General features: G+C 72.9%; 88 protein-coding genes, 1 rRNA gene, 4 pseudogenes and 1 riboswitch. Of the genes and pseudogenes, 62 read left to right on the top strand and 31 right to left on the bottom strand.

Translation table 11 applies throughout. The features are described from left to right. Positions 1-93: ribosomal RNA gene (gene rrf, locus ACIG87_RS28070) — 5S ribosomal RNA — on the top strand; the annotation flags it as partial. 187 nt (positions 94-280) lie between these two features. Here rrf and ACIG87_RS28065 read toward each other — a convergent pair. Further along, complete coding sequence (locus ACIG87_RS28065; RefSeq protein WP_396854526.1) at positions 281-964, bottom strand: hypothetical protein; 684 nt, start codon at positions 962-964, stop codon at positions 281-283. Positions 965-1032: 68 nt separating this feature from the next. On the opposite strand from ACIG87_RS28065, the gene ACIG87_RS28060 reads away from it, so the two are divergent. From ACIG87_RS28060 to ACIG87_RS28050, 3 genes are all read left to right on the top strand, one after another. Continuing rightward, complete coding sequence (locus ACIG87_RS28060) at positions 1033-3651, top strand: valine--tRNA ligase (RefSeq protein ID WP_396854524.1); 2619 nt, start codon at positions 1033-1035, stop codon at positions 3649-3651. A 239-nt stretch (positions 3652-3890) separates the two neighbouring features. Beyond that, positions 3891-5162, top strand: a complete 1272-nt coding sequence (locus ACIG87_RS28055) for a bifunctional folylpolyglutamate synthase/dihydrofolate synthase (protein WP_396854537.1) — start codon at positions 3891-3893, stop codon at positions 5160-5162. Then, entirely contained in the window at positions 5159-5629 is a 471-nt protein-coding gene (locus ACIG87_RS28050) for a DUF4233 domain-containing protein (RefSeq protein WP_396854522.1), read from the top strand. Before ACIG87_RS28055 ends, ACIG87_RS28050 begins: the two co-directional genes overlap by 4 nt. A gap of 6 nt (positions 5630-5635) precedes the next feature. Here the strand turns inward: ACIG87_RS28050 and ACIG87_RS28045 are convergent, their stop codons facing one another. Next, positions 5636-7030: a VOC family protein gene (locus ACIG87_RS28045; RefSeq protein ID WP_396854520.1), complete on the bottom strand. Its 1395-nt coding sequence runs from the start codon at positions 7028-7030 to the stop codon at positions 5636-5638. Between the two features lie 142 nt (positions 7031-7172). Here ACIG87_RS28045 and ndk point away from each other — a divergent pair, with 142 nt between their 5' ends. Continuing rightward, positions 7173-7598 carry a nucleoside-diphosphate kinase gene (gene ndk, locus ACIG87_RS28040; protein WP_328343754.1) on the top strand — a complete coding sequence of 142 codons (426 nt, stop codon included), beginning with the start codon at positions 7173-7175 and terminating at the stop codon, positions 7596-7598. A 103-nt stretch (positions 7599-7701) separates the two neighbouring features. Here the strand turns inward: ndk and ACIG87_RS28035 are convergent, their stop codons facing one another. After that, on the bottom strand, positions 7702-10152 hold the full coding sequence (locus ACIG87_RS28035) for a glycogen debranching N-terminal domain-containing protein (RefSeq protein WP_396854518.1): 2451 nt from the start codon (positions 10150-10152) through the stop codon (positions 7702-7704). Between the two features lie 166 nt (positions 10153-10318). Here ACIG87_RS28035 and ACIG87_RS28030 point away from each other — a divergent pair, with 166 nt between their 5' ends. The 3 genes from ACIG87_RS28030 (at position 10319) to ACIG87_RS28020 (ending at position 15382) form a co-directional block, all read left to right on the top strand. Next, positions 10319-11101 (top strand): alpha/beta fold hydrolase, encoded by a 783-nt coding sequence (locus ACIG87_RS28030; protein WP_396854516.1) that lies wholly within the window; start codon positions 10319-10321, stop codon positions 11099-11101. Positions 11102-11393: 292 nt separating this feature from the next. Further along, on the top strand, positions 11394-14540 hold the full coding sequence (ileS, locus tag ACIG87_RS28025) for an isoleucine--tRNA ligase (protein WP_396854514.1): 3147 nt from the start codon (positions 11394-11396) through the stop codon (positions 14538-14540). A 149-nt stretch (positions 14541-14689) separates the two neighbouring features. Next, positions 14690-15382: a lysophospholipid acyltransferase family protein gene (locus ACIG87_RS28020; RefSeq protein ID WP_396854512.1), complete on the top strand. Its 693-nt coding sequence runs from the start codon at positions 14690-14692 to the stop codon at positions 15380-15382. Positions 15383-15563: 181 nt separating this feature from the next. On the opposite strand, the gene ACIG87_RS28015 is transcribed toward ACIG87_RS28020, so the two are convergent. Further along, on the bottom strand, positions 15564-17390 hold the full coding sequence (locus ACIG87_RS28015) for a hypothetical protein (protein WP_396854510.1): 1827 nt from the start codon (positions 17388-17390) through the stop codon (positions 15564-15566). A 288-nt stretch (positions 17391-17678) separates the two neighbouring features. Here ACIG87_RS28015 and ACIG87_RS28010 point away from each other — a divergent pair, with 288 nt between their 5' ends. From ACIG87_RS28010 to ACIG87_RS27975, 8 genes are all read left to right on the top strand, one after another. After that, positions 17679-19718 carry a TIGR03960 family B12-binding radical SAM protein gene (locus ACIG87_RS28010; protein WP_396854508.1) on the top strand — a complete coding sequence of 680 codons (2040 nt, stop codon included), beginning with the start codon at positions 17679-17681 and terminating at the stop codon, positions 19716-19718. 127 nt (positions 19719-19845) lie between these two features. Then, positions 19846-20622 (top strand): TIGR03936 family radical SAM-associated protein, encoded by a 777-nt coding sequence (locus ACIG87_RS28005; RefSeq protein ID WP_396854536.1) that lies wholly within the window; start codon positions 19846-19848, stop codon positions 20620-20622. Positions 20623-20753: 131 nt separating this feature from the next. Further along, complete coding sequence (locus tag ACIG87_RS28000; protein ID WP_396854506.1) at positions 20754-23873, top strand: Rne/Rng family ribonuclease; 3120 nt, start codon at positions 20754-20756, stop codon at positions 23871-23873. 117 nt (positions 23874-23990) lie between these two features. Further along, positions 23991-24485 carry a hypothetical protein gene (locus tag ACIG87_RS27995; RefSeq protein WP_396854504.1) on the top strand — a complete coding sequence of 165 codons (495 nt, stop codon included), beginning with the start codon at positions 23991-23993 and terminating at the stop codon, positions 24483-24485. 324 nt (positions 24486-24809) lie between these two features. Continuing rightward, positions 24810-25124, top strand: a complete 315-nt coding sequence (gene rplU, locus ACIG87_RS27990; RefSeq protein ID WP_067312477.1) for a 50S ribosomal protein L21 — start codon at positions 24810-24812, stop codon at positions 25122-25124. Positions 25125-25135: 11 nt separating this feature from the next. After that, positions 25136-25387 carry a 50S ribosomal protein L27 gene (gene rpmA, locus ACIG87_RS27985; protein WP_088647594.1) on the top strand — a complete coding sequence of 84 codons (252 nt, stop codon included), beginning with the start codon at positions 25136-25138 and terminating at the stop codon, positions 25385-25387. A 156-nt stretch (positions 25388-25543) separates the two neighbouring features. Continuing rightward, the gene (gene obgE, locus ACIG87_RS27980; protein WP_396854502.1) at positions 25544-27019 is read left to right on the top strand and encodes a GTPase ObgE; all 1476 of its coding nucleotides are present in this window, start codon (positions 25544-25546) and stop codon (positions 27017-27019) included. A gap of 70 nt (positions 27020-27089) precedes the next feature. Next, positions 27090-27539 (top strand): GNAT family N-acetyltransferase, encoded by a 450-nt coding sequence (locus tag ACIG87_RS27975; RefSeq protein ID WP_396854501.1) that lies wholly within the window; start codon positions 27090-27092, stop codon positions 27537-27539. A gap of 40 nt (positions 27540-27579) precedes the next feature. Here ACIG87_RS27975 and ACIG87_RS27970 read toward each other — a convergent pair whose 3' ends face one another. The 3 genes from ACIG87_RS27970 to ACIG87_RS27960 all read right to left on the bottom strand — a co-directional run bounded on the left by ACIG87_RS27970 (position 27580) and on the right by ACIG87_RS27960 (position 30667). Continuing rightward, positions 27580-28728: a glycosyltransferase gene (locus tag ACIG87_RS27970; protein WP_396854500.1), complete on the bottom strand. Its 1149-nt coding sequence runs from the start codon at positions 28726-28728 to the stop codon at positions 27580-27582. 244 nt (positions 28729-28972) lie between these two features. Then, a complete protein-coding gene (locus tag ACIG87_RS27965; protein WP_396854499.1) occupies positions 28973-30220 on the bottom strand; it encodes a cytochrome P450 in 1248 nt (415 codons plus the stop codon). A 228-nt stretch (positions 30221-30448) separates the two neighbouring features. Further along, entirely contained in the window at positions 30449-30667 is a 219-nt protein-coding gene (locus tag ACIG87_RS27960; protein WP_067312494.1) for a DUF397 domain-containing protein, read from the bottom strand. Between the two features lie 66 nt (positions 30668-30733). Between ACIG87_RS27960 and pepN the strand changes: the two genes are divergently transcribed. The 5 genes from pepN (at position 30734) to ACIG87_RS27935 (ending at position 36055) form a co-directional block, all read left to right on the top strand. Next, entirely contained in the window at positions 30734-33250 is a 2517-nt protein-coding gene (gene pepN / locus ACIG87_RS27955; protein WP_396854498.1) for an aminopeptidase N, read from the top strand. Positions 33251-33420: 170 nt separating this feature from the next. After that, complete coding sequence (nadD, locus tag ACIG87_RS27950; RefSeq protein WP_396854496.1) at positions 33421-34017, top strand: nicotinate-nucleotide adenylyltransferase; 597 nt, start codon at positions 33421-33423, stop codon at positions 34015-34017. A 110-nt stretch (positions 34018-34127) separates the two neighbouring features. Beyond that, a complete protein-coding gene (gene rsfS / locus ACIG87_RS27945) occupies positions 34128-34532 on the top strand; it encodes a ribosome silencing factor (protein ID WP_396854495.1) in 405 nt (134 codons plus the stop codon). After that, positions 34529-35143 carry a histidine phosphatase family protein gene (locus tag ACIG87_RS27940; RefSeq protein WP_396854493.1) on the top strand — a complete coding sequence of 205 codons (615 nt, stop codon included), beginning with the start codon at positions 34529-34531 and terminating at the stop codon, positions 35141-35143. The genes rsfS and ACIG87_RS27940 overlap by 4 nt, the downstream gene beginning before the upstream one ends. A gap of 63 nt (positions 35144-35206) precedes the next feature. Beyond that, the gene (locus tag ACIG87_RS27935) at positions 35207-36055 is read left to right on the top strand and encodes a DegV family protein (RefSeq protein WP_396854491.1); all 849 of its coding nucleotides are present in this window, start codon (positions 35207-35209) and stop codon (positions 36053-36055) included. A 318-nt stretch (positions 36056-36373) separates the two neighbouring features. Here the strand turns inward: ACIG87_RS27935 and ACIG87_RS27930 are convergent, their stop codons facing one another. After that, positions 36374-36718, bottom strand: a complete 345-nt coding sequence (locus ACIG87_RS27930; RefSeq protein WP_396854490.1) for a hypothetical protein — start codon at positions 36716-36718, stop codon at positions 36374-36376. 165 nt (positions 36719-36883) lie between these two features. On the opposite strand from ACIG87_RS27930, the gene ACIG87_RS27925 reads away from it, so the two are divergent. The 3 genes from ACIG87_RS27925 (at position 36884) to ACIG87_RS27915 (ending at position 40704) form a co-directional block, all read left to right on the top strand. Continuing rightward, entirely contained in the window at positions 36884-37099 is a 216-nt protein-coding gene (locus ACIG87_RS27925) for a hypothetical protein (protein ID WP_396854488.1), read from the top strand. A 264-nt stretch (positions 37100-37363) separates the two neighbouring features. Continuing rightward, positions 37364-38224, top strand: coding sequence for a helix-hairpin-helix domain-containing protein (locus ACIG87_RS27920; protein ID WP_396854487.1), 861 nt, complete (start codon positions 37364-37366; stop codon positions 38222-38224). Further along, positions 38221-40704: a ComEC/Rec2 family competence protein gene (locus ACIG87_RS27915; protein WP_396854486.1), complete on the top strand. Its 2484-nt coding sequence runs from the start codon at positions 38221-38223 to the stop codon at positions 40702-40704. Before ACIG87_RS27920 ends, ACIG87_RS27915 begins: the two co-directional genes overlap by 4 nt. Before the next feature lie 147 nt (positions 40705-40851). Here ACIG87_RS27915 and eda read toward each other — a convergent pair whose 3' ends face one another. Both eda and ACIG87_RS27905 read right to left on the bottom strand, forming a co-directional pair. After that, positions 40852-41478: a bifunctional 4-hydroxy-2-oxoglutarate aldolase/2-dehydro-3-deoxy-phosphogluconate aldolase gene (eda, locus tag ACIG87_RS27910; protein WP_396854484.1), complete on the bottom strand. Its 627-nt coding sequence runs from the start codon at positions 41476-41478 to the stop codon at positions 40852-40854. Further along, a complete protein-coding gene (locus ACIG87_RS27905; RefSeq protein WP_396854483.1) occupies positions 41465-42472 on the bottom strand; it encodes an FGGY family carbohydrate kinase in 1008 nt (335 codons plus the stop codon). The genes eda and ACIG87_RS27905 overlap by 14 nt, the downstream gene beginning before the upstream one ends. Before the next feature lie 136 nt (positions 42473-42608). Here ACIG87_RS27905 and ACIG87_RS27900 point away from each other — a divergent pair. The 4 genes and pseudogenes from ACIG87_RS27900 to ACIG87_RS27885 form a co-directional block, all read left to right on the top strand. Continuing rightward, positions 42609-42992: pseudogene (locus ACIG87_RS27900) on the top strand (hypothetical protein); the annotation flags it as partial. Positions 42993-43006: 14 nt separating this feature from the next. After that, positions 43007-43177, top strand: coding sequence for a hypothetical protein (locus ACIG87_RS27895; RefSeq protein ID WP_396854538.1), 171 nt, complete (start codon positions 43007-43009; stop codon positions 43175-43177). A gap of 168 nt (positions 43178-43345) precedes the next feature. Further along, positions 43346-44323, top strand: a complete 978-nt coding sequence (holA, locus tag ACIG87_RS27890) for a DNA polymerase III subunit delta (protein WP_396854482.1) — start codon at positions 43346-43348, stop codon at positions 44321-44323. Beyond that, positions 44320-44697, top strand: coding sequence for a hypothetical protein (locus ACIG87_RS27885; RefSeq protein WP_396854481.1), 378 nt, complete (start codon positions 44320-44322; stop codon positions 44695-44697). The genes holA and ACIG87_RS27885 overlap by 4 nt, the downstream gene beginning before the upstream one ends. 130 nt (positions 44698-44827) lie before the next feature. On the opposite strand, the gene rpsT is transcribed toward ACIG87_RS27885, so the two are convergent. Both rpsT and ACIG87_RS27875 read right to left on the bottom strand, forming a co-directional pair. Further along, entirely contained in the window at positions 44828-45094 is a 267-nt protein-coding gene (rpsT, locus tag ACIG87_RS27880; protein ID WP_357893522.1) for a 30S ribosomal protein S20, read from the bottom strand. Positions 45095-45227: 133 nt separating this feature from the next. Beyond that, positions 45228-46232 (bottom strand): phosphotransferase family protein, encoded by a 1005-nt coding sequence (locus tag ACIG87_RS27875; RefSeq protein WP_396854479.1) that lies wholly within the window; start codon positions 46230-46232, stop codon positions 45228-45230. A 157-nt stretch (positions 46233-46389) separates the two neighbouring features. On the opposite strand from ACIG87_RS27875, the gene ACIG87_RS27870 reads away from it, so the two are divergent. The 7 genes from ACIG87_RS27870 to ACIG87_RS27840 all read left to right on the top strand — a co-directional run bounded on the left by ACIG87_RS27870 (position 46390) and on the right by ACIG87_RS27840 (position 53650). Further along, positions 46390-46926 (top strand): DUF4240 domain-containing protein, encoded by a 537-nt coding sequence (locus ACIG87_RS27870; protein WP_396854477.1) that lies wholly within the window; start codon positions 46390-46392, stop codon positions 46924-46926. Positions 46927-47029: 103 nt separating this feature from the next. After that, a complete protein-coding gene (gene lepA, locus ACIG87_RS27865) occupies positions 47030-48907 on the top strand; it encodes a translation elongation factor 4 (RefSeq protein WP_396854476.1) in 1878 nt (625 codons plus the stop codon). A gap of 352 nt (positions 48908-49259) precedes the next feature. Continuing rightward, positions 49260-49547: a GlsB/YeaQ/YmgE family stress response membrane protein gene (locus ACIG87_RS27860; protein ID WP_396854474.1), complete on the top strand. Its 288-nt coding sequence runs from the start codon at positions 49260-49262 to the stop codon at positions 49545-49547. Between the two features lie 245 nt (positions 49548-49792). Beyond that, positions 49793-51082, top strand: a complete 1290-nt coding sequence (locus ACIG87_RS27855) for a sugar ABC transporter substrate-binding protein (RefSeq protein ID WP_396854472.1) — start codon at positions 49793-49795, stop codon at positions 51080-51082. After that, a complete protein-coding gene (locus ACIG87_RS27850) occupies positions 51079-52065 on the top strand; it encodes a carbohydrate ABC transporter permease (protein ID WP_396854471.1) in 987 nt (328 codons plus the stop codon). Before ACIG87_RS27855 ends, ACIG87_RS27850 begins: the two co-directional genes overlap by 4 nt. Next, the gene (locus ACIG87_RS27845) at positions 52062-52913 is read left to right on the top strand and encodes a carbohydrate ABC transporter permease (protein WP_396854469.1); all 852 of its coding nucleotides are present in this window, start codon (positions 52062-52064) and stop codon (positions 52911-52913) included. The genes ACIG87_RS27850 and ACIG87_RS27845 overlap by 4 nt, the downstream gene beginning before the upstream one ends. A 95-nt stretch (positions 52914-53008) precedes the next feature. Next, a complete protein-coding gene (locus tag ACIG87_RS27840) occupies positions 53009-53650 on the top strand; it encodes an MOSC domain-containing protein (RefSeq protein ID WP_396854468.1) in 642 nt (213 codons plus the stop codon). Between the two features lie 41 nt (positions 53651-53691). Here the strand turns inward: ACIG87_RS27840 and ACIG87_RS27835 are convergent, their stop codons facing one another. Both ACIG87_RS27835 and ACIG87_RS27830 read right to left on the bottom strand, forming a co-directional pair. After that, a complete protein-coding gene (locus tag ACIG87_RS27835; RefSeq protein ID WP_396854467.1) occupies positions 53692-54555 on the bottom strand; it encodes a hypothetical protein in 864 nt (287 codons plus the stop codon). A 229-nt stretch (positions 54556-54784) separates the two neighbouring features. After that, on the bottom strand, positions 54785-55594 hold the full coding sequence (locus ACIG87_RS27830) for an enoyl-CoA hydratase-related protein (protein ID WP_396854466.1): 810 nt from the start codon (positions 55592-55594) through the stop codon (positions 54785-54787). Positions 55595-55613: 19 nt separating this feature from the next. Here ACIG87_RS27830 and hemW point away from each other — a divergent pair, with 19 nt between their 5' ends. Further along, complete coding sequence (gene hemW / locus ACIG87_RS27825; protein ID WP_396854535.1) at positions 55614-56837, top strand: radical SAM family heme chaperone HemW; 1224 nt, start codon at positions 55614-55616, stop codon at positions 56835-56837. 114 nt (positions 56838-56951) lie between these two features. Here the strand turns inward: hemW and ACIG87_RS27820 are convergent, their stop codons facing one another. Next, entirely contained in the window at positions 56952-57590 is a 639-nt protein-coding gene (locus ACIG87_RS27820) for a DUF4870 domain-containing protein (protein ID WP_396854465.1), read from the bottom strand. Between the two features lie 234 nt (positions 57591-57824). On the opposite strand from ACIG87_RS27820, the gene hrcA reads away from it, so the two are divergent. The 13 genes and pseudogenes from hrcA (at position 57825) to ACIG87_RS27755 (ending at position 69992) form a co-directional block, all read left to right on the top strand. After that, positions 57825-58847, top strand: coding sequence for a heat-inducible transcriptional repressor HrcA (gene hrcA, locus ACIG87_RS27815; protein ID WP_396854464.1), 1023 nt, complete (start codon positions 57825-57827; stop codon positions 58845-58847). Positions 58848-58913: 66 nt separating this feature from the next. Then, a complete protein-coding gene (gene dnaJ / locus ACIG87_RS27810) occupies positions 58914-60059 on the top strand; it encodes a molecular chaperone DnaJ (protein WP_282274015.1) in 1146 nt (381 codons plus the stop codon). 232 nt (positions 60060-60291) lie between these two features. After that, positions 60292-61026 carry a 16S rRNA (uracil(1498)-N(3))-methyltransferase gene (locus ACIG87_RS27805; RefSeq protein ID WP_396854463.1) on the top strand — a complete coding sequence of 245 codons (735 nt, stop codon included), beginning with the start codon at positions 60292-60294 and terminating at the stop codon, positions 61024-61026. A gap of 367 nt (positions 61027-61393) precedes the next feature. Then, a complete protein-coding gene (locus ACIG87_RS27800) occupies positions 61394-61756 on the top strand; it encodes a histidine triad nucleotide-binding protein (protein WP_396854462.1) in 363 nt (120 codons plus the stop codon). An 85-nt stretch (positions 61757-61841) separates the two neighbouring features. Next, the gene (locus ACIG87_RS27795; protein WP_396854461.1) at positions 61842-63239 is read left to right on the top strand and encodes a serine hydrolase domain-containing protein; all 1398 of its coding nucleotides are present in this window, start codon (positions 61842-61844) and stop codon (positions 63237-63239) included. A 130-nt stretch (positions 63240-63369) separates the two neighbouring features. After that, positions 63370-64065 (top strand): annotated as a pseudogene (locus ACIG87_RS27790) (PhoH family protein); the annotation flags it as partial. Continuing rightward, positions 64054-64857, top strand: a pseudogene (locus ACIG87_RS27785) (LAGLIDADG family homing endonuclease); the annotation flags it as partial. The pseudogenes ACIG87_RS27790 and ACIG87_RS27785, both read left to right, overlap by 12 nt. Before the next feature lie 279 nt (positions 64858-65136). Then, positions 65137-65496 (top strand): annotated as a pseudogene (locus ACIG87_RS27780) (PhoH family protein); the annotation flags it as partial. 17 nt (positions 65497-65513) lie between these two features. Continuing rightward, positions 65514-65987, top strand: a complete 474-nt coding sequence (gene ybeY / locus ACIG87_RS27775; protein WP_363651187.1) for an rRNA maturation RNase YbeY — start codon at positions 65514-65516, stop codon at positions 65985-65987. Beyond that, positions 65963-67345, top strand: a complete 1383-nt coding sequence (locus ACIG87_RS27770; RefSeq protein WP_396854534.1) for a hemolysin family protein — start codon at positions 65963-65965, stop codon at positions 67343-67345. The genes ybeY and ACIG87_RS27770 overlap by 25 nt, the downstream gene beginning before the upstream one ends. After that, complete coding sequence (locus ACIG87_RS27765; protein WP_396854460.1) at positions 67338-67724, top strand: cytidine deaminase; 387 nt, start codon at positions 67338-67340, stop codon at positions 67722-67724. Before ACIG87_RS27770 ends, ACIG87_RS27765 begins: the two co-directional genes overlap by 8 nt. Continuing rightward, positions 67721-68617: a GTPase Era gene (gene era, locus ACIG87_RS27760; RefSeq protein ID WP_396854458.1), complete on the top strand. Its 897-nt coding sequence runs from the start codon at positions 67721-67723 to the stop codon at positions 68615-68617. The genes ACIG87_RS27765 and era overlap by 4 nt, the downstream gene beginning before the upstream one ends. A 238-nt stretch (positions 68618-68855) precedes the next feature. Next, complete coding sequence (locus ACIG87_RS27755) at positions 68856-69992, top strand: acyltransferase (protein WP_396854456.1); 1137 nt, start codon at positions 68856-68858, stop codon at positions 69990-69992. 15 nt (positions 69993-70007) lie between these two features. On the opposite strand, the gene ACIG87_RS27750 is transcribed toward ACIG87_RS27755, so the two are convergent. Beyond that, the gene (locus tag ACIG87_RS27750; RefSeq protein ID WP_396854454.1) at positions 70008-70784 is read right to left on the bottom strand and encodes a DUF4097 family beta strand repeat-containing protein; all 777 of its coding nucleotides are present in this window, start codon (positions 70782-70784) and stop codon (positions 70008-70010) included. A gap of 101 nt (positions 70785-70885) precedes the next feature. Between ACIG87_RS27750 and recO the strand changes: the two genes are divergently transcribed. The 3 genes from recO (at position 70886) to ACIG87_RS27735 (ending at position 72829) form a co-directional block, all read left to right on the top strand. Then, entirely contained in the window at positions 70886-71755 is an 870-nt protein-coding gene (gene recO, locus ACIG87_RS27745) for a DNA repair protein RecO (RefSeq protein ID WP_396854453.1), read from the top strand. 32 nt (positions 71756-71787) lie between these two features. Further along, a complete protein-coding gene (locus ACIG87_RS27740) occupies positions 71788-72564 on the top strand; it encodes an isoprenyl transferase (RefSeq protein WP_396854532.1) in 777 nt (258 codons plus the stop codon). Between the two features lie 79 nt (positions 72565-72643). Then, positions 72644-72829, top strand: coding sequence for a hypothetical protein (locus tag ACIG87_RS27735; protein WP_396854452.1), 186 nt, complete (start codon positions 72644-72646; stop codon positions 72827-72829). Between the two features lie 158 nt (positions 72830-72987). On the opposite strand, the gene gndA is transcribed toward ACIG87_RS27735, so the two are convergent. After that, positions 72988-74430, bottom strand: coding sequence for an NADP-dependent phosphogluconate dehydrogenase (gene gndA / locus ACIG87_RS27730; RefSeq protein ID WP_396854451.1), 1443 nt, complete (start codon positions 74428-74430; stop codon positions 72988-72990). 384 nt (positions 74431-74814) lie between these two features. Between gndA and ACIG87_RS27725 the strand changes: the two genes are divergently transcribed. Further along, a complete protein-coding gene (locus tag ACIG87_RS27725) occupies positions 74815-75063 on the top strand; it encodes a hypothetical protein (protein ID WP_396854449.1) in 249 nt (82 codons plus the stop codon). 76 nt (positions 75064-75139) lie between these two features. On the opposite strand, the gene ACIG87_RS27720 is transcribed toward ACIG87_RS27725, so the two are convergent. The 4 genes from ACIG87_RS27720 to ACIG87_RS27705 all read right to left on the bottom strand — a co-directional run bounded on the left by ACIG87_RS27720 (position 75140) and on the right by ACIG87_RS27705 (position 78273). After that, positions 75140-75940 (bottom strand): energy-coupling factor transporter transmembrane component T family protein, encoded by an 801-nt coding sequence (locus ACIG87_RS27720; protein WP_396854448.1) that lies wholly within the window; start codon positions 75938-75940, stop codon positions 75140-75142. Next, positions 75937-76098: a hypothetical protein gene (locus tag ACIG87_RS27715; protein WP_396854447.1), complete on the bottom strand. Its 162-nt coding sequence runs from the start codon at positions 76096-76098 to the stop codon at positions 75937-75939. Before ACIG87_RS27715 ends, ACIG87_RS27720 begins: the two co-directional genes overlap by 4 nt. Further along, positions 76095-77522, bottom strand: coding sequence for an ABC transporter ATP-binding protein (locus ACIG87_RS27710; RefSeq protein WP_396854446.1), 1428 nt, complete (start codon positions 77520-77522; stop codon positions 76095-76097). Before ACIG87_RS27710 ends, ACIG87_RS27715 begins: the two co-directional genes overlap by 4 nt. Before the next feature lie 160 nt (positions 77523-77682). Beyond that, entirely contained in the window at positions 77683-78273 is a 591-nt protein-coding gene (locus ACIG87_RS27705; protein WP_396854445.1) for an ECF transporter S component, read from the bottom strand. A 73-nt stretch (positions 78274-78346) separates the two neighbouring features. Further along, a riboswitch (TPP riboswitch) is annotated at positions 78347-78452 on the bottom strand. A 111-nt stretch (positions 78453-78563) separates the two neighbouring features. Between ACIG87_RS27705 and ACIG87_RS27700 the strand changes: the two genes are divergently transcribed. Both ACIG87_RS27700 and ACIG87_RS27695 read left to right on the top strand, forming a co-directional pair. Further along, positions 78564-79394 carry an alpha/beta fold hydrolase gene (locus ACIG87_RS27700; protein ID WP_396854443.1) on the top strand — a complete coding sequence of 277 codons (831 nt, stop codon included), beginning with the start codon at positions 78564-78566 and terminating at the stop codon, positions 79392-79394. 217 nt (positions 79395-79611) lie between these two features. Continuing rightward, on the top strand, positions 79612-80115 hold the full coding sequence (locus tag ACIG87_RS27695) for a DUF6328 family protein (protein ID WP_396854441.1): 504 nt from the start codon (positions 79612-79614) through the stop codon (positions 80113-80115). A gap of 39 nt (positions 80116-80154) precedes the next feature. Here ACIG87_RS27695 and ACIG87_RS27690 read toward each other — a convergent pair whose 3' ends face one another. Further along, the gene (locus tag ACIG87_RS27690; protein WP_176734845.1) at positions 80155-80322 is read right to left on the bottom strand and encodes a hypothetical protein; all 168 of its coding nucleotides are present in this window, start codon (positions 80320-80322) and stop codon (positions 80155-80157) included. A gap of 201 nt (positions 80323-80523) precedes the next feature. Here ACIG87_RS27690 and ACIG87_RS27685 point away from each other — a divergent pair, with 201 nt between their 5' ends. Then, positions 80524-81786 carry a cellulose binding domain-containing protein gene (locus ACIG87_RS27685; RefSeq protein WP_396854439.1) on the top strand — a complete coding sequence of 421 codons (1263 nt, stop codon included), beginning with the start codon at positions 80524-80526 and terminating at the stop codon, positions 81784-81786. Positions 81787-81923: 137 nt separating this feature from the next. Here ACIG87_RS27685 and ACIG87_RS27680 read toward each other — a convergent pair whose 3' ends face one another. The 7 genes from ACIG87_RS27680 to ACIG87_RS27650 all read right to left on the bottom strand — a co-directional run bounded on the left by ACIG87_RS27680 (position 81924) and on the right by ACIG87_RS27650 (position 87441). Further along, entirely contained in the window at positions 81924-83378 is a 1455-nt protein-coding gene (locus ACIG87_RS27680) for a cellulose binding domain-containing protein (RefSeq protein ID WP_396854437.1), read from the bottom strand. Between the two features lie 158 nt (positions 83379-83536). Next, the gene (locus ACIG87_RS27675; protein ID WP_396854435.1) at positions 83537-84142 is read right to left on the bottom strand and encodes a hypothetical protein; all 606 of its coding nucleotides are present in this window, start codon (positions 84140-84142) and stop codon (positions 83537-83539) included. Between the two features lie 65 nt (positions 84143-84207). Then, a complete protein-coding gene (locus ACIG87_RS27670; protein ID WP_396854433.1) occupies positions 84208-84510 on the bottom strand; it encodes an ArsR/SmtB family transcription factor in 303 nt (100 codons plus the stop codon). A 43-nt stretch (positions 84511-84553) separates the two neighbouring features. Continuing rightward, positions 84554-85420 (bottom strand): metal ABC transporter permease, encoded by an 867-nt coding sequence (locus ACIG87_RS27665; protein ID WP_396854431.1) that lies wholly within the window; start codon positions 85418-85420, stop codon positions 84554-84556. A gap of 3 nt (positions 85421-85423) precedes the next feature. Beyond that, the gene (locus ACIG87_RS27660) at positions 85424-86185 is read right to left on the bottom strand and encodes a metal ABC transporter ATP-binding protein (RefSeq protein WP_396854530.1); all 762 of its coding nucleotides are present in this window, start codon (positions 86183-86185) and stop codon (positions 85424-85426) included. Next, positions 86182-87129: a metal ABC transporter substrate-binding protein gene (locus ACIG87_RS27655; RefSeq protein WP_396854429.1), complete on the bottom strand. Its 948-nt coding sequence runs from the start codon at positions 87127-87129 to the stop codon at positions 86182-86184. Before ACIG87_RS27655 ends, ACIG87_RS27660 begins: the two co-directional genes overlap by 4 nt. 54 nt (positions 87130-87183) lie before the next feature. Beyond that, entirely contained in the window at positions 87184-87441 is a 258-nt protein-coding gene (locus ACIG87_RS27650) for a DUF6703 family protein (RefSeq protein ID WP_396854427.1), read from the bottom strand. 27 nt (positions 87442-87468) lie between these two features. Here ACIG87_RS27650 and ACIG87_RS27645 point away from each other — a divergent pair, with 27 nt between their 5' ends. From ACIG87_RS27645 to dusB, 4 genes are all read left to right on the top strand, one after another. After that, positions 87469-87810, top strand: a complete 342-nt coding sequence (locus tag ACIG87_RS27645; protein WP_396854425.1) for an antibiotic biosynthesis monooxygenase family protein — start codon at positions 87469-87471, stop codon at positions 87808-87810. 141 nt (positions 87811-87951) lie between these two features. Next, on the top strand, positions 87952-88425 hold the full coding sequence (locus ACIG87_RS27640) for a hypothetical protein (RefSeq protein ID WP_396854528.1): 474 nt from the start codon (positions 87952-87954) through the stop codon (positions 88423-88425). A 114-nt stretch (positions 88426-88539) separates the two neighbouring features. Next, complete coding sequence (locus ACIG87_RS27635; RefSeq protein ID WP_396854423.1) at positions 88540-89919, top strand: glycine--tRNA ligase; 1380 nt, start codon at positions 88540-88542, stop codon at positions 89917-89919. Positions 89920-90113: 194 nt separating this feature from the next. Continuing rightward, positions 90114-91283 (top strand): tRNA dihydrouridine synthase DusB, encoded by a 1170-nt coding sequence (dusB, locus tag ACIG87_RS27630; RefSeq protein ID WP_396854421.1) that lies wholly within the window; start codon positions 90114-90116, stop codon positions 91281-91283. 183 nt (positions 91284-91466) lie between these two features. On the opposite strand, the gene ACIG87_RS27625 is transcribed toward dusB, so the two are convergent. Further along, on the bottom strand, positions 91467-92120 hold the full coding sequence (locus ACIG87_RS27625) for a C39 family peptidase (protein ID WP_396854419.1): 654 nt from the start codon (positions 92118-92120) through the stop codon (positions 91467-91469). 460 nt (positions 92121-92580) lie between these two features. Continuing rightward, a complete protein-coding gene (locus tag ACIG87_RS27620) occupies positions 92581-94488 on the bottom strand; it encodes a family 20 glycosylhydrolase (protein ID WP_396854417.1) in 1908 nt (635 codons plus the stop codon). A gap of 313 nt (positions 94489-94801) precedes the next feature. Here ACIG87_RS27620 and ppdK point away from each other — a divergent pair, with 313 nt between their 5' ends. Beyond that, positions 94802-97510 (top strand): pyruvate, phosphate dikinase, encoded by a 2709-nt coding sequence (gene ppdK / locus ACIG87_RS27615; protein ID WP_396854415.1) that lies wholly within the window; start codon positions 94802-94804, stop codon positions 97508-97510. Positions 97511-97976: 466 nt separating this feature from the next. Further along, positions 97977-99461: a deoxyguanosinetriphosphate triphosphohydrolase family protein gene (locus ACIG87_RS27610; protein WP_396854413.1), complete on the top strand. Its 1485-nt coding sequence runs from the start codon at positions 97977-97979 to the stop codon at positions 99459-99461. Positions 99462-99556 lie beyond the last annotated feature (95 nt).

Here is a 99556-nt window from a genome sequence, read left to right as displayed (position 1 = left end):
ACGCCCGGTCACATTCCGAACCCGGAAGCTAAGCCCTCCAGCGCCGATGGTACTGCACTCGGGAGGGTGTGGGAGAGTAGGACACCGCCGGACAACCCTTTCACCAGTAGGCCCACCCCACCACGGGGCGGGCCTACTGGCATTTGACCACCACCACACGATGACATGACCACCCGACCAATGGGCGGGGACCGCTCGACGTTGGCGTGGGCGAGCCGGTCCACGGATCATGACGACGGAGAGCCCTCGAACTCGGGCCGGGAAGAGGCGACAGGGGCGTTCAGCCTCGGGTCTGGACGCCGTCGCGAATCTGGCGGAACAGGCCGGCCGACTCGTCGACGGCACGGTTGGCGAACATGCCCATCGCCACGCTGCCGTGATCCGCCCAACCGCAGATCGCGAAGTCGCCCCCGTCGCCGCTGGTCCGGCCGCACTTCATCACGCCGCCGTACCTACCGGCCGGCACGTCGCGGAGGTCGGTCACCCGGCCGGTCTCGTCGGCCATCAGTCCGAAAAGGCTGTCCAGGTCACGTTCCGGCTGCCAGAGCAGGGTGGTGCCGCCGAAGAGCAGCACCGCCCGCTTCGCGTCGGCCGGATCGCGGTAGACCGTACCGAAGCTGCGGTCCAGCTCGATATCGGCGGCGAAGCCGCTGCGCAGGTAGTCGGCGGTGCTGCGGGCCTCTTCCGAGTCGTCGCGGTGGAGACCGGCCACATGGTCGGGCGTACCGAGCCGGACGTCCTTCTCCTGGGCGATGCGCCACCCCGCGACGCCCAGCGCGGCGGCGCCGGCCAGGCCGACCACGAGCGCGACGGTCAGCGCGATCCGCCGGCGTCGGGACGCCCGGGGCCGCTGCTGCGGGTCGTGCTCCGGGTCGTGGTTGCTCAACCGGATGGGCTCGTCGGTCAGCTCGACCGGTTCCGGGCCCTCGATGAGCTGACGCTCGGTGAGATGTGCGTCGGACATGTCGCCACCGTACGCGAATGACCGGTGGCGCACGTCAGGTCCGCAGAAGCGCTCCGTAGACTTTCAGGGTGACCGAGAGACTGGATGCCCGACGCCCCGACGCCCCGACCCTTGCCGGCCAGTACCAGCCCGGCGAGGTAGAGCAGCGACGGTACGCGCAGTGGGTAGCCGCCGGCCACTTCCGAGCGTCGGCGCAGAGTGACAAGCCCCCCTTCACCATCGTCATCCCCCCGCCGAACGTCACCGGGGTGCTGCACATGGGCCACGCCCTGGACCACACCGTCCAGGATTCCCTGGTCCGCCGCAAGCGGATGCAGGGGTACGAGGCGCTCTGGCTGCCCGGCATGGACCACGCCGGCATCGCCACCCAGAACGTGGTGGAGCGGCAGCTCGCCGGTCAGGGGCTGTCCCGGCACGACCTCGGCCGGGAGAAGTTCGTCGAGCGGGTCTGGCAGTGGAAGGCCGAGTCGGGTGGCGCGATCCTCGGCCAGATGCGTCGGCTCGGCGACTCGGTCGACTGGGACCGGGAGCGTTTCACCATGGACGAGGGCCTGTCCCGGGCCGTCCAGACCATGTTCAAGAAGCTCTACGACGACGGGTTGATCTACCGGGCCAACCGGATCATCAACTGGTGTCCGCGTTGCCTGACCGCGCTGTCGGACATCGAGGTGGAGCACACCGAGGACGAGGGCGAGCTGGTCTCGATCCGGTACAGCGACGACGTGGTGGTCGCCACTACCCGGGCCGAGACGATGCTCGGGGACACCGCCGTTGCCGTGCACCCGGACGACGAGCGGTACCGGCACCTGGTCGGCACCGAGGTCGAGGTGCCGCTGACCGGCCGGCGCATCCCGATCGTCGCCGACGGGCACGTCGACCCGTCGTTCGGCACCGGCATGGTCAAGGTGACCCCGGCGCACGACCCGAACGACTTCGAGATCGGCCAGCGGCACGACCTGCCCGCGTTGACGATGATGGACGAGCGGGGCGTCATCACCGCGCCCGGCCCGTTCCAGGGCCTGGACCGGTACGAGGCCCGCCCGGCCATCGTGGCGGCGCTGCGCGAGCAGGGCCGGATCGTGGCCGAGAAGCGGCCGTACCTGCATGCGGTGGGGCACTGCTCGCGGTGTCGTACCACCGTCGAGCCCCGGCTGTCGTTGCAGTGGTTCGTCAACACCGCCCCGCTGGCCAAGGCGGCCGGCGACGCGGTGCGCGACGGCCGGGTGAAGATCGAGCCGGCCGAGCTGGCCAAGCGCTACTTCGCCTGGGTCGACAACATGCACGACTGGTGCATCTCCCGGCAGCTCTGGTGGGGTCACCGCATCCCGGTCTGGTACGGCCCGAACGGCGAGATCGTCTGCGTCGGCCCGGACGAGACGGCCCCCACCGGCGAGGGCTGGCAGCAGGACGAGGACGTCCTGGACACCTGGTTCTCCAGCGGCCTGTGGCCGTTCTCCACCCTCGGCTGGCCGGAGCAGACCCCCGACCTGGCGAAGTTCTACCCGACCAACGTGCTGGTCACCGGCTACGACATCCTCTTCTTCTGGGTCGCCCGGATGATGATGTTCGGCCTGTACGCGATGGACGGCCGGCAGCCGTTCGACACCGTCGCCCTGCACGGCATGGTCCGCGACCAGCACGGCAAGAAGATGTCGAAGTCGTTCGGCAACGTGGTCGACCCGCTGGACTGGGTCGACCGGTACGGTGCCGACGCGACCCGGTTCACCCTGGCCCGGGGCGCGAACCCGGGCGGGGACGTGCCGGTCAGCGAGGACTGGTGCCAGGGCTCCCGCAACTTCTGCAACAAGCTCTGGAACGCCACCCGGTTCGCGCTGCTCAACGGCGCGCACACCGAGGGGCCGCTGCCGGCCGCCGACCAGCTGTCGACCGTCGACCGGTGGATCCTGTCCCGGCTGGCGCACGTCACCGCCGAGGTGGACGAGCAGTTCGAGGCGTACGAGTTCGCGAAGGTGTGCGACCTGCTCTACCACTTCGCCTGGGACGACGTCTGCGACTGGTACGTGGAGCTGGGCAAGCCGGTGCTCGCCGAGGGCGGTCCGGCCGCCGACGCCACCCGCCGGGTTCTCGGGCACGTGCTGGACCAGTTGCTGCGACTGCTGCACCCGGTCATCCCGTTCGTCACCGAGGAGCTGTGGACCGCCCTCACCGGGGGCGAGACGGTCATGACGGCGGCCTGGCCGGTCGCCGACCGTACGCTGGTGGACGACGCCGCGGAGCGCGAGGTCGGCACCGTCCAGCGGGTGGTGACCGAGATCCGGCGGTTCCGCTCCGACCAGGGGCTGCGGCCGACCCAGCGGGTGGCCGCCCGGCTGGACGGGCTCACCGGGGCGGGGATCGCGGCGCACGAGCCGCTGATCCGCTCGCTGGTCCGGCTGGACGCTCCGGCCGACGACTTCCAGGCCAGCGCCACCCTCGCCATGCCCGGGGAGGTCAGCGTGGAGCTGGACACCCGGGGTTCGATCGACGTGGCCGCCGAACGGGCCCGGCTCACCAAGGACCGGGCGACCGCCGAGAAGGAGGTCGCGCAGGCCCGCGCGAAGCTCGGCAATCCGGCCTTCGTCGGGAAGGCGCCCGAGCCGGTGGTTGCCAAGATCCGCGACCGGCTGGCGGCGGCCGAGGCCGACCTGATCCGGATCGATGCCGCTCTGGAGGCGCTTCCCTCGTGACCGACCGCACCGAACCGACCGCCCGTGCCGACGGCACCGAGCGCACCGGCCGTACCGACCCCACCGGCCTTGCCGACGGCACCGGTCGTGCCGACCCGACCGCCGGTGCCGACGGCGCTGCCCGCGTCAACGGTGCCGGCCGTACCGATCCGACCCACCGCAACCGGGCCGGCGGCGGTGCCGACCGGGGCGAGTTCGCCGCCGTCGACGCCGAGCTGGCCGCGCGCGGCTTCACCCGGATGCACTTCGAGCTGGACCGCATCGAGATGCTGCTCGACCTGCTGGGCAGCCCGCAGCGGGCGTACCCGTCGATCCACCTCACCGGGACCAACGGCAAGACGTCCACGGCCCGGATGATCGACTCGCTGCTGCGGGCCTTCGGCCTGCACACCGGCCGCTACACCAGCCCGCACCTGGAGACCGTCCGGGAGCGGATCAGCCTGGACGGGGAACCGGTCACCGAGGAGCGCTTCGTTGCCACGTACCGCGAGGTGAAACCGCTGGCCGACCTGGTCGACCAGCGGTCGGCCGAGCCGCTGACCTACTTCGACCTGACCACCGCGCTGGCCTTCGCCACCTTCGCCGACGCGCCGGTCGACGTGGCGGTGGTGGAGGTGGGGCTGGGTGGCGCCGAGGACTCCACCAACGTGCTCCAGGCCGGGGTGGCCGTGCTCACCCCGATCGGGCTGGACCACACCGAGTGGCTCGGCGACACCCTGGAGGACATCGCCCTGCACAAGGCCGGCATCATCCACCCCGGCGCGACGGTGGTCGCCGCCGCGCAGGAGGAGGAGGCAGCCCAGCCGATCCTGGAACGGTGCGCCGAGGTCGGCGCGACCGTCGCCCGGGAGGGCGTGGAGTTCGGGGTGCTGCGCCGCGCGGTCGCCGTCGGCGGCCAGGTGCTGACCATCCAGGGCCTCGGCGGGGTGTACGACGAGGTGTTCGTCCCGCTGCACGGCGCGCACCAGGCGCAGAACGCGGCGGTGGCGCTCGCCGCCGTCGAGGCGTTCCTCGGGGCCGGGGCGAAGCGGCAGCTCGACATCGAGGCCGTCCGGGAGGGCTTCGCCTCGACCAGCTCCCCGGGGCGGTTGGAGAAGGTCCGTAACGCCCCGACCGTGCTGCTGGACGGGGCGCACAACCCGCACGGGATGGCCGCCACGGTCACCGCGCTCCAGGAGGAGTTCGCGTTCAGCAAGCTGGTCGGGGTACTCGCCGTGCTCGGCGACAAGGACGCCGCCGCTCTGTTGGAGTTGCTGGAGCCGGTGCTCGACTCGCTCGTCGTCACCCGCAACAGCTCGCCCCGGGCGATGCCCGCAGACGAGCTGGCCGAACTGGCCCGGGAGGTCTTCGGACCGGACCGGGTGCAGGTCACCGCCGACATGCCGGACGCCATCGAGGCCGCCGTCGCCGAGGCCGAGTACGAGGTCCCCGGCGAGTTGTCCGGGGTGGGGGTGCTGGTCACCGGTTCGGTGGTGACGGTGGCCGACGCCCGACGGCTGCTGAAGCGATGACCGGGCCGATCCGGGGCCGGTCGGACCGGGCCCCCGACGGTGGGCTGCCGGACGAGGGATCGTCGGAGGGGGCCCTCGACGGTGGGCTGCCGGCCGAGGGAGCTTCGGAGGGGGCGCAGCCGACCGGGCGGCGCTCCGGGCTGCGTAACCCGGAGGCGGCCGTCCGGGGCCTCGGCGCCGGGACGCTCGGGCTGGAGGCCCTGGTCCTGCTGCTCGCCATCCAGCCGCTCCGAGTGGTCGGTGGCGACTTCGGCGGGGCGGCGATCGCGGCCACCGTGGCGTTGGCCGTGGCGGCGGTGCTGCTGGCCGGCCTGATGCGCCGCCCGTGGGCCTGGCACGGGGGCACGGTGCTCCAGGGGCTGCTGCTGCTCTCCGGCCTGCTGCACTGGTCGCTGTTCGGGCTCGGGGTCATCTTCGCCCTGGTGTGGGCGTACGCGCTGCACGTGCGGCGGGTCATCCTCGGCTGAACGGGGTCACGCCTCGGCGCGTTCCCGCCACTGGGTCAGCGCGATGCCGTGACCGTCCGGGTCGCGGAAGGCGGCGGCCCACACCTCCAGCTTGGTGCCCCGGTTGACCACCCGGGGCGCATAGGTGAACCGGAGCCCGGTGTCCTTGAGCCGCCGGTACGCCGCCTCGATGTCGTCCACCTCCAGGTTGACGTGGACCAGCCGGCGGTTGATCGGGGCTGCCCCGGTCACCTCGCGCAGCACCAGCCGGGTCGCCCCGGAGGCGAGCACGGCGTTGCCGGAGCCCCGGTCGAACTCCTCGAAGCCGAGCACGTCACGGTAGAAGTCCAGCGACCGGGACAGGTCGGTGACCAGCAGAGTGATCCCGACGCCACTGATCGGGGCGGCCGGGTCGTCCTGGTCCGCCGGGGCGGTGGTCGGGTCGAAGCCGAAGATCGCCTCGTCAAGCTCACCGGGGTCGAGTCGGCCCTCGGCGGCTGCGGGGGGGTCCAGGGGCACGTCGACCGGGTCGAGGATCGGCTCGTCGAACCGCTCCTCGGCCGGCGTGCGGGGGGTGGGCGTGGCCACGGTGGTGGCGGTGGCCCGACGGGGCAACGGGCCGGTCGTCGGCTGCTCGACCACGGTGCCCTCCAGCACCACCGGGCCACCGGGCCGTTGGTGCACCACCACCGCTTCCCGCTCGTCGGTCAGCACCTCGACGTCGTCGCGCAGCGGCTCGGCCCGTGTCGGCTCCGGGCGGGGCGGCTCCGACCGCAGCGGGTCTGCGGGCGGCGGGTCGCGCAGGTCGTCGCGGAACTCGTTCCGGAACCCGTCGCGGAAATCGTCCCGGAATCCGTCCCGGAACTCGTCACGGAAGTCGTCGTCGGCCGTCCGGCCGGCCCACGGCGGGGCCTCCTGCTGGATCAGCAGGTCGTCGAGCGGCTCCGCGCCGGCGTACTCGGGTGGCAGGTCTGCCGTGGTCGCCGCGGACTCGGTGTGGGTCGGTACCTCGTCCCAGAGGACCCGGACGTGCCGCTGGTCGTCGAGGGCCACCCGGACCGGCAGGGTCTGCCCCAGCGACGGCCACTTCGCCACCGGTACCCGAGGCTCGATGATCTTCTTGGACCGGGGCGGCATCCCCGGAGCGTCGATCACCAGTTGGAGTTCGCAACGGCCGAAGGAGTACTGGGTGGGCGGCTCGGAGGCGCTGTGCACGTGGCCGACGCCGACCACCCAGGTGCGCCCGCCGCCGCGCACGGTGCCCATGGCGACGGCGAGCACCACCAGGGCCACGCCCAGCGCGACGATGGCCCAACTGGTCATGCCCAGCCCGAACAGGACGACGAAGGCCGCCACGGTGCCGAGCACCGCAGCGATCAGCTTGCGTACCGGTGCGATGGTGCGGTTCCCGCCATTCGCCACAGTGGACCTCCCAGGGGTCAGAGCCAGGCTAGGCCGTACCGGCGACCGAGGGAAAGAGCAGCCGCCGAGCCGGTGCCGGGACCGGGTCGCTAGGCTGACCGTACCCAGCCGAACCGCCTTCCGCGCACAGGAGGAACCCAGCGTGTCCAGCAGCAGCCCGGATGAGCGCACGCTCGTACTGATCAAGCCCGACGCGGTGCGCCGTGGCCTGGTCGGCGAGATCATCTCCCGCTTCGAGCGCAAGGGCCTGCGGATCGACGCGCTGGAGACCCGGACGCTGGACGGTGGGTTCGCCGACCAGCACTACGCCGAGCACGTGGACAAGCCGTTCTACCCGCCGCTGAAGACGTTCATGACCAGCGGGCCGCTGGTGTCGCTGGTGCTCTCCGGCGACCAGGTGATCGAGGTGGTGCGCGCGATGATCGGCAGCACCGACGGCCGTAAGGCCGCCGCCGGCACCATCCGTGGCGACCTGTCGCTGTCCAACCGGGAGAACCTGGTGCACGCCTCGGACTCCACCGACAGCGCCAAGCGCGAGATCGCCCTCTGGTTCCCCACCCTGGACTGACCGGTTGTTGACGGCCCGGGTCACCGCCTGGCGTCCCGGGGCCCGATCGTCCCGGGACGCCGCGGGGCGGCCCGTCCCCTCCGGGACGTCGTCGTGCCGTCCGCTACCGGTCCGGGCGGTCGCGGAAGGGGCGGCCCCGGCCGAGGGCGTCGGCGTACCCCCAGCGGCCCTTGATGTCGAGCAGTTCGATCTGACCCAGCTCCTCCGGCATCGCGGCGTCGACGGCCAGGTGGTCCTCGTACGGTTCGAGTCCGAGCAGCGTGCGTAGCAGCAGCAGGGGCGCTGCGGCCGAGGGCGCGTACGGGCTGTCGGTGAAGCCGTGCGGGACCGGCACGTGGGTGATGGCCCGGTCGTAGCCGGTGATGTACGCCGGCAGCCGGCCCTGGAAGTGCTGGGCGGCGTCCAGCAGCCCGGTGGCGATCCGGGCGGCCTGCGCCCGGAAGCCGGCCCGGCGCAGCCCCCAGGCGATCAGCGAGTTCTCCCAGGGCCAGACCGCGCCGGTGTGGTGACCGAGCGGGTTGTACTGGGCCGCCGTGCTGGCCAGGGTGCGGATCCCCCAACCGGAGTAGAGCGCCGGTGAGAACAGTTGCGCCACCACCTCCTCGGCGCGGCCGGGGGCGACGATGCCGGTGCAGAGCAACTGCCCGATGTTGGAGGTGAGGGAGTCCAGCGGGGTGCCGTCGATCTGCAACGCCACCGCGTAGTGGCCGCGCTCCGGCAGCCAGAAGTCCCGGTCGAACCGCTCCCGCAGCGCGGCGGCGTCGCGCTCCAGCCGGTCGGCCCAGACCGGATCGGCCCAGAACCGGCGGGCCATCCGGGCGGCCCGTCGGCGGGCTTCGTAGGCGTACCCCTGGATCTCGCAGATCGCCTGGGGGAAGGTGGCCGGCCGGCCGTCGGCGAAGCAGATCGCCTCGGTGGAGTTGCGCCAGCTCTCGTTCTGCGGCCCGGTCCGGGTCGGGTGGCGGGTGGACCAGACGTAGCCGCTGCCGGTCGGGTCGGCGTCGGAGTCGGAGTCGAGCCAGCCGATGGCGGCCCGGACCTCGAACTCGAACCGGTGCACCAGCTCCGCGTCACCGGTCCAGCGTTCGTACTCGTCGAGCAGGATGACGAAGAGGGCGGTGGTGTCGGCCGCGGTGAAGCTGGTGGCCTCCGGGGTGTCGTTGAACGCGCCGGAGTCGCCGTACCGGCTCTCCTGGACGATCTTGCCGGGCTGCTCGCCGCGGAACGGGTCCTGCCGGACGCCCTGGCTGAGCGCCAGGATGCGCAGCGTGTTGACCGCCCGTTCGGGCATGAAGGGCAGCGCCTGGAAGCTGCTGATCAGGCTCTCCCGGCCAAGCAGGGCCATCGACCAGGGCAGCCCGGTGGCGGGCAGCGCGGCCCGGAAGTTGAGCCCGGGGTAGTGCAGCGCGGCCAGGTCCCGGATGCCGTTCTCGTAGGCCTGCTGCAACGGCTTGTGGTCGGCACGCAGCCGTGGCACCTCGGCGGTCCGGGCGGTGATGTCCCGACCCCGCTGGTAGTGGCTGCGGCCGGCTGAGCTGGTCAGTCGTTCCCGCAGGTCGCGGCGGCGCAGGTCGCGGACGAGAGTCAGCACCCGCAGCCGGGTGGACCAGCTGTCGTGCGGTGCCACGGTGAACGTCCAGGTCAGCCCGTTCTCGTCGAGGTGGGCCGGCGTGGAGGAGGTGATCACCGTCTCTCGGTGCAGGGTGCCCCGCTTGTAGTGCAGCCGTAGGGCGTCGCCGTCGATGGTGGCCGTCACGGGTCGGCTGCGGTGGAAACCGTCCCGGACCTCCAGGACCTCGGCGAAGTCCGCCCGCGCGTCGAGCCGGACGGTGTACCGCACCGGCTCCGGGTCGTAGTTGAACAGGGTGATCGCTTCTTCGAACTCCGGGCCCACCCAGCGGTGCCGCAGGACGGAGGTGGTGGCGTTGACGTAGTGGGTGGGTTCACCGGGCACCAGACCGAACTTCGCCTCGTAGGTGGCGACCTCGTCGACGGAGAGCACCGAGAGCGGCTCGGAGTTGACGGTCAGCTGCCAGGTCGACAGGAACCGGGTGTCGAAGGAGAAGAGCCCGAGCGGCGCGGCCGGCGCGGTCGGCACGTCCCCGTTGCGGGCGCTGATCATGAAGATGTTGCCGGAGAAGACGCTGGTGGCCTCGTACAGCCCGATGAAGCTCGGCTCGGTGCGCCGGACCAACCGGGCTGCCGGCTCGGTCCCGGCGCTGTCGGCAGGTACCGGCAGCAGTCGCCGGAAGGTGAGCAGCAAAGCCAGGTCACCCTCGACCGAGAGGGCGCCGCGCAGCAGCATCGCCACGGTGTTGTCCCGTCCGGCCAGCAGCCGGACGAACGCCTCCGGCCGGATCTCCACCGTGCAGTCGGGGCGCTCCCCGCTCCGGGCCACCTGGGTCTGCCCGTCGACGAGCCGGACGAACCAGGTGGCGGTCGTCCCCTCCTCGTCGACGAAGTCGAAGCGGAGCAGCCCACGGGCGGTGGCGGGCAACCGGCCCGGGGAGTGGTCGGGCAGGCCGGCGAAGAACTCGTCGATCTGTGCGTCCACCGCCCACTCCCGTCCGCCGACACGTCGTTCCGCAGACACGTCGTTCCGCCGCATCACCAAAAAGGATCAGATGTGCCAAAAGGAACAATACGCCGTGACGGTGGGGGGTGCGCGCGCTTAAGTGGAAGGGACAGTCACCATCCGCACACTCCGGGGAGGTCCGACGGTGGACGGGCAGACAGCCGCAGGAATGCGGTACTGGACGTACGGGCACGGCCGGCGCGGCACCTTCCTGCTGGTGCACGGCTGGTGCTGCGACCACGAGTTCATGGCACCGCTGGCCCGGCACCTGGCCGCCCGGCAGGCCCGGGTGATCGCTGTCGACATGCCCGGCCACGGGGCCAGCCCACCCCCGGCCGACGGCTACCGCGTCGACGAGATGGCCGGCCACCTGCGAGCCCTGGCCGACGCGCTCGACCTGCGCCGGGTCTTCGTCCTCGGGCACAGCCTGGGCGGCGTCTGGTCGTTGGCGGCAGCCGCCGGTGACCGGGACCGCTTCACCGGCCTGGGCCTGCTCGACTCCGCGGTGGCCGGGCCGCCCGGTTCCGCCGCCGCGATCGGCCAGGTGGCCGCCTCGCTGCGGGACGACACCGCGGGCACGGCCCGGGAGTCGATCGTCCGGTCGTACTTCCTGCCGTACTCCGATCCCCGTCTGGTGGAGCGGGTGGTGGCGGCGATGGCCCGGCCCTCCACCGAGGTCGCCTACGCGCCGATCGCCGGGCTGGCCGACTGGACCGCCGAGGAAGGGGACGTGGCCGCCCTGCGCCGCTGGGACCGTCCGCTGCTGTACATCGGCAGCAACGCTCCGTTCGCGGACTACGCGCGGCTTGCCCAGCTCGCGCCGGAGGCGGTGATCGGGCAGACCGTGGGCTCCGGGCACTTCGTCCAACTGGAGGTGCCGGCCCAGGTCGACGCCATGCTCGACCGCTACCTGGAGATCACCCACTGACCCCGGGCCGGCGTTACTCGGCGGCGGGCACCGCTGCCGGTCGAGTATCCTTGCCAGTACAGGCGACGACCCGGCCATCACCGGTGAGCCTCCGGAAGAAACGGTGGCGACACCGGAGTAGAACCGGACGGGGCGGCCCGTCACAGCCGGCCAACGAGCGGGCGGTCGACCCTGACCGCCAAGCGGGGTGGTACCGCGGGCCCGGCCCGGGGCGTCGACGACGGCGTACCGGCGAAGGGCTCGTCCTCGCAGACCACGAGATCAGTGAGCTGCCAGAGGAGAGCGACCCCCGATGGGCTATCCGTTGCACGACCCGACCGCCGCCGGTGTCCCGGCGAGCCCGGACCTGCCCGCGGTCGAGCGCCGGGTGCTGGAGCACTGGACGGCCGACCGGACCTTCGAGGCGTCGGTCGAGGTCCGCCCCGCCGGCGACGACGGCAAGAACGAGTACGTCTTCTACGACGGCCCGCCGTTCGCCAACGGCCTGCCGCACTACGGCCACCTGTTCACCGGGTACGTCAAGGACGTGGTGCCGCGCTACCAGACCATGCGCGGCCGGCACGTGGAGCGGCGCTTCGGCTGGGACTGCCACGGCCTGCCCGCCGAGGTGGTGGCCGAGAAGCAGCTCGGCATCACCAGCAAGGCGGAGATCCTCGACCTCGGGGTGGCCCGGTTCAACGAGGCGTGCCGCTCCTCGGTGCTGGAGTTCACCCAGGACTGGGAGCGGTACGTCACCCGGCAGGCCCGCTGGGTCGACTTCACCAACGACTACAAGACCCTCGACCTGGACTACATGGAAAGCGTCATGTGGGCCTTCAAGACCCTGCACGACAAGGGTCTGGTCTACGAGGGCTTCCGGGTGCTGGCGTACTGCTGGCGGTGCGAGACGCCGCTGTCGAACACCGAGACCCGGATGGACGACGTCTACCGGGACCGGCACGACCCCACGCTGACCGTGTGGTTCGGGCTGACCGCCGACGAGTCCGCACCCGAACTGCTGCGCGGGCCGGTCCGGCTGGGCGTCTGGACCACCACGCCGTGGACCCTGCCGTCGAACCTGGCGCTCGCCGTCGGCCCCGATATCGAGTACGCGGTGCTCGACCGCGCCGGGGAGCGGTTCGTCGTCGGCGCGGCCCGGCTCGGCGCGTACGCCAAGGAGCTGGAGGGTTACCAGCAGGTCGGCACGGTGTACGGCCGGGACCTGGTCGGACGCCGCTACACCCCGCTCTACGACTTCCTGGTCGAGCAGGCCGGCCAGAACGCCTACCAGGTGCTCGGCGCGGACTTCGTCACCACCGAGGACGGCACCGGGATCGTCCACCTCGCCCCGGCCTTCGGCGAGGACGACCAGAACGTCTGCAACGCCGCCGGCATCCCGACCGTCGTCACCGTCGACGACCACACCCGGTTCACCGCACTGGTCCCGCCGTACCAGGGTGAACAGGTCTTCGACGTCAACAAGCCGGTGATCCGGGAGCTGAAGGAGCGGGGGGTGGTGCTCCGGCAGGACACCTACACCCACTCGTACCCGCACTGCTGGCGCTGCGACACCCCGCTGGTCTACAAGGCGGTGTCGTCGTGGTTCGTCGCGGTGACGAAGTTCCGGGACCGGATGGTCGAGCTGAACCAGCAGATCAACTGGACGCCCGGCCACATCAAGGACGGCTCGTTCGGCAAGTGGCTGGCCAACGCCCGGGACTGGTCGATCAGCCGGAACCGGTTCTGGGGCTCGCCCATCCCGGCCTGGAAGTCCGACGACCCGAACTACCCCCGGCTGGACGTCTACGGCTCGCTGGAGCAGATCGAACAGGACTTCGGCGTACGCCTGACCGACCTGCACCGGCCGGCCGTCGACGACCTGGTCCGGCCCAACCCGGACGACCCGACCGGCCGGTCGATGATGCGTCGGGTGCCGGAGGTGCTGGACTGCTGGTTCGAGTCCGGCTCGATGCCGTTCGCCCAGGTGCACTACCCGTTCGAGAACGCGGAATGGTTCGAGCACCACTACCCGGGCGACTTCATCGTCGAGTACATCGGGCAGACCCGGGGCTGGTTCTACACCATGCACGTGCTGGCCACCGCGCTGTTCGACCGGCCGGCGTTCCGCAACTGCCTCAGCCACGGCATCCTGCTCGGCTCCGACGGGCGCAAGATGTCCAAGAGCCTGCGCAACTACCCGGACGTCTACCACGTCTTCGACGCGTACGGCTCGGACGCGATGCGCTGGATGCTGATGTCCTCGCCGGTGCTGCGTGGCGGGGACATGCCGGTCACCGAGCCGGCGATCCGGGACTCCGTCCGGCAGGTGCTGCTGCCGCTGTGGAACGTCTGGTACTTCTTCTCGCTCTACGCCAACGCCGACGGCCACACCGCGCGGCGGCGGGTGGACTCCACCCATCTGCTCGACCGGTACGTGCTGGCCAAGACCCGGGAACTGGTGGAGACCGTCGGCGCGCAGATGGACGCGTACGACATCTCCGGGGCCTGCGCCACCGTCCGGTCCTACCTGGACGCGCTGACCAACTGGTACGTGCGTCGCTCCCGGGACCGGTTCTGGTCCGGCGACGCCGAGGCGTTCGACACCCTGTGGACCGTGCTGGAGACGCTCTGCCGGGTGGTCGCGCCGCTGGTGCCGCTGACCGCCGAGGAGATCTGGCGCGGGCTGACCGGCGAGCGGTCGGTGCACCTGACCGACTGGCCGTCGGCGCAGGAGTTCCCGGCCGACCACGACCTGGTCGCGGCGATGGACGCCACCCGGGAGGTCTGCTCGGCGGCGCTGTCGCTGCGCAAGGCCAAGGGGCTGCGGGTCCGGTTGCCGCTGGCGAAGCTGACCGTGGCCTCGCCGGTCGCGGCCCAGCTGCGGCCCTTCGCCGACCTGGTCGCCGACGAGGTCAACGTGAAGGCGGTGGAGTTCTCCGAGGAGGTCGCCAGCTACTGCCAGCAGGTGCTGACGGTGGTGCCCCGGGCGCTCGGCCCCCGGGTCGGCAAGCAGGTCCAGCAGGTGATCAAGGCGGTCAAGGCGGGGGAGTGGGAGTTGGTCGACGGTGCTCCCGTCGCCGCCGGGGTCACCCTCGCCGAGGGCGAGTACGAGCTGCGCCTGATCGCCGCCGACGCCGAGCACTCCGCGCCGCTGCCCGGCGGTGAGGGCGTCGTCGTGCTCGACACCGAGGTCACCCCGGAACTGGCCGCGGAGGGGCTGGCCCGGGACGTGGTCCGGGTCGTGCAGCAGGCCCGCCGGGACGCCGACCTGGACGTCTCCGACCGGATCGTGGTGGCCGTGTCGGCCGCCGAGGAGGTCCGGGCGGCGGTGTCGGCGTACACCGGGTTCGTGGCCCGGGAGGTGCTGGCGGACACGGTGGACTTCGCCGACGGCATCGAGGGCTTCGTCGGTGAGGTCGGCGACGGCGAGCCGGTGACGGTGGCCGTCCGACGGGTGTGAGATGCGGGGAAGGGCCCCTACCCTCGCGGAAGGAGCCCTTCCCCGCCCCCGCCATCCAGCAGGCGGACGGGTGTGCACCCGTTGGGTTGCGAGAGCATCCGTCCGCTACCGTGACACCGCCTGTTCAACGTACGACCGCCGGAGGACCAGTGCCGCTGCTCTACACCATCGGCAAGCTCACCGTGGGGCCCGCGATCCGGCTGGCCTTCCGCCCGGTCGTGGAGGGGCTGGAGCACATCCCGGCCAGCGGCGGCGCGATCTTCGCGGGTAACCACCTCTCCGTCGCCGACGAACTGCTGCTCGCCACCGTCGTTCCCCGGCACCTCGCCTTCTGGGCCAAGTCGGAGTACTTCACCGGCACCGGCCCGAAGGGCGCGCTGTCCAAGTTCGTCCTCACCGGCCTGGGTGCCATCCCGGTCGAGCGGGCCGGTGGCCGGGCCGCGCTGTCCGCGTTCGACGCGGCCATCCCGGCGTTGCGCGGCGGTGACCTGGTCGCCGTCTACCCGGAGGGGACCAGGTCACCGGACGGGCGGCTCTACCGGGGGCGCACCGGCACCGCCCGGTTGGCGGTGGCGGCCGGCGTCCCGGTGATCCCGGTGGGCGCGATCGGCACCGACAAGGCCCAGCCGATCGGCACCCGGGTGCCCCGTCCCGGCAAGGCGAAGATCATCCTGCGGTTCGGCAAGCCGTTGGACTTCACCGGCCGCTCCGATGACCGTACCTCGTTGCGGGAGATCACCGACGAGCTGATGGCCGAGATCCAGAAGCTCACCGGCCAGGAGTACGTCCCCCGGTACGCCCCCCGGCGGGTCGAGCCCACCCCGGGCGGGACGTCGGCCTGAACGGCGCAGCGGGGGGCCGTACCGGCGGGTGCCGATCGGCTCCCCGAGCGAAGGATGAGTCGGTTTCCTGAGGGCGGTGTGTGCCGTCCGGCGTGGGGTGCCGTCCGGAGCGGCGGCCCCGCTGTTCTGCCGCCGCCTGTCGCCTTCTGCCGTGCCGCTGCCTGCCGCCGCCCGGGGGCGTTCAGCCCTGCTTCGGGGTGACGATCTCCGTGCGCATCGTGGCGAGCAGTCGGGCGCTGTCGTCCACCGAGAGCCGGGTGAAGACCCCGGTGGCGCTGCTGCCGTGGTCCACCGAGGTGCAGACCACCACGTCGGTGCCGTCGGAGGACCCGGTCGCGCAGCGCTCGTACCGGCCCCGGACGCCGCTGTCCACCGGTTGGGGCGTACCCAGCCCGAAGGTGTCGGTCAGCCGCACCATCGCGTCGTCCGCGTCGGACTCCGGCCTGAACCGGAAGCCGGTGTCACCGAAGACGATCACCCGTTTGCCGTCTGACGTGCTGTAGACCCCGGCGTAGACGTCCTCGGCGAGCATGTTCGCCTTGCGTACCTCGGTCTTCAGCCGGTCGACCTCGCTGCCCGAGTCCTCCCGCAGGGTCAGGTCGGCCACCTGTCGGGGCAGGGCGGCGTCGGCCGGGTACTGCTGCCAGGCCGGCCTCGCGAACCAGGCGGGGCAGCCGCAGCAGCAGGCCAGGCTGAGCAGCAGCACCCAGGGCCAGCGCCGCCGCTTGCGGCGGCCCTTGGGGGGCCGCCGGGGGTCCGGCGCCGGGGCGACCGGCTCCGGACGGACGCGACGCTGCTTCGGCGGACGGGGCGGCGCGGGCGGCGGTGGCAGCGGGCGGCGTTGGGCGGGTGGCGGCGGCGGGGGCAGCGCCGGCCGGGCCGGGGCGGGCGGCGGAGGCGGGGACACCGGCCGCGCGGCGGGTGCCGACGCCACCGGGTACGGCCGGGTCGGGGAGGGCGTGGCCGGGCCGGGCGGCAACGCCTGCGGGTACGGCGGAGTCGGGGTGCGCTGGTAGGACGGGGCCGACTGGGCGGGCGGCGCGGAGCTGGGCTTCTGGGGCTCGGCAGCCGGTGCCGGGGCGGCCGGATACGGCCGGGTCGGCGGCGGTGACGCCGGGTAGGGCATCGTCGGCGGCAGTGGGGTCAGCTCGGGGTGGTGCAGGTCCCAACCGCCGGTGTCCGCACCCGCCCACGGGTCCACCGGGGCGCGGTGTTCGGGCAGCTCCGGTGGGAGCGGCGGCGGCACCGGGGTGGGCTCGGCCGACTCACCCCACCCTCGTCGGCGCGGCGGCGGCGCGGGCACGGCGGCGGAACCACTCCACCGGGGTGCCGCCGGCTCCTCCAGCGTCGGGTCGGGGCGTTGCTCCTGCCGGGTGAGGTCGGGGCGCTGTTCCTGTCGGGTCGGGTCGGGGCCTTGCTCCTGCCGGGTCGGGTCGGGCTGGCCGGGCGCAGGTGGCTCGGGCGGCGCGATCCGGGCCGGAACGGCAGCGGAGCCCCGGGCCGGGGAGACCGGGCCGGGCGCGACCCCCCGGGCCGGAGTGGCCGGCTGCGGCGGGTTGGACTGCTCGGCCTGCCCGGTCGGGGTTGCGGGCTCGGTCGGGCCGGGTTGCTCGGTCGGCGTGGCCGGGTTGGCGGGAAGGGGCGGAGCGGCCGGTGGGGGCGGGTCGGACTGGTCGGGCGGGGTCGCGGGCTGCAGGGGATTGGCCGGCTCGGCAGGGGCGGCGGGCTCCGGTGCGGGGGTCCGCTCCGGCGGGGTGACGGGGTCGGCTGGCGGAGCCGGGGCGGGGCCGTCGTCGGCTGGCCGAGCCGGGTCACCGTCCGTGACCGACGCGGGGGCAACGGCCGACGTCGCGGTGTCGGTGGGGCCGCTGTGCGGCGGTACGGGGAGGTCGGCCGGCCCGGCGGTGACCACCGGATCATGCTGCCGACCCGTGACCGGGTCGCCCCCGTCGGCCGGCCGGTCTGCTCCCGGCTGCGGCTCCGGCATCGCGGCAATCTCCTCTCGCACCGGTTGCGAGGTTAGTACCGGGGCGCCACCTCGACCAATCGACCGCCGAGCTGGGCAGCCCCGATCTGATGATCGTCTACGCGTGAGCGACTCGACACGCCGGACATCGTGCCGCTCAAACGTAGATGATCACGGCTGTCCAATGGGTAGCCGGTGCGACGTGGTAGCGCGCTGACGCTGTGCCCTGCCGGACCGCGGTGTCGGGCGAGTAGCGGGAGGGCAGGGGCGCGGTGGTGGAGCCGGCGGTGCGGCGTGCCGTCCGCCGGTGGACGCGTACCCTTGGGCTCCATGAGTGCTCCGTCCACGACGCCGCGCCCCGCCGCGGCCAATTCCGACGACGGCTCCGACGCGGCGGTCGAGTCGCCGCGCCGCGACCCGGAGTTGTCGGTATGGCCCCGGCTGGAGGCGCTGCTGCCCCAGGTGACCAAGCCCATCCAGTACGTCGGTGGCGAGCTGGGCGCGGTGGTCAAGGACTGGGACGCGGCGACCGTGCGCTGGGCGCTGATGTACCCCGACGCGTACGAGGTGGGCCTGCCCAACCAGGGCGTGCAGATCCTCTACGAGGTGCTCAACGAGCTGCCCGACGTGTTGGCCGAGCGGACGTACGCGGTCTGGCCGGACCTGGAGCAGCTGATGCGCACCCACGGCGTGCCGCAGTTCACCGTCGACGCGCACCGCTCGGTGCGCAGCTTCGACGTGTTCGGGGTCTCGTTCTCGACCGAGCTGGGCTACACCAACCTGCTCACCGCGATCGACCTCGCCGGCATTCCGATGCGGGCCGCCGACCGTACCGATGTCGACCCGGTGATCGTGGCCGGCGGGCACGCCGCGTTCAACCCGGAGCCGATCGCCGACTTCATCGACGCCGCCGTGCTCGGCGACGGCGAGGAGGCGGTCCTGGAGATCACCACGATCGTCCGGGAATGGAAGGCCGAGGGTTCCCCCGGCGGCCGGGACGAGCTGCTGCTGCGGCTGGCCCGTACCGAGAGCGTCTACGTGCCACGCTTCTACGACGTGGACTACCTGCCCGACGGCCGAATCCAGCGGGTCGTGCCGAACCGCCCGGACGTGCCGTTCCGGGTGCACAAGCGCACCACGATGGACCTGGACGCCTGGCCGTACCCGAAGAAGCCGCTGGTCCCGCTCGCCGAGACGGTGCACGAGCGGTACGCGGTGGAGATCTTCCGGGGCTGCACCCGGGGCTGCCGGTTCTGCCAGGCCGGCATGATCACCCGCCCGGTGCGGGAACGTTCGATCACCACCGTGGGGCAGATGGTCCAGCAGGGGTTGGAGTTCTCCGGCTTCCACGAGGTGGGCCTGCTGTCGCTGTCGTCGGCCGACCACTCCGAGATCGGCGACATGTGCTCCGGCCTGGCCGAGCAGTACGCGGGCACCAACGTGTCGCTGTCGCTGCCGTCGACCCGGGTGGACGCGTTCAACATCGACCTGGCGCAGGAGTTGTCCCGCAACGGCCGGCGGACCGGGCTGACCTTCGCCCCGGAGGGCGGGTCGGAGCGGATTCGCAAGGTCATCAACAAGATGGTGTCGAAGGAAGACCTGATCCGCACCGTGGTCACCGCGTACACCAACGGTTGGCGGCAGGTGAAGCTGTACTTCATGTGCGGTCTGCCCACCGAGACCGACGAGGACGTCCTGGAGATCGCCGACATGGCGCACGAGGTGATCCGGGCGGGGCGGGCGGCCACCGGCTCCAAGGACATCCGCTGCACCGTCTCCATCGGCGGTTTCGTGCCGAAGCCGCACACCCCGTTCCAGTGGGCGCCGATCTGTTCCCCGGAGGTCATCGACCACCGGCTCAAGCTGCTCAAGCAGGCGATCAACGCGGACCGCTCACTCGGCCGGGCGATCGGCTTCCGCTACCACGACGGTGAGCCGTCGCTGATCGAGGGGCTGCTCAGCCGGGGTGACCGCCGGGTCGGCGCGGTGATCCACAAGGTGTGGCAGAACGGCGGCCGGTTTGACGGCTGGAGCGAGCACTTCTCGTACCAGCGTTGGGTGGACGCCGCCGCCGAGGTGCTCCCCGGCTTCGGAGTCGACCTGGACTGGTACACCACCCGCCAGCGCGACGAGCTGGAGGTGCTCCCCTGGGACCACCTCGACTCGGGCCTGGACAAGGACTGGCTCTGGCAGGACTGGCAGGATTCGCTGAGCGAGTACGAGCAGGACGACTGCCGGTGGACCCCGTGCTTCGACTGCGGCGTCTGCCCGTCGATGGACACCGAGATCCAGATCGGTCCCACCGGCCGCAAGCTCCTGCCGCTCACCCCGGTCACCGCCCTGAAGGTGCCCACCGGCGCCCAGCAGTGACCGTCGACGGGGCGGGTCCGGCGTGCTCCTGCGGGCCACCCGCCCCGTTCCGACGATCATGACGCTATCGTCACCGGCAGTCCGGGGCACGGGATGACCGGCCGGTGCTAGACCGAGGAGTACGACGATCAGCAGGAAACCACAGCCGGAGGGCGGGCAGGCGCCGGTCGTCCAGCGTGTCCGGGTCCGGTACGCCAAGCGCGGGCCGTTGCGGTTCACCTCCCACCGGGACTTCGCCCGCGCCTTCGAGCGCGCCCTGCGCCGGGCCGCCGTTCCGGTGGCCTTCTCGCAGGGCTTCACCCCGCATCCGAAGATCTCCTACGCCAGCGCCGCCCCCACCGGTGTCGCCAGCGAGGCGGAGTACCTGGAGGTCGGCCTCCAGGCGGTCGTCGACCCCGAGCAGCTACGGGCCGCGCTCGACGCGGCGCTCTCGCCCGGCCTCGACGTGCTGGACGTGGTGGTCGCAGCCGGTGGGAGCCTGGCCGAGCGGATCGAGGCGTCGTACTGGCGGATCGAACTGCCCGAGGTCGACCCGGCCGTGGCGCAACGGGCGGTTTCCGCCTTCGTGGCCGCCGACGAGGTGCAGGTCGAGCGGATGACCAAGCAGGGTCGGCGGACGTTCGACGCACGTGGCGCGGTGACCCGCATCGATGTGCTACCCCCGGTGGAGACGCCTTCCGGGGCGGCGGACTCGTCGTGTGCGATACTCGAACTGGTCGTACGGCAGGTCACCCCGTCCGTGCGACCCGATGACGTCCTTTCCGGCCTCCGCGTGGTGGCCGCCCTGGAGCCGCCGGTCTCCCCGAGGGTGATCCGGCTGGCGCAGGGCACGTTGACCGCGCAGGGTGCGATCGTGGATCCGTTGGACGCGGATCGCGACGGGGCAGCCATCGGAGAACGCTGACCGTCGGTCGGCGTTCTGGCAGGCAGACTTCGGCGGTCGCGCACGTCGCGCGCCCGGCGGAAACACTTTTGCGGCGATCCTGCGTGGCAGCGCTCACCCGCGCCCGGGGCCGCCAGAACTGGAGAACGTCCATGCTCGAGAACGAGCCCGAGGGCGGCGAACGGACCGGTTCTCAGCCGGCCGCCACCGCCGACAACACCATCGACGGCGGCACGGGAGCCGCCGCCACCGACGGCGCGACCGGTGCCGCGCCACCGGAGGGCGCAACAGCGCCGCCGGACGGCACGGCGGCGGCACCGACCCGGCGACGGGCCACCCGGCGGCGGGCCGCGCCACTGAGCCAGCCGGAGCTGACCGGTGCGCCCGCCGAGGCGTCCGCCACCGCAGCCTCGGCCACCGACGAGTCGCAGCAGGCCGAGGTGATCGTCCCGGTCTCCGGTGAACTCGACTCCGCGCCGAAGACCACCCGACGTCGCCGCAAGGCCACCCCGGCCAAGGCGGCCGAGGAGCCGGTCGTCGCCGACGGGGTGGAAGCGGGCAGCGCGGAACTCGTGCCGCCGGTGAAGGTGACCCGTACCCGGCGGAAGAAGGCGGTCGCCCCGGCGGCGACCGAGCCACCCGCCGAGACCCCGTCCGAGCCGCTCCCGGCCGCCGAGATCCCGGCCGGCCAGGTCACGGCCGACCAGGGGCCGGCCGCTGAGATGGCGGAGCCCGCCGTGGAGGCGGCTGCCCCGACCGAGCCGACGGTCGCCGACGAGGCCGAGGAGCCTGCGACGGAGCCCGTCGCCGAGGTCGACCAGCCGTCCACGGGGGCGGCGCAGCCGGCCGCCTCCGGTGCCGGGAACCGGGCCGGGGAGGTGCCGCCCGGCGTCGCCGTGCCGGCCGCAGGGGAGCCGGTGGAGCCGGCCGAGCCGCAGCCGCGTACCCGTCGGCGGCGGGCCGCGATCGCCGCGCCGACGGTGCTCTTCATGGCCCCGCAGCCGGAGGAGCTGCCCACCTTCCGGGTGGTCGAGCCCGGCCCGGTCGTCGAGGAGCCCGTCGAGGAGCCTGTCGAGACCGGGCGGCGACGTCGCCGTGCCCGCCGCGAGGCCGAGCCGGTCGAGGCCGTCGAGGTCGTCGAGGAGGAGCCGACCGGCGAGGCCGAGGAGGGCACCGAGGACGAGAACGACGACGAGGACGACGACGAGTCGGCCGCCGCGCGCCGCCGTCGTCGCCGGGGTCGCCGGGGCCGGGGCCGGGGCAAGGGCGGTGCGGACGACGCCGACGAGGACGAGACCGAGGAGCCGGCCCAGGCCGAGGCCGAGGCCGAGGGGGACGACGCCGAGGACGAGGGCGACGGGGACGGACTGACCCGCCGGCGGCGGCGTCGTCGTCGCCGGGGTGCCGGGGACGTCGAGGGGGCGGCCGACGACGGCGTACCCACCGTGGTGAAGATCCGGGAGCCCCGCAAGGCCGTCGACGAGGTGCAGGGGGTCTCCGGCTCGACCCGGCTGGAGGCCAAGCGCCAGCGTCGCCGGGACGGCCGGGAGCAGCGTCGGACCCGCCCGCCGATCCTGAGCGAGTCGGAGTTCCTGGCCCGCCGGGAGGCGGTCGACCGGGTGATGGCGGTCCGCCAGCGGGGCGACCGTACCCAGATCGCGGTCCTCGAGGACGGCGTCCTGGTCGAGCACTACGTGACCCGCAACTCCTCCGGCACCATGGCCGGCAACGTCTACCTGGGCAAGGTGCAGAACGTCCTGCCCAGCATGGAGGCGGCCTTCGTCGACGTCGGGCGGGGCCGCAACGCCGTCCTGTACGCGGGCGAGGTCAACTGGGACACCAGTGGCCTGGAGGGGCGTTCCCGCTCGATCGAGCAGGCGCTGCGCTCCGGCGACTCGGTGCTGGTCCAGGTCACCAAGGACCCGATCGGGCACAAGGGCGCCCGGTTGACCAGCCACGTCGCGCTCTCCGGCCGGCACCTGGTCTACGTGCCCAACGGCAACGCCTCCGGGATCAGCCGCAAGCTGCCCGACACCGAGCGCAAGCGGCTGCGGGACGTGCTCAAGAAGCTGGTCCCGGACGGCGCGGGCGTGATCGTCCGGACCGCCGCCGAGGGGGCCAGCGAGGACGAGTTGGCCCGGGACGTCAAGCGGCTCCAGGCCCAGTGGGAGGACATCCAGGCCAAGGCGACCGCAGGCGGCGCTCCGGTGCTGCTCTACGAGGAGCCCGACCTGGTCATCCGGGTGGTCCGGGACCTGTTCAACGAGGACTTCCGCGAACTGGTCATCGAGGGCGAGCAGTCGTACGGCATGGTCGAGTCGTACCTGTCGCACGTCTCGCCGGACCTGGTCGACCGGGTACGCCGGTACGTCGGCACCGCCGACGTGTTCACCGAGTACCGGATCGACGAGCAGATCATCAAGGGGCTGGACCGTAAGGTCTTCCTCCCCTCCGGTGGTTCGCTGGTGATCGACCGGACCGAGGCGATGACCGTCATCGACGTCAACACCGGCAAGTACACCGGTTCCGGGGGCAACCTGGAGGAGACGGTCACCCGCAACAACCTGGAAGCGGCCGAGGAGATCGTCCGCCAGCTGCGGCTGCGCGACATCGGCGGCATCGTGGTGATCGACTTCATCGACATGGTGCTGGAGTCCAACCGTGAGCTGGTGCTGCGCCGGCTCACCGAGTGCCTGGGCCGCGACCGCACCAAGCACCAGGTAACCGAGATCACCTCGCTCGGCCTGGTGCAGATGACCCGCAAGCGGATCGGCGCCGGCCTACTGGAGGCGTTCAGCGAGCCCTGTGAGTGCTGCAAGGGTCGTGGCCTGGTCATCCACACCGAGCCGGTGGCGGAGAAGCCGCGTACCGGTGCCGGTGCGGGCGACCGGGTCAAGGCGGTCGCCTCGGCGGTCACCGCCCCGGCGGCCGAGCCGTCGGGCAGCGTGTCGTCGCGGCGGCGCTCCCGCAAGGGGGCCACGGCGGAGCGGACCGTGGTCGAGACCACCGACGCCCCCGACGTCGAGGTCGCCGCCCCGCCGGTCGACACCGGCTACGACGACACCATGGGCTACGACCTGTCCCGGTACGAGACGGAGACCTCGGCCGCGCCGGCCGTGGCCGACGCCCAGACCGGTGAGTCGGCCCGGCTCGCCGGGGTGGACGACCCGGACGCGCTCGGCGAGGCCGACGGCGACGACGACGGTGGGGAGGGCGGCACCGGCCGACGGCGGTCCCGCCGGGGCGGCGCCCGCCGACGTACCCGACCGTGATGCGCTGACCTGCACCATGTGCCACAGGACCCCTTCCCCGGCGTACCGCCGGTGGGAGGGGTCCTGCCGTGCCGGCGGCCCCGATACGATCGGTCACCCCCCGGCTAGGAGAAGAACATGCGCCGCCTGCTCGCCGCCATCGTGGTGACCACCGTCCTGCTGACCGGCGTCGGCTGTTCCGGTGACCGGCCCGACGAGTCGGCCCCCGCCGACCGGCCGACCGGTGTCGCGACCCCCGCCGCCGTGGTCCCGTCCGCCGTGGTGAGCGGGTCTCCGGCGGGCGGCAACGGGCCACAGGTGTGCGCCGACGCCGAGGCCGCCTCGACCACGGCCGTGCGCACCTACGTCGAGGAGTTGGGCAAGATGATCGCGGCGGTCGGCGCGAACGACAGCACGGCGGCGGACACCGCCCGGAAGCAGGCGGAGACGGCGCTGACCACCTGGCGGACCGTGTTGCGGCAGCAGTCCGGCCGGGCCACCGATCCCCAGTTGAAGACCCTGCTCACCGACCTGGCCACCGAGATCGGCCGGCTCGGCACGGACGTCGACTCGATCGACGAGACCGAGCTCGACCGGCTCCAGCAGCGCCTGGACCAACTCTGCGCCCGCTGACGGCTGACCCGCTTCCGCGCCGCCGACAGCGGGTCGGCTCGGCGCCGCTGAGGGCTGCCCGCCTCGCGCCGCTGACGGCGGCTTGGCACCGCTGACCCGCCTCCGCGTCCGTTGCCGGCGGGTCGGCGCGGCGCGGCGTCCGCTGCTTGCAGGCTGAGTGGTGGGGGCCGGTTTGGGTGGCGGGCGGGGGATGGCGTAGTCTTTTCTGCGGCGCACTTTGGTGTGCCGAGTTCCCGCGTGCCCGCGCTGCCGGTGTCACAGCTACCCGGCGAGTTGCCATGGGAACGACCGCCAGCAGCCTCAACGACAGGGAGTCCGCCTCCGATGTACGCGATCGTCAAGACCGGCGGCAAGCAGTACAAGGTCGCCGAGGGCGACGTGATCGAGGTCGAGAAGCTCACCGGTGCCCCCGGTGACGCGGTGAAGCTCACCGCGGTGCTCCTCGTCGACGGTGACGACCTGGTGACCGACGCGGCGAAGCTTGCCAAGGTCGCGGTGTCCGGCGAGATCGCCGCGCACACCAAGGGCCCGAAGATCCGGATCCACAAGTTCAAGAACAAGACCGGCTACCACAAGCGCCAGGGTCACCGCCAGCCGCTGACCCAGGTCAAGGTGACCGGCATCTCCAGCGGGAAGTAGGTCGTCCTCCAATGGCTCACAAAAAGGGTGCGTCCAGCTCGCGTAACGGTCGTGACTCCGCGGCCCAGCGACTCGGCGTGAAGCGCTTCGGTGGTCAGGTCGTCAGCGCGGGTGAGATCCTCATCCGCCAGCGTGGCACCAAGTTCCACCCCGGTGACCTGGTCGGCCGCGGTGGCGACGACACGCTCTTCGCGCTGGCCGCCGGCTCGGTCCTGTTCGGCACCAAGCGGGGTCGCAAGACCGTCAGCATCGTGCCGCAGTAGCTCGAAGGCGAAGCGGGCCGCGGACCTCGGGGTCCGCGGCCCGCTTCGCCGTTTCACGTGCGGGATCTTCCGCCGGTGGGTGCTCTTCCTGCCGGACGGACCCCGTGGGGGGTGTTCTCAGTTGCGGGGCGCGACCCCGCTGGAAGGATTGGCGTCGTGACGACGTTCGTTGACCGGGTCGTCCTGCACATGCAGGCCGGCGACGGCGGGCACGGCTGTGTCTCCATCCACCGGGAGAAGTTCAAGCCCTTCGGCGGCCCGGACGGGGGCAACGGCGGGCACGGCGGCAGCGTTTCGCTGGTGGTCGACCCGCAGGTGACCACGCTGCTGGACTTCCACTTCCGCCCGCACATGAAGGCCGAGAACGGCAAGGGCGGCGCGGGCTCGAACCGGGACGGCGCCAACGGCCACGACCTGCTGATCAAGGTGCCCAACGGCACCGTCGTGCAGACCCTCGACGGCACGGTGCTGGCCGACCTGGTCGGCGCGGGCACCACCTTCGAGGCGGCCCGGGGCGGGCGCGGCGGCCGGGGCAACGCCTCGCTGGCCAACGCCCGGCGCAAGGCGCCCGGCTTCGCCGAACTGGGCGAGCCCGGTGACCGGCTGGACGTGGTGCTGGAACTCAAGAGCGTCGCCGACGTCGGCCTGGTGGGCTTCCCGTCGGCCGGGAAGTCGTCGCTGATCTCGGTCATCTCCGCCGCCAAGCCGAAGATCGCCGACTACCCGTTCACCACCCTGGTGCCCAACCTGGGCGTGGTCCGGGTGGACAACCACACCTTCACCGTCGCCGACGTACCGGGCCTGATTCCGGGTGCGGCCACCGGCCGGGGGCTGGGCCTGGAGTTCCTCCGCCACGTCGAGCGGTGCGCCGTGCTGGTGCACGTGGTCGACACGGCGACCCTGGAACCGGGTCGGGACCCGCTGGCCGACATCGACACCATCGAGGCGGAGCTGGCCGAGTACGGCGGGCTGGCCGACCGGCCCCGACTGGTGGCGCTGAACAAGGTCGACGTGCCGGACGGGCAGGATCTCGCCGACATCGTCCGACCCGACCTGGAGGCCCGTGGTTTCCAGGTGTTCGACGTCTCCGCGGCCACCCGGGAAGGGCTCAAGGAGCTGACGTACGCGATGGCGGAGCTGGTCGACCAGGCCCGCCGCGCCGCGCCGCCGGCCGAGCCGACCCGGGTCGTGATCCGCCCCAAGGCGGTCGACGACGCCGGCTTCACCATCGAGGCGGCGGCCGACGGCTCGTTCACCGTCCGGGGCGTCCGCCCCGAGCGCTGGGTGCGCCAGACGAACTTCGACAACGACGAGGCGGTCGGCTTCCTCGCCGACCGGCTGGCCCGGCTGGGGGTGGAGGAGAAGCTGGCCAAGGCCGGCGCGAACCCCGGTGACCTGGTCCGGATCGGCGAGCGGGAGTTCGACTGGCAGCCGACCCTGTACGCCGGGGCCGACTTCGTCCCCGGCAACCGGGGCACCGACGTACGGCTGGAAGAGAAGTCGTCGCGCCCTCCGGCGGCCGAGCGGTTGGCCGCTCGCAAGGCGCGTCGGCAGCGCCCCGAGGACGAGTTGGCCACTGCCCCGCAGGAGCTGGTGGACGACGACGAGGAAGACGCCGGAGACGAGGAATAGCCCCTTACCGGTCGGGTCCGGGTCGTTTCTCGGAAACCTCCGTGAAACGGACCCGGCCTAACGTGGAGTGATGCTGATCGAGTCCCGTCCCGTCACCGATCCGGAGGTCGACGCGCTGGTCGCCGCCCAGCAGCGCGAGCTGCGCGAGGCCGACGGTGGGCTCGACGGGCAGGTCACCGTGGTCCACCACGGCATCCGCTACCTGGTGGTGGTCGACGGCGGCCGGGTGATCGCCTGCGGTGGCGTCCAGTCCCTCGACGCGGACACCGGCGAGTTGAAGCGGATGTACGTCCGCCCGGCGTACCGGGGGCGCGGGATCGCCCGGCAGTTGCTGAGCGCCCTGGAGGAGCTGGCGTTCCAGCAGGGCCACTCGGTGCTCTGCCTGGAGACGGGCACCTACCTGCCGGCCGCGATCGGCCTCTACACCTCCTGCGGCTACCAGCCGATCCCGGTCTACGGCGAGTACGTCGACAACCCGTACAGCGTCTGCTTGGCCAAGCGGCTGCCGGTCGCCGCCTGACCGGGGCGGGGTCCGTGCGGCCGGGTGCGACCCTCGCCGGTCAGCGCCCTCGGGAGGTCGGATCGGTCCGGACCCACCGGGTGAGATCGCTCGGTTCGGCCGGGGCCAGCCGACGGCGCAGCACCCGGACCGGGTGGGCCGGTCGGCGGAACCGCCGGCCCGCATAGCGCACCCCACCGCGGCCCACCCGACAGGCCACCGCGAGCCAGCCGCAGACCCCGCGTTCGAGCAGCCAGAGCGGCGCGGCCAGGGCGGTGGCCGGGGGGAACACCGCCGTCCCGCCGGCCCGCCGCCGGCCGACCTCCGCCAGCGCCACCACGCCGGCCGCCCCGACGGCCAGCAACCCCGGCCGACGGGCCACCGCCGCGGCCACCACCCCGGGCAACACCGCCAGCGCGACGAGCAGCCGCACCGGCTGGGCCAGGTCGTCGTACGCCTGGCGGACCCGCTGGCCCCGGAAGTGCGCCGTGGCCGGCGGCAGCCGGCGGACGTACAGCCAGGCGGGGCTCGCCTCGGTGCCGCCGTACGCCCGCACCGTGCGCACCAGCTCCAGGTTCTCGAAGAGCACGTCCGGGTCGTAGCCGCCCATCGCCCGGAAGGTGCTCCGGCGCACCGCCAGGGTGCCCGGCCAGTCCACACCGACCGCCCGGTTGATCAGGGTCCGGCCGGTGTCCCACCAGGCGTGCCAGGGCAGCGGGTCGAAGTAGTTCTGGGGGCGGACCAGGTCGGCGGTGTCCAGCAACCGGTGTACGGCCCGCAGCCCCGTCTCGTCGTACCGGACGTCGTCGTCGGCGATCACCACGTGTTCGTGTCTCGCCGCCGCCACCCCGGTCAACACCCCGCGTACCTTGCCGTTGGCCCCGTGCACGGCCGGATCGGGTGGCAGGTGGAGGAGCAGGCCCTCCCACCGGGCGGCGTGCCGGGCGTACGCCTCCGGCGGTGAGCCGTCGACCACGGTCACGTCGACCAGCCGGCACAGCGCGCGCAGGTAACCGGTCAGCTCGTCCAGGCCGTCGTCGTCGGTCCGGCACAGCGGCAGGACGTACTCGACGGGGAGCCGGGTCGGGTGGGAGGGCCCGCCCGACGTGCCGGTCGGGCGGGACCGGACCGGGGCCGGTCGCGCGGACCCGGCGGGGTCGGTGACCCGCCCTCCGACCGGCGGTCGCGCGGACCCGGCCGGGGCGGTCACCGGCGCTCCGGACGGCGGTCCCGGCGGGTGGCGGCACGGCGCTCGCGGCGGGTGGCGGCACGGCGGTCCCGGCCGCAGGTGGTGACGGGCAACGGGTCCTCCCGGGTGACGGTGGTCCCCGAACATCCCCGCCCACCGGCCGGTCAAACCGGGCGGCGGTGACCGGTCCCGGCGGCCGGTGGGCCGGTAACGCGCGGTCCCGGCGGGCGGTGGGCCGGTGGCGCGCGGTCCCGGTGGGTACGGGTCAGCCGGTCGGGCGGACGTCGCTGAGCACGAAGCCGCTGGGCGGCAGGGTCGGCGCCTGCCCCAGGTCCAGGGCCAGGTCCTGGGGCGGCACCTGGTAGTCCATCGCCCCGGTCAGCAGGCCGACCGCCTGTTTCATCAGCTCGATGGTGATCCACTCCCCGGCGCAGCGATGGCCACCCAGGTGGCTGCCCCCACCCTGCGGCACCAAGCCGTACGGGTCGTCCCGCCAACCGGCGAACCGCTCCGGGCGGAACCGTTCCGGCTCGGGCCAGAGCTGCGGGTGGTGGTTGGTGCCGTACAGGTCGAGCAGCACCCGACGGCCCTTCGGGAAGTGGTGTCCCTGCCACTCGAAGGAGCGCCGGACCCGGGCGAAGGCGACGGGAAAGAACGGGTAGTAGCGGCGAACCTCCTGGACGAACCACTCGGTCGGCTCGTCGCCGGTGCGGACCCGTTCCCGCCAAGCCGGATGGTCGTGCAGGGCCAGGGCGGCGAAGACCACGTACCGGTCGACGGCCACGGTGGGGCGCAGCACGTTGATCAGCTCCACCGCGGCGACCCGGCGGGGGAGCAGCCGCCCCGCGCCGTCCCGGTGCTCGGCGATCACCGCGAGCGCGCTTCCCGCCGGTGCGGGCAGGGTGCCGATCCGGACCCGCTCCACCAGGTCGGCGATCCAGCGTTCGGCCCGGCGGCGGGCCAGTCGGCCGCGCCAGTGCCGGGGCCCCAGCGCGGCCGGTCCGTCGATCATCGCCTGCATCTGGGCGGTACGCCGGCCCACCTCGGCCTCGGGCAGCGGCACTCCCGCCCAGGCGCAGACGGCCCGCATGAGCAGCGGGCCGACCGCCTCGTGCAGCACCACCGTCCCGGAGCCCTCCCAGCCGGGGAGCCGGGTCCGCCACTCGTCGGCGAAGAGCCGGCCGAGCCGTTGGACGGCCGAGGGCGTCATGATCGACATGAACATGGCCTTGCGGTCGTGGTGGGCCGCACCGTCCAACCCCTGCACGCCGCCCTTGCCGGTCAACGTCCGCTGGCCCCGCTTCGGTGCCGCGCCCGCCCGCCGGAACCGTTCCTGGTCGTAGAAGAGCTCCACCGCGTCCCGCCCACGCAGGAAGATCGTCGGTTCCAGCAGCAGCCGGGCGGTGAAGACGTCACTGCCATAGCGCTCACACCGGGTGCTGATGAACCGGTAGCCCTCGCGGAGGAACGCCAGCGTGCTCTCCGGGCTGCGGTCGGCCGGTGTGGTGGCCATCTGGCTCTCCTGACGCGCGTGGCGGTGGGCGGACCCGGCCGGGCTGGTCGGCCGTGCGGTCTACCCGGCTTCGGGGCACTGAATCCCCTCCGCTCGACCCCCGACCAGCCTGCCGGCACGCCTGACCGGCGGGCTCGTGGTCGGTGGAGGTGCCCGAAGGCCCCGTCGCCGGCACCCCCGGGCGTGGGGCGCGTCGCCGCGCACCGCCCGGGGGCCGGCGCCCGGCGCTCAGTCCAGGTCGAACTCGCCGTCCTGGGCGCCCGCGACGAACGCGTCCCACTCGGCCTGGGTGAAGACCAGCACCGGACCGTCCGGCTCGGCCGAGTTGCGCATCCCGATCAGGTCGTCCACGAAGGCCACCTCGACCGCGCTGTCGGAGGTGTCGCCCTCGGCTCGCTGCCAGACCGCCCGGGACAGGTCGAAGTCGCCCTTGGGGTGCTGACCCATTGTTGATCCTCCATTGCCGCGCGTATGGGGGAGCCCGGCCGGCTCCCCGTCGGGCAGGATAAGCGGATGCCGAGCCTGACCCGTGTAGAGGCGACCGCGCGTCGCGCACTGATCGATGTCGAGTCCTATCAGGTGGACCTCGACCTGACCGGTGGCGATGAACGTTTCCGCTCGACGACCACCATCCGGTTCCGGGCCAGAGCAGGTGCCGAGAGCTTCGTCGAGGTCAAACCCGCGAGCCTGGAGGCGGTCCGGCTCAACGACCGGGAGCTGGACCCGGGGGCGCTTGTCGACGGCCGGTTCCCGCTCACCGACCTGGCGGCGGCGAACACCCTCACGGTCACCGCCGAGATGGCGTACTCCAACACGGGCGAGGGGATGCACCGCTTCGTCGACCCGGCCGACGGCGAGACGTACCTCTACGCGCTGTCCTTCCTGGACGAGGCGCCGCGCATCTTCGCCGCCTTCGACCAGCCGGACCTCAAGGCCCCGGTGACCCTCGCGGTGACCGCGCCGCCGCAGTGGACGGTCGCCGCCAACGGCCCGCTCGCCGCCAACCCCACCCCGGGGCGCTGGGAGTTCGCCCCCACCGTGCCGCTGGCCAGCTACCTCGTCACCCTGGTCGCCGGCCCCTGGCACGTACGGCGGGACAACCACGACGGCATCCCGCTCGGCGTCTACTGCCGGCAGTCGTTGGCCGCGCACCTCGATGCCGACCTGGACGAGATCCTCACCGTCACCAAGCAGTGCCTGGACCGCTTCCACCAGCTCTTCGCCGAGCGGTACCCCTTCACCAAGTACGACCAGGCGTTCGTGCCGGAGTTCAACGCCGGCGCGATGGAGAACCCGGGCCTGGTGACCATCCGCGACGACGAGATCTTCCGTTCGGCGGTCACCGAGACCGAGCGGGAGATGCGGGCCACCACCATCGCCCACGAGATGGCCCACATGTGGTTCGGCGACCTGGTCACCATGCGCTGGTGGGACGACCTCTGGTTGAACGAGTCCTTCGCCGAGTACCTGGGCACCCGGGTCACCGCCGAGGCGACCCGGTTCGACCAGGCCTGGACGACCTTCGCGATCCGCCGCAAGGCCTGGGGGTACGCGGCCGACCAGCGCCCGTCCACCCATCCGGTCGCCCCGGAGGAGGTCGCCGACGCCGCCCAGGCCCTGCTCAACTTCGACGGCATCTCGTACGCCAAGGGCGCCAGCGTGCTCCGCCAGCTCGTCGCCTGGCTCGGCGACGACGCCTTCCTGGCCGGGCTCAACCGGCACTTCGCCGCCCACCGCTTCGGCAACGCCACGCTGGCCGACCTGCTCGCCAGCCTCAGCGCCGCCAGCGGGCGGGACCTCACCGACTGGGCCGCCCGCTGGCTGCGTCAGCCCCAGGTCAACACGCTGCGGACGGAGACCTCGGTGGACGCGGACGGCCGCTGGGCCTCGGCGGCGGTGGTGCAGACCGCGCCGGAGGCGTACCCGGTGCTGCGCCCGCACCGGATCGGCATCGGCCGGTACACCGCCGACGGCGCGGTCGACCGGTTCGAGGTCGACCTCGACCCGGAGGCCGACCGGGGGCGTACCGAACTGCCCGCGCTGACCGGCCGGGTCGCCACCGGGTTGCTCCTGCCCAACGACGGTGACCTCACCTTCGCCAAGATCCGCCTCGACCCGGCCTCGGCGGACGCGGTCGCCACCGTGCTGCCCGGACTCGCCGACCCGCTGGCCCGCGCCCTGCTCTGGGAGGAGTCGCTGGACGCCGCGACCGACGGTGAGCGCCCGGTGTCGGCGGTGGTGTCGCTGCTGACGGTGGCCCTGCCCACCGAGACCGAGGTGGCCGTCGCGGAGAGCGTGCTCGCCCGCAGTCGCCACCTGGTCGACCGCTACCTCGACCCGCTCGCCCGGGACGCGGCGCTGCTGCGGACGGCCGACGCCTGTGCCGCGTTGCTCGCCGCCGCCCCGGCCGGCGGTTCGCTGCAACTGGCCGCCGCGCGCGGGCTGCTCTCCGCCACCGCCGACGCCGACCTGCTCGTCGGTTGGCTCGCCGGCCGGGAGGTGCCCGACGGGCTGGCCGTCGACGCCGAGCTGCGCTGGGCGCTGCTGCGCCGGCTGGTGGTGCTGGGCGCGGCCGGCGAGGCCGAGATCGCCGCCGAGGCGGCCGTCGACCGCAGCGCCACCGGTGCCGAGCGGGCAGCCCTGTGCCGGGCGGCCCGGCCGGAGGTGGCCGCGAAGGACGCCGCCTGGGAGATCGTCACCCGGGACACCACCCGCTCCAACCGCCTCGTCGAGGCGGCGGCCGAAGGGTTCTGGCAACCGGAGCAGGCCGAGCTGCTCGCCACGTACGTCGACCGGTACTTCATCGAGATGCCGGCGGCGGCGCGGCTGCGTACCGCGTGGGTGGCCGAACGGGTCGCCCGGCTGGCCTTCCCCCGCTACGCCGTGGCGCAGCCCACCCTGGACTCGGCCGCGACCCTGCTCACCCGCGACGACCTCACCCCGGGGCTGCGGCGGACCGTCACCGACGCCGCCGACGACCTGCGTCGGGCGTTGGTGGCCCGGACGGCGGTCGCCGCTGCCGCCGCCTGACCGCCGCCGGCCGGGTTTCGCCGCGCCTGACCGGCTCGGGTCCTCGGGCCGCGCCTGACCGGCTCGGGTCGGGGCCGGTCGGCCGGTGGACCGGCGGCCCGGTCCGGGCCGGTGGCGGCAGTCCGCCCGCCCCGGGCCGGGCGGGTCGAGGGGCGGCCTACGATCATCGGGTGGAGGAAGACATCCGGCGGATCGGCATCATGGGCGGCACCTTCGACCCGATCCACCACGGGCACCTCGTGGCGGCCAGCGAGGTGGCGGACCGGTTCGGCCTGGACGAGGTGGTCTTCGTGCCGACCGGTCAGCCGTGGCAGAAGGCGGACACCCCGGTCAGCTCGGCCGAGGACCGCTACCTGATGACGGTGATCGCCACCGCCTCCAACCCCCGGTTCCAGGTCAGTCGGGTCGACATCGATCGCGGTGGCCCCACCTACACCGTCGACACCCTGCGTGACCTGCACCACGAGTACGGCCCGAAGGCGCAGCTCCACTTCATCACCGGCGCGGACGCGTTGGAGCGGATCCTCTCCTGGAAGGACCTGGACGAGATCTTCGCGCTGGCCCACTTCATCGGGGTGACCCGGCCGGGTTTCGAGCTGACCGACAAGCACCTGCCCGCCGACACGGTCAGCCTGGTGCAGGTGCCGGCGATGGCGATCTCCTCCACCAACTGCCGCGAGCGGGTGGGTCGGGGCGAGCCGGTCTGGTACCTGGTGCCCGACGGTGTGGTGCAGTACATCGCGAAACGGCGGCTGTACCAGCAGTGATCCCGCCCGGTAACGGACACTTCGTCCCGGTAAGCGGCCAGAACTGACAAGTCGTCTCTCCACCGGGTGTGAGACGCTTGGTGGGTCGCACGGTTGATCGAAGGAGAACGGTGACAGTTTCCGAACGCGCTCACGAGCTGGCGATGGCCGCCGCCCAGGCTGCGGCCGACAAGAAGGCGCAGGACATCGTCATCATCGACGTGGGTGAGCAGCTCGCCATCACCGACGCGTTCCTGGTCGCTTCGGCGCCGAACGAGCGTCAGGTGATGGCCATCGTCGATGCCATCGAGGAGCGCCTGCTGGAGCTGCCCGAGAAGGCCAAGCCGATCCGCCGCGAGGGCGAGCGGGGTGGCCGCTGGGTGCTGCTCGACTACGTCGACATGGTGGTCCACGTCCAGCACACCGAGGAGCGTGAGTTCTACGCCCTCGACCGGCTCTGGAAGGACTGCCCGCAGCTCCCGTTCGTCGACCGTGACCTGGTCGACGCCGACGCCGCCGGTTCCGCCGCCGAATGACCCGTCTGATCATCTGGCGGCACGGCAACACCGACTGGAACGCCGGCGGCCGGGTCCAGGGGCAGACCGACGTACCCCTCAACGACCTCGGTCGGGATCAGGCCCGGGTTGCCGCGCCGCTGCTCGCGGCGCTGCGGCCGGACGTCGTGGTCGCCTCCGACCTCCGCCGCGCCGCCGACACCGCCGCCGCGCTCGCCCAGCTCACCGGCCATCCGGTACGCCCCGACGCCCGGCTGCGGGAACGGCACTTCGGCCAGTGGCAGGGCCTCGCCCTGACCGAGGCCGCCGAGCGGTTCCCCGCCGAGTACGCGCGTTGGCGGGCCGGCGACCCGGACCCGGGAGCGGGCATCGAACCCCTCGACGACCTCGGCAAGCGCGTCGGCGAGGCGCTGCTGGCCGCCGCCGAGCTGGCCGAGGGGGGCACCGTCGTGGTCGCCACCCACGGCGGCGCGGCCCGGCAGGGCGTCGGCCACCTGCTCGACTGGGACCATTCCGTGCTGCGCAGCGTCGGCTCACTGGCCAACTGCCACTGGACCGAACTGCGCCGCAACGACGTCCGGGGCTGGCACCTGCGCGCCCACAACGTCGGCCCGATCGCCCGACCGGCGTAGACCGAGCCGGTCTGAGTCCTCCGGCCCGGACGGGCAGGCCCGGCATCGGCTAGCGTGCCGGGCATGCCCGTCGCGGTCGTCACCGACTCCACCGCCTACCTTCCACCCGAGTCGGTGCGGGCGCACCGGCTGACCGTGGTGCCGCTGACCGTCGTGCTCAACGGCGCGGAAGGGCTGGAGGGGGTGGAGATCCTCCCCGCCGACGCCACCCGGGTGCTCGGCGGTCGGCGGGTCTCGGTGAGCACGTCCCGGCCGTCCCCGGCGCAGTTCGGCACGACGTACCGGCGGTTGCTGGCCGCCGGCGCGGACGGTGTGGTGTCGGTGCACCTGTCGGCCGAACTGTCCGGCACGGTGGAGTCGGCCCGACTCGCCGCCGCCGAGCTCGGTGACCGCGTCGAGGTGGTCGACAGCCGGGCCACCGGGATGGGGCTCGGCTTCCCGACCCTCGCCGCCGCCACGGCCGCCGAGGCCGGCGCCGACCTGGCCGGGGTACGCGCCGCGGCGCAGGCCGCCGTCGACCGGACCACCGTCTTCTTCTACGTCGACACGCTGGAGTTCCTGCGTCGGGGCGGCCGGATCAACGCGGCCGAGGCGCTGCTCGGCACCGCCCTGTCGGTGAAGCCGATCATGCACATGCCGGACGGCGCGATCGTGGTACGCGACAAGGTGCGCACCGCCAGCCGGGGCGTGGCCCGCCTGATCGACCTGGCGGTCGAGGCCGCCGCCGACGCCGACGTGGACCTCGGGGTGCACCACCTCGCCGCCCCGCAACGCGCCCAGCAGTTGGTCGAGGCGCTCACCGTCCGGCTCGGCGACCGCCTGCACGACACGTACGTCTCCGAGGCCGGCGCGGTGGTCGCCGCCCACGCCGGACCGGGCCTGGCCAGCGTCGTGGTGTACCGCCGCCCCTGACCGTGACTTCGCCTACGGGGTGACCCGCCGGTCGGGGCGCGCGGAACGGCCCCGGAGACGCAGGTGTGGAACCTGATCGGCGGCAACCTCCGGCCGGCCCTGCTGGGCGCGGCGACGGCGGCCGGTCGATGCTCGGCCTCGACCCGGAGCCCTCCTGAGGGTCGCGCCGGTACGCCCTGAGCCGTTCCCGCGCCCAGGTCAGCGACGGGCACCCGTCGTGCCCGCAGCGCTGGCACCCGCCAGCGGCCCAGTGCTGCCGGATGATCCGCTTCGCCAGCGCGGGAACCCACACTTCCCGGGGCCCCTCCACCGGCACGCTCATGCCCGCCCGCCGTCCGCCGCGTGCTCCACGGCGGCCAGTTGCTCCCGGGCGTAGTCGTCCAGCCAGCACCCGTTTCCCAGGCTGCTTCCCCGGCAGAACGGACACGGCTTGCCGGGGCCGTGCCAGTACCCGTGCCGGCGGCGGACCTCCCGCCACCGGGCCAGCACGTCGGCCCCGTGCTCCTGCGTGACCCGGGCGGCCAGGTGCTCCTCCGCCCAGCGCCACTGTCGGCACCCGCCGTGCCCGGTGCATGATCCGCACCGCTTGCCGTCCCGGTGCTGCTCCGCGCTCTGCCTGGCCGCCAGGAACAGATCCGTGCGGCTGGGCGGTCCGTCGTTCATCACCACTCCCACCTCCAGAAACAGGCAGGTCCGGGCACGGAGCCCCGCTCACGTACCCGGACCGCTCACCAGTTGCGATTGCCTCTACAGAATCCCCTGCAACGTGGGCACCGTCAAGGTTGCAAGTGGCAACGTGCGTGGGTTGCACGTGCATACGGTCAGAGCGTGAGATTGGTAGCCCTTTCAGATATCGCCGAAATGCTCGGCGGGGTGTCGCGCACCCGGGCTACAGAGATCACGAACCGCAGCACCTTCCCGGCACCCGTGGATACGGTCGCCAGCGGCAAGGTACGAGTCTGGGACCGCGCGGCCGTCGAGACCTGGATCAGGACTTACCGGCCCCACCAGGCCCGGGACGCCGCAACCGACGAAGAGAGCTGAGCGGCCAAGAAAGAGCGCACACGCCCGTCCTGGTCCTCCAGAGCTTCTTCCACGCCCTTGATGGCCTCCCGGAGCTGCCCTGGTTCCCGCGCAACGGCCTGGATGGCAAGAGCCTGCCCGTGTCAAGGTTGCGGTGCGTGGACTGGACCCGGAGCCCCTACCACAGCAAGGGCATGATCAGGTTTTCGTCCACAGTGGCGATGCTTGTCCACAGGTGAGAGCTGTTGGCGGTGACGGAGCCGCTGGCCCTCCTAGTCTCGCGTCGTGTCGGACGACGAGGAGACGATGGTGTGGCGGCGGCTCTCGCGGCTGGTCGAGGCCACGCCCGGCGAGGCGCGGCCGGTCCGCCCGGTGGGCTTTCCCGATCCGGTGGTGGTTCCCGGTCCGGGCCGGTTGTCGCCGCCGTGGCCCTGGTCGTCGGAGGCACCGGCCATCCCGCGCGAGGACCGGCCGGCGGCCGACGAGCCGGGTCCGTCGGTGTCCCCGCTGCCCGGTCCGGGAGTGTTCGATCCGGGTCGACGGGGTGTCCGGGCTCTCGCCGCCGTGGCCGTCGTCGTGGTGCTCGGTGCCGGGTTCTGGGCGTGGCAGTCGCGGCCCCGGACCGAGCCGGTCCGTCCGGTCGCCTCGGCGGCACCCGTCGAGGCGACCGGGGCGGCCGAGGCGACCGCAAGCCCGGCGGGGGAGCTGGTCGTCGCCGTGGCCGGCAGGGTCCGCCGTCCCGGCCTGGTCCGGGTGCCGGCCGGGGCGCGCGTCGCCGACGTGGTCGAGGCGGCCGGCGGGGTGCTGCCCGGGGTGGACCTGGCCCTGCTCAACCCGGCCCGCAAGGTCTCCGACGGTGAGCTGGTCCTGGTCGGGGTCGCCGCCCCACCGGGCGCACCCGCCGCTTCCGGCGGTGCCGCGCCCCCGGGGGCCGGTACGTCACCCGGCTCCGGCGAGCGGCTGAACCTCAACACCGCCACCCTCGCCCAGCTCGACGCCCTGCCCGGGGTCGGCCCGGTGCTCGCCCAGCGCATCCTGACGTACCGCGACCAGCGGGGCGGCTTCCGGTCGGTCGGCGACCTGCGTCAGGTCGACGGCATCGGTGACGCCCGGTACGACCAGCTCAAGGACCTGGTGACGGTGTGACCACCCGGAGCGCGCCGACCACACCCGGGCCAGCCCAGAGTGGTCCGGCCCCGGGTGGTCCGGCCCGGAGTGGTCCGGCGTGGTTCGGGGTGGTGCCGGCCGAGGCGGTGCCGGACCTGCGCCTGGCCGGGCTGGCGGTCGCCGCCTGGCTCACCGCGCTGGTCTGCCTGCACCGCACCGCCCCGGCCGCCGTGCTGCTCGCGGCCCTCGCCACCGGCCTCGCCGCCCTGCTCACCGCACACCTGCTCGGCCGGCTGGGGCGTCCGACCCGGCTCGCCCGCCGGTACGGCTGGATCGTCGTCGCGGTGCTGATCGGGGTGGTCTGCGGTGCCAGCGCCACCGCCGCCCGGCTACACGTCCGCGACGCCGCACCGCTGCGCGCCCTGGTCGACGACCGGGCCCGGGTCACCGTCGACCTCGTGCTCCGCGACGACCCGCGCCCGGTGCGCGGTGCGCCGGGCCGACCGGCGACGCTGCTGGTCAGCGCGGATCTGGTCGAGCTGACCGCGGCCGACGGTCGTCGGGTGGCCGTCGGGGTACGGCTGCTGGTGCTCGCCACCGACCCGGCCTGGCGGAGCCTGCTGCCGGGGCAGCGGCTCAGCGCCCAGGGGCGGCTCACCGCGCCGCGCGGCGGCGACCTGACGGCGGCTGTGTTGACCACCTCCGTCCCGCCGGTGCCGCACGGCCCACCACCCTGGCTCCAGCGCGCCGCCGGCACACTCCGGGCCGGCCTGCAACGGGCCTGCGAGCCGCTCCCCGACGAACCGGGCGGGCTGCTGCCGGGGCTGGTGGTCGGCGACACCAGCCGCCTGCCGGCCACCGTGGAGGAGGACTTCCGGACCACCGGGATGACGCACCTGAACGCCGTGTCCGGCTCCAACGTGGCCATCGTGGTCGGCGCGGTGCTGCTGCTGGTGCGCTGGTCGCGGGCCGGCCCCCGGGCGGGCGCGCTGCTCTGCGGGCTGGCCCTGGTCGGCTTCGTCATCCTGGTCCGGCCGTCCCCGAGTGTGGTTCGGGCCGCCACCATGGGGGCGATCGGGCTGCTGGCGCTCGCCACCGGGCGGCCCCGGGTCGCGCTGCCCGCGCTCGGCGCGGCCGTGCTGGTGCTGGTGCTGGTCGACCCCGACCTGGCCGGGGATCCGGGGTTCGCGCTCTCCGTCCTGGCCACCGGTGGGTTGCTGCTGCTCGCCCCCGGGTGGCGGGACGCCCTGCGTCGCCGTGGCGTACCGGCAGGTCTGGCCGAGGCGTTGGCGGTGCCGGCGGCGGCGCAGCTCGCCTGCGGGCCGGTGGTGGCGGGGATCTCCGGCACGGTCAGCCTGGTCGCGGTGCCGGCCAACCTGCTGGTGGTCCCGGCGATCGCGCCCGCCACCGTGCTCGGCGTGCTGGCCGCCGTGGTCTCGCCCCTGTGGCCGGCGGGTGCCGAGTTCGCGGCCTGGCTGGCCAGTTGGCCGGCATGGTGGCTGGTCACGGTGGCCGGGGTGGGGGCGCGGCTGCCGTTGGGCACGGTGCCCTGGCCCGGCGGGGTGCCCGGCGCGTTGCTGCTGGCCGGGGCGACCGTGGGGCTGCTGTTGGCCATCCGGCGGCCGATGCTCCGTCGGCTGCTCGCGGTGGGCGTCGTCGCGGTGCTGCTCGGTGCCCTGCCGGTCCGGATCCTGGCCGTCGGCTGGCCGCCGCGTGGGTGGGTGTTGGTCGGATGCGACGTCGGCCAGGGGGACGCGCTGGTGTTGCCGGTGGCGGACGGTCGGGCCGTGGTGGTCGACGCCGGGCCGGAGCCGTCCGCCGTGGACGGTTGCCTGCGCCGGCTGGGCGTACGGGAGGTGTCGTTGCTGCTGGTGAGTCACTTCCACGTCGACCATGTGGGCGGGGTGGGCGGGGTGTTCCGGGGCCGGCGGGTGGTCGAGGTACGCACCCCGGGCGTCGCCGAGCCGTCGGCCGGGCGGGATCTGGTGAACGCCGCCGTGTCCGGTCAACAGCGTCGCCCCGGTGCCGGCGGTACGGAAGTGCCGCGTCCGGCCCCGGTGGGCTGGTCCTACCGGGCGGGTGGGGTGGAGTTGGTCGTCCTCGGCCCGCCGTACCCGCTGCGTGGCACCCGCTCCGACCCGAACAACAACTCCCTGGTGCTGCGCGCCACCGTGGCCGGGGTGCGGATCCTGCTCGCCGGGGACGCCGAGACGGAGGAGCAGCGGGCGCTGCTGGACCGGGGGCCGCCCGACGCGGTGCGGGCCGAGGTGTTGAAGGTCGCCCACCACGGCAGCGCGTACCAGGATCCGGAGTTCCTGCGCGCGGTCCGGCCCTCGGTGGCGGTGGTCCAGGTGGGTGTCGACAACGACTATGGGCATCCGAGCCCGTCGATCCTGTCGCACCTGGCCCGCGACGGGGTGCGGGTGCTGCGGACCGACACCGACGGTGACGTGGCGGTGGTGACCGGCCGGCACGGACTGGCGGTGGTGACCCGGGGCGCGGACCGGCGGCGGCGCTGACGCCTCGACGGCAACTTCCCTCGCGGGAGCGCGGCTGTGCCGGACGGAGCAGGCGGCTGTGCCGGACGGAGCAAGCGGGTGCCGGACGGAGTACGCGGCTGTGGGGGACGGAGCAGACCGCGAAGGCCGGCCGGTCCGCCGGGGCCGTCACTCGCGGGCGACGGCGGCCACGGTGGCGGCGGTGATCTCGCTGACCCGGTCGAAGTCTCCGGCCGCGACGGCGGCCCGGGGCACCATCCAGCTCCCCCCGACGGCCAGCACCGAGGGCAGGGCGAGGTACCCGCCGGCCGAGGCCGCATCGATGCCCCCCGTGGGCACGAAGCGGACCTGGCCGAACGGTGCGGCGAGCGCGGAGACCGCCGCCGGCCCGCCCGAGGTGCCGGCGGGGAAGAACTTCAGCACCGTGACACCCGCGTCCAGGGCGGCCATCACCTCGGTGGCGGTGACCGCGCCGGGCAGGGCGAAGATGCCGTGCTCGGCACAGCGGCGGAGCACCGCCGCGCTGAACCCGGGGGAGACCACGAACTGGGCACCGGCCCGGACCGCCTCGTCGACCTGGGCGACGGTGGTCACCGTGCCGGCGCCGACGGTCACCCCGCCGTGCGCAGCCATCCGGGCGATCGCCTCGGCTGCCGCCGGGGTCCGGAAGGTCACTTCGGCGACCGGCAGGCCGGCACCGGCGAGCGCGTCGGCCAGCGGTTCGGCGTGGGCGGCGTCGTCGAGCACGACGACCGGGACGATCCGGTGCCGGCCCAGCAGGTCAGCGATGCTCATCTGCGGTTCTCTCCTCGGTTTCGGCGGTGATCAGGTGGGCCGGCAGGTCGGCGGAGCCGGTCGCGCCGAGCTGCGCGAGGACGGCCACCCCGAGCACGGTCGGCTCGGGCTCGGCGACGAAACGCAGCCGGCGGTCGGTGGCCTGCTGCCGCAGCCGACGCCAGGTCTGCCAGGCCACGGCCACCCCGCCGACGGTGACGTCGGCGATCGCGGTGCCGGCGAGCTGGCCGAGCCGTGCGGTGGTGGTCTCGGCCTCCACTGCGAGGCCCTTGAGCAGACTGACCATGGCGTGCGCCCGGGTGATCTCCATGGGCAGCGCGGCGAGCTGGGCCCGCTGGTGATCCGCGTCGATCACCGCCGGACCGGTCTCGTCGGCAACCTTCGCCAGCTCGTCCCACATGGTCGCGTCGTCCACCCCGGCGTAGAGCAGGTCCCGCCAGGACCGGTAGTACCGGCCGGACGGGGTGGCCCGGTGCAGGAACCGTAGCCCACCGGCGACGAAGACGCCCGCGTCGACGCCGGGGTCGATGCTCGGCGGCAACTGCTCCAGGAGTACGAGCTGGGCCTCGGAGGTGCCGGCCGAGACGTAGACGTCGCCGGTGCGCCGGACGCCGCTGCCGAACGCGCCACACATGTGGTCGTGTCCGCCGGCGACCACCGGCACGCCGGCGGGCAGCACCCCACCGCCCGAGGCCCGGCCCACCACGGTCGCGCTGCCGACCAGCTCGGGCGGGGCCAGGCCGGGCAGGCCCAGCTCGGGCAGGGCACCGGTGCGCAGGGTGCCGGCCCGCAGGTCCAGCAGCCCGGTCCGGGAGGCGTGCGAGACGTTGAGGAAGACCGGGGCGGCCCGGTCGGCGAGCAGGTCCCGGGCCACATGGTCGGCGAGCGAGGTGAAGGTCCGCGCGGCGGCGACGGTCTCCGGCAGGTGCCGGGCCAACCAGCGGAGCTTGTAGACGATCGGCTCGACGCCGACCCGGTGCTGCTGGACGCCCATGCCTACGTCGCCCCGGCCGGCGACGCGATGGCTGCCGAGGTCGAGCGCCTGCTCCGGCTGCTCGGCCCGCAGACCACGGCGGTGCCGTCGTGACCGCGCCCCGGGTGCTGGTCCCCCCCCCCCCCCCCCCCCCGCGATGTCGGTGCCCGACGCGCCGGCGGTGCGTCGCCTCCGGGCGGCCGGCTACATCGTCGTCACCCCCACCCCGGGCCGGCAGCCCACCACCGGGGAACTCACCGCCGCCGTGCCGGGCGTCGTCGGGTGGATCGCCGGGGTGGAGCCGATCAGCGCCGAGGTGCTGGCGCACGCCCGGGCACTGCGCGCGATCAGCGGCAACGGGGCCGGCAGCGACGCCATCGACACCGCCGCCGCCGAGCCCGCCGGGATCAGGGTGCTCACCGCCCGGGGCGCCAACCCAGGGGTGGCCGAACTCGCCCTGGCCCTGGCCCTGATGGGGCTGCGCGGGTTGCCCGAGGCGGCCGACACGCTGCGCGCCGGCCAGTGGCGACGCCACCACCGGGCGGGAGGCGGCCGGTGGATGCCTTCGACCGCGAACCACCGGAGCCGTCGGCCCTGCTGCGGCACCCCCGGGTGGTGGCCACGCCGCACCTGGGGGCGGCCACCAGCGAGAGCGTCCGGCGGGCCTCGGAGGCGGCGGTGGAGAACCTGCTCGTCGCGCTCGGCACCCCCTCCGGCGGCCGGTGACCCCGACCGCGACGGCGCGGACGCATCGACGACGGTGCTACGCAGGCCGAGGGGCATTGGAGCGATCGAACCGGTAATCAAGGCAAATGTCGTGATTTGCGTTGAGTGCGGGGTGTGCCGTCACCGCCGTGGATGAGCAGCTCCGCTCCTGTCCCGGGCCGTGCCAAGATGGGCGACGTGACCGCCAGCCTCGCCCCCATTCTGCTCGTCCTCGGCGACGAGGAGCTACTCGCCACGCGTGCGGTGAGCGAAGCCGTGGCGCGGGTCCGCAGCATCGACCCCGACGTGGACGTCCGTGAGTACCACGCCGGCACGCTCGCCGTCGGTGAGATCGCCGAGATGCTCAGTCCGTCCCTGTTCGGCGGTCGCCGGGTGCTGGTGCTCCGGTCCGGGCAGGACGCCCGTAAGGACCTGGCCGCCGCGCTGCTCGGCTATGCGAAGGCCCCCGACCCGGAGGTCCAGCTGGTGGTGCTGCACCTGGGCGGGGCGAAGGGCAAGGCGTTCGCCGACGGGCTGAAGGCCGCCGGAGCGACGGTGGTCCCGGCCGCCAAGCTCAAGGGGCACCGGGAGCGGGTGGCCTTCGTCCGGGACGAGATCCACCGGGGCGGGGGCCGGTGCTCCGAGGACGCGGCCGAGGCGATGATCGCCGCCGTCGGCGGTGACCTGCGGGAGCTTGCCGCCGCCTGCTCCCAACTGCTCGCCGACACCGACGGCCGGATCAGCGCGGACACCGTCTCCCGGTACTACCGGGGTCGGGTCGAGGTCACCGGCTTCACGGTCGCCGACGCCACGATGATCGGCGACGTCCCGGCGGCGCTGGAGGCGCTGCGCTGGGCCCTGCACGTGGGCGTGGACCCGGTCCCGATCGCGGATGCCCTCGCCGACGGGGTCCGCACCGTGGCCCGGGTGGCCGCCGCCGGGCGGGGTGACCCGTACCAGCTGGCCAGCAGCCTGCACATGCCCGCCTGGAAGATCAAGAATGCCCAGCAGCGGGCCCGGGGCTGGACCCCGGAGGGGCTGGTCGAGGCGATGCGGGCGGCTGCCGAGTGCAACGCCGCCGTGAAGGGCGGCGCGGACGACCGGGCGTACGCCCTGGAGAAGGCGGTCTTCGCGGTTGCCGCCGCCCGGCGGGGCGGCGCCCGGTGACCGGCCCCACCCGTACGCCGTGGCGCACCGTGCCGACCGAGGAGGAGTCGTATCGCCCCCTCTACGCCCGGCTGCTCGGACTGCGCTTCGTCAACCCGGGTGGGGTGCTCTGCTTCCTCTTCTTCGAGGGGGCGGTGGCGCTCGCCGTCCTTCTCGCCCTGGCCGAGCTGGTGAGCTGGTGGGCGGTGCCGGTGCTACCGCTGGCCGTGGCGATCATGGTGAAACTCAACGACGTGGTGGCCGAGCGGGTGATCCATTCGGCGGCGCTGGTGCCCGAGCAGGAGCGGGACCGGTTCCGGCGGCAGGTCGAGCCGGTGGTCGGGCGGGCCCGGGTACCGCAGACCCTGCCCGGCGAGGCCAGACCACGGCGCTGAGACAGCGTCATCCCGCCACCTCCGACACCGCTGTCTCCGCGAGATGGTGCGGGCAGGGTGCCGGCCTGCGGACAGCCGTAGGCCCCGGAGGACTCCTCCGGGGCCTACGGTCAGGTCTGGGGTCGCTCGGTCAGACCGAGAGTGAGCCGACGCGCTTCGAGATGGCCGACTTCCGGTTGGCCGCCTGGTTGGCGTGGATGACGCCCTTGCTGGCGGCCTTGTCCAGCTTGCGGGCGGCGTCACGCATCAGGACGGTGGCCTTCTCGGCGTCACCGGCCTCCGCAGCCTCGTGGAACTTCCGGATGGCGGTCTTCAGCGACGACTTGACCGACTTGTTACGCAGCCGGCGCTTCTCGTTCTGCCGGTTGCGCTTGATCTGGGACTTGATGTTCGCCACGCGACAGCCTCGTCTTGATAGCTCGGTATGGTCTGCTTCCGCGCGGGACGATCATGTGTCATCACTGCGCGAAGAGCCAGGCTACCAGGTCGGTCGGGACGAGCCAAAACGGCTCGACGCGGAGTCCGGGGGATCAGCGCCAGCGCTGCCGGGCGGCGAGCCAGCCGAGCGCCCGTTCCCCGCTGAACCGCCGGTGCGCCCACAGCAACGGCGAGGCACCTGCCGCACCGGCCCCGTGGGGTCCGACGTCCGGCGGTGGACCGGCGGCGGTGAGGTAGTAGCCGGCGAGCGCGGCCAGCGTCACGTCCAGGGCGTCGGGTGGGGCGCCGGCCGCTGCCGGATGAGCGGCGAAGAGCGCGTCGGTGTCCACCCCGCCGGCGTACCCGGTGATCAGCAGGCTGGCGAGGTCGAACCAGGCCGGGCCGTGGCAGAGCCAGTTCCAGTCACAGAACCAGGCCCGCCCGGCGTGGTCCAGCAGCACGTTGTCCACCCGCAGGTCGCCGTGGGCCAGGCCGGGCGCGGCTGCCGCGTACCCGGGCAGGCGGGACTCCAGGGCGACGAGTTCGGGCAGCCGGTCGCGGGCCGCCGGGGGCAGCGGCGGCATCGGCTCGCGCCCGGCGGCCACCTCACCCCACCAGAGGATGTCGGCGCGGGCCAGGTCGGCCAGCCGGGGCAGGCCGAGGGTGGTCAGCTCGGCCGGCGGGTCGGCCAGCGCGGCGGCGATCTCGGCGTACCCGGCGAGCACGGCGGCCAGCTCGGTCGGGTTCCAGGGCAGTCGGGGCGTCCGCCCGTCGAGGGCGTCCAGGCCGACCGCGTACCAGCCGGCCGCGTCGAGCGCCCAGCGTGGGCGGGGGACCGGCAGGCCGGCCGGCAGCCGGGCGAGGACGGCGAGCTCCCGGGCGTACCAGTCGACCAGGTGGCGCTGGCGGGTCAGGTCGGCGGCCTTGACGAAGACCCGGCCGCCGTCCGCCGTCGCCAGCACGGCGGCGAAGCCACCGGTGAAGCCCGCGGTGGCGGTCCGCGCCGCGACCACCGCCGCGCCGAGCCGGGCGGTGACCGCGTCCCGCAGGCCGGCGGGCAGGTCCCGCCAGTCGGGCCGCACGGCGGTCTCGTGGTACGGCGGCACAGTCGCGGACATCCCACCATCGTGCCCGGTGCCGTGGGTACGGCGGCCGGGGACGCCCGGGACCGGACGACATCCCCGACCGGACGTGCCGACGGCGGGCCTCCGCGACTCGCCGGATGTTCCCGCTGCCGGTCAGGAGGCCCGAACGGGTCTGGGAGACTGCCAGGCCATGAGGACCGACGACTTCTGGCAGTTGATCGAGCAGGCCCGCTCCGGGGCCGGGGGAGAGGCCGACGCCGTCGCCGCGCGGGCCGTGGCCCTGCTCGCCGAGCGCACCCCGGAGGAGATCGTCGGGTACGCGCACCACCAGCAGCGGGTGCTGGCCGCCTCCTACCGGGTCGACCTGTGGGGTGCGGCTTACCTGATCAACGGGGGTGCCTCCGACGACGGGTTCGAGTACTTCCGGGGCTGGCTGATGACCCAGGGGCGGACGGTCTTCGCCGCGGCGGTGGCGGCCCCGGATTCGCTGGCCGAGATGCCCCGGGTCCGGTCGGCCGCGCTCAGCGGCGAGGAGTTCGAGTGCGAGGACATGCTGGCGGTGCCGTGGGAGGCGTACCGGAAGGCGACCGCGACCGACCTGCCGGCGGAGCGTGACCCGGTGCCGGTGCCCGACCTGAACGATTTCTGGGACTTCGACGACGAGGAGGAGGCCCGCCGCCGGCTGCCGAAGCTCGCCGCCCTCTTCGTCGAACCACCCGAGGAGTGAGCCACCCGAGGAGTGATCGGACCGCGTTCGGAGCGACGTGGGAGCATAGAGGGGGCCGGCGGTGCGCCGGCCCGCTCACGTCAGCCGACCAGAACGGACCGCTGTGCCACCGACGCTCGATCCCGGCGCGAACGCTCCTGGTGCCACCGACCCGGCGCGCATCCGGAACTTCTGCATCATCGCCCACATCGACCACGGGAAGTCGACCCTGGCCGACCGGATGTTGCAGCTCACCGGTGTGGTCGACCCCCGGCAGATGCGTGCGCAGTACCTCGACCGGATGGACATCGAGCGCGAGCGCGGCATCACCATCAAGAGCCAGGCCGTCCGGATGCCGTGGACCATCCGGGAGGGCGAGCGGGTCGGCGAGCAGGCCGTCCTCAACATGATCGACACCCCGGGTCACGTCGACTTCACCTACGAGGTGTCCCGTTCGCTGGCCGCCTGCGAGGGGGCGTTGCTGCTGGTCGACGCCGCCCAGGGCATCGAGGCGCAGACCCTGGCCAACCTCTACCTGGCGCTCGAGAACGACCTGAAGATCATCCCGGTGCTCAACAAGATCGACCTGCCGGCCGCCCAGCCGGAGAAGTACGCCGAGGAGCTGGCCCACCTGATCGGCGGGGATCCGGCGGACTGCATCCGGGTCTCCGGCAAGACCGGCGACGGGGTGCCGTACCTGCTCGACGAGATCGTCCGGCAGTTCGTCCCGCCGATCGGTGACGCCGACGCCCCGGCCCGCGCGATGATCTTCGATTCGGTGTACGACGTCTACCGGGGCGTGGTCACCTACGTCCGGGTGATCGATGGCCGGATCAGCGCCCGGGACCGGATCAAGATGATGTCCACCGCCGCGGTGCACGAGCTGCTGGAGATCGGCGTCATCTCGCCCGAGATGGTCAAGGCCGACGCGCTCGGTGTCGGCGAGGTGGGCTACCTGATCACCGGCGTGAAGGACGTCCGCCAGTCCCGGGTCGGTGACACCGTCACCATCAACTCCCGGCCGGCGACCGAGGCGCTGGGGGGTTACAAGGACCCGAAGCCGATGGTCTACTCCGGTCTCTATCCGATCGACGGCTCGGACTACCCCAACCTGCGCGAGGCGTTGGACAAGCTCAAGCTCAACGACGCCGCCCTCGACTACGAGCCGGAGACGTCCGGGGCGCTGGGCTTCGGCTTCCGCTGCGGCTTCCTCGGCCTGCTGCACCTGGAGATCATCCGGGAGCGGCTGGAACGGGAGTACAACCTCGACCTGATCTCCACCGCGCCGAACGTGGTCTACCGGGCCATCACCGAGGACGGCCAGGAGATCGTGGTGACCAACCCGAGCGAGTACCCCACCGGCCGGATCGCCGAGGTGTACGAGCCGGTCGTGCGGGCCACCGTGCTCACCCCGAACGACTACGTCGGTGCGGTGATGGAGCTGTGTCAGGGCCGGCGGGGCAGCCTGCTCGGCATGGACTACCTCTCCGCCGACCGGGTGGAGCTGCGCTACACCCTGCCGCTCGCCGAGATCATCTATGACTTCTTCGACCAGTTGAAGAGTCGTACCAAGGGCTACGCCTCGCTGGACTACGAGCCCTCCGACGAGCAGGCGTCCGACCTGGTCAAGGTGGACATCCTGCTGCACGGCGAGCCGGTGGACGCGTTCAGCGCGATCGTGCACAAGGACAAGGCGTACAACTACGGCACGTCGATCGCGGCGAAGCTGCGCAACCTGATCCCGCGCCAGCAGTTCGAGGTGCCGATCCAGGCGGCGATCGGCAGCCGGGTGATCGCCCGGGAGACCATCCGCGCCATCCGCAAGGACGTGCTCGCCAAGTGCTACGGCGGTGACATCAGCCGTAAGCGCAAGCTGCTGGAGAAGCAGAAGGAGGGCAAGAAGCGGATGAAGATGGTGGGCCGGGTGGAGGTTCCCCAGGAGGCCTTCATCGCCGCGCTCTCCTCGGACTCCGGCGACGCCAAGCCGGCTGGCAAGAAGTAGCAGCGGGCACCGGGCGACCGCACCGACGACGCCCGGCGTCCCGCCCCGCCCATCCGGTCCGCGACGGCCGGCACCCCGGTGTTCCCTACCGGGGTGCCGGCCGTCGTCGGTGTGGTGCCCCCACTGTGGCACGGCTGATTTCTGCGCCCTCCTGCGCTGTGCGGACGACCCGACGTAAGCCTGCTGAGCTGGCCGGACATTGACAGCCGGCAAGCCGACGCCACGCCGTCGTATCGACGTACGGCGACAAGTGTGGTGGTGAGTCGGTTTGGTTCTGCGGCCGGTCGGGAATCTAGCTGCCACGACAGGAACCACACGTACCGTGTGACTCATCTTGAGGAGGAGGGCGACCGTGGAGTTCACCGTCTGGGGCATCATCACCGCGATCGTTGTTGGTCTCATCGTCGGCGCTCTGGGCCGTCTGGTCGTGCCGGGCCGCCAGAACATGCCGATCTGGCTGCACCTGCTGATCGGCGTGGGTGCCGCGCTGCTGGGCACCGTGCTGGCTCGGGCGATGGGCATCGCCACGGAGACCGCCGGCATCGACTGGACCGAGTTGCTGGTGCAGGTCGTCCTCGCCGCCATCGCCGTGGCCCTGGTGGCCGGCGTGGGTCGTCGCCGCGGCGTCACCCACCGGTGACCCGGCTGCCGGTCGGGTGACCGGCCGGCACGTACCACGCAGCGGATGCCCGCTCCCCGGACCGGGGGGCGGGCATCCGCTCGTCCACATACCGCCGTCTATCCGACCGGGCCCCGCGGGGCCTGCCTGAACGGCCTCCGCCTGCGATACGGTCGCCTCGCCGAACGCCCCCTGTCGTAAAGGAAATTTTCCTACTAGGGTGCGGCTGAGAAGGTTAGTGCCGGACGGCGCGAGGGAGAAGTGGCGTGAACAGGTGGAAGCGGCTGGCTCCGGTCACCGCCGTCGTGGCCTCGGCCGCGATGGTGCTCGCCGGTTGCGGTGGTTCCGGCGATGACGAAGCCGCCGACGACAGCAAGCTGACGGTCTGGATGATGGGCGAGGGGAGCGACGCCCAGACGACGTTCCTCGACGGCGTCGAGAGCGAGTTCCGGCAGCAGCACCCCGACACCGACGTGGTGGTCCAGTACATCCCCTGGCTGGAAGCGCCGAAGAAGTTCCAGGCGGCGCTCGCCGGCGGCGAGGGCCCGGACGTCACCGAACTGGGCAACACCGAGACCCAGGGCTGGGCGGCACAGGAGGCGCTCGCCGACGTCTCCGACAAGTTCGGCGGCTGGGCCGAGGGCAAGGACGTCCTGCCGGACCTGGTGAAGAACGCCCAGCTCGGCGGCAAGCAGTACGGCGTTCCCTGGTACGCCGGCGTGCGGGCCATCTACTACCGCACCGACTGGTTCGCCGAGGCCGGCGTGCAGCCGCCGAAGAGCTGGGACGAACTGGTGTCGGTCGCCAAGGCGGTGCAGGCCAAGAAGCCCGGCACCTACGGCATCGCCCTGCCGGGCAACTCCGAACTGCCCTTCTACTCCTTCCTCTGGGGCGCCGGCGGTGAGATCGCCACCGACCAGGGCGGCACCTGGAAGTCCGGTTACACCAGCCCGCAGGCGCAGCGGGCGGTCACGTTCTGGACCGACCTGGTGACCGTGCACAAGGTCGCCCCGCCCGCCGCCGCCGGCTGGAACGAGATCGACGCCCGTACCCAGTTCGCCACCGGCAAGGCGGCGATGGCCTTCGCCGGCAGCTGGCAGGCCGGCGCGATCAAGAAGGACAACCCCGACATCGAGAAGGTCTGGGGCACCTTCCCGATCCCCGGGCCGGACGGCAAACCGGCCCCGGCCTTCGCCGGCGGCTCGGACATCGCCCTGTGGCAGGACAGCAAGAAGCAGGATCTGGCCTGGGACTACCTGACCGTGCTGCTGAACAAGAAGAACGCGCAGACCTTCGCCAGCAGCCTCGGCTTCTTCCCCGTCTACGCCGACCTCGTCCAGGGCGGCGACTACGCCAACGACAAGCTGATGGCCGCGTTCGCCAGCACCATGCAGAGCACCAGGGTGACCCCGCTGACCCCGAAGTGGGTGGAGGTCAGCCGGACCAAGACGGTGACCCAGGCGATGAACAGCTCGGTCATCAAGGGGCAGAAGTCAGTCGAGAAGGCCACCGCCGACGCGGCTGCCGAGATGGAAAGCATCCTCAACGCCAAGTGAGCACGCTGACCAAGCCCACCGGGACGGCCGCCGCGCGGGAGACCCCTGCGCGTCGGCCGTCCCGGGTGGACCGCCTGCCGTACCTGCTCCTGCTGCCCTGCCTGGTGGTCATCGGGGTGCTGCTGCTCTGGCCGCTGGGCCAGGTGGTGGTCATGTCGTTCTTCAAGCTGGACAGCGTCCGGCAGTTGCGCGGCGACCGCGAGTGGCCGTTCGTCGGGTTGGCCAACTACACCCAGATCCTCGGCGACCCGTTCTTCCGTACGGTGTTGCGCAACACGGTGCTCTTCGCCGCGGCGAACGTGCTGCTGACGATGGTGCTGGGCACCCTGGTCGGGCTGCTGCTGCACCGGCTCGGCCGGAGGATGGCCACCTTCGTGGCCAGCTGCGTGATGCTGGCCTGGGCCACCCCGGCGCTGACCGGCACGATCATCTGGAAGTGGATCTTCGATGACACCTCCGGCCTGGTCACCTGGGCGTTCAACGCCCTGCCGGACGGGCTGTCGCAGGCGCTCTTCGGGCGTACCGACTGGTCCGGTTACGGCTGGTTCAACTCGCCGCTGCTGTTCTTCTCGATCCTGACCCTGGTGGTGGTCTGGCACTCCTTCCCGTTCATCGCGGTGAGCGTGCTCGCCGGGCTCAAGAGCGTGCCGAGCGAGCTGCACGAGGCCGCCCGGGTCGACGGGGCCAGCCCGTGGAAGGTGTTCTGGAAGATCACCTTCCCGCTGCTGCGGCCGGTCTTCGGCATCCTGGTGGTGCTCTCCACCATCTGGGACTTCAAGGTCTTCACGCAGCAGTTCGTGCTGGCCGGCGGCACCCAGGACCGGCCGACGTTCATGCTCTCCATCTACTCGTACGCCGAGGCGTTCTCCCCACCGCCCAAGTACGGCGTGGGCTCGGCCATCGCGGTCATCCTCACGCTGATCCTGCTGGTGGTGACCGGCCTGTACGTCCGGATGGTGCTCAGGCAGGAGGACGAGTCGTGACGGCAGGGGGACGGGTCGTGAAGAAGGTCGCGCTCAACGGCGCGGGTCTGCTGGTGGCGCTCTTTGCCGCGTTCCCGGTCTACTGGATGGTCGCCACCTCGCTGAAGCCGAACCGGGAGATCTTCTCGGCCACCCCCCGGCCGGTGCCGGCGCACCCGACGCTCGAGCACTACCGGGAGATCCTGACCGGCAACCTGATCCCGGGCGTGACCTTCCTCGACTTCTTTCTCAACAGCGTGCTGGTCGCGGTGAGCACGGTCGTGCTCAGCGGCCTGGTCGCGCTGCTGGCCGCGACGGCGGTGGCCCGGTTCCGGTTCCGGCTGCGGACCAGCTTCCTGATCATGCTGTTGGTGGTGCAGATGATCCCGTTGGAGGCGCTGGTCATCCCGCTGTTCCTGATGATCCAGCGGCTCGGCCTCTACAACACCCTGCCCAGCCTGATCCTGACCTACCTGGGTTTCTCCCTGCCGTTCGCGGTGTGGATGCTGCGCGGCTTCGTCGCGGCGGTGCCCAGGGAGTTGGAGGAGGCCGCCGCGATCGACGGGGCGAGCCGGTCGCAGACCTTCCGGAAGGTCCTCTTCCCGCTGGTCGCGCCGGGCCTGGTGGCGACCAGCATCTTCTCCTTCATCACCGCCTGGAACGAGTTGATCTTCGCGCTGACCTTCGTCAACGACCAGGACCGCTACACCCTGCCGGTGGCGATGACCTTCTTCTTCGGCCGGGACGACACGGCCTGGGGGTCGGTGATGGCGGCCTCCACGCTCTTCACCCTGCCGGTGATCATCTTCTTCCTGCTGGTGCAGCGGCGGATGGTCTCCGGCCTGGTGGCCGGTGCCGTCAAGGGCTGAGAGACAGCGAGGAGGCGGCCGCTCCGGGCCGGGCGAGGGCGCGCGGTGGCACCGGCGGGACGGCAGCCGCCTGCGGGTGGTCCTACGCTGGGGCCATGACGGGCAGGGTGGCGGCAGTGAACCTCGGCGTGGTGACCGAGGCGCAGTGGGCGGGCGACGCGAGCGGGCGCAGCGGCATCGACAAGCGGCCGGTCGACGGGCCGGTGCTGCTGCGCGCCGACGGGGTGGCCGGCGACTTCATCGGTGAACGGGCCCACCACGGCGGCCCCGACCAGGCGGTCTACGCCTACGCCGAGGAGGACGCCGCCTGGTGGTCGGCCGAGTTGGGCCGGGACATCCGTCCCGGCGGGTTCGGCGAGAACCTGACCACCTGGGCGGTGGACGTGACCGGCGCGGTGATCGGCGAACGCTGGGCGGTCGGCTCGGCGCTGCTCCAGGTCACCAAGCCGCGTACCCCGTGCGTCACCTTCGCCGGCTTCTGGGGGGTGCCCGACCTGATCAAACGGTTCATCGTCCGCGCCGCGCCCGGGGCGTACCTGCGGGTGCTGCGCGACGGCGAGGTCGGTGCGGGCGACCCGGTCGAGGTGGTGGACCGGCCGGCGCACGGGGTCACCATCGGCGAAGTGTTCCGGGCCACCAACCTGGAGCCGGAGCTGCTGCCCCGGCTGCTCACCGTCGCCGAGCTGCCCGAGTCGCTGAGGGAGAAGGTGCGCCGTAGGCTGACCGCCGCCGGCTGACCACCTCGCCCGACCGCTCCGGCCGAGACCCGGCCCCGCGCTCAGGTGCGGTCGGCGAAGACCTCGGCCAGCACCCGGGGCTCGGCCGGCTGGCCGTCGGAGACCTTCGCCCACCGGCCGTTGTCGGCACTCCACTCCAGGCCGCCGAAGCGGACCCGCTTCACCCCGTGGTCGGGGGCGTGCGAGACCAGCCAGTGCGCGTACCGCCAGCCGTCGCGGGCGTCCGCGGCGGGCACCGTCACGTCGGTCAGCTCGGCGACCGCACCGGCGTCGGGCAACCCCCAGTCCAGGGTCAGGCCGCGGGTCAGCTCGGCCGCCGCCGCCTGCCCGCGCATCACCGGGGTACGCCCCACCGTGCAGGCCACCGCGCCGGTCGCCTCGCCGAGCAGGGCTCGGGCCAGCACCTGGGACTCGTCGGCCCACTTCTGGTAAGCCTTCGGGTACGCCGACCGCTGTACCGCCTGGGCGGCGTCGGTGACCTCCATCCGCTCCCAGCCGCGAACCTTCTTCAGCGCCTTGTAGAACCGGTTCGCCGCGTACCGTTCGTCGCGGATCTGGTCCGCGGTGCCCCAGCCCTGACTGGGGCGCTGCTGGAAGAGCCCGAGCGAGTCCCGGTCACCGTGGGCGAGGTTGCGCAACCCCGACTCCTGGTACGCGGTGGCCAGGGCGACCACCACGGCCCGCTCGGGCATCTGCCGCTGCATGCCGATCGCGGCGATGGTGGCGGCGTTGGCCATCTGGTCGGCGTCCAGCTTCACGGTGCCGTCGGCCTGGACGGTGCAGGTACGGCTGGCAATGGGGAGTCGAAGCTCCCCGCCGAGTTGACGGACTCCCCAGCCCCCGAGCATGGCGAACACCGCCACCACGACAACGGCTGCCACGAATGTCCGTGTTCGCACCCGCACCTCCTGTTTCAGCGTGGGCCAAGCGTACGTCGCCGACCTGCGAGCCGGGCCGGTCGACTGGTACACCTTCCCGCAGCACCACCCGGAAAACCACCCCCGCCTCCACCCCCGCGTTCCGCCCCAGCCCCCACTCTCAGCTCGCGCCCCGCCCGTCAGCCCTCGCTCTCAGCTCGCCCACCGCCCGTCAGCCCTCGCTCTCAGCTCGCCCACCGCCCTTCACCCCTCGCTCTCAGCCCGCCCCCTCAGCCCGCCCACCCTCCACCGCTACGACCCATCGAGCTAATCTTTTTTCCCGGAACGCCAGTACGCCCTCCCTGCCCTCCGCCGACAGGAAGTAGCCGGTGGACCGGGCGGACAGGTCGGCGATCTCCGCCCGCAGGTCGGTGGCCGCCGGGCGGCGCAGCAGCTCCTTCGTCCCGGCCAGCGCTCCCGGTGCCCCCCGGACGAGCGATTCGCAGTACCGCGCCACCGCCCTGTCCAGCTCGTCGGCCGGCACGGCGGCGGTCACCAGGCCCACCTCGGCGGCCCGTCGACCGTCGAAGGTGTCGCCGGTCAGGTACAGCTCGGCGGCGGCCCGGGGATGCAGCCGGGGCAGCACGGTCGCCGAGATGACCGCCGGGATCACCCCGATCCGTACCTCGGTGAAGGCGAACGTCGCCTCCTGCGCGCAGACCGCCAGGTCGGCCGCCGCGATCAGGCCCAGCCCGCCGGCCCGTGCCGGCCCGGCCACCTTCGCCAGCACCGGCTTCGGGCACTCCCGGACCGCCACCAGCACGTCGCCGAGCATCCCGGCCGGCACCGACCCGCTGGCGTACGCCGCCGCCGTCTCCTTCAGGTCCGCGCCGGAGCAGAAGACCGGGCCGGTGTGGTCCAGCACGATCACCCGGACCGCGTCGTCGGCGACCGCCGCGGCGATCCCGGCCAGCAGCTCGGTCATCAGCGCGGTGGAGAGCGCGTTGCGGTTGTGCGGGCTGTCCAGGGTGAGGGTGGTCACCCCACGGGCCGTGGCGACCCGCACGAGTCGGTCGGGAGAGGTCATGCCGGGCACACTAGTGGCCATGCCCGGCGTCCTTCCAGATGGTGAGACCGTTCCCGTCGACGGTTCGCTGCCCACCACCGCCCTGCGTGCCGTCGGCGGGCGCGGCTTTGGCGTGTACGTCCACGTGCCGTTCTGCGCCAGCCGCTGCGGCTACTGCGACTTCAACACCTACACCGCCGCCGAGCTGGGCGGGGGTGCCGACCGGGAGTCGTACGCCGACACCGTGCTGGGCGAGCTGGCGCTCGCCGCCCGGGTGCTCGGCGACGCCCCACCGCCCCGGGTCGACACGGTCTTCGTCGGCGGCGGCACCCCGACCCTGCTGCCCGCCGACGACCTGGCCCGCATCCTGGACGGCATCGACCGCACCTGGGGGCTGGCCGTCGACGCCGAGGTGACCACCGAGGCGAACCCCGAATCGGTCACCCCGGAGTCGCTGAAGACCCTGCGGGCGGCCGGCTACACCCGGATCTCGCTGGGCATGCAGTCCGCCGCCGCCGGCGTGCTGGCGGTGCTCGACCGCAGGCATCGCCCCGGCCGGGCCGCCGAGGCCGCCCGGGAGGCCCGCGACGCCGGGTTCGACCACGTCAACCTGGACCTGATCTACGGCACCCCGGGGGAACGCGCCGAGGACTTCGCCGCCTCGCTGGACCAGGTGGTCGCCGCCGGGGTCGACCACGTCAGCGCGTACGCCCTGATCGTGGAGGACGGCACCCGGCTGGCCGCCCGGATGCGGCGCGGCGAGCTGCCGTACCCCTCCGACGACGTGGCGGCGGACCGCTACCTGGCGGCGGAGGCCGCTCTCGACGCGGCCGGTTTCTCCTGGTACGAGGTCTCCAACTGGGCCCGCACCGAGGCGGGCCGATGCCGGCACAACCTGCTCTACTGGACCGGTGCCGACTGGTGGGGCCTCGGCCCGGGGGCACACAGCCACGTCGGCGGGGTGCGCTGGTGGAACGTCAAGCACCCCAGCGCGTACGCGCAACGACTCGCCGCCGGACGCTCGCCCGGCCTGGCCCGGGAGATCCTCACCCCGGACGAGGCGCACATGGAGGACGTGATGCTGCGGCTGCGGCTCGCGTCCGGGCTGCCCCTGGCCGCCCTGGACGACGCGGGCCGGGCCGGTGCGGCCCGAGCGCTCGCCGACGGCCTGCTGGACCCGGTGGGGTACCCGCAGGGGCGGGCGGTGCTCACCCTGCGCGGCCGGCTGCTGGCCGATGCGGTGGTCCGCGACCTGTTGCCCTGAGCGACACCTGACCGGTCCGTGGCGGTGCCGGCCGGCGAACGCTGGTGCCCTGCCCCGGGTGCCCGGCAGGCCCGGGGTGGTGCCCGGCCGGCCGGGGGAGCGGCCGGCCGGGGTTCACTTGATGAAGCTGGTGGACATCGGGTAGCGGTAGGGCTGGCCCTCGTTCGCCTTCATGCCGGCGATGATCCCGAACAGGATCTGGATCACCACGACCGCGATGCTGGGCAGGAAGAGCAGGCACCAGCTCACGAAGAGCAGCACGAACGCGATGATCGACCAGAGGATCTGGAAGTTCAGCGCGGCCAGCGCCTGCGCCCGGACGGCTGGTGACTGCTGACCACGGACCAGGTAGGCGATCAGCGGGGCGACAAAGCCGAGCGGACCGAAGCTGATCAGCGCGCCGGCGGCCCCGCCGAAGTGCGCGACCAGCGCCCAGGTCTTGTCCTCGCTGTTGGCGTAGCCGCCGGCCGGGGCGCCGTACGCGCCGCCGGTCGGATATCCGCCACCAGCCGGGGGGAAACCACCAGCCGGAGGGTAGCCACCCGGTGGCGGGTAGCCACCCGGCGGCGGGTAACCGCCCGACGGCGGCTGGTCACCGGTCGGCGGGGGATAGTCACCGGGCGGGGGATAGCCGCCCGCCCCCGACGCCCCGAACAGTGGTGCGGTGGGTGGCTCGTATGGCGAGCCCTGGGGGGCGGTCGGGTCGGGCGAGGTGCCGTCCCCCGCGCCGGGAGGGCGAGGTGGTTCAGTCATGCCCGCCACGGTAGGGGCTGCCGGCAAGGGTGCACCAGAGCGACACTGGTGAGGTTGGCCTCGACGTTCGGTCGTCGACGCCCCGGCGTCCCCCGGGGCGGACGCACCGACGGTCCGTCTCGATCATCGCGGCGGCGGCGCTGCCGTCGTAGACTGGCACTCGCTACAGTCGAGTGCCAGAGCGCTTGTCCGGGCGCGGCAGGTGTCCGGGTCGACGTGTTCAGGAGGTGGGAGATGAGTCTCGACGACCGCAAGCTGGCCGTGTTGCGGGCGATCGTCGAGGACTACGTCGCCACGCAGGAGCCCGTCGGCAGCAAGACGCTTGTCGAGCGGCACCAGCTCGGGGTCTCCCCGGCGACCGTCCGCAACGACATGGCGGTGCTGGAGGAGGAGGGCTACATCCGGCAGCCGCACACCAGCGCCGGCCGGGTGCCCACCGACCGTGGCTACCGGCTCTTCGTCGACCGGCTCTCCCGGGTCAAGCCGCTCAGCCCGGCCGAGCGCCGGGCCATCGAGCGCTTCCTGGTCGGCGCCGTCGACCTGGACGACGTGGTGCACCGCACCGTACGACTGCTGGCGCAGCTCACCCGGCAGGTCGCCGTGGTGCAGTACCCGTCGCTGGCCCGTTCGTCGGTGCGCCACCTGGAGCTGGTGCCGATCTCCACCACCCGGCTGATGCTGGTCATGATCGCCGACACCGGCCGGGTCGAGCAGCGGCTGGTCGAGCTGCCCGCGCCGGTCCCCGCCGAGGACGTCACCGACCTGCGCCGACTGGTCAACGAGAAGCTGGGGGGCAGCCGGCTGTCCGACACCCCGCCCCTGGTCCAGGCGCTGGTCGAGGAGTCCGCGCCGCACCTGCGCGGCGCCATGACCACGCTCTCCACCGTGCTGCTGGAGACGCTTGTCGAGCGCACCGAGGAGCGCCTGGCGCTGGCCGGCACCGCCAACCTCACCCGGGGTGGCCTGCTCGACTTCCAGGGCTCGCTGCGCCCCATCCTGGAGGCGCTGGAGGAGGAGGTCGTCCTGCTCAAGCTGATCGGCGAGACCGAGCCGAGCACCACCCGGGTGTTGATCGGCGACGAGAACGAGGTCGACAACCTCCGTGCCGCCTCGGTGGTCAGCACCGGGTACGGACCGGGCAGCACTATCGTCGGTGGGCTGGGTGTGCTCGGCCCGACCCGGATGGACTACCCCGGCACCATCGCCACGGTACGGGCCGTGGCACGCTACGTGGGCGAGCTGCTGGCCCAGAACTGACCAGTCAGGGTCGGCGGCCGGGTCCGGCCGCCGTAACGCGAGACGAACATGAGGACACGGAACGCAGTGGCCAGGGACTACTACGGCATTCTCGGTGTGAGCCGGGAAGCCTCCGATGACGAGATCAAGCGCGCCTACCGCAAGCTGGCGCGACAGTTCCACCCGGACGTGAATCCGGACCCGGAGGCACAGGAGAAGTTCAAGGACATCAACGCCGCGTACGAGGTCCTGTCGGACGATCGGAAGCGGCAGATCGTCGACCTGGGCGGCGACCCGCTCGCCCCGGGCGGCGGGGGTGCCGGCGGTCCGGGCGGTCCCGGTGGGGCGGGGCCGTTCGTCGGCTTCCAGGACATCATGGACGCCTTCTTCGGCGGCGCGGCCGGTGGCGCCCGCGGTCCACGCCCGCGTACCCGGCCGGGGGCCGACGCGATCCTGCGTCTGGAGCTGGACCTCCACGAGACCGCCTTCGGCGTCGAGGCCCCGATCACCGTCGACACCGCCGTGCTCTGCACCACCTGCTCCGGGGCGGGCACCGCGGCCGGCACCCACCTGGCGACCTGCGAGGCGTGCGGTGGCCGGGGCGAGGTGCAGTCGGTCCAGCGGACCTTCCTCGGCCAGGTGGTCTCGGCCCGGCCGTGCACCGTCTGCCAGGGGTACGGCACCACCATCCCGCACCCCTGCCCCACCTGCGCCGGCGACGGCCGGGTGCGGACCCGCCGCTCGCTGACCGTGAAGATCCCGGCCGGGGTCGAGGACGGCATGCGGATCCGGCTGGCCCAGCAGGGCGAGGTCGGTCCGGGTGGTGGCACCGCCGGTGACCTCTACGTCGAGATCCACGAGCGCCCGCACGACGTCTACTCCCGCAAGGGCGACGACCTCCACTGTCGGGTGACCGTCCCGATGACCGCCGCCGCGCTGGGCACCCGGCTGACCATAAAGACGCTGGACAGCGAGGAGACCGTCGACGTCAAGGCCGGCACCCAGCCCGGCAGCACGCTGCGGCTACGCGCCCGTGGCGTGCCGCACCTGCGCGGCACCGGCCGGGGTGACCTCTACGTCCACCTCGACGTGCGGACCCCCACCAAGCTCGACGCCGACCAGGAGAAGATGCTGCGGGACTTCGCCAAGACCCGGGGCGAGGAGGTCGCCGAGCTGTCCAAGCAGGGCGGTTTCTTCTCCCGGATGCGCGACGCCTTCAACGGCCACGCCTGACCCGGCCGGACCGGGGCCGAGCCACCGGCCCGGCCCCGCTCTGTCCGGCTCCGGCCCGGCCCCGCTCCGTCTGGCCCCGGTCCGTTCGGCCCCGCTCCGCCCGGCTTCGGTCGGCCCGGGTTCGCCCGGCTGGGCCTGGGCCGACTGGCCTGGGCTGGGCCGATCCTGCCGGGCGGTGGTCCGCGCGGCCTCGCCGGCCCGGCGTCCGTGCCGGGCGGCTAGCCTGGGCGTCGTGTCCGCACCGCTGTTCCTGGTCGAGTCGCTGCCCACCGCCGACCAGCTCATCCTGGACGGCCCCGAGGGGCACCACGCCGCCACCGTGCAACGGCTGCGCGTGGGCGACGAGCTGCTGCTCGCCGACGGCCGGGGCGGCACGGCCGCCGTGGTGGTCACCGCCGTCGGCCGGGGCACCCTCGACCTCACCGTCACCTCCCGGGGGTACGTCGACGCGGACGTCCCCCGGCTGGTCGTGGTGCAGGGAATCGCCAAGGGCGATCGGGGCGAGCTGGCCGTGCAGGCGATGACCGAGGTCGGGGTGGACGAGATCGTGCCCTGGGCGGCGTCCCGCTCGGTGGTGCAGTGGCGCGGCGACCGGGGCGTACGGGCCCGGACGAAGTGGGTGGCGACGGCCCGGGAGGCGGCCAAGCAGGCTCGCCGGGCGCGGCTGCCGGTGGTGGCCGGAGCGCCGGACGAGTCGACCGCCACGGTGGCCCGCCGGATCGCCGGTGCCGGTGCGGCGTTCGTGCTGCACGAGGAGGCCGAGGAGCGGCTGACCGCCGTCGAGCTGCCGGCCACCGGCGAGATCGTCCTGGTGGTCGGGCCGGAGGGGGGCATCTCCCCGGCCGAGCTGACCGCCTTCACCGAGGCCGGTGCCCGACCCGTCCGCCTCGGCCCGTCGATCCTGCGTACCTCCACCGCCGGCGTGGCCGCGCTCACCGTGCTCTCCACCCGCCTGTCCCGCTGGTAACCCCACCCCCACCCCACCCCCACCCCACCCCCACCCCACCCCCGGTGATCAAGAGGTTTACGTCACCCCAACGCACCGTTCTGACCAAAACCTCTTGATCACCAGACGCCCGACGCCGGTCCGCCAGGCACCAGGCCGATCGCCAGTGGTGATCAAGAGGTTTGTGTCAGCCAACGGCTTGAATTTGACGTAATTCTCTTGATCAGCGGGGCGGGGCCCCACCCGGGCAGTAGCGGAGCCTCTCACGAGCGGCGGCGCAGGCTTTCACGACAAGCGTGACCCAGATCGATCGAACCACCAGTCAGTTGTGAGAAACAGCCCTCCCACTGCACCCGCGAGAGCCGAGGTCGTTCCTTAAACTGCCCGGATGGGATCATCCGACTGCCTGTTCTGTCGCATCGTCGCCGGGGAGATCCCGGCCACCGTGGTCCGGGAAACCGCCACCACCCTCGCCTTCCGCGACATCGGGCCGAAGGCCCCGGTGCACGTCCTGGTGATCCCCAAGGAGCACTACGCCGACGTGGCGACGCTCGCCCAGGGTGATCCGGCGCTGGCCGGTGAGGTGCTGGCCACGGCCGCCGCGGTGGCCGAGGACGAGGGGCTGACCGGCGACGGTTTCCGACTGATGTTCAACACCGGCGCGTACGGCGGCCAGGAGGTCTTCCACGTGCACGCCCACCTGCTCGGTGGCGCGCCGCTCGGACCGATGCTGGCCCGGGACCTGGCGTGACCTGCGGAGGCTGCCCGGGGTCGGGCGTGACCACTGCCGGCGACCCGGCCTCCGACGGGACGGCCGTCGACGGTCGGAGGCCGGCGTGACGTCCGAGGCGGGACCGGGCACCGGCCCGGCTGCCACCCACCGGTTGGCGCGGCTGGTCCGGCAGGCCCAGGCGCAGGCCCGGGTGCCGGCCCTGGCGGTGGCGTTGCACCGGGCCGACCGTCCGCTGTGGACGTGCGAGGTCGGCGGCACCGGCAACGACACCCCCCTCGGCCCGCAGACCCGGTTCCGGATCGGTTCGGTCACCAAGACCTTCACCTCCGTGCTGGTGATGCAGTGCCGCGACGACGGGCTGCTGGACCTGGACGACCCGCTGAGCCGGCACCTGGACCTGCCGGCGCACGGCGAGCTGACCGTACGGAGGTTGCTCTCGCACACCGCCGGGCTGCAACGCGAGCCGTACGGGGACGTCTGGGACACGCTGCGTGCGCCGCAGGTGGACGAGCTGATCGCCGACCTGGCCCGGGTCGAGCGGGTGCTGCCCACCGGCCGCCGCTACCACTACTCCAACCTGGGCATGGCGCTGCTCGGCCGGCTGGTCGGCGTGCTGCGCGGCGGCACCTGGGCCGAAGCGCTCACCGCGCGGGTGCTCACCCCGCTGGGGTTGGTCGCCACCTCGGTCGACCCGGGTCCGCAGGCGGCCACCGGCTTCCTGGTCGACGCGTACTCCGACGAGGCGCATCCCGAGCCGCCGACCGACTTCGGCGCGGTCGGCCCGGCCGCCCAACTGTGGAGCACGGCGACGGACATGGCCCGGTGGGCGGCGTTCCTGGCCGACCCGGTGGCGCTCGACCCGGCCGGGGCGGTGCTCGCCCCGGCCACCCTGGACGAGATGCGCTGGCCGGTGACGACCACCGACGAGACGGCCTGGCGGGCCGGCTTCGGGCTCGGCCTGATCCTGGTGCCGTACCCGGACCGGGTGGTGCACGTCGGCCACGACGGCGCCATGCCCGGTTTCCTGGCCGGGGTCTACGGCCGGCGTGGCGGCGACGGCACGGCCGGCGCGATGGGCTGCGCGGTGCTCGCCTCGTCGGGGACGGCGGCGGAGGCGCTGGAGCTGCCGCACCGGCTGCTCGCCGCCGCGGCCGAGCACGACCCGGCGGACGTCGTGCCGTGGCAGCCCGGTCCGGGTGCGCCTGGACCGCTGCGCGGGCTGCTGGGCCGCTGGTGGGGTGAGGGCTTCGAGTACGTCTTCTCCTGGCACGACGGGGCGCTGCGGGCTCGGGGCGCGGACGACCCGGCAGGACGTCCCCCGGCGGTCTTCGCGCCGATGCCGCATTCCCCGGACGTGTTCCGGACCGTCTCCGGGCGGGAGGTCGGGGAGTTGCTGCGGCTCACCCGGGACGCCGACGGCGCGGTGGTCGGGATGCACTGGGCCACCTACCGCTTCACCCGCCACCAGGAGACCTTCGACCGGTACGACTTCCGGGGCTGACCCGGAGCGGGGAAATGGGCGCGGTGCCGCCGGTGCGGAGCGGATACGATGGGAGTATCGTCCGCACGCCGCGCCAGCAGGGCACGGCGAGAGATGGAAGCAGGTGGCGCAGGGCCCCACGGCCCGATCTATGACCGGCACCCCACCTCCCGGCCCGCCCCGGGTGCAGACCAGGATCACGGTTCCCGATGCCAAGATCATGGTCAACCTGCTCGGCGCGGGCGACGAGATCCTGCGACTCGTCGAACGTTCGGTCAACAGTGACGTGCACGTGCGCGGCAACGAGATCACCATCACCGGTGCGCCCGCGGACAACGCTCTCGCCGAGCGCCTCTTCAGCGAGCTGCTCGAACTGATCGAGAAAGGCGAGACCCTGACCACTGACGCTGTCCGGCGTACCGTCGGCATGCTCGAGCAGGGCGGCACCGAGCGGCCCGCCGAGGTGCTCACCCTCAACATCCTCTCCCGTCGCGGGCGCACCATCCGCCCCAAGACGCTCGGGCAGAAGACGTACGTCGACTCGATCGACGCGCACACCATCGTGTTCGGCATCGGCCCGGCCGGCACCGGCAAGACCTACCTGGCGATGGCGAAGGCCGTCCAGGCGCTCCAGGCCAAGCAGGTCAACCGGATCATCCTGACCCGCCCGGCGGTCGAGGCGGGCGAGCGGCTGGGCTTCCTGCCGGGCACCCTGAACGAGAAGATCGACCCCTACCTGCGCCCGCTCTACGACGCGCTGCACGACATGCTCGACCCGGAGACCATCCCCAAGCTGATGGCCGCCGGCACCATCGAGGTCGCCCCGCTGGCGTACATGAGGGGTAGGGCGCAGCCATACGACGCAAAGGTGCTGACCCCGGAAGGTTTCCGGCCGTTCGGGTCGTTGCGGGTCGGTGACCTGGTCATCGGCTCGAATGGGACGCCTACGCCGGTGATCGGCATCTACCCGCAGGGCCCCAAGCAGGTCTACCGGGTCACCACCCAGGACGGTGCCTCCACCCTCTGCTGCGGTGAACACCTCTGGACCGTCGCCACCACGGAAGACAAGCGGCGCGGCGGTCGGCGCACCCTCGAGACGCGCGAGATGATCGGCAAGGAGTGGCGGGGCCACATCCGCCGGTACGAGCTTCCGGTCGTGGCGCCCGTGCAACTCGAGTCGCAGGACGTTCCGCTCGACCCGTACGCCCTCGGTCTGCTGCTCGGCGACGGCTCCATCTCCTCGCGGGCCACCCCGGCCTTCTGCACCGCCGACCCGGAGCTCGCCGACGCGATCGAGGGAGCGCTGCCCGACATCGAGCTCGTGCGCAAGAGCGACTACGACTACGTGCTCCGGCACGTCAACGGTCACCGGGGCGGGGTGATCGTCGCCAACCCGGTGACGTACGCCCTTCGCGAACTGGGCCTTGCCGGTGCGAAGTCGGCGACCAAGTTCGTGCCCGACGTCTACCGGCAGAACAGCCTCGACGTCAGGTTGGCCGTCCTGCAGGGGCTGCTGGACACCGACGGGGGGCCGGTCGTCCAGGCGGGGCGGACCTGCCGGGTGCAGTACTCGACGACGTCGGCCCGGTTGCGAGACGACGTCGTCTACCTGGTGCAGTCGCTCGGTGGGGTCGCGACCTGGCGGGTGCGGGAGGCCGAAGGACGGCTGCCCGGTCTGGCCAACGGGCGTCCGGTCCCGCACCGCAACGATGCCTACGTGATGGAGATCCGGCTGCCGGCCGGTGTCCCGCCGTTCCGACTGGCCCGCAAGCGCCAGCGGTACGACGAGCACGGCGGCGGGCGGCCGATGCGGTTCATCGACTCGATCATCCCGGCCGGGGCGCAGGAGACGATGTGCATCCAGGTCGCGGCGGAGGACTCGCTGTATGTCACCGACGACTTCCTGGTCACCCACAACACCCTCAATGACGCGTTCATCATCCTGGACGAGGCGCAGAACACCACGCCCGAGCAGATGAAGATGTTCCTCACCCGGCTCGGCTTCGGTTCCAAGATCGTGGTGACCGGTGACGTCACCCAGGTGGACCTTCCCGGCGGGACGGCCAGCGGGCTGCGGGTGGTCCGGGAGATCCTGGAAAACGTCGAGGACGTGCACTTCGCCCAGCTCTCCAGCTCGGACGTGGTCCGGCACCGGCTGGTCGGGGAGATCGTCGACGCGTACGCCCGCTGGGACGAGCGGGAGAACCAGCAGGCGCAGGGCGTGCACGCCGTGCCGGGGCGGACCGCCCAGGGCGGCCGGGCCGGCCGGCGCCGCTAACCAATCAGAGGAAGACAGTGTCCATCGAGATCGCCAACGAGTCCGGTGCCGAGGTCGACACCGACGCGGTGCTCGCCGTGGCCCGGCACGCCCTCGACGAGATGGGGGTCAACCCGCTCGCCGAGCTGTCCGTGCTGCTGGTCGACATCGGCTACATGACCGAGCTGAACCATCGTTGGATGGGCGGCGACGGTCCCACCGACGTGCTCGCCTTCCCCATGGACGAGGGCAGCGTCGACCACGGCCCGGGGGAGAGCGCTCCGGCCGGCGGTGAGCCGGCCCTGCTCGGCGACATCGTGCTCTGCCCGGAGGTGGCGGCCAAGCAGGCGGCCACCGCCGGGCACACCGCCGCCGACGAACTGCACCTGCTCACCGTGCACGGGGTGCTGCACCTGCTCGGCTACGACCACGCCGAGCCGGAGGAGGAACGGGAGATGTTCGCCCTCCAGGCCCGGCTGCTGGCCAGCTGGCGGTCGACCCGGTCCCGGTGATGGACACTCTCGCGGCCGGTCCGACAGCGGGCCTTCCCGATCTCCAGTTGATCGTCTTCGCGGCCGGGCTGGTGGTGCTCGCCGGCCTGATCGCGATGACCGAGGCCGCGTTGGCCGCGATCTCCCCGGCCCGCGCCGCCGAACTGGCCCGGGACGGGGCGCGCGGCGCGCGTACCCTCCAGGCCGTCGCCGGTGACGTGGTCCGCCACCTCAACCTGTTGCTGCTGCTCCGGCTGCTCGCCGAGTTGACCGCCACCACCCTGGTCGCCCTGGTCGCGGTGGACAGCTTCGGCGCGGGCTGGCGGGCGGCGCTGGTCACCGCCGGGGCGATGACCGTGGTCAGCTTCGTGGTGGTCGGCGTGGCGCCGCGTACGTTGGGCCGGCAGCACGCGTACGCGGTGGGTCGGGCGGTGGCGCCGCTGGTCCGTTGGCTGGGTCGGGCGCTCAACCCGCTCGCCTCGCTGCTGATCCTGATCGGCAACGCGGTCACCCCGGGGCGCGGCTTCCGGGAGGGGCCGTTCGCCACCCAGGTGGAGCTGCGCGAGCTGGTCGACCTGGCCGAGCAGCGCGGTGTGGTGGAGCACGGCGAACGCCAGATGATCCACTCGGTCTTCGCGCTCGGCGACACCATCGCCCGGGAGGTGATGGTGCCGCGTACCGAGATGGTGTGGATAGAGGAGGGCAAGGCGCTCTCCCAGGCGCTGGCGCTCTTCCTGCGCTCCGGCTTCTCCCGGATTCCGGTGATCGGCGAGAGCGTCGACGACGTGCTCGGCGTGCTCTACCTCAAGGACCTCATCCGCCGTACCCGGGGTGGCGACCTGCGGGCCCACCAGACCCCGGTGGCCGAGCTGATGCGGCCGGCCACCTTCGTGCCGGAGTCCAAGCCGGTCGACGACCTGCTGTCGGAGATGCAGGCCGCCCGCAACCACCTGGTCATCGTCGTCGACGAGTACGGCGGCACCGGCGGGCTGGTCACCATCGAGGACATCCTGGAGGAGATCGTCGGCGAAATCACCGACGAGTACGATGTCGAGCGTCCCCCGGTCGAGCACCTGGCCGACGGCGCGGTGCGGGTCACCGCCCGGCTGCCGGTGGAGAACCTGGGCGAGCTGTTCGACACCGAGCTGCCCACCGACGAGGTGGAGACGGTCGGTGGCCTGTTGGCCCAGGCCCTGGGCCGGGTGCCGATCCCCGGTGCCGACGCCGAGGTGGCCGGCCTGAAGCTGGTCGCCGAGGGCACCACCGGCCGGCGCAACAGGATAGACACCGTGCTGGTCAGCCGGGTGCCGTCGACCGGCGGACCCGATTCCCGTGACAACCAGAACAGCGCCGAGGAGAGGCAACCCGCCGATGCCTGAGACACCCGCCGTGCCGGCCGCCCGGCCCACCCCGTCCGACCCGGCCGAGTTGAGCGCCGAGGACGGCAAGCTGGTCGTGCTGGCCCGTGGCGCCCGTGCGCGGGTGGCTGCCGTCGAGGGCGCGGCGGTCCGCGACCAGGACGGCCGGACGTACGCCGCGGCGAGCGTCGCGCTGCCCTCGTTGACCGTCACGGCGCTCCAGCTCGCGGTCGCCTCGGCGGCGGCGGCCGGGGCGAGCCGGCTGGAGGCGGCGGTGGTGGTGACCGAGGCGTCGACGCTCGACGGGGCCGGGCATGCCGCGGTGCGGGACCTGGCCGCCGACGCGCCGATCCACGTGGCCGCGCCGGACGGGACCGTCCTCGGCACGGTGGTCGAGTGACCGGCGTGGAGCAGCAGCCGTACCGGGCGGGTTTCGGCTGTTTCGTCGGGCGGCCGAACGCGGGCAAGTCGACGCTGACCAACGCGATCGTCGGCACCAAGATCGCGATCACCTCGAACAAGCCGCAGACCACCCGGCACGTGATCCGGGCCGTGCTGCACCGGGCGGATTCGCAGTTGGTCCTGGTCGACACCCCCGGTCTGCACCGGCCCCGTACGCTGCTCGGCGAGCGCCTCAACGACCTGGTCCGCACCACCTGGACGGAGGTCGACGTGATCGGCCTCTGCATTCCGGCGGACGAGCCGGTGGGCCGGGGCGACCGGTTCATCAGCGGCGAGTTGAGCGAGCTGAAGGCCACCGTGCTCGCCGTGGTCACCAAGACCGACCTGGTCGACAAGAGGCGGCTGGCCGAGCAGTTGCTCGCGGTCAGCGAGCTGGGCGAGTTCGCCGCCGTGGTGCCGGTCAGCGCGGTCTCCGGGCACCAAGTGGACACCCTGGTCGACGTGATGACCGGCTACCTGCCGCCGTCGCCGCAGCTCTACCCGGACGACATGCTCACCGACGAGCCGGAGCAGGTGCTGGTCGCCGAGCTGATCCGGGAGGCGGCCCTGGAGGGGGTCCGTGACGAGCTGCCGCACTCCATCGCCGTGGTGGTGGAGGAGATGATCCCCGAGGGTCAGCTCATGAAGATCTACGCCGACCTCTACGTCGAGCGGCCCAGCCAGAAGGCGATCGTGCTCGGGCACCGGGCCAGCCGGCTCAAGGAGGTCGGCACCACCGCCCGCAAGCAGATCGAGGAGCTGCTCGGCACCCGCGTCTACCTGGACCTGCACGTCCGGGTGGCGAAGGAGTGGCAGCGCGACCCGAAGCAGTTGCGCAAGCTCGGTTTCTGACCGGGCGACGACCGCCGCGCCCCCGGTGAGGCGCGGCGGTCAGCACTCGGTGGCGGTCAGCTCGGGCGGGCGGTCGCCGGTCGCCGGTGGGTCTGCGCGGTGGGTCGGCGTCGGCCGCCCCGAAGCGGACTCCGCTATGGGAAGTTTCACCTGAAGCCCCGTTTCGCAGCGGTTTCACAGGCTGGCGTCGCAGGGTAGGGGACCTCTGTCCCCCCGCCCCCGACATAGATGCAGCCTGATGCGTAACCGATATCTGGACCTGCTCCGTTTCCTGGCCATCATCCGGGTCGTGGTCTACCACGTCACCGGGCTGGCCACGCTGACGTTGGTCTTCCCGGCCATGTCGATCATGTTCGCCCTGGCCGGGTCGCTGATGGCGGCGTCCCTGGACCGGTCCGGCCTGCCCGCGGTGGGGCGTCGGCTGCGCCGCCTGCTGCCCTCGCTCTGGGTGGTGGCGGTGATCTTCGTACCGGCCATGCTGCTCACCGGGCTGGCGTTCACCCCGAGGGTGCTGCTCTGGTTGTTCCCGATCGCCGATCCCGCGGCGAACTACTGGGGTGCGCTCGCGCTCAGCCCGATCTGGTACCTGCGGGACTACCTGTGGTTCGTGCTCGCCTCCCCGGTGGCGCTCTGGCTCTTCCGCCGGGCCCCGCTGCCCACCCTGGCCGCCCCGTACCTGCTGCTGGTCGCGATCGAGGTGGGCCTGCTGACGACGACCTCGGCGGTGCTGCGCGACTTCGGCCTCTACTTCGGCGCCTGGCTGCTCGGATTCGCCCACCACGACGGCCTGCTGCGCCGGCTGGCCGGCCGGGTGCTGGCGGCGGTGGCGCTGCTGCTGGCCGGGGTCGGTGCGACGTGGATTGTCACCCACCCGGGGCCGCGCGGTCACGACCTCAACGACATCCCGCTGGGCAACGCCCTGTGGTCGGCGGCGTTCATCCTGGTGGTCATCGGCCGTGCCCCGGCCGCCGCCGCCTGGGTGGACCGTAACCGGATCTTCAGCCGGCTGGTGACGATGGTGAACCGGCGGGCGTTGACCGTCTACCTGTGGCACATGCCCTTCGTGGTGGCGCTCACCCCGTTGGTCGGCCTGGTCGGCTGGTCCCCCCGGGATCCGTGGGGCCTGGCGATCCGGGTGGTGCTGGTCTTCCTCCTGGTCGGCGTGGTGACCCTGCTGGTCGGCTGGGTGGAGGACGTGGCGGCCCGCCGTCGCCCCGAACTGGTCCCCGGCGGCCGGCCACCCCGGCCGGCGACGGTCCCGACCGGCCCGTCGCCCCGTGGCACGGCGGCCGGTGCGCCCGCCGGCATCGCCGGGGCGGGCGCACCGAGGCCGCGGGCGGCCGAGGGCGACACCGTCGAGATCACGGCCCGTTGAGGTAGACCGGCCGGGTCAGCGCTGCGTGACGGTGACGTTCCCGCTGCCGGTGCTCAGGTCCAGCAGCAGCGGTGCGGCCGGGTCGTCGGTGACCCCGATCCGGGTGTCCCCCGAGCCGACGTCCGACTTCACCCGGTACCGGCCGGCGGGCACCGTCAGCTCGACGTCCCCGCTGCCGGCACGGGCTCGGGCCGAGGCCGGCTTGTCCAGGGCGAGCGTGATGTCGCCGGAGCCGGTCTCGGCGGAGACGTCGCCGCCGAGCCGGGCCCCGGTGACGTCACCGGAGGACGTCCGTAGGTCGACCGGGCCGGTGACGTTGAGCACCTCGATGTTGCCCGATCCGGTCTCCGCCCGCACCGTGCCAAGCACGTCGGCGACCTGGATGTTGCCCGAGCCGAGGGTGAAGTCGACCGACCCGATCTTGGCGAACTCCACGTCGCCGGAGCCGGCCTCGCCCTGCACCCGCACGCCCGGCGGGGCGGTCACCTCGTACGACACCGAGCAGCGGGGGCCGCAGTCGGTGTCCAGCACCAACTCGTCCCCGGTGATCTCGTACGTAGTGTCGGGCTGGTCACCCTGGTAGCGGAGCACCCGCTTGACGCGTACGCCGGTGGCCGGGCCGGTGGCCCGGACCACCACGCCCCCGGAACCGGGCCGTACGGTGATCCGGGTGATCTTCGCCGCCTCGGTGGTGTCGAAGTCCAGCCGCCGGTACGAGAGGGTGTCGCATCCGGTGGCGAGGATGAGGGCGGCGGTCGCGCCCAGCGCGACCGCGCTGCGGGGAAGAGCCATGCCCAGCAACCTACGACCGCTGCCGTCTGCCGCGCATCCGGGGGAAGCGCCGGCCCACCCCGATCCGACCCTGATTTCCCACCCCGAGGGAGAATGACCCGATGGCCGGGTACCGCCGACAGCTCTACCGCGACGACGCGGTGGTGCTGCGCGTGCAGAAGCTGGGCGAGTCCGACCGGATCATCACCCTGCTGACCCGCCGGCACGGCCGGCTGCGCGCGGTGGCCCGGGGGGTACGGCGCACCACCAGCAAGTTCGGTGCCCGGCTGGAACCGTTCGGCCACGTCGACATCCAGCTCGCCGGTGACCCCAAGGGCAACATCGGCAGCTCGCTGCACAGCGTCAGCCAGGTCGAGGGCATCGACCTGTACGGCAAACGCTTCCTCGGGGACTACCCCCGGTACACGGCGGCCAGCGCGATCGCGGAGACCGCCGAACGCCTCACCCCGGTCGAGCGGGAGCCGTCGCTGCGGCTGTTCCAGCTCACCCTCGGCGCGCTCAAGGCGCTGTCCCTGGGCGAGCACGCCACCACGCTGGTGCTCGACGCCTACCTGCTGCGCGGGATGACCCTCGCCGGTTGGGCGCCGGCGCTGACCGCCTGCGCGGTCTGCGGCACCCCGGGGCGGCACCGGGCGTTCTCCGTACCGGCCGGGGGTGCGGTCTGCCCGGACTGCCGGCCGCCCGGCGCGGCCCACCCCGCGCCGGCCACCATCGACCTGATGTCCGCGCTCACCAGCGGTGACTGGCAGGTCGCCGATGCCACCGAGACCGGGGTACGCCGGGAGTGCAGCGGCCTGGTCGCGGCGCACCTGCAATGGCACCTGGAACGCGCGCTACGCTCGCTGCCGCTGGTCGACCGGGGTGGCACGACGACCGGTGTGGCCGGTTCGCCGGGTGGCGACGAGAGTGGTCCGGTGCTGCCGTCGCCCCGGGGCGGCGTGGCGGGTGTGGACAAGGAGATGACCGAGTGATCCGATCGTTGAGGGCCGGCCGGCGTGAGCCGGTGCCGCCGACTCCGCACCCGTCGGGCGCCCGGCCGCCGGCGTTGCCCGCCGAGGCGCTGCCGAAGCACGTCGCGGTGGTGATGGACGGCAACGGCCGCTGGGCCAAGGAGCGCGGCCTGCCCCGGACCAAGGGCCACGAGCAGGGCGAGTACAGCCTCTTCGACACCGTCGAGGGCGCGATCGAGCTGGGCGTGCCCTACCTGTCGGCGTACGCCTTCTCCACCGAGAACTGGCGGCGCTCGCCGGACGAGGTCCGGTTCCTGATGGGCTTCAACCGGGACGTCATCCGTCGTCGCCGGGACCAACTGGTCGACCTGGGCGTCCGGGTGGTCTGGTCGGGGCGGGCCGGCCGGCTGTGGAAGAGCGTCATCTCCGAGTTGCAGACCGCCGAGGAGATGTCCCGGGGCAACTCGACGCTGACCCTCCAGTTCTGCGTCAACTACGGCGGCCAGGCCGAGATCGCCGACGCCGCCGCCGCGATCGCCCGGGAGGTGGCGGCCGGCCGGCTCGACCCGGCCAAGGTCACCGAGAAGACCGTGGCGAAGTACCTCTACCACCCGGAGATCCCCGAGGTCGACCTCTTCCTGCGGCCCTCCGGCGAGGAACGGATCTCCAACTTCATGCTCTGGCAGACGGCGTACGCCGAACTGGTGTTCCTGGACACCCTCTGGCCGGACTTCGACCGTCGCCACCTCTGGTACGCCTGCGAGCTGTACGCCCAGCGGGACCGCCGCTTCGGTGGGGCGCTGCCCAACCCGGTCGCCCCGACGCGCTGACCGTCGGCCCGGCCACGATTGGTGATCTCGCCGGTGGGGTACCAGCCACCTGAGCAGCCAATCGCGGAGGTGAGCACACATGATGCAGAAGCGGATCGCGCAGTGGGCGGTCATGGCGGTCGCCGTGCCGCTGGCCGCGGCCGGTGCCCGCCAGCTGAGCCACACGCTGGAGGCCCGTCGTGGGCCCAGCGGAGTGAGCCGGCTGTTGTCCCGGGGCACCGACGTGCTGCGCCCCCAGAAGGCCCGGCGTCGTCGATTCTGGTGACCACCGGTCACCACTGACCGCACGCCGAACGCCCCGCCTCCCGGTTTCATCGGGAGACGGGGCGTTTCGGTACCACAGACGTCGTCGCGTGGACCCGACCCCGAGGGGCCGAGGTGCCCCGAGCAGGGCGCGACCGCCGTGACGGTGGGCCGGGAGGGTCAGCCGGCCACTTCGGAGCGGTCGCCGGCCCACAGCGTGTGGAACGCGCCCTCCCGGTCGACCCGGTGGTAGGTGTGCGCGCCGAAGTTGTCCCGCAGACCCTGGATCAGGGCCGCCGGCAGCCGCTCCGCGCGCAGCGCGTCGAAGTAGGCCAGCGACGAGGAGAAGGCCGGGGTGGGCACGCCCGCCCGCGCCGAGTCCGCCACCACCCGACGCCAGCTCGGCACCCCGTCGCTCACCGCGTCGGCGAAGTACGGCGCCACCAGCAGGGTGGGCAGCTCCGGCTGGGAGTCGTACGCCTCCCGGATGCGGTCCAGGAACCGGGCCCGGATGATGCAGCCGCCCCGCCAGATGGTGGCGGTGCCACCGAGGTCGATGTCCCAGTGGTACTCGCGGCTGCCGGCCCGGATCTGGTCGAAGCCCTGCGCGTACGCGACGATCTTGCTGGCCAGCAGTGCCCGCCGGACGTCCTCGACGAAGGTCTCCCGGTCGTCGACCTGCCACTTCTCGCCCGCGTCGCCGAAGGTGCGGCGGGCGGCCTCACGCTGACCGGCGTGGCCGGACAGCGACCGGGCGAAGGTCGCCTCGGCGATGCCGGTGATCGGGATGCCCAGATCGAGGGCGATCTGCACCGTCCACCGGCCGGTGCCCTTCTGCTCGGCCTGGTCGAGCACCACGTCGACGAAGGGCTTGCCGGTCGAGGCGTCGGCGTGCGCCAGCACGTCGGCGGTGATCTCGATGAGGAACGACTCCAGCTCGCCGGTGTTCCACTCCCGGAAGATCTCCGCGATCTCCGCCGGGCTCGCCCCCAGCCCGGCCCGCAGCAGGTCGTACGCCTCGGCGATGAGCTGCATGTCGGCGTACTCGATGCCGTTGTGGACCATCTTGACGAAGTGGCCGGCGCCGTCGGGGCCGACGTGCTGGCAGCACGGGACGCCGTCCACCTGCGCGGCGATCTTCTCGAACATCGGCCCGAGCTTCTGGTACGACTCCGCCGAGCCGCCCGGCATGATGCTCGGCCCGAGCAGCGCGCCCTCCTCGCCGCCGGAGACACCGGTGCCGACGAAGTGCAGCCCGTGCTCGCGCAGCGTCTCCTCCCGCCGGCGGGTGTCGGCGAAGTGCGCGTTGCCGGCATCGACCACGATGTCGCCCTCTTCGAGCAGCGGCACCAGCTCGTCGATGACCGCGTCGGTGGGGGCACCCGCCTTGACCATGACGATCACCGCGCGGGGCCGCTCCAGCGAGCTGACGAAGTCCGCCAGGGACTCGGACGGCACGAAGGTGCCCTCGTCGCCGTGCTCGGCGACCAGGCTGCGGGTGCGCTGCGGCGAGCGGTTGTGCACCGCCACGGTGAACCCGTTCCGGGCCAGGTTCCGGGCCAGGTTGCGACCCATCACCGCCAGCCCGGTCACGCCGATCTGCGCCGTCGCCTGTTGCGTCATCCGTACCCGCCACCTCTCACAAGACCTGTTTTGCTGCGACCGTATCGCGCGCTGCCGAGGACCGGCAGTCGCCGTCGACGTAGTGTCACAGGGTGGTCGCCTCCGACCTGCGGCGGCTGGTGCCCTGTGGGGGTCGGAAGGCCGCCGGGGGCCGGAAAAGCGGGTGTGCCGGCTGGCTGGGTCGGATACCGTGACGTCATGCGCAACTGACGCCCCTGATGAGAGCCGACCCGCCGCCGTGGCCGCGGGTCCGCGTGCTCGGGCGTCCGCGTCTCCCACCCTCGTTCGAGAGGTGCTTCGTGGCCGGTCGTCCGGGTCGATCCCTGCCCGTCGACCGCCCGCCGGATGGCGGTGTGGTCCTCCGCACACAGTAGGAGGCAGCGTATGCCCGCCAAGCGCAGTCCGAAGAAGTCCCGTCGTCCCGCACCGTCCCCGGTGGAGGTGGACCCGGCGGCGCTCGCGGCGCTCGCCGTGACGCCCGCGTACCCGGTCCCGCTCGCCGTCGAACCGCCGCACCCGGAGGCCGGCACCCGGTCGGCCCCGCCCCCGCCGCCGCGTTCGGGCCGGTCGGTCCGTGCCGGCTCCACGACCGCCCAGGGCCAGAACCGCCGGTACGCCTTCCGGCGCAGCTGACCGGTCCACGGTCGGCGCGGCTTCCGGCCGGGTGGTCGGTCACCGACCACCCGGCCGGTGTTCCCGGGGCGCGGGGTCACCCCACCAGGGGGCGGAAGGTGCCGAGCGCGACGCTGACCGCCAGCGCTCCGCCGGCCAGCGCCGCCGCACCGGCGATCAGCAGCCAGTCGGCCGGGCGGAACACCTGCCGGCGGGCCACCGTGCGCGGGAGGCCGGCGTCGAAGCCTCGGGCATCCATCGCCACCGCCAGCCGGGTGCCCCGCCGGATCGCGCCCACCAGCAGGGCGAACGCCGTGGAGACGAAGAGCCGCAGCCGGGCCAGCGGGTTGCGGCCGGCGTCCACGCCCCGGGCGCGGCGGGCCATGCCGAGCATCTGCCATTCCTGACCGAGCAGCGGCACCAGCCGGAACGCGGCCAGCGCGCCGATGGCGAACCGGGCCGGTGCCTTCGCGTTCTGGACCAGCGAGTCGGCCAGGTCGGTCGGGTCGGTGGTGGCGAAGACGATCACCCCGGGGAGGGCGACCGCGAACATCCGCAGCACCAGTCCGAGCGCGGTGACCAGCACGCCCGAGGTGACCAGCAGCGGCCCGGCGGCCAGCAGCACCCGGCCGGAGCGGTCGGCGGCGAAGAGGACCAGCGTGACCAGGATGCCGACGGCCCCGGCGAGCAGCGGCAGGGCCCGGCGGGCCAGCACCCGGTACCGGATGCCGAACAGCGGCAGCAACGCCAGTTCGATGGCGATCGCGACCGCCGGTGCGACCGGGTCGAGGCTGGCCACCATGACGAACGAGAAGACCAGCCCGGCCGCGAGTTTCGCCACCGGGTTACGCCGGGCCAGCGGCGCACCCGGCACGGCGACGGGTTCGAGGCCGATCACGGCCGCCCCCGTCGTACGGTGCCCGGCCTCGGGCGGCTCACGCAGACTCCCGGCGCGGTGCCGGGCGTCTGCCCGCGCAGGTCCACTCCCGGCGCGATGCCGGGCGTCTGCCCGCGCAGGTCCACTCCCGGCGCGGTGCCGGGCGTCGGGTCGCTCATGGTTGTTCCCGGGTGGGGCGCAGGGTGACCGTCCGGTCGGCGAGCGCGGAGACGAAGTCCACGTCGTGGGTGACGGTGACGACGCCGTGCCCGGCGTCACGCAGGTCGACGAAGAGATCGACCAGTTCCCCCCAGGTCCGCCGGTCCTGGCCGAAGGTGGGTTCGTCGCAGATCAGCAGCCGGGGCGCGGTGGCCAGGGCGGTCGCCACGCTGAGCCGCCGGGCCTCCCCGCCGGAGAGGGTGTACGGGTTGGCGCCGGCGAGCCGGGTCAGCCGCAGCCGGTCCAGCAGTTCGTCCACGGTGGCCCGGACGGCGGGCTCGGGGCGACCCGTCCGGCGCGGGCCGAGGGCAAGTTCGTCGTGGACGCTTCCGGTGACGAACTGGTGCTCCGGGTCCTGGAAGACCGAGCCGATCCGGCGGGCCAGCGCGGGAGCCCGCCAGCGGTGCGGGGGTGTGCGGGTGTCCCCGTCGGCCAGGGCGGCGGTGGCGGTCAGCCGGCCCGCGCCGGGGCGGAGCAGGCCGCCGAGCAGCAGGGCGAGGGTGGACTTCCCGGCCCCGTTGGGGCCGAGGACGGCGAGCGCTTCGCCGGCGCGTACGGCCAGGTCGGTGGCGGTCAGCCGGGGTGGCAGGCCGAGCTGGTCGGCGGTGAGCAACTCGTCGCCCGGCGGTCCGGCGGCCGGGCGTGGCGCGGTGGGGTGGCCGGGCACCCAGACGCCCTCGGCGGCGAGCGCGTCACCGTGCGCGGCGAAGACCGTCTCCGGTGGCCCGTCGGCGCGGACCCCGCCACCGGGTGCCAGCACCACCACCCGGTCGACCAGCGCGAGGGCGTCGGCGACCCGGTGTTCGACCAGGACCAGGGTGGTGTCGGTGTCCAGCGCGCCGGCCACCGCCCGGCGGACCAGTTCCGCGCCGGCCGGGTCGAGGTTGGCGGTCGGCTCGTCGAGCAGCAGCAGCCCCGGTCGCAGCGCGAGTACGCCGGCCAGGGCGAGCCGCTGCTGTTCGCCGCCGGACAACGCCGCGGTGGGGCGGTCCCGGTGGTACGGGAAGCCGACCCGGTGCAACGCCTCGTCCACCCGGGGCCAGATCTCGTCACCCGGCACACCCCGGTTCTCCAGGCCGAACGCGACGTCGTCACCGCAGCGGGCCATCACCAACTGTGACTGTGGATCCTGGAAGACGGTGCCGACCCGCTCGCGGGCCTTGGCCGGGTCGAGGCCGTCGATCTCGACGGTGCCCTCCTGCTCGCCGGAGTCCGCCGGCAGCAGCCCGGCCAGCGCGGCCAGCAGGGTGCTCTTGCCGGCCCCGGACGGCCCGAGCAGCAGCACCCGCTCCCCGTGGTCGATCCGCAGGTCCACCCCGCGTACCGCCCAGGCCCGCCGCCCGGCGTGCCGCCAGCCGAAGCCGACCAACCTCACACTCGCCATGCGCACCTCCCCGCCGGCCGGCCCACCCCGGCGACCACGGAGGCGGCGGGAGGCGCGGTGGACCGGTCCGCCGGGCCCGACGACCGGGGCGACCGGGCGATCGCCGTGCCGGCGTGCTCCGGCCGCCACCTCGCCGACACCTCCGTGATCGACACGGGGGTCAGATGAGGGTGCGGTCGCGGGCGGCGGGGAACCGGTCCAGCACTCCGGTCTCGGCCAGCGCGCGGGTCAGGTACCAGCCGCCGACGCCGGCGACGACGGCGGAGCTGAGCACGGTCAGCGCCGCGTACGGCAGACGGTAACTGGTCAGGGCGTAGTCGACGTTCCAGACGAAGAAGTCGAACAGTGCGGCGCTCAGCCCGGTCAGCGCGCCGGCGAGCACCGCCACCGGCAGCCGGAACGCGCGGTAGCGGAACGCGGCGAAGGCCAGCTCCGCGCCGAGACCCTGGATCAGCCCCTGCACGATGGTGATGCCGCCCCACTCCGCGCCGAGCAGCGCGGAGACGGTGGCGGCGACGGCCTCGCAGAACAGGGCCGCCCCGGGCTTGCGGATCACCAGTCCGCCGAGCACCGCCGGGACCAGCCAGACGCCGTACATCACCGCCTGGGCGGCCGGTGCGGCGGAGAATGCCGGGTCGGCGGCCTTCCAGACCAGGCCCCAGGCCCAGAAGATGACGCCGAAGGCCACGGCGATCACGGCGGCGACCACGATGTCGATCGTGCGCCACCTGTTGCTGTCGGTGCGTGTCATACGGTGCTCCCAGTCCAGATATCGAACCAGGAGAAGACGCACGCCGCGCCCGGTGCTACCGGACGGCGGCGCGGCTGGAGGTCGACCGAACTCCCTGCGCTGGCATTACCCAGATCAGGTTCGAGGGTCTGCGGGCGGTGCCCGCACTCTCAGCGCTGTGCGCTCCCCTGTCGGATATGAAGTTGTCTCGGCAGACGCTAGCACCGACCTGCGGGAACGGCCCAGCAGGCCACGGTTCTCGGCATTCGACGCCCGGGACGGGCCCCGCCGGGCTGGGTAGGCTGCCGATCATGCGGGTGCGGGCGCGGGGACTGACGTTCGACGTACGGGTCGGTGGGCCCGAGGGCGGCGCGGTCGTGCTGCTGCTGCACGGCTTTCCCCAGCACGGCGGGGAGTGGGACGAGGTGGTGCCCGCCCTGCACGCCGCCGGGCTGCGCAGCTACGCGCTCGACCAGCGCGGCTACCCGCCGGACGCCCGGCCCGCCGAGGTGGCCGCCTACCGGCTGCCGGAGCTGGTCGCCGACGCGGTGGCGGTGCTGGACGAGCTGGGTGTCGACGCCGCGCACGTGGTGGGACACGACTGGGGCGCGATCGTCGCCTGGGCGCTGGCCGCGCAGCACCCGGAGCGGGTCCGGACCCTGACCGCGGTCTCGGTGCCCCACCCGGCCGCCTTCGGGTACGCGCTGGCCACCGACCGGGGGCAGCGGGCGCGCTCGTCCTACATCGCGTTGTTCCGCCGGGCGGGCCTGGCAGAGGAGGTGCTGTTGACCAGGCGGGCGACGGTCCTGCGCCGGTTGCTGGCCGGCATCGGCGACCCCGCCCGGGTGGCCCGGTACGTCGAACCGATGCGGGTGCCGGGAGCGTTGACCGCCGCGTTGAACTGGTACCGGGCGATGTCGGGGCGGGACATGAAGGCGGTCGGTCCGGTGACCGTGCCGACCACCTACGTCTGGAGCGACCGGGACTTCGCCATCGGGCGGACCGCCGCGCAGGCGTGCGCCCGTCACGTGCCGGGGGACTACCGCTTCGTGGTGCTCTCCGGGGTCACCCACTGGATTCCCGACCGTGCGCCGGGCCCGCTGGCCGAGGCGATCCTGGCCCGGGTGCGCGGGGCGGCCTGAGGGCCGTGCCGGACGGCCTCCGACTCGCCCGACGCCTCGTCGGAGGCGGTGGTGTGCGGGGTCGGCTGCCGCTGCGTGGGCAGTGGGGTGGCCGGGTGCGGGGGCCGGAGCCGAGTGGGGATCGTGAGCCGGTTTCGCGTGGGTCCGGATCGGGCACAGGCGTTGCTGCCGGCGGGGGGTGCCCCCGCCGGCAGCAACGTCTCATCCGGAGGTGGCCGTGTCGAAGGAATCCGAGAAGCAGCGCTGGCAGCGCAACTTCGCCGATCTGCTCCAGGAGTTGCGGGTCGCCCAGACCGGCGTCCAGATCCTCTTCGCCTTCCTGCTGACCCTGCCGTTCAGCAACGGGTTCAGCCGTACCAGCGAGTTCCAGCGGGACGTCTACATCCTGGCGCTGCTGTCCGCCGCCGCGGCGACCGCGATGATCATTTCGCCGGTCGCCTTCCACCGGGCGTTGTTCCGCCAGGGTCGCAAGCCGGAGCTGGTCCGCTTCGCCCACCGGATGGCCAGCGGTGGCCTGGCCTTCATGCTGGTCGCCATGGTGAGCGCGGTGCTGCTGATCACCGACTTCGTGCTCGACACCGGCATCGCCGTGGTGCTCACCGTGGTCACCGGCCTGTGGTTCCTGACCTTCTGGGTCATCCTGCCGTTCGCCCGGCGTAGCTGGGGTGACGACGACATCGACGACGACGAGGACGAGCCGGTGATGATGACCCGCGACTGACCTCGCCCCCCGATCGGTGCGGGCGGGGCCGGTGGGTCCTCAGCGGGCGACCGCCCAGGCCAGCACGGCCGCCAGGATGAGCCCGTTGAGCAGCGCCAGCACCAGGTACGCCTGGGGCGGGATCTTGCGCCCGCGCCGGACGAAGCTGACCAGCACGGCGGCGTACGCCAGCAGCAGCACGGCGACGACGATCAGGAAGTAGAGCACCGCCCCACCCTAGACGAGGGTCGGGCGGTGCTCGTCTTCCGTGGTGAGCGCGCCGGGAACCATGCCACCCATATCGAGTAGTATCGATTACTGTCTCGCCCGTCCCGGGCGTGCCGGCCAGGTCTGCACCCCCGAGGTGGTGTGCGCTGGTCCAGGCGAGGTCGGGCGACGCCGGCCCGGTAGCACCGACGAGGAGTGGACATGAGAGCACTGCGGCGACGTACCGCCGGACTGGGCGCGATCACACTGGCGGTTCTCGCGGGCGGGGTGGCGGTCGCGACCGGGTCCGCCACCGCGGCGGCGACCGGCTGCCGGGTCGACTACAAGGTCACCAGCGAGTGGCAGGGTGGCTTCGGCGCGGACGTCACCATCACCAACCTCGGAGACCCGGTCTCCGGCTGGACGCTCACCTGGACGTTCGTCAGCGGGCAGCAGGTCACCCAGGCATGGAACGCCACGGTCACCCAGAACGGGACGGCGGTCAGCGCGAAGGACGTCGGCTACAACGCCACCATCGCGACCGGGGCCGGCGTCAACTTCGGTTTCAACGGCGCGTGGACCACCACCAACCCGGTGCCCACCGCGTTCTCCCTCAACGGGGTGTCGTGCACCGGTGCGACGCCGACGGCCACGCCCTGCCCGCCGCCGTCCACCCCGCCGACCCCGACCCCCACCCCGACGCCCACGCCCACCCCCACCCGGACGCCCACACCCACGCCGACGCCGACCCCCTCGACGCAGGCGCCGGTCACCGTCTGGCTGGCCGGCGACTCCACGGTCGCCAACCCGTCGGCCAGCGGCGTCTGCCCGGTCGGCTGGGGCAACCAGTTCGGCCAGTACCTCAACGGCAACGCCACCGTGGTGAACAGCGCGGTCGGCGGGCGCAGCATCCAGACCTGGCTGTACGACCCGAACGTCACCACCACGATGAACTCCGCCGGTGAGTGCGTGGTCAACCCGCAGACCTACTCGACCCGCTGGCAGGCCATGCTGAACGCCAACGGCGGGATGAAGGCCGGCGACTACCTGTTCATCCAGTTCGGCATCAACGACGGCAGCACCACCTGCAACCGGCACGTCGGCTCCGCCCGGTACAAGGAGCTGCTGGGGGTGATGGCCCGCGCCGCCCAGCAGCGCGGCGCCTATCCGGTCTTCCTCACGCCGGCCGCCGCGATCACCTGTTCGGGTAGCACCGCCGTCGGCAACCGGGGCTTCCTCACCGAGACGTTCGACGCGGGCCGGGCCAACAACGTCCCCGTCATCGACCTGCACAAGCTGAGCTACACGCTGTATAACACCCTCAAGCTGTGCCCGAACAACGGCGACTACTCCTCGGGCGCGGTGGGCGCGTTCTTCTGCGCCGACCACACCCACTTCGAGACGGCGGGGGCCCGGCAGATCGCCGGCGTGGTCGCCACCGCGCTGCGCAACCAGCAGATCGGCCTGTCGGCCTACCTGCGGTAACGGCTACGGCCCGGCGGCCCCGGTCTGATCGTCACGGCCGCCAGGCCCCGGTCTGACTGATCGTCACGGCCGCCAGGCCCGGTCCGATCGCCATGGCCGCCCCGGTCTGACTTCGGCCTGGCGGCCACGTCCGGGGGTCAGGAGATCGCGCAGGCGGTGCCGTTGAGGGTGAACGCGGTCGGTCGGTTGTTGGCGGCGGAGACGTCGGCCAGGAAGCCGAAGTTCACCGTCGCGCCGGCCGCGACCGTCCCGTTCCAGCTGGCGTTGGTCGCCTGCACGGTGCCGCCGCTCTGCGTGTAGCTCGCGTTCCACGCCTGGCTGACCCGCTGGCCGTCGGCGAACGTCCACTGGAGCGTCCAGCCGTTGATCGGCGCGGCACCGGTGTTGCGGATCGTGACGTCGCCCTGGAAACCGCCCTGCCACTGCCCGGTGACGGCGTACCCGACGGCGCAGCCGGTCGTGCCGGCCGGCGGGGTGGTGACCGGCGGCGTGGTCGCGGGCGGGGTGGTCGCCGGGGGCGTGGTGGCCGGCGGGGTGGTGGCCGGGGGTGTGGTGGTGGGCAGCTTCGCGGCGATGACCGGGGCGAGCCGGGCCGTGATCGCCCGGTGGCCGGCGTCGTTGGGGTGCACCGAGTCGCTCAGCCCGTCGGCCGGCAGCCAGCCGGTGGTGTCCACGTAGAACACGTTGCGGTCTCCGCTGCCGGTGACCGCCGTGACGGCGGCGGCGGTCTCCGCGGCGTACCGGCCGCTGAAGGTGCGCAGCGCGAAGATCGCCGCGCGCGGGTACTTGCCCCGCACGGTACGGATGAACGTGGCGTACTGGCTCTGGAAGTCCGCGCTGCTCACCCCGTGGCTGCGGTCGTTGGTGCCCAGGTTGATCACGACCGCGTCGGCCTGGTAGCGGGTGAAGTCCCAGTTGGGGCTGTTCGCGGCGTACCCGGTCCTGAGGAACTGGCTGGCCACGCTGACGCAGCCGTCGGCGGTGGCCACCAGGCAACCCCCGCCGTAGCCGAGCTGGGTGTGCTCGGTGCCGAGCTGCTCGCCGGTCAGCCAGCCGTACGCGGTCAGCGCCGTCCGCGACGACGTGGTGCCCAGGGTGATGGAGTCGCCGACGAACTCGATCGTCCGGGGCCGCACCGAGGCCGGCAGGGTGCGCGCCCCCGCGTCGAGGGTCAGCCCCTGGAACACCGCATCCCCGGTGTACGACCCGGCGACCACCCGGTACGACACCACCAGCGTGTGGTTGCCGGCGGGCAGCGGGGTCGAGGTCAGGTTCACGGTGCCGCTGACGTTGGTCAGGTAGCGGAAGTCGGCCCCGTCGATGCTGTAGTAGAGGTCGATGGTGCGGCGCTGCCGCAGCTTGACCGTGGTGCCGGTGAACCCGGTCTTGAAGTAGGCGCCGGCCCAGTTCGGCACGTACGCGGTGCTGTTGCTCCGGTCCCAGCGGCCGACGAACGCGATGTTCGAGTCGGTGGGGGAGCCGTCACCGGTGGCCGCCTGGGCTGGCGGCAGCGCGATGAACGTGGCGGCGAGCATCGCCACCACGCCGGCTGCGCCGGCCGCGACGATCGACCGACTGCGGGACACGGGCATGGGTCGCTCCCTCTCCGGGCCGTCCGCGCCGACACGCGCCGACGGCTTCCAGGCGTAAGACATTCACCGTTATCTAAGCCTCTTCGGTGGGGAGGCACAACCGGCGGTGGCTGGTCGCTGGCCTGGCCGGACGTGCGACCGTCCGCCCGGTCCCGCGCCTAGCGGCCGGTCCGTAGGCCGAGCCGGCGCAACTCGAGGGCGGCGAGCGCGTCGACGGTGGCGTCGTCGCCGCGCCGCCACGCCTGCGCCACGTCCGGATCGATCTTGGTCAGCCGGCGCAGCGGCTGGCTGGTCAGCGCCCGTAGGGCCAGCAGGTCCCGGCCGGCCGGACCGGCGGCGAGGGCCTTCGCCGAGGCGGCCCGGCGCATCCAGCGCAGGCGTAGCGGCAGCCAGCCGAACAGCACCAGCCCGAGCGGGAAGACCAGCACGGCGATGCTCAGCGCCAACGCGAGCTGGCCGACCAGTTCCTGCTGGTCGCGGCCGGCCTCGGCCATCGCGCGGGCGGCGTCGGCGGCCTTGGTGAACGGGCCGGTCAGCTCGTCACCGACCAGCGGCACCCGGCCGACCTTGCCACCGGCCTCGGCCAGGTTGTCGGCGAGGCCACCCCCCGCCCCCTCCAGCTTCTGCCCGGGTACGGCGAGCTTCTCCACCAGGTCGTACAGCCAGAGCGCGAAGCGGACCGCCGCGTAGACCCAGGCGACGACGAGCAGGTCGGTGAGGAGCTGACGGAGGGCGACCGGAGAACGGTCAGCGTAGATTTTCACGGCCGACAGCGTGCCACGACGCGGGCCGCCCGGCACCCCCGCCCGTGCCGGCCCGGCTCACCGGGTCAGGACGGCCCCTCCCCGGCGTGGCTGACCGCGTCCGCCACGATGTGCGCGACGTGCTCGTCGACCAGGGCGTACGCGATCTCCCGGCCGCGCCGGTTACCGCGCACCACGCCCGCGCCGCGCAGCACCCGCAGGTGTTGGGAGACCAGTGGCTGCGGCGCGCCGAGCTGCTCGACCAGCTCGTGCACGCACCGTTCACCCTGCGCCAACTCGCTGACGATCGCCAGCCGGATCGGGGCGGACAACGCCCGGAGCAGCTCGCCCGCGCCCTCGAAGGCGTCGTAGCCGTGGGTGCCGGTCACCCCGTAACGGTAACCAATACCGATGACGGTCCGCCGGTCGGCATCACCGGAGCACCACCTCGTGCGGCTCCTGGGCGGTGGCGGCGGTCGGGACGGCCCGGCGGCGCAGCACCCGCCACGCCGCGGCGGCGAGCGCCACCACGAGGAAGGACGCGATCGCCAGCAGCACCACCGAGGCGCCGGGGGCGGTGTCGGCGGTGGCCGCCACCCAGATTCCCGCCCCGGCGGCGAACAGGCCGAGTGCCATGGCCGCCGTCATGGTGCTGCGGAAGCCCCGGGTGACCTGCTGCGCGGTGGCCACCGGCACCACCATCAGGGCGCTGATCAGCAGCACGCCGACGGCCCGCATGGCGATGGTGACGGTGACCGCGGTGGCGACCGCCAGCAGCAGGTTCAGCGCCCGGACGGGCAACCCGGCGACCCGGGCGTACTCCTCGTCGTGACAGACCGCGAAGAGCGCCGGGCGCAGCGCCAGCATGAGCACCGCGATCGTCCCGCCGAGCACCGCGATGGTGGTCAGGTCGGCAGCGGAGGTGGTGGTCAGCGACCCGAACAGGTAGGCGTTGAGGTTGGCGCTGCTGGCGTCGGAGAGGCCGACCAGCATCACGCCGCCGGCGATGCCGCCGTAGAAGAGCAGTGCCAGCGCCAGGTCGCCGGAGGTGCGGCCCCGGGCCCGGACCAGCTCGATGGTGATCGCGCCGAGGATCGCCGCGACCACCGCCACCAGCACCGGTGAGCGGTTGAGCAGCAGGCCGGCACCGACACCGGTGAGCGCGACGTGGCCGATGCCGTCCCCGATCAGGGCCAGCCGCCGCTGCACCAGGTAGATGCCGAGGGCGGGGGCGGTCAGCCCGATCACCAGGGCGCCGACCAGCGCCCGCTGCATGAAGTCGTACTGGAAGAGGTCCATTGCTCAGCGGCTCCACAGCCCGGCGGGCTCCTCGGGACCGTGCGGGTGCACATGGTCGTGGTCGGGCTCGGCGTGGTGCCCGGCCGGTTCCGGCACCGGGCCGTCGTGGCAGACGCCGCCCTGGTGCACCACCACGGCCCGGCTGATCAGTGGGCGCAGCGGCCCCAGCTCGTGGGCGACCAGCAGGACGGTGCCCCCGGTGCCGGCGAAGTCACCAAGCGCCCCGGCGAACGCCTCCTGGCTGGCCGCGTCGACCCCGGCGGTCGGCTCGTCGAGCACCAGCAGCTCCGGCTCGCCGGCCAGGGCGCGGGCGATCAGGGTGCGCTGCTGCTGCCCGCCGGAGAGGGTGGCCACCGGGTCACCGGCCCGGTCGGCGAGCCCGACCGCGCGCAGCGCCGCGTCGACGGCCGCCCGGTCGGCCCGCCCCGGTGGGCGCAGCACGCCCCGGCGGGCCAGCCGCCCGGAGGCCACCACCTCGCGTACGGTGGCCGGCACGCCGCTGCCGGCGCCGAGCCGCTGCGGGACGTAACCGATCCGGTGCCAGTGCCGGAACCGGCGCTGCGGGACGCCGAACAGCTCGACCGACCCGGCCCCGAGCGGGACCAGCCCGAGCACCGTGCGGATCAGGGTGGACTTGCCGGAGCCGTTGGCGCCGAGCACGGCCACCACCTCGCCTGCGGTCACGGTCAGCGAGACCTCCCGCAGCACCGGCCGGCCGTCGTAGCCGGCCGACGCCTGCGTCACCTGGATCACCGGCGTGGTCACGAGCACCCCAGGGCGGTACGGAGCGTGGTCAGGTTCGTGCGCATCACCGAAAGGTAGTCGCCACCCCCGTCGACGGAGAGCCCTTCGAGCGGGTCCAGCACCGCGGTCTTCGCACCGACCTCGGCGGCGATGGTCTCGGCCACCTTCGGGCTGACCAGCGTCTCGAAGAAGATCGTGGTGGCGCCGTGTTCGCGGGCCTCCCTGGTGACCTCGGCCAGCCGCTGCGGGGAGGGCTCGGTGTCCGGGGTGAGCCCGGTCAGGCCGACCTGCTCCAGCCGGTAACGCTCGGTGAGGTAGCCGAAGGCGGTGTGGCTGACCACGATCTCCCGGCGCTGACAGGTCTCCAGGCCGGCGGTGTACTCGGCGTCGAGCTTCTCCAACTCGCCACGCAGCGCCCGGGACCGGGTGGTGTAGTCGGCGGCCCGGTCCGGGTCGAGGGTGCCGAGCCGCTCGGCGAGCCGGTCGGCGACGGTGGCCAGCCGGGTCGGGTCGAGCCAGAGGTGCGGGTCCTTGGCGTCGCCCTCCTCCTCGGCGTGACCGGCCTCGCCCTCGTGCCGGTGTCCGCCCGCCGACGCGGCGCGCAGCGGCGCGACGCTTGTCACGTCGAAGGCCCGGTCGGCGGCGTTCTGCGCGACGGCCTCGTCCACCGCCGGCTGGAAGCCCTTCAGGTAGAAGACCAGCTCGGCCTCGCTTACCTGGCCGACCTGCCGGGGGTTGAGTTCCAGGTCGTGCGGCTCGGCCCCCGGCTTGGCGAGGTTGGTGACGGTGACTGCGTCCCCGCCGACCCGCTCGGCGACGAACTGGAGGGGGTAGAAGGCGGCGACCACGTCCACCCGGTCCGGGTCGGCACCGGCACCGTCGGCCGAGCAGGCGGTGGCACCGGCGAGGACGAGTAGGGCGGTGGCGGCGGTGGTCAGGGCGCGGAGCCGGGTGCGGGTGGTCATGTCGGCAACTGTCCGTGAAAACGAGAATGATTGTCAAAAACGCATGAGTGCATGTCAGAAGAGCTTGACCAGGGCCACCGTGACCAGCAGCGTCAACATCACCAACCGGATCAGCCGGGTCTGCGGCGCCTGCACCGGCCAGGTGGTGGCCAGCAGGTAGGCCAGCCCGGCTGCCAGCACCAACAGCAGCACCCCGCCGACCGGGCCGGGCGCGAAGAACGCCACCAGCACCAGCGCCAGGGTGGCGAGGAACACCGACGTCGGGTTCGCCCGGGCCAACCGGGCCAGCAGAGGACGCTGCGTAGGCTGCATCCCACAGACTCTACGAGGAGGAACCCGGTGCTGGTCACCAACCGGTTCGTGGTCGCCGTCGAGGCGTCGGACGACTTCACCGCGCGGGCGCACGCCGCGCTGACCGCGCTCGCCGCCCGCCCCGGCTACCTGCGTGGCGAACTCCTCCGCGCCCTCGACGACCCCCGGCACTGGTGCCTGCTCACCGAGTGGGAGTCGGTCGGGACGTACCGGCGGGCGCTGGGCGGGTTCGACGTCAAGATCACCGCGGTGCCGCTGCTCGCCGAGTCGACCGACGAGCCCTCGGCGTACGAGACGCTGGCCGCCGCCGCCCCCGACGGCGAGGTGGTGGTCGTCGACAGCGATCGGGCCGCGAGTCCGCACCGCTGAGCCGCCGGGCACTACCCTGCTCGTATGACCGCTCCCGGCCCGGCAGCCCCACCGCCGTACCCCGCGACACCCGGCCCGGACGGCACCCCGCCCGCCGCCCCGGGTGGTCCGGGCCTGCCCGGCCCGCCGGAGGACCCGGGTGTGCCCGCCCCGCCTCCGGGGCCCGGGGTGACACCGCCGTTCGCCGCGCCGCCCACCGAGGGCAGCCGCAAGCGGCTCTGGCTGGGGCTCGGCGTCGGGGCGCTCGCCCTGCTGATCTGCTGCGGAGGCGGCGGCGCGGCGGCCGTCGGGCTGGTCGTCAGCAACGTGCAGGCGATCGAGGAGCAGGGCCACGCGGTCACCGAGGACTACTACCGCGCCCTGGTCGACAAGCAGTACGGCAAGGCGTACGACACGCTCTGCGACGACCTGCGGCGGCGCGAGTCCCGGGGCGAGTTCACCCGCCGGATCGCCGAGGAGCCGGCGGTCGCCGCGTACCGGGTCGGCGACGTCGACCCGCAGACCCTGACCGTGCCGGTCGACGTGACCCTCAGCGGCGGCGGCCGGGACACCCAGCAGGTCACCCTCGCCGCCGACCAGCAGACCGGCGGCATGGAGGTCTGCGGGGTCAGCTGAGCCGGCCCCGGTATTCTGCTGGGCTCGGGACACTGCTGGTCGTACCGTGGTCCCGAACCGTTCGGTCCCATTCACTCACGTCCCCGCCGACCGCCAGCCGGCGTAGGAGGAACCATGCCAGCCGACCGTATCGACGCCGTCGTCAGCCTCGCCAAGCGCCGAGGCTTCGTCTTCCCCTCCAGCGAGATCTACGGAGGCACCCGATCGGCGTGGGACTACGGCCCGCTCGGCGTGGAGCTGAAGGAGAACGTCCGCCGGCAGTGGTGGAAGACCATGGTCCAGCAGCGCGACGACGTCGTCGGCCTCGACTCGGCGGTCATCCTGGCCCGCAAGGTCTGGGAGGCCAGCGGCCACCTCGCCGAGTTCGTCGACCCGCTGACCGAGTGCCAGTCCTGCCACAAGCGGTACCGCGCCGACCACCTGGAGGAGGCGTACGCCGAGAAGCACGGCAAGCCGCTGACCTCGCTCTCGGAGCTGAACTGCCCCAACTGCGGCAACAAGGGCACCTTCACCGAGCCGAAGATGTTCAACGGCCTGATGAAGACCTACCTCGGCCCGGTGGAGAGCGACGAGGGTCTGCACTACCTGCGCCCGGAGACCGCTCAGGGCATCTTCGTCAACTACAACAACGTGGCGACCGCCGCGCGCAAGAAGCCGCCGTTCGGCATCGCGCAGACCGGCAAGTCGTTCCGCAACGAGATCACCCCGGGCAACTTCATCTTCCGGACCCGCGAGTTCGAGCAGATGGAGATGGAGTTCTTCGTCGAGCCGGGCACCGACGAGCAGTGGCACGAGTACTGGTTGCAGGAGCGCTGGAACTGGTACCTCGACCTGGGGCTCTCCGAGGAGAACCTGCGCTTCTACGAGCACCCCAAGGAGAAGCTCTCGCACTACTCGAAGCGCACCGTCGACATCGAGTACCGGTTCCGGTTCGGTGGCAGCGAGTTCGCCGAGTTGGAGGGCGTCGCCAACCGCACCGACTTCGACCTGTCCACGCACAGCAAGCACTCCGGCGTCGACCTGTCGTACTTCGACCAGACCCGCAACGAGCGCTGGATGCCGTACGTCATCGAGCCGGCCGCCGGCCTCACCCGCGCGGTGCTGGCGTTCCTGCTCGAGGCGTACGACGAGGACGAGGCCCCGAACACCAAGGGCGGCGTCGACAAGCGCACCGTGATGCGTTTCGACCCCCGGCTGGCCCCGGTCAAGGTGGCGGTGCTGCCGCTGTCCCGCAACGAGGCGCTCTCGCCGAAGGCCAAGGGGCTCGCCGCCCAGCTCCGTAAGCGCTGGGTGGTGGAGTTCGACGACTCGCAGGCGATCGGTCGCCGCTACCGCCGGCAGGACGAGATCGGCACCCCGTTCTGCGTCACCGTCGACTTCGACACCCTCGACGACGACGCGGTGACCGTGCGGAACCGGGACACCATGGCCCAGGAGCGGATCGCCCTGGACCAGGTCGAGCGCTACCTGATCGAGCGGCTGCCCGGCTGCTGACCACGACCGCCGTCGTGCCGGCCCCGCCCCGTCCACCGGGGCGGGGCCGGCGTGTTCCCGGGCCTGATCCGGTCGCGTCCGGCCCGGGTCGACGACCGACCGGTCGCCGTCGCGGTGCGAGTTCGCTCACCCTCGCTGCGCCGACCGGCCACCGGCGGCGGGCGGGTCGGGGGCGGCATGGGATTCTTGGGTACGTGACCAGTCCCGCTCCGGTCCTGCGCCCGCTCACCATCGGCCCCCACCAGGTGTGGCCGCCGGTGGTGCTCGCCCCGATGGCCGGCATCACCAACGTCGGCTTCCGACAGCTCTGTCGGGAGCAGGGCGGTGGCATCTACGTCTGCGAGATGATCACCACGATCGCGCTGGTCCAGCGGAACCCGAAGACCCTGCGCATGATCGCCTTCGGCGCCGACGAGCAGCCGCGCAGCCTCCAGCTCTACGGCACCGACCCGGAGGTCACCGCCGCGGCGGTGCGGATCGTGGTGGAGCGGGACCTGGCCGATCACATCGACCTGAACTTCGGTTGCCCGGTGCCGAAGGTGACCCGCAGGGGCGGTGGCTCGGCCCTGCCCTGGCGGCGGCGGCTCTTCGCCCGGCTGGTGCGGGCCGCGGTGGACGCCGCCTCGCCCGCCGGGGTGCCGGTCACCGTGAAGATGCGCAAGGGCATCGACGACGACCACCTGACGTACGTCGAGGCGGGGCTGGCCGCCCAGGACGCCGGGGTCGCGGCGGTCGCCCTGCACGGGCGTACGGCCGCGCAGCGGTACTCCGGCACCGCCGACTGGGACGCCATCGCCACCCTCAAGCAGACGCTCGACGTGCCGGTGCTCGGCAACGGCGACATCTGGGAGGCCGACGACGCGCTGCGGATGGTCGCCCACACCGGGGTGGACGGGGTGGTGGTCGGCCGGGGCTGCCTGGGGCGGCCGTGGCTCTTCGCCGACCTGGAGGCCGCGTTCGACGGCCGTCCGGAGCGTCGGATGCCGACCCTCGGCGAGGTCGCCGTGACCATGCGGCGACACGCCGAGCTGCTGGTCGACCAGTTCACCGCCGGCTCGCGCACCCCGGCCCGGGGTGAGCGGGACGGCTGCACCGACTTCCGTAAGCATGTCGCCTGGTACCTGAAGGGCTTTCCGGTCGGCAGTGAACTGCGTCGGGAACTGGCCATGATCGAGAGTCTGGCCCAGCTGGACGACCTGCTGGGCAAGCTCGACCCGACCGAACCGTTCCCGGTGGCCGCGCTCGGTCAGCCGCGCGGCCGGACGAACTCTCCCGGCAAGGTCTTCCTGCCCGAGGGCTGGCTGGCCAGCCGGGACGACGACACCGTCCCCGAGGGCGCCGAACTGGAAGACTCGGGCGGCTGACCACCGCGTCCGGCGGTCGCCCGTGTCGGTTCCGGCGGTTGCCCGCGTCGCCTCCGGCGGTCGCCCGTGTCGGTTCCGGCGGTTGCCCGCGTCGCCTCCGGCGGTCGTGGAGACGGCGAAGGGCCGACCCTTCGGGGCCGGCCCTTCGTGCGATCGGTGTGGCGGGTCGATCGGTGTGGCAGGTCAGGAGGCGTAGCCGCGGCTGGCGATCCAGTGGGCCAGCTCGTCGACGTCGATCCGGTAGGAGGCGGTGTCCGGGTTGGCGGAGTCGGCGATCGTCACGACCCGGCCGCTGTCGCGGTAGCCGACGACGCTGATGTAGTGCCCGCCCTCGAAGGAGTGGGTGTTGCCGTCGGTGTCGGTGGCGGTGCCGGCGATGTTGGCGACCACGGCCCGGCCGTCGTCCACGGCGCGGACGATGTCGGCGCGCAGCTGCCCGATGCGCTTGTCGTCGACCTTGTCGGCCGGGATCTCGGTGCTGTGGTACGCGTTGCGGCCGATCTCCTTGTTCAGTACCGGGGTGATGTCGTTGATGCTGTCGGTGCCGCTCTCGGTGGTGCCCATTTCCTTGGCCATGGCGTCGACGTCGATGTTCTTGCCCTGGACGCTCAGGGCGTTGCGGGTGGCGGCGGGGCCGCAGTAGTAGAAGTTGGGTTGGGCGGCGTAGTCGACCTTGAGTTCGCGTTCGCCGGTGGGCTTGCGGTCGGCCTGTACGGCGGCGGCGGGTCGGGTGGTCTCGGCGGCGTGTGCGGCGATGGCGGGGCCGGCGATGCCGCCGGTGGTGACGGCGAGGCCGGCGACGGCCAGGGCGGTCTTCCGCAGGATGTCGGTACGCATGATGGGGTGCTCCTCTGCGTCGGGGGGCGCGACCCGCAGACTGTTGCGGGGGTGCCGCGCGGGGGAGTCGCGAAGTCGGATCGGCCGGCGATCGAATGGACCTGCTCGGCGTCCGGGGGTGTAACCAACCCGGCGGGCCAGGCATTCCGCAGCCCGGCCGGGAGTCGTCCGAGGCCGCGAGGGCGGTGGACGTGTGCCATCTACAACCACCCCCGGCGGCCCGCCATTCCGCCAGGCCGGTGGCACCGGTCACGGGACACCCGGAGCATCCGGTCGAATCCGCACAAAGCGCGCAAAAATGCACCTCCGGACGCCAGCCCCGCTCCCCGCACCCCAGCCCGCCCGTCGGCTCCCTGCCTCGCGCGGCGGGCAGGAGTCGACTTGTGGGAGATCTTGGACAGTCGACGTTCGGTCCGAAAGTCAACTGTCCAAGATCTCGTCGGCAGTTGGCCGGTGCTGTTCAGGAGCCTTGGCGCGCCGGGGTGGTGGGGGGAGCCGGCTGGCGTACCCACTGTTCAGTGACTCCGGGCGACGAATCACCCATGGGGGGCCAGGGGATCTCCGGGGACGGGTGGAAGGTGATGCCGGCGGCGTGCCAGCGCGGGCCGTGGCCGGCCAGCCGCTCCCGGAAGCCGACCCAGTTCCGGGCCGACGGCGCGGACCAGGCCAGTTCGGCGAGGGCGGGCAGGCGGGGGAAGAACAGGAACTCGATCTCCGCCAGCGAGGTCACCGACTCCGTCCAGAGCGGGGCCTCCACGCCGAGCACCGCCTCGGCGGGGACGTCGGTCAGGTGGGTCGCCGGATCCCAGTGGTACGCCCGGTGCACGTCGATCAGACCGGCCCAGTCGTGTCCGAGCGGGGTGTCCGGGTCGTACTTCATGTCCAGGTATGCGTGGTTTCCGGGGGAGAGGATCAGCCGGGCTCCCCGCCGTACCGCCTCCGCCACCACCGGGTCGTCGCCGTTCGTACCCCACCACTGGAGGACCCGGCCGTCGAGCTGCCCGGCGGGGGCGATCTGGTGCCAGCCGACCACGGTCCTGCCGAGCCCGGCGACGATCCGCTGCACCCGCTCCACGAACCCGGTGTACGCCGAGCCCTTCACCTTGTACGCCTCGTCACCGCCGATGTGCAGCCACGGCCCGGGGGTCAGCGCGGCGACCTCACCGAGCACGTCGGCGACGAAGTCGTACGTCCGCTCGTCGGTGGGGTCGACGTGGCTGAAGCCGACCTCGGTGCCGGTGTACGGCGGCGGCGCGACCTTGCCCGGTGCCAGCTCGGGGTACGCGACCAGCGCCGCGTTGGTGTGGCCGGGCAGGTCCACCTCGGGTACGACGGTGACGTGGCGGCGGGCGGCGTACCCGACGATGCGCCGGTAGTCGGCGGCGGTGTACCAGCCGCCGGGGCCACCGCCCACCTCGGTGCTCCCGCCGACCGTGGCCAGCCGGGGCCAGGAGTCGACGGCGATCCGCCAACCCTGGTCGTCGGTGAGGTGCAGGTGCAGGTGATTGAGTTTGTACCGGGCCAGGTGGTCGATCACCCGGAGCACGTCCTCGACACCGAAGAAGTGCCGGGCCACGTCGAGCATCGCGCCCCGGTAGGGGAAGCGGGGGCGGTCGACGATCGTGCCGCCCGGCACCGCCCAGCGCTCGGCCGCCGGAGTACGGCTCTCCACGGCCGCCGGTAGCAGTTGCCGCAGCGTCTGCACCCCGTAGAAGAGGCCGGTCGCGGTATTGGCGGTGATCCGCACCTCGGCCGCGTCGACGTCGAGCCGGTACCCCTCCCCACCCCACGCCTGCACCGTCACCTCGTCCGACCGTGCCGTCTGGGCCGACCGGGCTGCCTGGGTGGCCTCGTCCGATCGTGCTGCCTCGTGCGGCCGTGCTGTCTCGGTCGATCGGGCCGCCCCGCGCGGACCGGGGATGCCGGTCGCGCCGGCCGGTGCGGGAGCCGGCGGGACGGTGGTGGGTCCGGCGGCAGCCAGGGTGAGCACCAGCGCGCCCGGGGCGGAGGTGAGTTCGGTGACCGGCAGTGGATGGCCGGTCGCCGGGCGCAACAGCTCCGCGAGGTGCTCGGCGACGTCCCGGGCGGCCCGGTCGGCGCTCACCCGTACCGCCGCGTCGGCCGGGAGGACGAAGTCGGCGGCCGGCTGCGGGGTGACCGACTCGGGTGCCGGCACCACGTCGCCCAACCCGACCGTCGGCGGTGTGAGCAGCCGATCGGCGGCCTCGGCGGCGCTGCGCGCAAGCGCGGTCGCGGATGGCGCGGTCGCTGCCGGCGCTGTCGAGGCTGGCGTGGTCGCGGCCGGTAGGTCGGCCCGGCCCGGCTGGGCGGGGACGGGGTCGACGCCGGTACGTGGGGTGAGCGACACGGGTCAGCTCCGGGGGTGTATTCGCGAGGGATATGGCAAAGGTCAGCTTTCGTGGAACCGGTGACGTCAAGGGTACGAGGGGGAATCGGAATTGCGTGATCGTGCGCATGGAAGCGTTCCCAGAAACCGGCGTGAACGCGGATAGTCGTGATGGTTGTGCCCATTGTCACCGAACGGTCCCAGCCCGCCCGATGTTCGCTTAACCTTCGCCCACCGATCGCTGACGAAGCCGGATTACCGGAGGTCAGCCCCGGGGTAGGTCGGAACTGAACCTTCGTTAAGTGTCAATTGCGGCGCGCGTGGGAGGCTTCTGGTGACAGCGCACGAGACGGCGGACGACAAGTACGTCTACGACTTCGCCGAGGGCAACAAGGAGCTCAAGGACCTGCTCGGCGGCAAGGGGGCCAATCTGGCCGAGATGACCAATCTCGGCCTGCCGGTGCCACCCGGCTTCACCATCACCACCGAGGCGTGCAAGGCGTACCTGGCGACCGGGCGCGAGCCGGACGGGCTGGCCGGGCAGATCGAGGCCCACCTGGAATCCCTGGAGCGCGAGATGGGCCGCCGCCTCGGCGACCCGCAGGACCCGCTGCTGGTCTCCGTACGCTCCGGCGCGAAGTTCTCGATGCCCGGCATGATGGAGACCGTCCTCAACGTGGGCCTCAACGATCGCAGCGTGGTCGGGCTCAGCGCGCAGGCCGGCGGCAACGACCGGTTCGCCTGGGACTCCTACCGGCGGCTGATCCAGATGTTCGGCAAGACCGTCTGCGAGGTGCCGGGCGAGGAGTTCGAACACGCCCTCGACGAGGCCAAGCGCGCCAAGGGCGCCACCAACGACCTCGACCTGGACGCCGACGACCTGCGCGGGCTGGTCGACGCGTACCAGAAGATCTTTGTCCGGCACACCGGGCGGGAGTTCCCGCAGGAGCCGCGCGAGCAGCTCGACCTGGCCATCCGGGCGGTCTTCGAGTCGTGGAACGCCGAGCGGGCGATCCTCTACCGCCGCCAGGAGCGCATCCCGGCCGACCTGGGCACCGCGGTCAACGTGGTGGCGATGGTCTTCGGCAACCTCGGCCCCGACTCCGGCACCGGTGTCGCCTTCACCCGCGATCCGGGCAGCGGCGCGCAGGGCATCTACGGCGACTACCTGGCCAACGCCCAGGGCGAGGACGTCGTCGCCGGCATCCGCAACACCGTGCCGTTGCAGGAGCTGGAACGGCTGGACAGCAGGTCCTACCACGAACTGCTCGACATCATGGCCCGGCTGGAGGGGCACTACCAGGATCTCTGCGACATCGAGTTCACCATCGAGCGCGGCAAGCTCTGGATGCTCCAGACCCGGGTCGGCAAGCGCACCGCCGCCGCCGCGTTCGTCATCGCCGGGCAACTCGTCGACGAGGGCCTGATCGATCTCGACGAGGCGCTGCACCGGGTCAACGGCGCGCAGCTCGCCCAGCTGATGTTCCCCCGCTTCCAGCTCGACCACGAGTTCCCGCCGGTCGCCAGGGGCATCGGCGCCTCCCCGGGGGCGGCCTCCGGCACGGTGGTCTTCACCTCCGCTCGCGCGGTCGAGCTGGCCGCCGAGGGGAAGTCGGTGATCCTGGTCCGCCGGGAGACCAACCCCGACGACCTCAACGGCATGATCGCCGCCCAGGGCATCCTCACCTCGCGCGGCGGCAAGACCAGCCACGCCGCCGTGGTGGCCCGGGGGATGGGCAAGACCTGCGTCTCCGGGGCCGACGAGATCGAGGTCGACGTCCCGGCGAAGCGGTTCGTCGTCGGCGGCCGGACGGTCACCGAGGGCGACGTCGTCTCCATCGACGGCACCACCGGCAAGGTCTACCTCGGCGAGGTGCCGGTCATGCCCTCGGAGGTGGTGCAGTACTTCGAGGGCAGTCTTGACCCGGAGCACATCGACAACGCGCTGGTCCGGGCCGTACACCGGATCATGACGCACGCCGACGACCGGCGGCGGCTGACGGTCCGGACGAACGCCGACACCGGCGCGGACGCGGCGCGGGCCCGGCGCTTCGGCGCGGAGGGCATCGGGCTGTGCCGCACCGAGCACATGTTCCTCGGTGACCGGCGGGAGCTGGTCGAGCGGCTGATCCTCGCCGCCACCGACACGGACCGGACGGACGCGCTCGCCGCGCTGTTGCCCCTGCAACGGCAGGACTTCGTGGAGATCTTCCGCGAGATGGACGGGCTGCCCGTCACCGTCCGACTGATCGACCCGCCGCTGCACGAGTTCCTGCCCCCGCTGGAGCAGCTCGCGGTCAACGTCGCGGTCGCCCAGGAGCGCGGCGAGGACGTCGCCAAGGAGGAGGCGCTGCTCGCCGCCGTCCGGCGGATGCACGAGGAGAACCCGATGCTCGGCCTGCGCGGCGTCCGCCTCGGCCTGGTCATCCCCGGCCTGTTCGCCATGCAGGTCCGGGCCATCGCCGAGGCCGCCGTGGCGGTCACCCGCGACGGCGGCGTGGCCCGCCCGGAGATCATGGTCCCGCTGGTCGGGGCCGTGCAGGAGCTGGAGACGGTACGCGCCGAGGCCGAGAAGATCATCGCCGAGGTGGTCGGGGACAGCGGGGTCGAGGTGCTGATCGGCACGATGATCGAGGTGCCCCGGGCGGCGCTGACCGCCGGGCAGATCGCCGAGGCGGCGGAGTTCTTTTCCTTCGGCACCAACGACCTCACCCAGATGGGCTGGGGGTTCTCCCGCGACGACGTCGAGGGCGCGTTCTTCTGGCGCTACCTGGAGCTGGGCATCTTCGGCATCTCCCCGTTCGAGTCGATCGACCGCGACGGGGTCGGCCGGCTGGTCCGGATCGCCGCCGAGGAGGGCCGGGCGGCCCGGCCCGGGTTGAAGCTCGGCGTCTGCGGCGAACACGGCGGCGACCCCGACTCGGTGCACTTCTTCCACGAGGTGGGGCTGGACTACGTCTCCTGCTCGCCGTTCCGGGTGCCGGTCGCCCGGCTGGAGGCCGGTCGGGCCGCCATCGAGACGACCGGCTCGGACAGTCGCTGACCGGGCCCGACGACCACCCCTCGCCACCGCCCAGATCCGGGAGAGTTGCCCGGCGGCGGGCCTGACCCGGTCCCGGGCCGACCGCCCGGCGGCGGCTCCGTCCAGATCCGGGGGAGTTGCCCGGCGGCGGGCCTGACCCGGTCCCGGGCCGACCGCCCAGCGCGGCTGGACCCGCCGCCGGGTGCCGTCTGACCACCTCGGCCGGTGTGCCGGCCGGTGCGGCGTAACCTGGGCTCCCTCGACCATGGGGTACGACCGTGAAGGGTGGCCGCATGACCAGCGTCTGGGCGAACATGATCGTCGATGCCGGCCGGTCCGACACCGGCGTGACCGCGCCCGACCCCGAGGGCATCGAACTCCGCGCCCAGCGGCAGGGCTGAGATGCCCGCCGAACCCTCCGCCGGGGATTGCTGGTGCTCGGGGGGTTGCTCGTGACCCGGGGGTTGCTCGTGATCGGGCGTCGCTCGTGACCGGGGGGTCGCCCGCTGCCGCCGGGGCGGAACCGGCCGATGCGCAACGGTGGGTCAAGGAGGTACCGAAGGACACCGGGCACGGTCGATCGCCGTATGAGCGGGACCGGGCCCGGGTGCTGCACTCGGCGGCGTTCCGTCGGCTCGCCGCGAAGACGCAGGTGCACGTCGCCGGCACCGACGACTTCCTGCGTACCCGGCTGACCCACTCGCTGGAGGTGGCCCAGATCGCCCGGGAGATGGGTGCCCGGCTCGGCTGCGACCCGGATCTGGTGGACACCGCCGGGCTCGCCCACGACCTCGGGCACCCGCCCTTCGGGCACAACGGCGAGGACACCCTGGACGCGCTCGCCGCGCCCTGTGGCGGATTCGAGGGAAACGCGCAGACGCTGCGGGTGCTCACCCGGCTGGAGGCCAAGGTGCTCGCCCCGGACGGCAGCCCGGCCGGGCTCAACCTCACCCGGGCCGCGCTCGACGCGGTCAGCAAGTACCCGTGGCCCCGCCGGCCCGGACTGCGCAAGTTCGGCGTGTACGGCGACGACCGCCCGGTCTTCGACTGGCTGCGCGCCGGCAGCCCCGCCGGCCCCGACCCGGCTGGCCTCGACCCGGCTGGCCTCGATGTGTCCCGCCCTGGCCGGGCTGGTCCCGACGCGGCTAACCCCGACGCGGCTGGCCCCGATGCGTCCGGCCCCGACGTGTCCGGTACCGGTCGGGCTGGCATCGACGCGTCCGGCATCGGCCGGGCCGGCATCAAGGTGTCCGGGATCGGTCGGGCTGGCCTCGATGAGGCTGGCATCGACGGGTCCGGGGGTGGTGCCCGCCGCTGCCTGGAGGCGCAGGTGATGGACTGGGCCGACGATGTGGCGTACTCGGTGCACGACGTCGAGGACGGCATCCACGGCGGCTACGTCTCGCTGCGTCCGCTCCTCGACGACCCGGACGAGCGGGCGGCGCTCTGTGCGGACGTGGCCGCCGTCTACTCCGGGGAGTCCCCGGCCGATCTCGGCGGGGTGCTGGTCGAGCTGCTCGCCGATCCGGCGCTCACCTCGCTGGCCGGTTACGACGGCAGCCACCGGGCGCAGGTCGCGCTGAAGGCCACCACCAGCGTGCTCACCGGCCGGTTCGTGGCGACCGTGGTGGGGGCGACCCGGGACCGCTTCGGCCCCGGCCCGCACCACCGGTACGCCGCCAACCTGGTGGTGCCGCGCCGCATCAGGGCGCAGTGTGCGCTGCTCAAGGGCATCGCCTGGCGGTACGTGATGTGTCGTCCGGACGCCCGCGCCCGTTACCTTCGGCAGCGGGAGGTCCTCACCGAACTGGTCACCGCGCTCATCGATCGCGCCCCGGACGGCCTGGACCCGGTCTTCGCCCCCCTGTGGCAGCAGGCCGGCGACGATCCCGCCCGACTACGCGTGATCATCGACCAGGTCGCCTCCCTCACCGACCCCGCCGCCCTGACCTGGCACACCCACCTAACCTAACTAGTAGTGCTTTGTTAGGTTGTTCCGGTGTGTCGCTTGTAGGGCTTTTTGGGTTGTGTTTGGCTGCCCTGGTGGACGAGCGAGGACTCACACGG

The organism is Micromonospora sp. NPDC051925, from assembly GCF_044548625.1.
Classification (GTDB): Bacteria; Actinomycetota; Actinomycetes; order Mycobacteriales; family Micromonosporaceae; genus Micromonospora.
The sequence above is the reverse complement of the archived record's forward strand: the minus strand, read 5'-3'. Positions and strand labels throughout refer to the sequence as shown.

Excerpts from the sequence above, each read along its gene's own strand:
- ACIG87_RS28065 (WP_396854526.1), bottom strand. The coding sequence starts at position 964 with ATGTCCGACGCACATCTCACCGAGCGTCAGCTCATCGAGGGCCCGGAA.
- ACIG87_RS28055 (WP_396854537.1), top strand. The coding sequence starts at position 3,891 with ATGCACTTCGAGCTGGACCGCATCGAGATGCTGCTCGACCTGCTGGGC.
- ACIG87_RS28050 (WP_396854522.1), top strand. The coding sequence starts at position 5,159 with ATGACCGGGCCGATCCGGGGCCGGTCGGACCGGGCCCCCGACGGTGGG.
- ileS (WP_396854514.1), top strand. The coding sequence starts at position 11,394 with ATGGGCTATCCGTTGCACGACCCGACCGCCGCCGGTGTCCCGGCGAGC.
- ACIG87_RS28010 (WP_396854508.1), top strand. The coding sequence starts at position 17,679 with ATGAGTGCTCCGTCCACGACGCCGCGCCCCGCCGCGGCCAATTCCGAC.
- ACIG87_RS28000 (WP_396854506.1), top strand. The coding sequence starts at position 20,754 with ATGCTCGAGAACGAGCCCGAGGGCGGCGAACGGACCGGTTCTCAGCCG.
- ACIG87_RS27995 (WP_396854504.1), top strand. The coding sequence starts at position 23,991 with ATGCGCCGCCTGCTCGCCGCCATCGTGGTGACCACCGTCCTGCTGACC.
- rplU (WP_067312477.1), top strand. The coding sequence starts at position 24,810 with ATGTACGCGATCGTCAAGACCGGCGGCAAGCAGTACAAGGTCGCCGAG.
- rpmA (WP_088647594.1), top strand. The coding sequence starts at position 25,136 with ATGGCTCACAAAAAGGGTGCGTCCAGCTCGCGTAACGGTCGTGACTCC.
- ACIG87_RS27975 (WP_396854501.1), top strand. The coding sequence starts at position 27,090 with ATGCTGATCGAGTCCCGTCCCGTCACCGATCCGGAGGTCGACGCGCTG.
- ACIG87_RS27965 (WP_396854499.1), bottom strand. The coding sequence starts at position 30,220 with ATGGCCACCACACCGGCCGACCGCAGCCCGGAGAGCACGCTGGCGTTC.
- ACIG87_RS27960 (WP_067312494.1), bottom strand. The coding sequence starts at position 30,667 with ATGGGTCAGCACCCCAAGGGCGACTTCGACCTGTCCCGGGCGGTCTGG.
- pepN (WP_396854498.1), top strand. The coding sequence starts at position 30,734 with ATGCCGAGCCTGACCCGTGTAGAGGCGACCGCGCGTCGCGCACTGATC.
- ACIG87_RS27940 (WP_396854493.1), top strand. The coding sequence starts at position 34,529 with ATGACCCGTCTGATCATCTGGCGGCACGGCAACACCGACTGGAACGCC.
- ACIG87_RS27935 (WP_396854491.1), top strand. The coding sequence starts at position 35,207 with ATGCCCGTCGCGGTCGTCACCGACTCCACCGCCTACCTTCCACCCGAG.
- ACIG87_RS27930 (WP_396854490.1), bottom strand. The coding sequence starts at position 36,718 with ATGAACGACGGACCGCCCAGCCGCACGGATCTGTTCCTGGCGGCCAGG.
- eda (WP_396854484.1), bottom strand. The coding sequence starts at position 41,478 with ATGAGCATCGCTGACCTGCTGGGCCGGCACCGGATCGTCCCGGTCGTC.
- ACIG87_RS27905 (WP_396854483.1), bottom strand. The coding sequence starts at position 42,472 with ATGGGCGTCCAGCAGCACCGGGTCGGCGTCGAGCCGATCGTCTACAAG.
- holA (WP_396854482.1), top strand. The coding sequence starts at position 43,346 with ATGGGCGACGTGACCGCCAGCCTCGCCCCCATTCTGCTCGTCCTCGGC.
- ACIG87_RS27875 (WP_396854479.1), bottom strand. The coding sequence starts at position 46,232 with ATGTCCGCGACTGTGCCGCCGTACCACGAGACCGCCGTGCGGCCCGAC.
- ACIG87_RS27870 (WP_396854477.1), top strand. The coding sequence starts at position 46,390 with ATGAGGACCGACGACTTCTGGCAGTTGATCGAGCAGGCCCGCTCCGGG.
- ACIG87_RS27840 (WP_396854468.1), top strand. The coding sequence starts at position 53,009 with ATGACGGGCAGGGTGGCGGCAGTGAACCTCGGCGTGGTGACCGAGGCG.
- ACIG87_RS27830 (WP_396854466.1), bottom strand. The coding sequence starts at position 55,594 with ATGACCTCTCCCGACCGACTCGTGCGGGTCGCCACGGCCCGTGGGGTG.
- hemW (WP_396854535.1), top strand. The coding sequence starts at position 55,614 with ATGCCCGGCGTCCTTCCAGATGGTGAGACCGTTCCCGTCGACGGTTCG.
- ACIG87_RS27820 (WP_396854465.1), bottom strand. The coding sequence starts at position 57,590 with ATGACTGAACCACCTCGCCCTCCCGGCGCGGGGGACGGCACCTCGCCC.
- hrcA (WP_396854464.1), top strand. The coding sequence starts at position 57,825 with ATGAGTCTCGACGACCGCAAGCTGGCCGTGTTGCGGGCGATCGTCGAG.
- ACIG87_RS27800 (WP_396854462.1), top strand. The coding sequence starts at position 61,394 with ATGGGATCATCCGACTGCCTGTTCTGTCGCATCGTCGCCGGGGAGATC.
- ACIG87_RS27765 (WP_396854460.1), top strand. The coding sequence starts at position 67,338 with ATGCCTGAGACACCCGCCGTGCCGGCCGCCCGGCCCACCCCGTCCGAC.
- ACIG87_RS27755 (WP_396854456.1), top strand. The coding sequence starts at position 68,856 with ATGCGTAACCGATATCTGGACCTGCTCCGTTTCCTGGCCATCATCCGG.
- ACIG87_RS27750 (WP_396854454.1), bottom strand. The coding sequence starts at position 70,784 with ATGGCTCTTCCCCGCAGCGCGGTCGCGCTGGGCGCGACCGCCGCCCTC.
- recO (WP_396854453.1), top strand. The coding sequence starts at position 70,886 with ATGGCCGGGTACCGCCGACAGCTCTACCGCGACGACGCGGTGGTGCTG.
- ACIG87_RS27735 (WP_396854452.1), top strand. The coding sequence starts at position 72,644 with ATGATGCAGAAGCGGATCGCGCAGTGGGCGGTCATGGCGGTCGCCGTG.
- gndA (WP_396854451.1), bottom strand. The coding sequence starts at position 74,430 with ATGACGCAACAGGCGACGGCGCAGATCGGCGTGACCGGGCTGGCGGTG.
- ACIG87_RS27725 (WP_396854449.1), top strand. The coding sequence starts at position 74,815 with ATGCCCGCCAAGCGCAGTCCGAAGAAGTCCCGTCGTCCCGCACCGTCC.
- ACIG87_RS27715 (WP_396854447.1), bottom strand. The coding sequence starts at position 76,098 with ATGAGCGACCCGACGCCCGGCACCGCGCCGGGAGTGGACCTGCGCGGG.
- ACIG87_RS27710 (WP_396854446.1), bottom strand. The coding sequence starts at position 77,522 with ATGGCGAGTGTGAGGTTGGTCGGCTTCGGCTGGCGGCACGCCGGGCGG.
- ACIG87_RS27705 (WP_396854445.1), bottom strand. The coding sequence starts at position 78,273 with ATGACACGCACCGACAGCAACAGGTGGCGCACGATCGACATCGTGGTC.
- ACIG87_RS27700 (WP_396854443.1), top strand. The coding sequence starts at position 78,564 with ATGCGGGTGCGGGCGCGGGGACTGACGTTCGACGTACGGGTCGGTGGG.
- ACIG87_RS27685 (WP_396854439.1), top strand. The coding sequence starts at position 80,524 with ATGAGAGCACTGCGGCGACGTACCGCCGGACTGGGCGCGATCACACTG.
- ACIG87_RS27680 (WP_396854437.1), bottom strand. The coding sequence starts at position 83,378 with ATGCCCGTGTCCCGCAGTCGGTCGATCGTCGCGGCCGGCGCAGCCGGC.
- ACIG87_RS27665 (WP_396854431.1), bottom strand. The coding sequence starts at position 85,420 with ATGGACCTCTTCCAGTACGACTTCATGCAGCGGGCGCTGGTCGGCGCC.
- ACIG87_RS27655 (WP_396854429.1), bottom strand. The coding sequence starts at position 87,129 with ATGACCACCCGCACCCGGCTCCGCGCCCTGACCACCGCCGCCACCGCC.
- ACIG87_RS27650 (WP_396854427.1), bottom strand. The coding sequence starts at position 87,441 with ATGCAGCCTACGCAGCGTCCTCTGCTGGCCCGGTTGGCCCGGGCGAAC.
- ACIG87_RS27635 (WP_396854423.1), top strand. The coding sequence starts at position 88,540 with ATGCCAGCCGACCGTATCGACGCCGTCGTCAGCCTCGCCAAGCGCCGA.
- ACIG87_RS27625 (WP_396854419.1), bottom strand. The coding sequence starts at position 92,120 with ATGCGTACCGACATCCTGCGGAAGACCGCCCTGGCCGTCGCCGGCCTC.